Raw genomic sequence first — 115343 nt, 5'->3', positions numbered from 1 at the left:
ATAATAAAACAGGTGTAAACATGGCGCCACCAAAGCGCTGCAATTTCTGCATCATCATTTTTCATCTCCTTTTGTTTTTTGAAATCCTTTTCATGTGACTACTATAGCACGGGCAAAAAGCCTCAACAATGCCTAGAGCCCCTTTAGGGAAAGCGTTCTCACAACGGGCTTTTTACCATTTGACGGGAAATTTCTCAGGCCGCCATGCGTACATGTTGATGAATACAAAGAAAAAGCTGTCTCGTGAAGAGGCAGCTTTGGTTGGGCGTTATTCTTTTGGGGGTTGTCCGATAAGTCCGAAGAATCGGACAATTAGGTAGCTTATTGTGAAGCGGATGTCCGATAAAATCAAAGAATCGGACATCCAGGCAATGATATTGACCCGCTTGTCCGATAATCCCAAAGTATCGGACATCCACGCAGACTATACCGGCCTGCTTGTCCGATAATCGCAAAATATCGGACAACCCGAAGCAGAAGAGCGATTCGCAGGCACTTTTTATTTATAAGCCGGCAGATAATCGCCATGGGCAGCGATCAATTCGTCCACCATTGCTTTGATTTCTGAAATGGACAGTTCCGAATTCGCATGCGGGTCCATCAATGCCGCTTGATAGATTTTGTCTTTTTCAAGTGTCATTGCTGCTTCAACCGTCAACTCCTGGACATTGATGTTTGTTCGGTCCAATGCGGCCAGTTGCGTAGGAAGGTCGCCAACATAGGTAGGTTGAACGCCGTTTTTGTCCACCAAACACGGCACTTCCACACAGCAATTTTCCGGCAAATTCGTGATTAGACCTTTATTGAGAACATTCCCAGCAATTACAGTCGGCGTTCCGGTTGTAATCGCACCCATAATATAAGAGGCATATTCGCGGCTTCTTGTATGTTCCAGCGAACCGTCATTGACGATCTCGTCTCTTTGAGTTTCCCAGCGTTCGATTTGATCAACGCATCTTCTCAAGTATTCATCGATCGGGATCTGCAATTGATCGATCAATTCCGGATAATTCTTTTTGATGAAGTAAGGATGGTACTCCGCATTATGCTCGCTGGATTCCGTGACATAGTAGCCGAAGTGTTTCATCAATTCAAAGCGCACAGAATCCTTATGTGGATTAGCGATTTTTGAAGCCAGACTGCGGATTTCAGGATAGAAATCTTTTCCATTCCGGTTGATTTCCAATAGCCAAGCCATGTGGTTGATACCGGCGATTTTCCATTGGAATTCATCCAGATTGTATTGATCTTTTATGCCCAGATGCTCGAAGAGTTCCGGCACACAGACTTGGACACTGTGGCACAAGCCGACCGTTTTGATCTTCGTCGCTTTCAGCATGCCCATCGTCAAAATGGCCATAGGATTGGTGTAGTTCAATAGCCATGCATCCGGACACACTTCTTCCATGTCTTTGGCAAATTCAAACATCACCGGAAGTGTACGCAAGCCTCTGAAAATACCGCCGATACCGGTAGTATCCCCGATTGTCTGCTGCAAGCCGTATTTTTTAGGAATCTCAAAATCAATCACAGTGCTCGGCTTGTAGCCGCCCACTTGGATCGCATTGATGACAAAATTCGCATCTTTCAAAGCTTCTTTTCTGTCGCTGAAAGATTGTATTTTTGCGCGGCTTTGATTCGAGTTTTTGTTGATGGTCTGAAGCATCAGTTCGGATTCTTTTAAGCGTTTTTCATCAATATCGTACAATGCGATTTCTGCATCCTGGAGACTCGGAGTCAACATCGCGTCCCCCAAAACGTTTTTTGCGAAGATTGTGCTGCCTGCACCGATAAAACAAATTTTGACCATGTCCATGCTCCTTTTCCTTTTGATGTCTTCAGTATAGGCTATTCACACTGAATAAGAAGGGCATGTTTTTAGCCGCAGGGTACAATTTTTTAGGTCTTATTTTTCGAGCTTATACCGGGTTGGGGAACTGTGGAATCTGTTTTTGAAGGCCCGTGAAAAAGAGTGCCGGTTCTGGTATCCTACCGCGCTTGCTATTTCCTCCACCGACAATTCCGTCGTTTTCAACAGCTGACTGGCTTTGTTCATCCGGTACAGGTTCAAATATTTGAGGGCGCTCAAGCCCAATTCCTCTTTGATCACCTGACTGAAATAGGACGGGTGAAGGTACATGGATTTCGCAATTTCTTCGATCGTCAGATCCTCGCGATAATAATTATTTTCCACATACAACAAAAAGGCTTCGCTGTATTTTTTCGTTCGGCTGACGCGGACCCCCATTTCCATATTTTCATTATGGATTTTGAAGAACGAAAAAATGTCATAGAAGAGGGCCTGATTTACCAGTTTGTTAGAATCATCAAAAAAATCGGCTTGCATAAAGCTCTCGAATTTTCCCTGTAGCTCTTCTTGTGCGCCAACTTGGCCTGTATAGTCCTTAACTCCGATCCCGTTCGTATGCAGGATTTCTTTCACTTTGTTGCCGGAAAACCCGATCCAATAGTATTCCCAGGGATCTTCCGCATCCGCTTCGTAATCGACCAGTTCATTCGGCCGGATCAGAAAAAAATCACCCGCACCCAAGTGATGCGTTTTATCGGTTACGGTATACCTTCCCTTTCCGCTGATCACAAAGTGCACGATATAGTTATCCCGTAACGAAGGGCCAAACCGATGCCTGCTCTGGCACTTCTCATATCCCACATTAAAAAAATAAAAATCCGAAAAATAATATTCTTTAAAAAATAGATCCTTCAATAGTTTTTCGCTCATGGCGTATCCTCTGTTATCTGTTTATTTATCGGTATATTTGTATAGCTATATTTTAGCACAACACCTGTTGATGGCGATAGAATGGATATCTGCGAGTTATTCATCTTTACGGGACGAACCCCGGGCGGATGCATGAATAACTCTGAAGTATCCATCTTTTCGAGCCCGAAACATGGATAACTACAATTTATTCATGTTTATACGACAAGATCGCCCACCCCAACCACACAAAACCCAGAAAATCCCAAAAGGCGCTCCGGCAAGAGCGCCTTTTGGGATTTTTCACTATATATTCCTATCCTTTGACTGATCCGGAAGTCACGCCTTCCACGTAGAAGCGTTGCATGAAGATGAACAGAATCGTGATCGGGATGGCAATCAGCACACAGCCTGCGGTGAAGGCCATGAACAGCGAGTTCGCGGTTGTGCGGGTCATCATCGTGAACAGCCCAATCGCGATCGTGTAGTTCGGGATGTTGTCGCCCATGATGATTTTTGCGAAGATGAAATCCATCCATGGTCCCATGAAAGCCAGCAAGGACGTGTACACGATGATCGGTTTGGACAACGGCAGTGTGATTTTTGTGAAGATCTCCCACTTGTTGGCACCGTCGATCATGGCCGATTCATCCAATGCCATCGGGATCGTGTCGAAGAATCCTTTGGCGATGTAGAAGCCTAGCGCCGAGCCGGCGGAATAGACCAGAATCAAAGCAAGCAGGCTTTCCGTCAGGTTCAGGGCTTTCAGGATGTAGTACACGGCGATCATGCTCATGAATCCGGGGAACATGTTCAGGACCAACGCGACTTTCAGGAACGGTTTCCGCATCTTGAAGCGCAGGCGCGACAGTGCGTACGCCATTGCGATTGTGATGAAAGTCGACAGAATGCAACTGATGACGGAAACAAACAACGTGTTCAGGAACCAGCGCACAAACGGATAATTTCCGGTTGTGTTCTGCAAAAGAATTCTGTAGTTATCCAAAGTGAATGATTTTGGAATAATATACGGAACGAACGCGCCGCCTTCTGCCCGGAAGCTGGTCAAAACGATCCACACGATAGGGAATAGCCAAATGACCGACAGAACAGCCAGGACGGCATAGACTGTAGCCAGCGAAAACCGCCGTTGCGCTTTGTATCCTGTTGTTTTCTTTACTTTTGCCATTTTTTTAGCCCTCCTTGAATGAATTCGTTCTTGTGTAAGCCAGCAGACTGAACACTGCGGACAGGATGAAGATCAGGATACCGATGACGGATGCCAAATTGTAGTCCATCGTATTGACCGTCAAGTTGTACAGCCACGTAACCAACAAGTCCGTCGAACCCGCGCCGTAGAAATCGGAATTTGATGGGCCGCCGCCGGTCAACAGGAAAATGACGTTGAAGTTATTGATGTTGCCGATAAACTGTTGGATCAACGCAGGCATCATCACGAACAGAATTTGCGGGAAAGTGATGTTCCTGAAAATCTGCAGTTTGTTGGCGCCATCGATCCGGGCCGCTTCGATCTGATCCGTCGGCAGGTTTTGGATGATCCCCGTCGAAACCAGCATCGTTGCCGGAATCCCGATCCACATGTTGACGACAATGACGGTAATTTTTGCCCAAATCGGATCTGTCAAAAATGGAATGGCTGAATCGATCAGGCCCAAGTTCAACAATGTCGCGTTGATGGGACCCGCGCCATTCAAGAGATTGCGCATCACCAACAGTGAAATAAACTGCGGAACGGCCATCGTGGTGACGAAAATTGTGCGCCAAACGCCTTTGAATTTCAGGCCTTTAGTATTGATCAAAAGTGCCAGCAGGATGCCGAAGAAAAAGCAAGTGACTGTTGCCAACGTCGCCCAAATCAGCGTCCAGCCCAAGACCGGGAAGAAGGTGTCTGCCATATTTCCGGAAATGACGTTACCGAAGTTTACAAAGCCGACCCAGGTAAAAAGGTTTTTCGGCGGCAGATGCGTGTGGTCATAGTTCGTGAAGGCGATCGAAATCATGTAGAGCAGCGGCAGGACCGTGAACAAAAGTACGCCCAACAACGGAATCGTCATCAAGGTGGCATGGAATCGTTCATTCAACAAACTCGCCAAATCATCCATCGTGCTCGGGATTTTTTTTCCTGCTTTCTTCAGTTCATGGATATTCCTTGCGCTTTTCAGATTGATGACGTACAAACCAACAAGGAGCAAACAAATCACAATGGCAGCAATCCCGAATAATAGCAGTAACATCGAGTTGTCGCCCTCTTGCAGCACTTCAATCCCTAGGCGTTCGTCAAAAACGAGCCCTTGCGATTGGGTACCCAACGTCGCCAACATGGATAGCGCCCGCAGTCCGTTGCGGATCAGCCAATAGAAGAAGGCGATCTGCGAAAACAGGAAAATCAAACCTTTTAGGTATTGTTTATTGGCAAGATTGGCAGCTCCCATGACAACAAAGGAAAGTTTTGTTGCGACGTCCCCTTCTTTGAACAATTCCCGAAAGGTCATCTGCTGGCCGTAACTTTTTTTCTTGAACATGGCTTCCCCACTCACTTTCATCATTTTAAATAGGAGGGACGAAAGATGCGTGATCTTTCGCCCTCCCTTTTTAGTTTCTTTTATTCTTTTTCTTCTTCAGGTTCTGTTACTTTGGATGTGTCTTCTACCAATTTGTCCAGTTTTTCCATGTATTCGTCTGCGGTGATGTTGCCTTTGTATGCATCATTGATGATGGCATCCATCGCTGGCCAGAACGAAACGATTTCCGGAACTTTAGGCATGACGACTGAATGAGTGGATTGGGACATTTCCATGACCGCTTTCGCCACAACATCTTCTTGCACTTCCGCATTTGCCTGAACGACCTTGTTCGATGGGATGACGCCCATTTCCTGGAATTCAGTCATTTGGGAAGTTTCGTTGGACAGGTAGTTCGCCAAAGCCATGGATGCTAAAGGAGCATCTGTCTGTTGGTTTACGGCAAACAATTTGACGCCCAAGAAAGCTTTCATCTGAACTTCGCCGCTGCCGAAATCGACTGTCGGATAAGCCGCAACGCCCATGTTTTCGCCCAATGCTTTAGTGACATCATTTTTCGACCAAGGACCGGAAAGGAAAGCATCGGAAACGCCTGCTTCCAAGTTTGCCAAAGCTTCAGCACCGGATTGGATCACGCCTGGATTGTTCTTTTGAGCTGCGATCCATGCAAGTACTTCAGCACCTTTTTCGCTGTTGAAATTGGTTCCGCTTGGATCTTCACCGGTTTCGCCGTACAAGTAAAGGCCGTTACTCATGAACAGCGGTCCGAAGATATAGTTGGCTCCGGCTTCAGCAAAGTTTGTGCCGATTTTGCCTTTTTCAGACAATGTCGTCCAGCTCTTCACATCATCTTCAGTAAGTTTCGCTTTGTTATAGTAGAGAACTTGCGATTCAACGCCGTATGGGTAGCCGTAAAGCTCATCGTTCCACGTTACGCCTTCCACAGCCGATTCCACGTTGTTTGCTTTTACTTCATCTGCGTATTTTGTGTTCGGGTACAATAGACCCGCTTCAGCCATTTGACCGACCTGGTCATGCGGCATCATGAAAACATCGGCAGCCGCTTTCGGATCTTTCGAGACATCTTTTTTTGCATCCGCTGAGCTTCCTGCTGCCACTTCAACCGTAACTTCGGGGAATTCTTTTTCGAAGTCCGCTACGATTCCTTTGAATACTTCCACATGATCCGTATCCACCCACAATTTAACATCGCCTTCGACGACGACTTCCCCGGATGTGTTTTCAGCCGAGCCTGTGTCGCTTGTATCAGTTGTGCCGCCGCATGCGCCCAAGATTAAAGCAGATGCCCCCAATATTAAACCGCTTCCAAAATACTTTTTCCAATTCGTTTTCACTTACTTGTCCCCCTTGAAATGAATTTCCTTTACATGTTTGATTATGCAACCGATTGCTTTAATAGTCAAGCTTTATTTCTTAAAAAAAGAAAACGGTTCATTTTCCGACAGTGTTTGATTCGTCCCAAAAAGCTTACTTATATAGTTATATAAAGCTTTTCCGGTGAACAATAACCCATCGGACGCCATTCCCTAACTAAAAAACAAAATGCAACCGATTGCTAAAAGTTCTTGCATCCAACTATACGATGTGACACAATGTGGGAAAACAAAGAATGAAAAGGAGCCGATACTACTATGAACACTTCCGCACTTTACCATCGCCCTGAAAGCGAATTCGCCTACCTATATGACCCAGAAACGATGCACGTTCGTCTGCGTACTGCTCGTGGAGACGTCCGCGAGATGGGTTTGCTTTACGGGGATCCTTATTTTTTGGACAAAGAAGAGTGGTTCCGCAAACCGCTTCAGATGATCAAAACCCTTTCCACTGATCTTTACGATTACTGGTTCGTCGAAGTCACGGCCCCCTTAAAGCGCCTGTCTTATGCATTCGCCTTGAAGGGCCATGATGGGATTTCCGTATTTTACGGCGATCACGGCGTTTATCCATTAGAAGAAGACTATTTGCGGATGCCGAACAACTACTTTCGGATGCCCTTCTTCCATGAAGTCGATCGCTATAAAACACCGGAATGGGTCAAAAAAACAGTTTGGTATCAGATTTTCCCGGAACGTTTTGCCAATGGGGATCCGAGCAATGATCCGGAAGGCACGCTGGCCTGGGGTTCGGCAGATCCAAGCCGCGAGAACTTCTTCGGCGGCGACCTGCAGGGGGTCATCGATCACCTTGATTATTTGGAGGACCTGGGTATCAACGGCATCTACTTCTGCCCGATTTTTGAAGCTTCTTCCAACCATAAGTACGATACGATCGATTACCTGAAGATCGACCCGGCTTTCGGCGATGCAGAAACTTTCAAAAAACTCGTGGAAGAATGCCACAAGCGCGGCATGAAAGTCATGCTGGATGCCGTCTTCAATCATATCGGTGATTCTTCGCCGCAATGGCAGGACGTACTTGCACACGGGGAAGATTCGCAATACGTCGACTGGTTCCACATCAATGAGTTTCCGGCTTCCTACAAACGCGGTGAAAATTTCGAAGATGCCTACGACATCACTTACGATGTCTTTGCCGCCAACCCGCATATGCCGAAGCTGAACACGGCCAATCCGGAAGTGCAGGATTATCTGCTGAACATCGCCCGCTATTGGATCGAGGCTTTCGATATCGACGCCTGGCGTTTGGATGTCGCGAACGAAGTCGACCACGCTTTTTGGAAAAAATTCCGGATTGTCTGCGATGAAGCCAAAAAAGATTTCTACATTCTCGGCGAAATTTGGCATTCTTCCCAAAACTGGCTGCAGGGCGACGAATTCCATGCCGTGATGAACTACGCCTTCACTGATGCGATTATGGGTTATTTCGTGAAGAATGAATTATCATTGAGTAAAATGGTTTCGGAAATGAACAACCAGCTGATGCTCTACCGCAATCAGACAAACCAGATGCAATTCAATATCCTCGATTCCCACGATACACCGCGTCTATTGACGGAAGCCAACGAGGACAAAGACGTCATGAAACAAGCGCTGGCCTTCACCTATATCCAGCCTGGCGTTCCATGCCTGTACTACGGGGATGAAATCGGTTTGACCGGCGGGATGGACCCGGATTGCCGAAAGTGCATGGTCTGGGAAGAAGAAAAACAGGATCGCGATCTGCACCGTTTCGTGAAAGAACTGAACGGGATCCGCAAAGAGCAACAAAAAATCCTTTCGGAAGGCACTGTTTATTGGCGCCAGGTATCCGAAGAATCCGGCGTAGTCATCTTTGAGCGCATGCTGGGCGGCGAGGTCATCCGCGGCACCTTCAATACCGGCGAGCACACGGCACGGGTCGAGCTGATCGGAGAGGCTTTGTTCTCGAACCTTGCGGACGTATCGGACGGGGCTGTCGAATTGGCGCGCAAAGGTTTTGTGTTGATGAAAGAATAGTCACTGCCTATTTAGAATAAATAAGAGATGAGGTTGCAGCATGAAAAAACATTGGTGGCAAGAGGTTGTCGTTTATCAGATCTATCCGCGGAGCTTCAGGGACAGCAACGGCGACGGCATCGGTGATATCGCCGGCATGACCGAAAAATTGGACTATCTGGAAAAATTGGGTATCGGGGCGATTTGGCTTTCGCCTGTCTACCAGTCGCCGAACGACGACAACGGGTATGATATTGCCGACTACGAAGCCATCCTTGACGAGTTCGGCACGATGGAAGAGATGGAGCATTTTATCGCGGAAGCCGACAAGCGCAACATCAAAGTTGTAATGGATCTGGTGGTCAATCATACTTCGGACGAGCACGCCTGGTTTGTCGAAGCAAAAAAAGGCAAAGACAATCCGTACCGCGACTATTACGTCTGGGCTGATCCTGCCGCGGACGGCGGCGTGCCGAACGGATTGGGCTCCGCCTTCTCCGGTCCGGCTTGGGAATGGGATGCGGCGAGCGGTCAATATTACTTGCATCTTTTCAGCAAAAAACAGCCGGACCTGAACTGGCAGAATCCAAAAATGCGCCAGGAAATCTACGCGATGATGAATCGCTGGATCGCTAAAGGCATCGGCGGCTTCCGCATGGATGTCATCGACCTGATCGGAAAAATCCCCGAGAAAGGCATCACCGGCAACGGACCGCAGCTGCATGAATTCCTGCAGGAAATGCAGCAAGCGACTTTCGGCAACCACGACCTGCTGACCGTCGGCGAAACCTGGGGAGCGACCCCGGAAATCGCCAAACTGTACTCTGCTCCTGAGCGCAACGAACTGTCGATGGTCTTCCAATTCGAACATATCGGCCTGGACCAAAAATCGGACGGCGAGAAATGGGATCTGCAGCCGATGAAAGTCGCCGAACTGAAATGGATTCTGGCGAAATGGCAGACCGAACTCGGGCACAACGGCTGGAATTCCCTGTTCTGGAACAACCACGATTTGCCGCGGATGCTTTCGCGCTGGGGAAATGACCAGGAATACCGTTCGGAGAGCGCGAAAATGCTGGCGATCCTGTTGCACATGATGAAAGGCACGCCCTACATCTATCAAGGCGAAGAGATCGGCATGACCAACACACCGATCACTGATATTGCCGAAGCAAGGGACATCGAAACGCTCAATATGTACAACGAGCGCTTGGCGAAAGGCTATTCCGAAGCAGATATCCTGGCTTCCATCAATGCCAAAGGCCGCGACAATGCCCGCCGCCCGATGCAGTGGAACGCTTCTTCCCACGGCGGATTTACGACAGGCACCCCTTGGATTGCCGTGAACAAAAATTATCCGGTCATCAATGCAGAAGCTGCTTTGGCCGATCCGGATTCGATTTTTTATACCTACAAAAAACTGATCCGCTTGCGCAAAGAAAACCCAATTATAATTTGGGGCGAATTCGAGCTGGTCGATACGGTCGACGAAGTCATCAGCTATTACCGGGAATACGAAGGCGAACGCTGGCTAGTCGTGGCCAACTTCTCTGATGCCGCGCAACCCTTCTCAGCTGAAGACGAGATAGCCGAAGTGATCATCCAGAATGACGGGAATGAGATTACCAATTTGAAGGACCTCCAACTGAAGCCTTGGCAAGCTTTCGTGGTGAAGGTGAGCGCATGAGCAGATGGTGGAAAAATGCAGTAGGCTATCAGATTTATCCCCGGAGTTTCCGGGACGCCAACCACGACGGCATCGGCGACTTGCAGGGAATCATCGAAAAACTACCCTATCTGCAATCATTGGGCGTGGATTTCATCTGGCTGAACCCTGTTTACGCTTCGCCGAATGTCGACAACGGCTATGACATTTCCGATTATCAGGACATCCATCCCGATTTCGGGACGATGGCCGATTTCGAGGAACTGTTGGGCAAAGCCCATGCTGCAGGCATCAAAATCATCATGGATCTGGTGGTGAACCATACGAGCGACCAGCATCCTTGGTTTCTGGAAGCAAAAAAAGGCAAAGACAATCCTTACCGCGACTATTATTTGTGGGCGGATGCCACGGAAAACAAGCTCCCGAACGCTTGGCAAAGCTTCTTCGGCGGCTCGACCTGGACTTACGATGACAACTCGGGCCAGGCCTATTTCCATGTCTTTGCGCCGGAACAGCCCGATCTGAACTGGAAAAATCCGCAAGTGCGGGAAGAAATTTACCGGATGATCCGCTGGTGGCTGGACTTGGGGATCGACGGCTTCCGTTTGGATGCAATCAGCCATATCCAGAAAGAACCCTGGGATTTCAGAATCACCGATAATCCTTGGGCTCCTTTCATGAACGTCGCGGGGATCGAAGTCTATATGCAGGAGCTGAAGGAAATTTTTGATGCCTACCCGATCATGACAGTCGGCGAAGCAAGCGGCGTTTCCAGCAAAAAAGCGGTACATTGGACTAAAGAGGACGGCTATTTGAACATGATCTTCGAGCTGGAGCATAACGTGCGCGAAGGCCAGCCGGGCGCGGAACGGCTCAATTTGTTGGGGTTCAAAAAGGTGCTTTCCCGTTGGCAAAAGGATTTGGGGGCGAACGGCTGGAACGCCCTGTACGTGGAGAATCATGACAATCCGCGGATCGCTTCGATTCTGGGGGACGAATCGCCCAAATCTGCCAAAGCGATCGCGACGATGTACATGCTGCTGAAAGGGACGCCCTTCATCTATCAAGGTCAGGAAATCGGCATGACCAATTTCGCTTTCGAGTCGATGGAGCAAGTCGACGCCCAAGATTCGCACAATCTTTACCGGATTCTCTTGGACAGCGGTGCCTCCCCGGAAGATGCCTTGCGCAACGTCACCCACTGGACGCGGGACCATTCGCGCACCCCGCTGCAGTGGGAAGGCGGCATGTTCGGCGGATTTTCCGAGCTGCTGCCCTGGATGGCCGTCAATGCGAACACCACGCAGGTGAACATTTTTGATCAGGAAAAGGACGAGCAGTCCGTTTTGAGCCACTACAAACACCTGATCCGGTTGCGGAAGGCACAGCCCATCTATGCCGAAGGGGCGTTCGAACTGATTCTGAAAAATCATCCGCAGGTCTTTGCTTATCTGCGGAAATCGGACACAAAACAGGTGCTCGTGCTCACGAACCTGAGCCGCAACCCTTGCCAAATCGATCTGCCGACAAGAGTGTCCAACAAAAACTGGCACTTGTTGCTGACGAATTCGGAACAGCCGGCTATCGAAAAGCGCGTCCGTCTGCAGCCTTATGATGCTTGGGTGTTTGAGGAAATTGCTGCGGTGCCCGCTGACCGGAGCTGAGCGACGGAAGCGCTCCTCCGGCGAGGCTTGCTTCGGCCGGAGGACAGCGGTAATTTACGGACTCTTCTCCTGCGAGCCTGTCCTCACCGGAGCACAGATCTCAAATGTGAGGCTTCCTCCGGCGTAGCCTCCGTTCGCCGGAGGAGAATGATCGAATACCGCTAAAACAAACAGCGAATGGACCGCCAATTTTAGGCAGTCCATTCGCTGTTTGTTTTGTTTTTCTGGTTCTTCGACATACATTGCCTTCGCTTCTTTTTCGATGGTAAACGGCGGGAATCCCTTTTTCTTATTCACCTAAAATTTCCCGCAATCGCTGGACAATTTTCGCCATTTCAGTCTGGTCCACGGAGCGGACATCAAATTCAATGATGCCGTTATTAGCTTGGTATTCGCGCGTGTAGATCGCCGGATTTTGCGTTTTCAACTGTCGGATGACTTCTTTGGCGCTGATTGTCCCAGTCACTTTGACACTGCCCCGATAGATCTCCCGGCCGGCGCTGTCCTGCACAACCGTAGCTTGCAAAGCGGGTATTTGATTGATAGATTCGACAAAAGGGACCAGGCGTGCCTTCATCGATTCGCCGCTTTCGCTGCCGTTAGCCAGATAATCTTCCACGGCTTGGGCAAACCCCAGAATATTGTCTTTGCCGATTTTCATGGCCCGGCCAATTCCCTTGCCTTGGAGTCGCACCCACCCGATCGCGCTTTTTTTCCCGACAACCAGTCCGGCACTAGGGCCTTCAATCGCTTTGGCTCCTGAATAGATCACCAAATCCGCCCCCGCTGCATAATAGCCGAACAAATCTTCTTCCGCTGCGGCGTCGACGATCACCGGCAAGTCGTATTTTCGGGCTACGGTCACCATTTCTTCCACAGTCAGCATGCTCTTTTGCACGGTGTGGTGGCTTTTGACATAAAGGAGGGCCGCCGTATCCGCGGTAATCAGCATTTCCACGTGTTCCGGGGTGCACATGTTTGCGTATCCCGCTTCAATGACTTTGCCGCCCCCTTGCTGAACCATGACTTCAACCGGCGTACCGTAATCCACATTATGGCCTTTGGGCAAAATGATTTCCCGCTGCGTGATTGTTTCTGCATAAGGATGGTAGGCATGAAACAAACTGCCTTTTCCGATGACTCCTGCCACGGATTGGGCGATGCCCGCCGAAGCAGAAGACACAACTTGGGCGTCTTCCGCTTTGAGCAGATCAGCCAAATAAGCGCCGACTTTCACCGATAAATCTTCCATCTCAAAAAAGTGTTCTCCCCCATACTGTTGGGCAGCCAGAACAGCTTGCGATACTTTCGATACACCTAAAATCGTCATCCGACCGGAAGCATTGATGACTTCCTTCAAATCAAACTTCTCATAACTGACCGTCATAGCATTGTCCTCCCATAATTGTAGGGATCCTGGTATATTCGTTGCAGCGGTCGGACTTCCTTCGCCGACCGCTGCAAGCGGGCTGCCATATTCTGATTCCCTGGATAATGTTGTATAACATCATCATACATCAGCCATTCCCTGCTGTACAATCATCTCAGAATATCGCTGGCCGGAGTTGCACGTCTGGATCGATGCCAGCCTCCGGCGAGGATCCCCACACCGGAGGACAGCGGTAACTTGCGGGCCCTTATCCTGCGAGCCTGTCCTCATCGGAGCACAGACTCAAAATGCGGGCCGTCCTCCGGTGAAGCCTCCGTTCGCCGGAGAAGAACGAACACAGGCTGCCTCGAAATGAGACAGCCTGTGTTCGTTCCTATCATTTATTGCGCTAAATCTTCTTCTGTATAATATTCCGTATCGATCAGTTCAGCTTTATAGTTTTCTTTATCGACAGAAATCGGGTTTGCCAAATAGGTCGGCACCACTTTAACGCTGTTGTCATAGGTTTCAGTGTCATTTACCGGTACTTCTTCACCCTTGAAAATCGCTTCGATCATCTCGATTGTATTTTTAGCCAAGATACGCGTATCTTTGAATACAGTCTGCGTTTGTTCGCCTGCAATGATCGATTTCACGCCGGCTTGGTCTGCATCTTGTCCTGTGATGACCGGCATCGGTTTGTCTGCGGAGCCGTATCCCACCCCTTTCAAAGAAGAGATAACCCCTAGACTGATCGTATCATTGGGAGACAAGACGGCATCCAATGTTTCATCTGTATAGTTTGCGCTCAACAGATTATCCATCCGTCCTTGTGCAGTCGAGCCGTCCCAACGCAGCGTTGCGATTTGGCTGAATTTTGTTTGACCGGAACGAACAACCAGTTGACCGCTATCAAGGTACTGTTGGAATACGGACATCACACCATCGTAATTGATCAATGCATTATTGTCATCTGGAGATCCACTGAATAATTCAATATTATAAGGGCCTTCACCTTCACTCAAGTTCAGTGCATCTTCGATATAAGAAGCCTGTAGAACGCCAACGCCGAAGTTATCGAATGTGGCATAATAATCCACGTGCTCGGAATTCATCAACAGACGGTCGTAAGCGATGACTTCAATATCCTCGTTCGCAGCTTTTTCCAGAACGTTTGTCAAAGCAGAACCATCGATGGGGGCTATCACCAAAAGATCTACGCCCTTCGTGATCATGTTCTCGATTTGCGCAATCTGATTTTCGACTTTGTCTTCTCCATATTGCAAGTCCGTTTTATACCCCAGCTTCTCCAATTCCGTCACCATGTTGTTACCGTCCGAAATCCATCGTTCCATCGATTTCGTTGGCATCGCAATCCCGACATAACCACTTTCTCCGGTAGAAGCGTTGCCACTTCCGCAAGCTCCCAAGACCACTGCAGATAACAAAGTTGCTGTTGCAAGGATACCTTTTTTCAAACTGAATTTCATTCCAAATTCCTCCACTGCTGATTAATTTCACATCTTGACCACACCCACAAAAATAACGCTTACATTAAATGGATTGTCCGTTTCCTTAGCATCATTTCGCGAATCGTGGCTGGATGGTATGAAACCATTCAGCCACGATTCGTTTCCATGATTCAAACCCAAAATCTTAACGTTGCACACTCAAGCGTCTGCACAAACAGACTGTTATTCTTTCGCCAATGCATGACACAATTCTTTTGTCGCTCCGTACACTTGCGTATACAGTGCATATATTTTTTGGTAGGCTGCAACGTTTTCCGGAATAGGCCGGACGACATCTTTGTAGGAAACAAACACGTCCGCGCAAGCTGTCACTGTCGGGAACCACCCGAGTCCGACCGCTGCCAACATTGCAGCACCCAAACCAGGTCCCTGTTCAACTTCCAGACAAGTGATTTCGGTATCGAAAACATCTGCTTGAATCTGCAGCCAATCCGGATTTTTGGCGCCCCCACCAACGGAAACAACCCGCTTAAAGGATTTGCCCGCCACTTTTTCCATCAATACTTGCGAATCCTTCAAGGAGAAGGTGATTCCTTCCAGGACTGCTCGCGCAAAATGTTTGATCGTATGATTCGTGTCCATCCCGATGAAACTGCCGCGGATTTTGCTGTCTACATGCGGCGTGCGTTCTCCGACGATATACGGGGTGAACAACAAGCCGGCCGCACCCGGTTTGATCGCATCCATGCCTTCAAGCAGTTCTTCGAACGTGCTGTCCGGCGCGAAAGTGTCCTTGAACCAGTTGAGGCTGTGGCCCGCCGCCAAGGTGACGCCCATCGAGTAGTAGCCATCCTCAATGGTGTGATTGAACAGATGCAATTTGCCTTGGTAATCCTGCTCAGCCGAATCCTCGAATGCGAGGAACACACCGGATGTTCCGATGCTGGCCATGCCAGTCTCAGCATTCACGATACCTGCGCCAATCGCAGCGCAGGCGTTATCTGCCCCACCCGCAAATATTTTTACTTCCTTTTCAAAGCCGAAGCGGTTCGCCAATTCCGGCCGCAGGTTTCCGGTCTTGCCCGATGATCCGATCAAATCAGGCAGATAGGTTTCCGGGATGCTGAATTTTTCGAGAACAGCTTTGGACCATTCTTTCTTTTCCACATCCAGAAGCAGCGTGCCGGCTGCATCCGAGTAATCCATATGCATAGTGCCGGTCATCCAATATCCCAGATAATCCTTTGGAAGCAGCATATGTCGCACCTTGTCCCAGATTTCCGGCTCGTTTTCCTGGATCCACAGAATTTTTGGCAAAGTGAATCCTTCCAACGCAATGTTTTTCGTGATTGCAAGCAGTTCTTCACCGAAGGCATCTGTGATTACCTTGCACTGTTTGGTTGTCCTGACGTCATTCCACAGAATCGCATTGCGGAGGACGTTATTCTCTTCATCCAGCACAACCAAACTGTGCATTTGGCCGGAGAAGCTGATTCCCTCCAATTTTTCGGTGAAGTCCGCAACTTCATCCTTCAGCCTGTCCAGTACATACTCGCAGGCCAGGATCCATTGTCCCGGATCCTGCTCGCTGTATCCAGATTTCGGATGGATCAGCGGATACTCTTTTTGGGCGGAAGCTACTGCTTTACCGTGCTCATCCAGCAGCAACCCCTTCAATGAACTTGTTCCCAAGTCTATTCCTAACACATACGCCATAACTTCTGCTCCTCTTCTGTTGCATCCATCAGCCGAACGACTTTGGAATGGATTATACTAGGTAATCGTTCAAGCGGGATTTAACGAATTCAAGATGGCTTGACTCCAATTTGATGTCTCCGTTTTGCATGGAATACTCTGTCAACGATTCTAAAGTTTCTTCGTCATACAAGATTCTTGCGCCGATACCTTCATTGTAGCTAGCATAGCGTTTGTCTTTCAGATCATCGAAGAAACGTTCCTCTTTCAACTTGGCAGCAGCTTTCAATCCGCGGGCAAAAGTGTCCATTCCGGCGATATGTGCCAATAACAGATCTTCCATCTCGAATGAAGAGCGGCGTACTTTGGAATCGAAGTTGATTCCGCCCGGCGCAATTCCACCGTTTTCAAGAATTTCATACATAGCCAATGTCGTATCATAGATGTTTGTCGGGAATTCGTCTGTATCCCAGCCCAACAGCATGTCGCCTTGGTTGGCATCGATCGATCCCAGCGCATCGTAGCAGCGGGCCACATTCATTTCATGTTCAAATGTATGTCCAGCCAATGTTGCGTGGTTCGCTTCCAGGTTCAGTTTGAAGTCGCCTTCCAGACCGTATTTTTGGATGAAGGCCATTGTTGTTGCCGCATCGAAGTCGTATTGGTGCTTCGACGGCTCCATCGGTTTTGGTTCGATCAGGAACTGTGGTTTATGGCCGATTTTCTCGCCGTAAGCAACTGCCATTTTGAACAAGCGAGCGATGTTGTCTTGCTCGAATTTCATGTCTGTATTCAATAAGGACTCATAACCTTCACGGCCACCCCAGAAGACATAGTTTGCGCCTCCCAATTTTTTGCTGATGTCCAGGCCTTTTTTAACTTGTGCCGCTGCATAGGCAAAAACTTCAGCGCTATTGGATGAAGCTGCCCCGTTCACATAACGTGGGTGTGAGAACATGTTTGCTGTATTCCACAACAGTTTGATGCCAGTTTGATCCATTTTTGCTTTGATCAGATCCGTGATTTCATCGATGTTGTTGAAGAATTCTTCCAGCGAATCGCCTTCTGGTGCGATATCCACATCATGGAAACAGAAATATTCAACGCCAAGTTTTTCTAAAATTTCAAAGAAAGCTTCCACACGGTTTTTTGCGGTTTCCATTGGAGTGGAACCTTCCCATGTGCGGATGTTCGTAGGGCTTCCGAAAGGATCGGAACCGTCCTGCGTCATTGTGTGCCAGTAAGCTACCGCGAAGCGCAAGTGATCTTTCATCGTTTTGCCCATCACCATTTCAGATGCATTATAATGACGGAAAGCCATTGGATTTTCTGTGGTAACGCCTTCATAATTGATTTTATCTACTGTTGAAAAATAACTCATTTCTTTTCCTCCTCAAAAATGTTATCTTGTCTTTGGGTTAGTTCGCTCAACTAACTCATGAACATAATATAAACGATTATTTTTTTGTTGTCAAGCGCTTTCAGAAGATATATGATAGATAACGAAGGAAGAAGGAGTGGTTTTATTGATTCATAGCAAATATACAATCCGCGAAAACAATGAGGCGACCATTTTGAATGCCATCATCAGCCAGAAAGAAATTTCCCGCGCTGAATTATCCGTGCTTGCCGGTCTGAATAAGGCTTCGGTATCCTCGATCATTAAGAAACTGTTGGATGACGAGTTGATCCATGAGGACCGGATTGGCGATGCCGCACGAATTGGCGGCCGGAAGCCCATCATGCTCACTTTTAATGGAAAAGCTGCGCTTACCCTTTCCTTGGATGTTGCACCTAATTATGTAGAAGGGCTCATCGCCTACATTGATGGAAAGATCCTTTATGAGTCCGAAATCAGAGGTATCAAAGTTTCTTCCGACAATGTCCTCGCCTATATCACGGAAATGGTTGAAAAATTGACGCAACATGCGGTGGAAACGCCTCACGGCATCACGGGACTCTGCGTTGCGATCCACGGACTCGTCACTCAGGAAGAAATCATCTTTACACCCAACTATACTTTGCAGAGCAATCTGAAGGTACAATTAGAAGAAATTTATCCCTTTTATGTATATTTGGAAAATGAAGCGAATCTGGCGGCGCTCGGTGAATATACTTTTGGATCCATTTCGGACAGCGTCGTCAGCCTGAGCATCCATACGGGCATCGGAGCCGGAATTGTCGAAAATGGGAAACTGAGGACCGGGAAAAAAGGTATAGCCGGTGAAATTGGCCACAGCATCCTCTACCCCGATGGCCGAAAGTGTCCTTGCGGCAATGACGGTTGCCTCGAACAGTACGCATCCCATCAGGCCATCTACAGCGAATTGGAACAGATGCTTGCGTTGCCTGACCTCAATTCGTCCGTGGTGATCGAACGCTACAAAAAAGGCGATCCTGTTGTCCAAAAAACACTTCGGACCAATGCGCATTATTTGAGCATCGCCGTCAATAACCTGGCGGTGATCTATGAACCCGATCTAGTGGTGATCAACAGCTCCATTTATTCGCAAATCCCTGAGTTGATCAGCATCCTAAAGGGGGATCTCAAAAGTAAATTATCGTGCGATACCAGTGTTGTCAGCAGCTCGCTCAAGCGAAAAGCGACCTTGTTCGGGGGTGTGGCCAAGTCCACGCAGAACTTCCTGAACATCCAGAACCTGAAAATGAATAAAGACTGGTAAAATCAAAACCACCTGTGCTCCCTGCACAGGTGGTTTTGTCTTCTTTGATTGAATTTTTTCCGCTTTTAATAGCCTAATCTTTTCAATTCCTTTTCCAGGCTGTCCGGGACGATCTGACCGGTCGCTTCGAATTTCGCAATTTGCGCCTCCATCTTATCCACTTGCTCTTGGGCTGCTTGGATGATTTCCTCGGCATGCTCCAACGGAATCACGACGACCCCATTACGGTCCCCGACGATGATGTCCCCGGGGCGCACCGACACGCCGCCACAGGAAATCGGTACATTGACTTCCCCCTTCGCGCCCCTAGTGCTTCTGCCGCAGGTGTTCGCCCGGGCATAAATCGGGAAGCCGAGTGCTTCATTTTCTTCGATATCGCGGAAGGCACCGTCGATTACGACACCGGCTAAACCAATCGCCTTGGCCACCCGGCTGCGGTTGTCGCCCCAAACGCCATTATTGCAGCTACCTTTCGCATCGATGACGATGATGTCACCCGGTTGCGCTACCTCCAAAGCTTTCGGTACAATCAGGCTGTCGCCGAGCAGCAACTGCAGCGTGACAGCAGGCCCGATAATTTTTTGCGTCGTCACCATTGGCTTGATCTGGTAATCCATTGCGCGGAAGACGTCCATCCCGTCGCACAGTTCCGGCACGGTGAATTTGTTCAGTCTTTCCAGCAGGTCCGGTGTCGGTCTGGGGATGTCCTTGTAGATTCTGAAGCCCATTCTTTGCTTGTTTTCGCTCATGTTCATGCCTCCATTTTTTTGATTTTTCCCAAAAAAGAATATTGTTGACTCAACCATATCAGAATAGACGTTTTTTTGTATATATGATAGGGACATGAAAACCAAAGGAAAAACACTTTTCCGACAAATCAGACAGACGAAACAAGAATCTGTTGGACCGTGCGCAATTAGATTGTCGGATTTTAACTCCTTCACCGGCGGACGCAGAAGAAGAAGCTGCCTCACTCTGGAGGCAGCTTCTTCGTTCTCTACTTTTTAAACAAGTACTTCCTCTTTCTTTACTGCATTCATAACGCTGGCGGCTACGATGTCCGCTACGCCCGGAGTGAAGACATCCGGCATGATATAGTCGACGTTCAGTTCCTCATCGCTGACGATGCTGGCGATGCCGCGCGCTGCAGCAAGCTGCATTTCGATCGTGATGTCTTTAGCTCTTGCGTCCAAGGCTCCGCGGAAGATCCCCGGGAATGCGAGCACATTGTTGATCTGGTTCGGGAAGTCGCTGCGACCGGTGCCGACGATATAGGCGCCGCCTGCTTTTGCTTCATCCGGGAAGATTTCCGGTGTCGGGTTCGCCATCGCGAAGATGACCGGTTTTTCGTTCATGGTTGCGATCCATTCCTTCTTCAGGACGCCTGGCGCGGATACGCCGACGAATACGTCCATTCCGACCACTGCATCCTCCAAAGTGCCGGTTCTGAAACTGCGGTTAGTCACTTTTGAAATTTCCACATGGCGTTCGGCCAATTCAGGATCGGTTTCGGAAATGATGCCGGTGCGGTCCACGACCATCAGGTTCTTGATGCCCGCTGAAAGGAACATTTGGCTGATGGCGATCCCTGCAGCACCGCCGCCATTGACGACCACTTGAATCTCATCGATTTTTTTGCCTGTCAGGCGCAAGGAATTGTAAAGGGCAGCCAGAACAATGATCGCGGTCCCGTGTTGGTCATCATGGAAGACCGGAATGTCCAACATCTCTTTCAAACGGCGTTCGATTTCGAAGCAGCGAGGCGCGCTGATGTCTTCCAGGTTGATCCCGCCGAAAGAAGGTGCGATGGCAGCAACGTGCGAGATGATTTCTTCAACATCCTGCGTATTCAAGGAAATAGGAACGGCATCCACATTCCCGAAGCGTTTGAACAAGGCCGCTTTGCCTTCCATAACCGGAATGGCTGCTTCCGGTCCGATATTGCCCAAGCCCAGGACGGCTGATCCGTCGGTTACGACGGCAACCAGATTCTTTTTAGTGGTATAAGTATAGACGGATTCTTTGTTGTTCGCGATTTCCATGCAGACAGCTGCGACGCCCGGTGTATAGGCGATGCTCAGATCTTCCATTGTTTCGATCGGCACTTTTGAGATGACCTCCAATTTACCGCCGAATTTTTTGCTGATAGCCAATGCTTTTTCATTTACATTTGTCATAATGAACACTCTCTCTTTCTTCTCGTTTTAGTTTTTTTATGTTGTTAGAACAGGAAACGCAGTAAGGATGTCATGGAAATGACGGTGATGGCTCCACCCAAACGTGTGGCTACTTGGGCAAATGGCATCAGGTTCATGCGGTTGGAAGCAGATAGGATGGCGACATCCCCGGTTCCGCCCATGCCGCTTTGGCAAGCCGTTACGATGGCTGCTTCGATCGGGTTCATGTTCATTTTTCCACCGACGAAGAAACCGGTCAGGACTACGGTCAACACGACTGAGATCACAACCACGAAATACTGCCAAGAAAGCATGCCGACGACGTCTTTGAGCGGGATGTACAATAAGCCCAAGCCGACCATCAACGGGAAAGTGAAGTTGCCTGAAACGAATTTGTACAGCTGTTTCGAGCCTTTTTCGACATCTTTAGGCAACAGGCTCAAATATTTGATGGTTGCAGCGATAAGGATCATCAGGACCGGTCCCGGGAAGCCCGTAAGTCTTTCCAAAAGTCCGCCTGCGATGAAGAGTGTGCAGGCCGTCAATACGCCGGCGCCCATCAATTTGATGTCCAGCGGGCTCTTGTCTTCCTGCATGGCATCAGCCATATCGTCGTCGCCGCCGAATTTGATCAATTGGCCCTTGCCGCTTTTCTCCGGATATTTTTCGCCTAGGCGATTCAAAATACCGGAGCAGATGATCGCAAAGAAGTTACCGATGATGGTTGCTGGAATCAATTGTCCAACCAATTCCCCACTCGGGATACCGGTGATGGCGCTGTAGCCTAACGATAACGGCAGGATGCCTTCGCCGATTCCGCCGGCGATGATCGGTGTCACGATGTAGAAGAGCGTATGCTCAAAACCCAATCCCAACAAAGTTCCAACTGAAGTTCCGACGATCAAAGCAGCGATCATCGCCACTGCCATCGGAATGATCATCCGAATCAAGCCTTGCACCAGAATCTTGCGGTGCATCCCCAGGATACTTCCGCAGACAAGACAGGCGATGTAGAAATACAGGAAGTTCGCTTCCCTCATCAGCATGTTCGCTGCATCCAGCGTATTTTGGTTGAATACATTCATGAATACCATGATCGATGGCACCATCAGCGACAGGATGGCCGATCCCCCGAAATTTTTCAATCCCGGGATGCTAGCACCGATTCCACCCAGAAGCCAACCCAAACTCAAGATGACTGCGAAACCGCCCAGCATGTTGACGGGCAACTCGCCCAGATAAGCAGAAGCTATTATAATGGCTGACATCACGAGATAAGTCGGCAACGGAATCGCGCCTACCTTCGCATTTTTAAATCTGTCGAAAACCGTCAACTCGGAAATGCCCGGGAGCTGTTCAAGCTCCAATTCTTTTGTCGTGTCTCTCACTTTCCTTCTCCTCCTTTTGATTAACCGCAATTCATAAAGCGCTTTCTTTAACCTGGTTTCATTATGCTACCGCTTACAGATTTAAAATAGATTATTTAATTAATTTAAGCGTTATTCAATTAATTAAATTGAGAACGCCTACTTTCCATTTGGTATAATGACTGTGCAATAGGAAGGGAACATGGAAGAATGATCAAACTGAAGCAAAAATGGAAAAATCAGCGCTTATGGGTGAAGTTGACCTTCATGGTATTGATCACGGTGGCACTGACAGTCAGCGTCCTCTACCTCTCGCTGACGAACCGCATCTATGAAGCGACGCAGACGCAGGAAGAAGAACAGCTCCTGTCCATCGCCGAAATCGTGGCCGCGCAGCCGTTGGTGATCCAAACGCTGAGCAACGGCGCCACCAATCCGGAAGTGCAAACCTATGCCAATCAGATAACCGAAACCTATCAGCTGGACTTCGTCGTGGTCATGACGATGGACCGCATCCGCCTCACCCATCCCGATCCGGAAAAGATCAATGCCCCCTTCCAGGGCGGCGATGAAGAGGACGCGCTTTCGGGCCAGGAGACAACTTCGATTGCGCAAGGTACGTTGGGGCAATCGCTGCGCGCCTTCGTCCCTGTCTTCAATGCTGAAAACGTGGAAATCGGCGTCGTCGCGATCGGCATCAAGACAACAACGCTCGCTTCGATCGCCAAGAAAACGATGCAGCCCTTCTCTGTTAGTTTCGCGGTCAGCCTGCTGTTCGGAGCTGCCGCCGCGATCTTCACTGCATTCCAGCTGAAAAACCAAATGTACAATCTGGAGCCAATCGAAATAGCCCGATTATTGGAAGAACGCAATGCGATGCTGGAGAACACGAAAGACGCCATCCTCGTCACCGACAAGGACAACCGGGTCGTCCTGTCCAATCTGGAGGCCAAAAAACTGTTCCAACGGGACGAGTTGGATGGGCAGGCCATCGTTGGCCTGCCCATCCAATCGCTTTTGCCTGTAGCGCAGGACTTGCAGCTGTTGGCCGGGAAAGACAAAACGACTGACCGGATCTATCATCAGGACGGCGTGGACTACTTGCTTTCGACAGCCCCGATCACCGTCGCCAAGAAGGTCATCGGCCAAATCATCCTGATGCGTGATGCCACGGAGCTCTATCTGCTGACGGATCAGCTGTTCAACGCGGCCACCTACACCACCACCCTGCAGACGCAATCGCATGATTTCCTGAACAAGCTGCATGTCATCTACGGCTTGGCGGACTTGGAGGAATATGAGGAATTGAACGACTACTTAGGCAAAATACTCGAACCGGAGCAGGAATTTTCGCACCGCATGATTTTCCTGGTCAAAAATCCGGTCATCGCCGGCTTCCTGATCGGCGAACGCAGCAAATTCACGGAGCAGAACTATCCGTTCATGATTGAAGTCTACCCGGATGTGCCGCCGACCACCGATCATACGGCTGTCCAATGCTGGATCAACATCATCCGTTTCCTGGACCAATTCATTTTGGAAAACAGATTGGCGGATGACCTGCAGATCCATTTCGGCTTCTGGAACGATCGGTTGGAGACCGTTTACGAATTGCAGCTGGAGCCCGCCATGAAGGAGCGGATTACGGACGAACTGCACACTCCCGTCATTTCCCAACTGCTGAAAAGAGTGGACGGACAACTGGAAATCGAAAGCAATGACCGCCGGATCAAGATTTCTCTGAAGACGGCGTACCGAAAGGAAGGGAACTGATGGTCTATCACGTATTGATTGTGGAGGACGATCCGATGGTATTGTCCATCAATCGTCGTTATCTGGAGAAAATACCCGGCTTTATCGTATCCGGGACTTGCGGCAGCTTTGAGGAGGCCATCCGTTTGACCAGTAAGCATACCTATGACCTGCTTTTGGTCGACGTCAACATCCAGGGCAAAAGCGGATTGGATTTGATCCGGGCACTGCGGAAAAGGGATTACCCGGCCGAGCTGATCATGATCACGGCAGCCGGCGAACAGGAAGCCATCCGGATCGGCCTGCAGTGCGGCATCGTCGACTACATCCTCAAGCCGTTCCAGTTCAAACGCTTCGAGAAGAGCATCGAAGCTTTCGTGCAGCGCCAGGAGCTGCTGCATTCCCGCAATCCGGTCACACAAAAACAATTGGACCAGCTCCACTCGCTGGATAAGCAACCGGATGAGAAGGACGACGACGCCATCGACAAGGGGCTGACCCCTTCGACGCTGGCCATGATCATGGCTTGCATCGACCAACAGAAAGGCGATTTCACCGTAAACGACATCACCAGTCTGGCGAACCTGTCGCATGTATCGGTCAGGAAATATCTGCGCTATCTGGAGGACAAACAGGTCATTGAAATGAGGCTGGAATACGGAACGGTCGGAAGACCGACCGCGTTTTACCGGAAAAAATAATTGGAGTGGCTTGGCCGGAGTTTGATGGTCGGTTTCGGTTGTCACCACCGGTGAGCGGGTCTACGCCGGTGGTGACAGTCGGATTAGTCGGTTATCTCCGGGGGGCAATCCCTCGTCGGAGGTAATGATCGGATTTCTCCGCGAACTCCGGGGATCCGGCCCTCGCCGGAGGTGACAACCCGGCAGCGGGCACGCCGCAAAAAATAGCAGCAGCGAGGCAAAAAATGCCTCACTGCTGCTATTTTTGTGTCTTATGCAATTTCCGCTTGCGTCAGCAAGCAAACCAATTGGCCCTTAGATGGACAAATCTTCTCCGTTGCTGGCGATGACTTGTTTGTACCAGTCGAAGGATTTTTTCTTCGTACGTTTCAGCGTGCCGTTGCCTTCGTTGTCGCGGTCGACGTAGATGAAACCGTAACGTTTCTTCATTTCGCCCGTTCCCGCGCTGACAAGGTCGATACAGCCCCAGCTGGTGTAGCCCAACAGGTCGACGCCATCCAAGTTCACGGCATCTTTCATGGCTTCGATATGCGCAGCCATGTAAGCAATGCGGTAATCGTCTTCGACGTAGCCGTTTTCGTCAGGCACATCGACAGCCCCCAAACCATTTTCAACGATGAACAATGGTTTTTGGTAGCGATCGTACATCGCATTCATCGTGATGCGCAGTCCCAATGGATCGATCTGCCAGCCCCATTCGCTCGCATCCAAGTATGGATTTTTGACGGATTCAAAAATGTTGCCTGCTGTTTTTGCATTCACTTCAGGATCAGCGGAAGCTACGCGTGAAGAATAGTAGGAGAAGGAAATGAAATCGACAGTATTTTCCTTCAGGATTTCTTTGTCGCCTTCCTCCATCTCGATTTTGATGCCTTCGCGCTCCAATTTTTTCAGTGCGTAAGCAGGGTATTCGCCGCGTGATTGCACATCGATGAAGAAGTAGTTTTCACGGTCTTCTTCTTGCGCTTTGAAGACGTCTTTAGGGTCGCAAGTATATGGATAGTATTTCCCGGCAGCCAACATACAGCCCACTTGGTTTTCAGGATCGACTTCATGCGCGATGCGGGTAGCGATTGCGCTGGCCATCAACTCGTGATGCGCAGATTGGAATTTGACTTGTTCTTCGTTTTCGCCTTCTTCGAAGTACAGACCTGCCCCCATGAATGGTGCGTGCAGAATCATGTTGATTTCATTGAAAGTCAACCAATATTTAACCAGTCCTTTGTAGCGATTGAAAATGGCATGGCACAGATTCTCATAGAATCCGACCATCTTGCGGTTGCGCCATCCGCCGTACTCTGTGATCAAGTGCATCGGGCAATCGAAATGCGTGATTGTCACTAATGGCTCGATTCCGTATTTATGGCACTCTTTGAACAGGTCTTCGTAGAATTTCAGACCTTCTTCATTCGGTTCCGTTTCGTCTCCATTTGGGAAGATGCGTGTCCATGCGATCGATAAACGGTAGGTTTTGAAGCCCATTTCGCCGAATAATGCGATGTCTTCTTTATAGCGGTGATACATGTCGATAGCTTCCAACGCAGGATAGAAATGCTCATCATCAAAATCGAACATTTTCATTTTCCCTGTGATGACGGCCCCTCTGTCCTTGCCGACGGGAACAACGTCAACGTTCGCCAAACCGCGTCCACCTTCGTTGTATCCACCTTCACACTGATTGGCAGCAGTAGCGCCGCCCCATAAAAAGTCTTCTCTTAAAGCCATTGTCCATCCTCCTAGATCTTTTTATACTAAAATGTTGCATACAGTTTCATTGCTTTCGCTCATGCAAAAGCTTTCAGCAACCGCTGCCATTCATTTGAATCTTGCCGGTATCGGTTACATTATTAATACTAACACTTTTGGATGGACAATGTAAATATTGTTAGACAAGGAATCAAATTATTGTAGACTCACAGTCAAAATAGAGGCGAGGTTGTTTTTCTCCGGAGAGTATAAGGCCTATTCCTCCGGTGAGCGCCCCTCTGCCGGAGGAGGAGATCCAAAAAAATCATCACCTCTGACCACCGCGGCTTCGCCGGAGGACAGACCCCCGCAACGCATATGACCAATTTTTGCAGATCCGCAAAGAACCATATCGAATGGCCAATTACGAATCCTGATGGAGCACACCGGCCGTTTGAGCATGGTTCAGATCAACAAGAAGATGAGCGATATTTAGGCTGATCTGATGGTTATCATTTTGCTTAATTTTTGGCGTGTTATATACTGAATTCATAAAGAAACTCTGATTTTGTACACATTCAAATAGGTTTTTGGTCAACACTCGTTTGTCTTGATGTCCGTTGGCAGCGTTCGCGTTGCCGCATGAAGAAGGAGGAACCACGAATGGGAAAATTTTCTAGTTTCGTCAAAGGGATTATGATTGGCGGAGGAATCGCCCTACTATTGTCACCTAAGCCAGGAAAAGAAATTCGCAAAGATTTGGCCGACAAAGCCGATGAAACCTTGGACAAGGTGATGGACTACACAGATAAAGCAAAGGAAACTGCAAAAGAAGCCGTCGATCAAGCTAAAGAAATGGCCCAAGAAACGACAGATACGGTGAAGCAACAATTCGCCTCGAAGGCTGCTGAAGTTGAGGGGAAATTCGATGCCGAAACGGAAGCGCCCGTGACAGAGTCGGATGAACTCGATCCAATCGAGGAAGCAATGAAAACATTGTGAGCGTAAACAAATAGAGTGGAAAAGGCACCCTGTCCGGATGGCTTTTCCACTCTATTTTTCAGCTTATTTCGGCTCTACTGAACCTGTTCCGCCACAGCAGTTTGTAATAAGCGTTCCTGCCATTGCGGCTGTCTGCCGTTCAGCACATCATCGATCCCGACGGCTGCGTGGTAGCCCATCAGATCCATCGCTTCGTGCGTGATGATGGCGTTATGCGGTGTCATGATCAGGTTATCCAATTCAAAGAATGGATGATCCTGCGCGATTGGCTCCTCCTGAAAGACATCCAGGGCAGCGCCGTTGATGACACCGCTCTTCAAGGATTCATGAAGCGCCTCCTCGTTGATGAGTTCTCCGCGGGCACAATTGATCAAGTAGGCGTTCGGTTTCATCAAGCGCAGTGTTTCCTGATTGATCATTCCTGTTGTTTCCGCTGTGACAGGGACATGCAAGGAAACGAAATCGGATTTTGCCAAAACTTCCTCCATCGAACCAGCGCAAGTCACGAAGCCTGCATATTCATTTTTCACGAGAAATTCGTCATAAGCAATCACCTTCATGTCGAATCCGTTTGTCGCTTTGCGGGCAACCAGCGAGCCAATGCGTCCCAGACCGATCAGACCGAGTGTCTTGCCTTTCAGCTCCGTCCCCTTGTGTTCGTAGCGCGCCCCAATTGTCATGGCGCACTTGTTGGTCCATGAAAGGGATCTGATGTGCGAGGCTCATGATGATTCCTTCTTTCTCATTATGATGGACCAGCAAAGAACATGCATAGCTGTTGGCTGCCGGATCGTTCCAAACGCTCCGGAATGGGGCAGTGCCGCGTTTTCCGGATGCGAATTGATGTCATTAGTATAGGACAACCAAATCCACAAAGCTATGTTCCGGAAAACTAGAATACACCGCTTACAGCGATCTTTTATTGTTCCGCAAAACAAAAATCCTATCGAGGAAGATACGCGTTTGCTTCAATCGTTTCATAATATCTAGAATTTAGTTGCTTCTATATATTATGAATTCTCATACTTTTTCAAATTATCGTCGATCAGACTTAGCCCTGCATATCACAAAGTCATCACAATCGGAACGATTGACAATGCTGAAATGGCTGCCGCAGGCTATATTCTCATCATTTTCTAATTTACTTTGCCTAAAACTACTCTTCTTGCTCAGATTGTTCCTCGTGATCACCTATGTAATATTAATCAATTTATTTGCTAATATTTTTTAACTCCATTCTCTGAAAACAACTGTTCTGAACGTTCATATTTTTTTAGGTTGCAGCTTGAATTCACGGAAACAAACATTATTATCAAGCAGAAACATGTGTTTTTATTCACAGAACTCTAACCTTACCCTCGCTTGGAGCTGTTTTTTCTAATGAAAGTTTCACAATTGCATTGACACAGCCGTGTGATATCGATAGAATATCAAAGATACATAATAAAATGGTGTGAATTCACTTATTGGAGGATTTGGTATTATATGGATGTTATATATAATTTTTTGGCCGACTATGTGAATGTTCTCTTATGGGACTACTTTTTGACATATGGCCTGCTGTTCGCCGGATTGTACTTCTCGATTCGCTTCGGGTTCCCGCAAGTCACGCGCATGTGGGAAGCTTTCAAACAAGTTTTCGGTAAATTGTTCAAAAAGGACGTTTCCCAAGAAGGTTCCATGTCCTCCTTCCAGGCCTTGGCGACTGCTGTTGCCGCACAGGTAGGGACAGGAAACGTGGCGGGTGTGGCTACGGCCATCCTCGGTGGTGGGCCGGGAGCGATCTTCTGGATGTGGGTCTCCGCTTTCCTTGGTATGGGTACAATTTTTAATGAAGCGATCCTGGCGCAAGTCTACCGGATGCGCGACCGCAACAAAGGCGACCTCGTCGGTGGACCGGCATACTACCTTTCAAAAGGTGTCGGATCCAATGCTTTGGCGAAATTTTTCTCCGTTTCGCTTATCGTAGCTTTGGGATTCATCGGTAACATGGTGCAATCGAACTCAATCGCATCGGCTGTGACAACCGCATTCGCCATTCCGGAATGGGTGACCGGACTCGTGATCGCTTTGGCAGCCATCCTGATTTTCGCAGGCGGAATGAAGCGCATCGCTACCTTCGCGGAATTCGTCGTCCCAATTATGGCGCTTGTTTACATCGTCGCCAGTCTCGTTATCTTATTCCTGTTCCGTGATAATGTGATACCTGCCTTCAAAATGATTTTTGTCGGCGCCTTTACGCCGCAAGCCGCAATCGGCGGTATCGCTGGAGCATCCGTAAGAGCCGCAGTCCAAAAAGGCGTAGCCCGTGGTTTGTTCTCGAACGAAGCCGGAATGGGTTCGACTCCGCATGCGCATGCCGTCGCGCACGTTGATCATCCGGTACAGCAAGGATTGGCAGCGATGGTCGGCGTCTTCATCGATACCGTCATCGTCTGTTCCGCAACTGCACTGATCATCTTGGTGACCGAATCCTATCTGGATCCTGCCTTGAAGGGTGCGCAAGTGACCCAGGCCGCGTTCTCGATTGCTTTCGGTGGCGGCGGATCCGTCCTGTTGGCCATCTGCCTGACCTTCTTCGCTTTCACGACAATCGTCGGCTGGTACTACTTCGGCGAATCGAACATCAAGTATCTGTTCGGAACGAAAGGTGTTCTGCCTTATCAGATTCTGGTGGCGATTTTCATCTTCCTGGGTGCGCTTCAGGAAGTCGATATCGTTTGGATGCTTGCCGATACGTTCAATGCCTTGATGGTCATCCCCAACTTGTTCGGTCTCTTCTTTCTGTCCAATCAAGTCAAAGGCATTTTGGAGGATTACGACCGCTGCAAATTGGAAGGCCGCATCTTCTACGATTACGATGTAAAATGATTTTGAATACTTGATGCCGGTCAAGTCCTTTCCGGCGTATTCCGCTTATACTATAGTCATATCAGACAAATAGGAGGAATGAATCATGAGCCAAGCTGTTATCCAATTAGGACCCGTCACTTGCCCATCCTGCATCAAGAAAATCGAATCTGCCGTCAGCAAAATCGATGGGGTCGCAACCGTCAAAGTGTTGTTCAACTCAAGCAAAGTCAAAGCCGAATTCGACGGCAACAAGACTTCAGGGAACGACATCAGCGAAATAATCCAAAAACTGGGTTATAGTGTTGAGCACGTCAAAGTTTCTCAGAGAACCTAAAGAAGGGGCCCAGGCATACTATGCTTTGGGCCCCTTTTCCCTTTGGGTCGTTGTTCTTTCGAAATAGTACAGTTGCTTTTGTTCCCTTTCGCCTAACTCCTAAAGTAAGCCCGGCCATCCGAAAAAAGCTCTGAAGGCAAGGGCCTTCAGAGTTTGCATACATCCAATAAAATAGTGATGTTAGGGTCTATTTTACTAGTGCTTGGTATTCTTTTTCAATCGCCGCAAGCAGCTTTTCATCAGTCAAGCCTGTAACTTCTTTGGCAACTTCTTGAAAAGGTTTCTCTTTCAACATAGCAAGCAACGCTACGCTTTCGGTGTCCTCGGAATCATCATACACGAAAATTTTCGCTACGGTTTTGATCAGATGTGAATAATTTAATCCTTTTTCTGAAAGACTGCGGATAGGTCGGATGAAACGTTCATCAAACCCTAACTTTCTCATTGGTGTCCTTCCAACGCGGGTAATTTCATCAACAATATATGGATTCGCAAAACGTGAAATGATTTTGTGGATGTATGTTTGGTGTTCTTCTTTATCGAAGCCCCATTTTGCGACCATCAGTGAGCCTGTTTCAGACAACACATTCAATACTTGCTCTTTCAACTCATCATCTTGCAGTGCCTCTAAAATGGTTTGATACCCTTTTAGTTTGCCTTCATAGGCTACCGTTGCGTGTCCTGTGTTTACAGTAAATAGTTTTCTTTCGATGAACGGATCCAAGTTTGCTGCATAATGAACACCCTCTAAGCGTAATGCCGCATTTTTCATACCAGTTTCATCAACAACCCATTCTTTATAAGGCTCCACAGTAACACGGAGGATATCTTCATGGTGTTGCATTGGCACGATACGGTCAACAGCCGCATTTGGGAACCCAACGAACTTATCCAAATAATCAACATCATCGCCATCTAAATATTTTACCACTTCTGATTTCAAAAATTCTGAACCGCCGATCATGTTTTCACACGCCATGATGTCCAAGCCTTTTTCGATATCATTATTTTTGCGGATTTTGATTCCTTTTGCGATCAATTCCGCGATATAAGGTAAAATGTTAGGCCCGATAGCAGTCGTCACTAGATCCGCTTTAAGGAACGCATCAATAACCTTTTGCGGATCTTTTTTACTGTTGATGCCAGAAACGTGATCAATTGCTACTGTGCGTTTTCCTTCTTCAGCAATTTCAATCTCATAACTGCCGCGAGCATTCAACTCATCAATGATTTTCTCATTGACATCAACAAAAATTATATCAAATCCGTTGTTGTGCAATACTTCTCCGATAAATCCCCGACCAATGTTGCCTCCACCAAAATGTATATCTAACATATTATTCCAAGCCTCCCAATAATTCGATGATTTCTTTCTTATCTGTAGCGGCAACTAACTTAGCCACGTTCTCAATTTCCGAACAATAAATCGCAATTTTCGAAAGAATATCCAGATGTTCGTTGCCTATGCCTGCAATTCCAAAAACCATTGTTACTAACTTGTCATCAGAGGACCCATCAAAATTCACGCCATTCGGAACTTGTATAACTGAAATGCCCGATTTATTAACGAATTTTTTTGCATCCTCTGTTCCATGCGGAATGGCAATAAAGTTCCCTATATAAACAGATAGCATATCTTCGCGTTCAATCATTTTTTCGATATATTCTTTTTCCACATAACCATTATCAACTAACAGTTGGCCAGCAACTCGGATCGCATCATATTTTGATGTGAATTCCTGATTCAATAAAATATTACTCTCTTTTAAGATTGCCATAATTTTTTCTCCTTATTGTTAACTGTATTTTTTTATTATATTTACAAACAGGTTATTCAGTAATTTTTCGATATTTTCCTTTGTCCCCAAATTAAAAATTTCTAGATTTAAATTACTCTCCACCATAGATGCTGAAATGGCACCAAGTATTTCTTTTGTTGAGGAATCAATATCTTCTGGAGCGAGCATCAAGAGGACGCGTTTCAATTCCATGCTATCTTTATTGATATCCAAAATAGGAACAGATTTTGCTAAATCATAGATTCCAAAGAACGGATTTTTCACTTCTTCAGATAGGCAGTGAAAGAACCCAATGCCTGTCTGCGGCAATCCAATCGGCGCTAAGTGCATGCGTTCCAGCAATTGTTTTTGGACGACCATTGGATCCGCTAAGATTGTCCCCTGTAACCGTCGGCAAATAGCCTCCAAATAAGCTTGTATTGAAGACTCTTCTTCCATCTTGCACACCTCAAAATTCGTCAGTACAAATTTAGCCGTTTGGAAAAGTTGATAATATTCCATGAAATCCTGATCCCCTCTGGAAGGGATATCACCTCTGGATTTCCCTTTCAATGGTTCAAATACCGCTTGATCAGGAGGAATGAGGGTTTTCACTTTTTCACGTATACCAATAATTTCATCCTCCATCAACAAGGGTGTCACAACCTTATAATCATGTTCAAAACCTTGCAGGAAAGTAGTCGATAAAATCAAATCAAAATTACCCAATTCTAATTCATGTAATTTTGAGATGCTTGAAGTCGTGACATCATGAATTTCAGGTATATAGCGGCGGATACGAGTCTCTAAGATTTTGGTGGTTCCTACTCCGCTCGAACAAATCAGGAGTGCTGAGAGTTGATGTATTCTTGGAACTTTTTCAGCAGCAGAAGCAAAATGGACAATGATGTAGACTATCTCGTTCTTGCTGAAACGGACTGTAGGAAAGACTACTTTTAAAGCTTTTTCAACGGTGGAGCCCAATGCATCATATTGTTTAAAAATTTTATCCAGAAACACCTCATGTCCTTCTGGCATAGGGACATAGGTTCGGTTGATGGCGGCGCCAATATGCGACAATAAATCTTTAAACAGAGTGTCATCCTGATTGAAATTCCAACTCAATTCATCAGAGACAAGACGAATCAATTCATGGACATGGTAAGCTAAACTGGACTCAAATCCCTCCAAAAAATCTGCTGTATTTACGGGTAGATTCAAACCTTGGATTTGAAAAGCTATGAAAGCAACTTCCTTTTCATTGTATTCTGTTCTGGTTGTTTGCTGAATCTTCTCAAAAATTATTTTTGCGATTTCCAGAACCCTTTCGTCCTGGATTATTGAATTATTTTGAGATAATGTGAAGATACTTTTCCCTTCCTTTAAACGCCACAGCGTCACAGCGATAAAGGTAGTGATTCTTTTCAACCGAACATCAGTTACATGCAGGAAATAATCTGCTGCAACCTGAGTGATGATGTCATAGGCCACTTTCATATCCCAGGGTTGAATGTATTGAAAAAAAGGATTATTTTGAAGTGATTTTTTTTCATCAACAATTTGAAAAAAATTATATTCATCAATTTCCATATTAACCAACCCGCTAATGACCAACCGAATATCGCTCTCAGTTCCTCGCGCTGAAATACCACGGCCTTTTTTTCGCTGAATTTCAATATGATAGGCTTTTAGTGTTTCTTCAATTGCTTGGAGATCAAGTTGGATCGTACTTATTCCCACTTTATATTGATTTGCTAATGCCTCTGTTTTGATTTCTTCCTCTGCAGTCAACAATTCAATGATCAGCAGGCTCTGTCTTTGCTGGGTGGTTAATTCCTCCGACCAATTTAAATCCAATTCTTTTTGCAACTGGTGAAGATTCTCTAGAGAACCTTTTAAGAAATATCCCCTTTTTGAATCATTGCTTATCTTTATTCGATAGTTTGCTAAGACATCTTCCAAACTTTTCATATCTCGATAGACCGTGCGCTCACTTACTTTCAACTGATTGCGGATATAGTCAATCAAAATACCCTTAGGTTGATTCAGCAACAGCATCATAATCTTTTTTTCTCGTTGTGTCAGGTACATAAAACTCACTCATTTCGCTAGCACTCTATAAAATTGAAAGCAGAAGCCAGCACCCGTTTTCAATAGGTTGCTAGCTGCCGCTTATTTTGAAAAAATCTTAACTATTTTTTAAGCTTTTCAACGATTTCATCATATTTTGGAGTGCTTAGGAAATTATTTACACCAACATGCACTGCATTAGGTGTTTTAGCTTTTGCACGTTGCAGTAACTCTTCCTGCGTAACAACCAGTAAACCTTCTACATCTTCTAAGTTACTGATGGCCATATTTGTAACCGGGATATCCATACCGGCTTCCGTTACTTTTTTACGTAACAATGAAGCTCCCATTGCACTTGAACCCATACCTGCATCACAAGCAAAAATGATTTTCTTGATGCTTCCGGCAGAGATATTTTCTTCTTTTGTGCCTGCTGCAGATACTTGAGTCGCTTGGCCTTTTGATTCAGTTTTCATCGCAACGGTCTGAGCAACTTTATCTTCGAATGACGTTTCATCTTCTGCACTTGGTTTAGTGGCTTTTAAGATGATACTGGCTACCAAGAAGGAAACGACCGCCCCGGCTAGGACACCTGCGATAACTGGCAAAAATCCACCTTTAGGACTCATAGCGAAAATAGCAATAATTGAACCAGGTGAAGCAGCAGCGATTAAACCAGATCCCAGAATTGAGTTAACAAAAGTACCCGCAATCCCCCCGGCAATAACTGCAAGGAATAAAACTGGATTCATCAAGACATATGGGAAATAGATTTCATGAATCCCACCGAAGAAATGAATGATTGCAGCACCCGCTGCAGTTGATTTAGCTGAACCTTTACCGAACAACATGTACGCACCCAACAGACCAAGCCCTGGTCCTGGATTAGCTTCTAATAGGAACAAAATGGATTTACCTGTTTCTGCAGCCTGTTCGATACCCAATGGCGTTAAAATACCATGGTTGATAGCGTTGTTCAGGAATAAAACCTTAGCAGGTTCAATGAAAATATTCGCCAATGGAAGTAATCCGGCCCCAATCAACCAATCAACACCATTTGCCATTATGCTTGTGAATGTCTCTACGAAAGGACCTACAGCATAGAAACCTAACACGGCAAGGATAAAGCCTATAATACCAGCAGAGAAGTTATTTACTAACATTTCAAAACCAGATTTAATTTTTCCTTCCATCGCCTTGTCAAATTTCTTGATCAACCATGAAGCAAACGGCCCCATTGCCATTGCCCCAATGAACATCGGCACTGTAGATCCACCGATAACCCCCATAGTTGCAATTGCACCGACAACCCCACCACGGTGACCATAGACTTTATGACCTCCGGTAAAAGCAATCAGTATAGGCAATAAGTAGGTTAGCATCGGACCAACAATTGTCGCTAGCTCTTCGTTCGGCAGCCAACCCACTTCAATAAATAGTGCAGTGATGATTCCCCAAGCAATAAATCCAGCAATATTCGGCATGATCATCCCGCTTAAAAAACTACCCAGCTTTTGAACCTTGACTTTTACACCGTCTTTTGCAGCAGTATCATTATTTGTAGCCATTGAATTTTTCCTCCTCGTATAAGTTCAATTACTTACTTACAAGCATAGTATATTGGTAAAAGAATGCGTTTTCAAGATAATGCACTTGTGAATTTGGCAAAATAAATTTTGACAACATCATTGTTTCGTTTCTGACAACCGCGAGTAATTTGGGAAGCTACGCTCTAGAATGACGGATAATAGTCGATTGCCTAATATTCAGATTCATGCTATCATAATGATGTTTTCTGAAAATAAAAAAGGAGGATATATAAATCAATCGGGATAGCGCCAGACCCAATTTCATTTGGGTGACGAGGAAGAAGTTTATCGAAAGATTCGGCGGATGACTTCAGGCTAGTGTAGTCTACAGAATAAAACAACCAGCGCGAGCTGACAAAAAACTATTCACACACCAGAAAACACAAAACTACCTTATATAAGAAAAGGATGATTAGATATGTGTGGAATCGTAGGATACATCGGAAAAGGCAAGGCACAAGAAATTTTAGTTGCCGGTTTACAAAAATTAGAATATCGCGGTTATGATTCAGCGGGAATTTATGTTGTTGATGAAAATAAAAAGGGTCATATATTCAAAGAAACAGGCCATATTGCTGCATTAAAAGAAAAAGTAAATTTTGACATTTTTGCTCATCAGGGTATTGGCCATACGCGATGGGCTACCCATGGGGAACCAAGCATTGAAAATGCTCATCCGCATCAGTCCCCTAATGGACGTTTCACTTTAGTCCATAATGGGGTTATCGAAAACTATCGTGAGCTGAACGAAACTTATTTGGAAGATGTCGCTCTAAATGGTCAAACAGACACAGAAATTGCCGTGGCTGTTATCGAATATTTTGCTGAAAAAGATAATCTATCTGGAAAAGAAGCCTTCAAAAAAGCGCTTGAAGTGATCACGGGATCATTTGCGTTTGTTTTAATGGATAAAGAAACTCCAAACACTTTATATGCCGCAAAAAATAAAAGTCCTTTATTAATAGCTAAAGGCGACACTTTCAACGGTATCGTCAGTGATGCTATCGCTATGATCCAACTGACAAATCAGTACGTTGAAATCCATGATGGTGAGTTGGTTATTGTAACAGCTGACAAGGTTACGATTGAATCATTCGATGGCACAATTAGGGAACGTGCCCCATACACAGCTCATCTCGATTCAAGTGATTTAGAAAAAGGGACCTACCCATTCTACATGTTGAAAGAAATCGATGAACAACCCGGCGTTATGCGCAAAATCGTTAAAGAATATTCCGATGACAAAGGCGGATTCAACATTGATGCCGCTTTACTTAAAGAATTGGCAGAAGCGGATCGCATTCATATTATAGCTTGCGGGACAAGCTATAATGCAGGTTGGGTCGGCAAATCCTTGTTCGAAAATATTGCTAAAATCCCTACAGAAGTGCATTTGTCCAGTGAGTTTTCATATAATACGCCATTAATCCAAGGTAAACCATTCTTTATTTACCTCTCTCAAAGTGGCGAAACAGCAGACAGCCGCCAAGTGCTTGTAAAAACAAATGAATGGAACTTCCCTGCTGTGACGATTACAAACGTACCAGGTTCTACCCTTTCACGTGAAGCAAAATATACTTTATTGTTACATGCCGGCCCTGAAATCGCTGTTGCTTCAACAAAAGCTTACACTGGCCAAATCGCGGTCCAAGCAATGCTTTGCGAAATTTTAGCAAAAACAAAAGGTGTACAAACCGATATCGACATGGCTCACGAATTAAGCATTGTTGCTAATGCAATGGATGTCATCATCAATGATAAAGAGACCATTCACGACTTTGCAATAGACTATGTTCAGAGCGCCCGTAATGCTTTCTATATCGGTCGCGGATTGGATTACTATGTATGTATGGAATCATCGCTGAAATTAAAAGAAATTTCTTACATACAAGCGGAAGGATTTGCGGCTGGAGAATTGAAACACGGCACAATCGCTTTGATCGAAGAGGGTACACCAGTCCTTGCGATCATTACCCAGAAAAACGTTGCTTCCCACACCAGGGGTAACGTTGAGGAAGTACGTTCCCGTGGAGCCAATACGCTTATCTTTGCTATGGAAGGATTGGAAAAGAAAGGCGATCAATTCGTAATGCCTGCCGTTCATCCAGCGTTAACACCTTTATTAGCTGTTGTTCCGGGACAATTATTCGCCTACTACGCAACACTTGAACGTGGCTATGACGTTGACAAACCACGCAACCTTGCTAAGAGTGTTACTGTAGAATAATAAAACGCCTTGAAAAAACTCAATTTATTCCTATTCTCGTACAGATGGAGTAAATTTTGGTTCTCTGTCAAATAGCGTTGCTGAGATGCTTACCTATTAAAATATGATGATCACATTCACAACCCCCAAAAAGACTTTTTCTTTTGGGGGTTTGTGTTTTTTTATCGTCTGAAGAAAATTGAATTGGCTGAATAACGTTCAGCCTCCTTCAAACAGACCGCGTTGAGGCGGTGCTGGATCTTCCAAAATTATAAACGTTAAAGAATCATCTCTAATCCAAATAAGTTGCTTTTGAAAAATAAGCGTGCTATCATGAAAAAACAAATGAAAATAAACGTGCGTTGAAGAGAAGAAGTACCTTTCACGGTCATCAAAGAGAGCCTCAATCGGTGAGAAGAGGCATGGTCAGGAAAGCGAAAATGCGTCTCGGAGCAAAATGATGCGTTAGTGTCATTTCGGTTTGTACCCGATAGCGTACAGAAGTATGGCTGGTTTTGCGTACTTCATAAGGCACCATCCGCGAGGGTCGTGCGAATAAGGGTGGATCACGAAGAGCTTTCGTCCCTGTATTCCAAGTATTTGGAGTATAGGGACGAGGGCTTTTTTACGTTCTCGGGATAGATAAATTTAAGGAGGAATTCAAATGGATATCATTTCCATTGTCATTATTTTAGCTGTATTTGCGGCATTGCTTTTCGCACTTTATCGTTTGGGCGCCAAACACGTCAAGTTTTCAAAACGTGTTTTCATCGCACTGGCTTTAGGGGTTATCTTCGGGGCAGCCATCCAATTGCTTTTTGCACCGGACAGCACAATCACAATCACTGCAATCGATTGGATCAATATCGTCGGTAACGGTTACGTCCGCTTCCTACAGATGCTGATCATCCCATTGATTTTCGTCTCTATCGTGGGCGCTTTTACCCGCATCGAGGAAACCAAAAATCTGGGCAAAATCAGCGGATCCGTTCTTGGCACTTTGCTGGGCACAACCGCCATCGCGGCTCTGATCGGGTGGGCATCGGTCATTCTCTTCAATCTTGATGGCGCGCAATTCACGCAAGGTACCGCTGAAACTGCAAGGATCGAAGCTTTGACTACCCAACAGACACAAGTCGCTGACTTGACGATTCCTGGTCAAGTGCTCAGCTTCATCCCGACCAACATCTTCCAGGATCTGGCCGGTCTGCGCAGCACGAGTACGATTGCCGTCGTGGTCTTTTCCGCTTTTGTCGGAATCGCTTATATGGGCATCAAGAAAAAACAACCCGACAATGCCGCTCTATTCAAGAAAGGGTTGCAAGTCATCCAATCGATCGTCATGCGCATCGTTACTTTGGTCCTTCGTCTGACTCCATACGGAATCTTGGCCTTGATGACCAAAATGATGGCGACATCCAGTTACCAAGCCATCGTCAACTTAGGACTGTTCGTGGTCGCTTCCTATGCCGCGTTACTGGTCGTCCTGCTGGTGCACAGCTTGATTTTGGCTGGAGTCGGCGTCAATCCGATTACCTACTTCAAAAAAGCTTTCCCGGTATTGAGCTTCGCCTTCACTGCCCGTTCCAGCGCCGGCGCACTGCCGTTGAACGTTGAAACACAAACGAAAGCTTTGGGCGTCGATGATGCTTCCGCCAACTTCGCCGCCAGCTTCGGCTTGTCGATCGGTCAGAACGGTTGCGCGGGCGTCTATCCTGCCATGTTGGCGACCATCGTGGCTCCAACTTTGGGCATCGACGTCACCAGCATCGGTTTTGTATTGACATTGATCTTGGTCGTTACGATCAGTTCCTTCGGGGTTGCCGGTGTCGGCGGCGGTGCTACTTTCGCCGCTTTGATCGTTCTGGGCGCCATGAACTTGCCTGTCACAATCGCCGGACTTGTCATCTCCGTTGAACCGGTCATCGACATGATGCGCACGCTGACAAACGTCAACGACAGCATGCTGGCTGGCGTCGTTTCTTCCCGCAACATCGGGGAATTTGATTCTTCCATCCTGAATGATGAAGCTGCTGTTGTCGATGGGGATGCGATTTAGTCTTCTATTTATATCTGTCCTGACGAAGGACTCGGCTGCCTGCAATTTGCGGGCAGCTTTTTTTGTATTCGGATACCATTGAGCGGTGAAGTCGCTGCGCTCCTCCGGTGAGGCTTCCCACACCGGAGAACAGCGGTAACTTGCGGGCTCTTCTCCTGCGGGCAGGGTTTCGTCGGAGCACAAGACTTAAATGTGGGCCGTACTCCGGCGTAGCCTCCGTTCGCCGGAGGAAAACGGTTGAGATTCTGCTGAGCGAAATTGCGCATCCAAAGCTTGACCCCCATCAAGTCGCTTTCCTGCCTGATGGCGTATGATTAGGCTATAGGAAAATACCAGAGGAGGTCATTAAAATGATCAAATGGATAAATAAATACAAAAACCGCATTACCGCACTATCAGGCTTCCTAATCGTCATCGGTTTTGCTTTGAAAACCCTCGGATATACCACTGCTGCTGACTTCGCGCTTATCTTCGCGACGCTCATCGCGGTGGTTCCGATCATGTACAAAGCCTATCTGGCGTTGCGGATGAAGGCTTTCAGCATCGAGCTGCTGGTGACGATTGCCGTCATCGGTGCGCTGTTCATCCGCGAATATACGGAGTCTTCCGTCGTCACCTTCCTGTTTCTGTTCGGTGACTTCCTGGAAGCACGCACCTTGGAAAAGACCCGCTCTTCTCTGCGGTCGTTGATCGACATGGCGCCCCAGGAAGCGATCGTCCTGCATGGCACCGATCAAGTCGTTGTGCCGGTCGAGGAAGTGGCTGTCGGGGATCGGCTGTTCATCAAGCCCGGCGGCAAAATTCCGGTTGACGGCATCATCGTGAAGGGTCAGGCGGCCATCAACGAAGCCGCTGTGACGGGAGAAGCGATCCCGGCCAATAAATCCTTGGATGACAAAGTCTTTTCGGGTACATTGGTGGACGATGGCTTCATTGAAATGATCGCGGAAAAGGTCGGCGATGACACAACTTTCGCAAAAATTATTGAATTGGTCGAAGAGGCGCAGGAATCCAAATCCAAGGCCGAACGTTTCCTAGATGCCTTCGCCAACTTCTACACGCCGGCGATTGTGGTGCTCTCCGTCATCGTTTACGTTTGGACGCGCGACCTGCATCTTGCCATCACTTTCCTTGTGATCGCCTGCCCGGGTGCGCTTGTGATCGGTGCTCCGGTATCGAACGTGGCCGGCATCGGCAACGGCGCCAAATACGGCGTGCTGGTGAAAGGTGGCGAGGTCATGGATCGCTTTTCCAAAGTCGATACACTTGTTTTCGACAAGACCGGCACGCTGACGAAAGGCAAACCGGAAGTGACCGATATCCATGTCCTCAGTGGCGCCGATCGCAGCGAACTGCTGCAGCTGACGGCTTCGGCGGAGCGCATTTCCGAACACCATCTCGGACAAACAATCGTGAAATACGCACATCAACAAGGGCTGGAAATATCTGTTGCGCCGAAAGATGCGGAAGTCATCAAAGGCCACGGATTGAGAGCGACAGTTGAAGGTCAACGTCTCGTCGCCGGCAACCGCAAACTGATGGTCCAGTCCGGAATCTTGATAAATGAAGCAGCAGAAATCTACGCGATTGCACGCGAAAAAACCGGCAATACCGTCGTTTTCGTGGCCATTGACGGCACGCTCGCCGGGCTCTTCTCCATTGCTGATCAGATCCGCGAGGACGCACCGCAGGCTTTGGCCGAAATGCGCCGCAACGGCATCAAACAGATCATTATGCTGACGGGGGACAACCGCCACACCGCCCAAGCGGTCGCCGAACAATTGGGATTGGACGCTTTCCATGCCGAGCTGTTGCCGGAGGACAAAGTGCGTTTCGTCAAACAACTGCAGGCAGATGGCGCCGTCGTGGCGATGGCCGGTGACGGCATCAACGATGCACCGGCCATCGCGACAGCCGACATCGGCTTGGCCATGGGCGAAGGCGGGACCGACATCTCGATGGAGACAGCCGATGTTGTGCTGATGGCCGACAAACTGATGCAGTTTTCCCATGCTTATTCGCTCTCAAAGGCGACCATGCGCAACATGAAACAGAACATCGCCATTGCGGTTGGAGTCGTGTTCTTCCTTTTGGCGGGCGTGCTGATGGGTTCCGTCCATCTCGCCAGCGGTATGTTCATTCATGAAGCCAGCATCCTGGCCGTCATCCTGAACGCTATGCGTTTAATCGGCTTCAACCGGAAGAAAAGCGGAACGGGTTCGTTCAGCCATGAGAGAAATTTAGGAAATCGTGCCGACTGAGCATCGTAGAGCGCAATATGCTGAGAGACTTCCTGCGTCAGCAGGTTAGTCGAATAGTATCCTTGGCTCGTAGAGACAAGGGGTTCCTTTATCCTTTCCGAAGGGCTAACCCGTGAAACTAGCCATCAGTCGTTATAAAAAGCTCACATCCAAGATAAAATTCGCATGCAGCCTACGGTTTGCGGTACAATTTAAGCAACCAAGACTGCCTGTCCCATTCCGAAACGGAGGATTTTCCCTATGAACGAAACCCATAAACCAGCGCACAATTGCGGCGGAGACTGCGCCTGCAACTCGCACAAATCCTGCATTTCGCTGGTGCCGATCTTCAATCACTTGGAGCCGGACCAGATGGACGAAATCATGTCCGTCACGCATCCGGCGACCTACAAAAAAGGCGAACTGCTCTACCGCCCCGATGATACGTCGGATACACTCTATATCCTCCATTCCGGCCTGATCCGCATTTACCGGCTGGCCGAGTCCGGAAAAGAGCAGCTCGTGCGTTTCCTCAATCCTGGCGATTTCACTGGTGAGTTGGCCCTCTTCAGCGAATCGAAGCACGAAGCCTATGCCGAAGCGGTGAAGGAAACCCAAGTTTGCCGGATGAAAAGGAACGATCTACAGCACTTTTTGTTGAAATACCCTGCCATTTCTTTGAAATTGCTGCAGGAATTCTCCAACCGTCTGGAAAAGTCGGAACGGCAGACGACCTACGTGGCGACCGAAAAAGTCGAAGCCCGCTTGGCCCTCTACCTTGCCGAACTGGCCACGAAGGACGGCGACACCATCACCTTGCCGATGTCGAAGAAGGATCTGGCTTCCTACCTCGGAACGACTCCGGAAACGATCAGCCGCAAGATGGGTTCGTTGGAGGACCACCACCTCATCAAACAACTGAATCACCGCGAAATCGTCATCTTAGATCTCGACGGCTTGTTGTTTTTATGAAACACTCCCGCCTTTCCGCATAATCGGAAAGGCTTTTTTGTCGGATCACAACCGTATTCCACAAGCGCCCTTTGTGGTAGAATAGGCTTACGAAAAAGGGGGAAATTTTGATGACAGAAAAAATGAAGCAAAGGCTTTTGTTGGCGTTTGCCACGGTTGTCGGCTTCGTGATCGGCTACCTGAATCCTGCGACTTCGCAGGCGCTTTTGTCGGGCATCGGCTGGATTGCGGGGATCGGCATGTTCATCCTCTTCCGACGCTCCAATAAAAACCCGTCCCGGGATTATACAGCAAGCTGGGCCTATATTTTGATCCGCATGCTGTTGTTTTTCATCATCGGCGCGGCTTTGGGCAGCATGATCCCTTATTACCAACAGATCATGGCTTTGCAGCAGCAATAAGCCATCTATTCATTTTTCACTAAACAATCAAAAGGAGTATGTATGCACATGGATTACGTCGCCATTGACTTTGAAACTGCAAACAGCCGTGGTGACAGCGTCTGTTCCATTGGCTTGAGCCGCTTTTCCGACGGCAAGGAAATCGATCGCTACTATGCGCTCATCAATCCGCGCCAGTATTTCAGCCGCGGAAATATTCAAATCCACGGCATCACCGAGGACATGGTCGCTCGTGAACCCGACTTTGCCGGCCTATACCCAGACATCCGTTCCTTCATCGGAACCGATCCGCTGGTGGCCCACTTTGCCCAATTCGATATGAGTTGCCTGCAACAAACGATTGAAACTTACAAACTGCCGAAGATGCAGAATGAGTTTTTCTGTTCCTGCAAGATGGCGCAGCGTATGCTGGATCTGCACAATAACCGCTTGCCGACCGTGTTGGACTACTTCGGCATGACGATCGATAATCACCATAATGCCGTGGAGGATGCGGTCGCCTGCGGGCTGATCACCAGCAAAATGCTGGCGCAATACGACTATGATATCCAAGGTTTTCTGGACGAATACCAATACCGGATGGGCAAATTGTTCTCGCATGCTTTCGGAGTGACGAAAGGCGGCAAAAGTACGCCTGCCAGACGAACAAAAACGGCGGCACCGCTGAAGCCGAAGAGCCTGCTGTTCGATAGGGAACACGTCTTTTACGACAAGCACGTCTGCTTTACCGGTCGCTTCCAAAAACTGAAGCGCAACGATTTGGCCCAGCTCGTCGTCGACGTCGGCGGCCATTTCGATGCCAATCTAAGTTACGAGACCCTTTATTTGGTCGTCGCCGACAGCGATTGGCGCAAGATCGGCACACCGAGCGAGAGCCGCAAAATCCAGGTAGTCCGCGAGCTGCAAGGCAGCGGCCACAATTTGACGATGCTTTCGGAATCGGATTTCCTGCGCAACTTTCTGAAGGAATGAGGTGAAGACAGATGAATATCTTCAGCAAAATGGACAATTTAGTGAGCCTGACCGAAAATGAGAAAATTTTGGTTTCCTATATAAAAGAAAATCCCGAGGCTTTCGTGAAGATGAATTCCGCGGAAATCAGCGAAGCCAGCTTCATTTCGAACGCAACGATCTACCGTTTGTGCAAAAAATTGGACCTGGCCGGACTTTCCGAATTGAAGATCTTGGTTTCGGCTTCGATGGGTGATTATCTGAAGGAACGGACGACCCTTGATTTCAACTATCCGATCCACTCCAACGAAACCCAATACCAAATTACGCGGACGATGCAGGAACTCTATGAGCAGACTGTGGTGTCCTCGCTCAACAACCTGGATCTGGAACAACTTCGGCAGGCGGCTTCCTTGATTAAAAAGGTTCCAGCCATCGACCTTTATACTTCCGCCGGGAATCTGTTCTTCGCCGAGAACTTCAAATTCCAGATGCAGGAAATCGGCAGATTCGTCAATGTCCCGATCGAAGAGTATCATCAACGTTTGACGGCGGCCGCCAGCGATTCTTCGCACCTTTCCATTGTTGTTTCCTACGGAGGACGGGGCACGGTCATTCCTGAAATCGTGAAGATACTGCAGAATAACCGATCGCCCATCCTGTTGATCACATCTACCGATGAGATTCCTTTCGCGAGCGCCGCCACGCATCACCTGTACATGAGCTCAAATGAAAGTCACTACAATAAGATTTCTTCATTTTCGACCAGGCTTTCTTTGCTGTTCTTGCTGGATTGTCTTTATACCAGCTATTTCAAACTCGACTACGAGCACAATGTCGCACTGAAGATGGATTACTACAAAAAAATCAGCCGAATCATCTGGTGATGATCATCGGAAAAGCCACTCCTTCTGAAAAGATTCTCTCACTGTTCAAACCATACGGATGCAAGTTTTGAGAGGTTTCTTTCATTAGTGGCTCGGCACCTTTTTTCAAAAATAGTTATGGCTTATACTGAATCCATCCATAAAAGAGGAACCTTCATTTCTTAATGAAATCCTCCCGGCGTGAGATCGCTCAGTCAGTAAGCGTCGGAAAAAAATGACTCCATTCTTGAGAAGAAAGGCCTTCAACCACGTACTGCCATACGCAATGAGGCATTCTGCTCTACGAAAACCGGACAAATCTGTCCGGTTTTTTGTGTGTTTTTAGACCTGTTGATTAGCTTCTTGGTATAATAAGGGCGAAGAATTATTGCTGTTTTATTTATGGAAGAAGGAACCGATATGTTTAAAAAGACTGGAGACAGATCCGGGGAAGTAACCTTGTACAGCGGTAGGATGAGTTGGTGCCGAAGCGAACAGTCCGCTCTGGATGGCTTTGGCTTTTTGACAGACAAGCAACTCCGCTTCGACATGCCGGAAATAGCCAAAATCATGACAAAAATTTTCTTCAAACCCTTCTCAAAAGCCTTCGCTGATGGCATCTACGATATCGCTATTCCCTATGATGACATCAGGAGCGTACGTCCAGGCGCTTACGGCCTCCGCAAAGCGCTGATCATCGAAAGGAAAGACGGTACCCTCTTCAAATTCGCAGTCAATCACTATGATACATGGGAAAAAGCCATCCGGAAGCGCATGATAAAAATCGCATAACAACTGAATCTATACCGAACGAAAGGGGCGGCCTCGTTGGAGGCCGCCCCTTTCTGTGTTTTGATATTCGCGTTCGTGGCGGAATTCCCCGCCAAAATGGTTTTGACGGGCAATCTCATGTTGTCCACGGACGTTTTTCCCCGCCAAAGTGGTTTCGGCGGGTTTTCTGACTGTTATTTGAACTGATTTTCCCCGCCAAACCGCTTTTGACGGGTTATTTCTGAGCATAAAGCCGCTTTCCATATGGAAAGCCTCTACCTTTTTGCTACTCTTTGCTGATCACTACTTGTTTCTCTTTGTTGCCCAGAAATTCGTTCAGGAAGGCCGCAGCCAGTATCAGCACGCCTCCCGCCAATTGCACGGGTGACAAGTCTTCTTTCAGGAATACAGCCGAAACCACAATCGCCGTCACCGGATCGACATAGCTGAGCACAGCGAATGTCTGGCTCTCGACAGCTTGGGCGCCTGCAAACATCAGCACATAGGCAATCCCCGTGTGGATGATCCCCAAAACCAGCAGACTGGTGATTGAGCTTCCAGTCAATTGTCCCAATCCGAACCCGGAAGTCAGTGCAACATAAGGGGTCAGGATTCCGGTTGCGATGACGAGCGTCAAAGCAGTCAAAGGGATCCCTCCAAGACCCGCGATTTTTTTGTTGGACATGATGGCCACCGCATAGAAAAATGCAGCAGCCAAACCGAATCCGATCCCGACCGGATGATTATATGCCCCCGCATTGGGGCTCACTCCGATAATCAGGAACATCCCGAGCATCGCCAACAGGACGCAAGCGATCTTCTTAGCGGTCAAGGATTCCTTGAAGACGAACGGTGCCAACAGCGTCATGAAGATCGGTTGGAAATAATAGCTCAAGGTTGCATTCGATACCGTCGTGTAACGGAAAGCTTCAAACAGCAAGATCCAGTTCATGCCGACAGCAAAACCCGAAAGCAACAGGAACTTTGCATTTTTCCTGACCAACGCCAAAGGGATCCTTTCCTTGCGCACCAACAATGTCCCCCAGAGGAACAGACTCCCCAAAGCGCCCCTGAAGAAGGCAACCTGATTGGAAGCCAAGTCAATATTCTTAACGAAGATGCTGATCGTCCCGAATATCAGCATCGATAGCATCACTTTACCTTTTCCTTTCGACACAACCCCACACCTTCCCTTAATTGATGAAAATAGTACACCCATCATATCACAGAGTTTACCTGCCGGGACAGGGCTGACGCAAAAAAATACGGAACGCGCAGCCAGCTGCGTTCCGTATTCTTTTATGGATCAATTGTCATTAAGACATTGCTTCATGCGTTCCCCATGCGAATTTGTCCAAAACTAATCGATGGACGCAGTGATGATGGAAGCTTCCCTGATTTCTTCTACTTTTTTTGGTTTCTTTGCCTTTTCAGGTTTCTTTCCAGCGAAATAATAGACAACGGATCCCCATTTAATAAAATTTTTCATCATTGTTGCTCCCTCCTTCATTATGAAACGCACATCTTGCTGGTTTACTGGTTACTGTTGCATTAGGTACAATGCTTGCCCGAGACGATCGAGCGTGTCTTCGATCACTTTGGTCGGCGCCGCCAAGTTGATGCGTTCGTAGCCTTCGCCCTCTTCACCGAAGATATAGCCTTCATCAGTGAAGAACTGCACTTCCTCGCGCATGAACTTTTCCAGTTCTTCCGCCGAAAATCCTAATGCTTTGAAGTTCACCCATTGTAGATAAGTCCCCTCAACCAAGGGTGCGGTTATCTTAGGGAAATTCGCAGTGAAGAAATCACGCACCAGATGCTGGTTCCTGTCGATGACCGGAATCAGATGATCAAGCCACTGTTCCGCTTCATCGTAGGCAATTCGGCATCCTTCCAACCCCAGCGTCCCGACCATACCGCAAGCGACACTTCCGAGCGCATCGGACAGTTTCTTCCGCAAAGTCTCATTTTGAATGATGATGTTGGAAGTGCACAGCCCAGCCAAATTGAATGTTTTGGATGGCGAAGTGCAGGTGATCGTTCTTTCAGCCACTGCGTAGGAAAGTGTCTGGAAAACCTTATGTTCGTAGCCGGGCATGATCAGGTCATGATGGATTTCATCCGCGACGATAATCATGTCATAGCGCAACACGATATCCGCCAAGCGCGCCAACTCCTCTTCCGTCCACACCCTTCCGACTGGATTATGGGGACTGCAGAAAATAATGAGCTTGTTCTCTTTCTTACGGCAAAGATGCTCAAGCCCTTTAAAGTCGATCGTGTAATCGTCCGCGCGATTCAAGAGAGGATTCCTGACGACTTTCCGTCCCGCATTTTCGATGGCTCCAAAGAAAGGATAATAAACCGGCGTCATGATGATGACACCTTCACCCGGCTGGGTATACGCCCTGACTGCCGCATAAAATGCTGAAACGACACCGGGACTGGTCAAAATCCATTCCTTCTCCACCTCAAAATTGTGCCGGCGTCGTTGCCAATCGATGACCGCTTGATAGTAGCCTTCGGTAGGGACACTATAGCCCAGTATGTTGTCCTCCAAATATTCCTGTAAGCCTTTGGTGATCTCGGGCGCAGTCCTGAATTCCATGTCCGCCACCGTAAGCGGCACCACATCATCCGCTACATCCGGCATCCATTGATACATCTGTTGCCATTTCACGGAGCCTTTGTTTTTTCTGCTGAGGACCGACTCGAAATCATATATTTTTTTGTTTCCTTCAATCTCCATCCCATACGCCATATTATCTCTCCCTTCCCAAACGTGTAAGATTTAATCACACGAACGTCGGATCGGCACCTCATTTGTGAGTGCAATTCATTTATGAAACTAACTATAAGGGGATTTTTGGCCATTGTCTACTTTCCTATAACAAACCAGGTCACAAAACCTCACATGCCTTTAAAATCCCTTCCCAGACCCCTACCCAATCGCTGCTCCTCCGCGTTACCATTCCTAACATGATCTTTCACTAAAAAACAAAAAAGCCCCAATTACGCTATATTCACGCAACCGGGACTTAGATAGTATTTTTCTTGGAAGACTTATTTGAATTCAATGAAGAGATACAGATCTCCACCTGTGAAATCCGGCGTACGCTCCAAGGAATTGACCAAAATATTCATTCGGATCTGGTCATTTTCGGTGGTTATCGTCGCATCCTCAGTCGTCAGATTCCCTTTGTCGAAGCCGGAAGTCGCAGCCTCCTCGAAAATGGTATCGTACACTTCGCGGGTATTGTAGGCGATCAATTCTTCTCCTGCCGCATCCTTTACGGTCAAGACATAATACGTGCCATCCAACCTTTTTTCCAGTTGGTATGGTTGTCCATCCACTTCAAAATCGGTAGTTTCAACTGGGCTTGTTTCGACTTCGGAATAGTAAAGATACTGGTGGACCATGACATCGAAGTTTGCGATTCCAAGTACGGGATCGGCATCCCAATTCAGGTAGACGAATTCGCCTTCGCCTTGAGGATAATCCGTTTCGGAATAGGTCATGTCGAATCCGTAGGTATCGCTGAAATCACTGTAGACATTGAAATCACTCGGCAGGTAGGCTACCTCTTTATTGTAGCCCATGTTGTCGATGTAGGAAGCGACCTTTGTGATGACAATCTTATCGCTGAGGGAAACGTCACTTTTCGGAACGATGGCGTTATTTACCAACATATCATTTTCAATCAGTTTCTGTTCCAAAAAGCCGATTTGGTTGTTCTTGCTGACGGTAAAGGCATCAATCGGCGGAATGATGGAAATAGCCGACAGCGCAAGCAAAGCGATGGCGATCAAACCATTATGCTTCGGTTTCATGAAACTGAAGATCACTCCGGCTATCGTCGCGAAGATGCCGAACAGGATGACATAATAGCGGCCGTGCGTGACGCCCATCTCCCTGATTTTCAGGAAGGAAGCGATGGTCTGGAAGACGACAATCGGAATCAGGACCTTAGGGAAAATCTTGCGGAACAGGTCAGCAAATTTATTCTCGAGATTGCAAGCAAGGATATAGACGATGATGACGATGATCGCATAGGAAACAAGCAGTGGTTCCAAAAGATTGTCTGTCCAGAATTCCCCTCGGATATTCATGACGACATAGACCACAAGGATCAACGTATAAATGGCCGTCAACGGGATGATGATGTAGGAAATCAGAACTTCCAAGAAGCGCGGCACAATAAATTGACGTTCCAATGTTTCCCCGCGTTTCGCCCACGCCTCATCCGGTATCATTTCTTCACGTTTGCCCGGGTACATTGGTGTCATCGACAAGAAATAGATCGGCGCGAACAAGGAACCGACTATGTTCAGAAGATGTGTGAGCATTTTATAATCGATATTGAAGAGAAGGTAATCCGTAGCGTAAAAAATGGCGCTGATACCTGCTGCCAACACTCCTGAAAAAAGTATGGTCGTAAAGAAGGCTTTCAGTGCTGACAAAAAACTCCGGTGGAAAGGTGCTTTAACACTTTTGATTGAAGGTATCCAAATAAACGCGATCATGAGAGCGAACAGTGCCACACCTGTTTTTACACTGATTGCTATATTGTACAGCGTCTGCGGCCCGACCGCGAAGTAGTAGCCTGTCGCAAGCAACACCGCTCCGCCCATCAGCAGATAGCGGGCATTCAGTTGTGTAAAGAAACGTTCATAAATCATTTGGCCGACGATGCTCAACATGGCCCCCACCAAAAAAGTGAACAGATAGCGGGCATAATCCTCGCGCGGGTTTTCGATCATGAAGCTGTTCAAAACCGCGACCGCAATCAAAAAAAGTACGGTCAATGGATAACGACTGATGGAACGTCCCATTCCTTTGTAGGCTTTCCATAATGATTCTTTGAATTTCATTTTTGCCACTCCTTTCAGGCATTCGGATGATCGGATAGCATTCTCTTTTTCCGAAACCTTCCCCCTTCCAGCTCCTATCCTTTGCACCCGCGTTATTTCTAAAGGTATTCCCGATGAAATCGCACAGTTTACTTATCTTAATTATGGATATTCATGAGCACCTTTGTCAAATTTTGCGATGTCTTTAAGGGCTCAGCACCAAAAAATCCATCACTCAAAAAGAGCATAGCTTGCCGCTATGCCCTCCTTCTTAATCTTTGAACGGACCCGTCTTCGCATCCTTCATCGCCAATTGGATGTAATCGATGGAAGCGTTGAGTTTGGCAGTTTCCCACTCATCCAAAGCGACCCCGAATTGTTTTTCCACGCCATTGCGACCGATCAGGCAAGGCATGCTCAAAGCCACATCACCGTCATGTCCGTACTGTCCGCGCAGAATTGTGCAGACGGGATGGACGCTCTTTTCATCCAGTAGGACAGCCTGCGCTAGAGTGATCGCAGATTGCGCAACCCCGGCATTCGTCCAGCCTTTCCCATTCAGGACATCATAGGCCGACTTCACGACCGCCGCCCCGATTGCTTCGGGATCCAATGTCTCCACTTCCGGGAAATAAGTTCCGAACTCATCATAGCGGATGCCGTTTATGGCCAACCGGCTCACCACCGGGAAGGCGGTAAAGCCATGCTCGCCCATCATGTAGCCGGTCACACTCTTGGGATCGACACCGTACTGTTGCGAAATCACTTTCCGCAGACGGGCAGAGTCCAACATCGTGCCTGTCCCGAAGATCCGTCCTTCCGGATAATCGAATTCGCTGGCTGCGATATAGGTCACTGTGTCCAATGGATTCGTTATCAGGATGATGATGGCCTCTTTTGTATATTTTATGATTTCGGCCATGACTTCACGGATGACCGCCGCATTTTTCCCGGTCAATGATGCGCGATCCGGGATGGCATTCGGATTCTTATCATCCTTAAGAACACTCGGTCCAGCAGCGATGATGATGACGTCCGCATCCGCGCAATCGGCGTAATCCCCAGCGTGTACATCGACATTGGACATATAGGTCAACGCGGTCGCATGCGCCTGATCCAAGGCTTCCCCATGGGCAACATCCTTCAAAATATCGATCGTCGCAATTTCCGCAAATAACCGCAATTTCATCGCGTCAGCCAACACATAGGACCCTACGTGGCCCACACCCACCACAACCAGTTTATTTTTGTGCATCTTTTCCCCTCCAATTCTCATCATACTTTCATCTTAGCACCTTTTCGGCGATTTATCACACGTATTTCGCAAAAGAGGATAAGTCATGGCGCCGACTTGTTGCATTAATCCACCGGTCCGAGTACTATGGAAGCAACATCACCCAGAGGAGCATACGTTAAATGGAAAAGTTTGTGGAAGCTTTAAAACAAAAAATTCGCAGTAAAGAAGGCTTGTCGCCCAAGATGCAGGATATTCTGGATGCTTGCGTGGTGCTGTTCTCGACGAAAGGATTCTCCAACACCAGCACAAAGGACATCGCCAAAGCAGCCAACGTTGCCGAAGGGACCATCTACAAGCACTTCGGGACCAAGGAAAACTTGCTTTACGCTACGATTTTCCCGATTCTGCGCGACATCATCTCAACGGAAGCGCTCGCCCAAGTGCAGCAGTTCCGCAATTCTGCAGAGAATGCGCCGTTTGAGCGGTTCGTGGAATTCATCGTGCGCAAGGACGTCATGATGCCTGAAGAGCATTTCCAATCCGGTAAAATTTTCATCAGCGAAATGATGTACGACAAACAGCGGTACAAAGAATTCATCACCATGATCCCTAAGGACTTGATAGAAGGCATTTACGCAATCCTTGACGGCTATAAAGAAAAAAACGAAATCGTCGATTGGCCAAATCCCGTGATTTGGCAGTTCATCATGAGTATCCTATTCGGCAATCACCTGACCCATTACGTCCTTTTCACGGATACAAAGCGCGATAAAGAAGCCGAAATCGCCTATCTGACCCAGCAGATCGTCAAAGGACTGAAACCTGATAAGCAATTGCATTGACAGCCCGTTCCCGAATCGCTATACTTGACTAATCGCACAGTGAGTAAATACTCACTCATCGTTATTTCTTTTAATATAATAAGGAGGCATCCCATAACTATGGCTTTTGTGGAACTAAAAAATCTGAATAAATTTTACCCGATCAGCGGCTCGGAAGATTTCCAGGCACTGAAGGACGTCAACCTTTCCTTGGACAAAGGCGAATTGGTCTCAATCGTCGGCGAATCCGGCAGCGGTAAATCAACCTTGATGAATCTGTTGGGCGGCCTGGACAGCCAGTTCTCAGGCGAAATAACCATTGACGGCCAAAACATGAGCACGTTCAAGGAAAAAGATTTCGTGAATTACCATAAAGAGAAAATTGGCTTCGTTTTCCAGAGTTTCAATCTTGTTTCCCACCTGAGCGTGCTGGATAACGTCACGTTGGCAATGACGCTTTCGAACATCGACAAAAAAACGCGGGTCGCAAGGGCGAGAGAAGTCCTGAAGCAACTCGGCCTCGACGACCAATACAAAAAGAAACCGAGCCAGTTATCCGGCGGGCAAAAGCAGCGTGTAGCCATCGCCCGCGCGTTGGTCAACGACCCGGACATCATCATTGCCGATGAACCTACCGGAGCCTTGGACTCACAGACGACGGACCAGGTTTTGGACATCATCCAGGACATCGCCAAAACCGGCAAACTTGTCATCATGGTCACCCACTCGGAGAAAGTAGCGGCCCGCTCCACGCGCGTCGTCACAATCGATGACGGAAAAATCATCGGCGATATCCGTCAAGGCGAGATCGCGTTACACGAAAATTTGCTTGAAATCCAGCAGAAAACCAAGAGTAAAAATCTCACTTTTTTTGCGGCAATCCGTTTGGCCCTTCTTAATATGAAGGAAAAGTTGGCCCGGAACATCCTGATCGCTCTCGGCGGCAGCATCGGCATAATGAGTATCATCGTGATGCTGTCCCTTGGTGAAGGCGTCAATGACTACCTGACCGAAACGATGAACGCCAACGTCAATCCGCTCGTAAGTGAAGTGCGGATGCCCATCGTGATGGAAACCAACAACAGCGAAAACACTGACTCCTCTAAGATGATCATGACGCCGGCCGGTGCTGAGATACCTGCCGGGTCCGCGCCATCAGGTCCTCCTGCCGGGGTAACGCAGTCTGACCCGTTCGGAGAAGAAGATCTGGAAAAACTACGGAATATTCCGCATGTGGCAGAAGTCAATCTGGCCTACTCTTCGCTTACGATCGGCAGCGATAACGTCATCTATGAAGGCGAAAAATATGCCTTCATGAACTTTGGGACAACCTCCGGCATGACCGATTCCAACATCCTCTACGGCGCTTTCCCTGAAGCAGGCGAAATCCTGATCACAGAAGGTGTCGCCAATCAGATGGCTGGCACTGCCGAAGAAGCCATCGGAAAAGAAGTGACCGTGGATGTTACTATAGACGGCGAATCTCTGGAAAAAAATTATGTCATCAGCGGCATCTATTCAGCCGGCCAAGCTATCGGTGCGTTTGAATCTGTCTATATGTCGGCGGAATCATTCGAAACCTTGACTGCGGAAAACAATCTGGAAGTAGAACCGAACGTTGTCTACTTGGTATCTGATGATCCGGAAAATACCCAAGCCATCAAAGATGAAGTGGCCGCCCTAGGTTACCGTGGTTCATCTGCGGATGCCCTGGCTTCCACGTTCACCCAAATGCTAGATATCTTCACTTACATCCTTTCCGGGGTTGCCGGTATCTCCTTGTTCGTGTCCGCCATCATGATTTTGACGGTACTCTACATCAGCGTAGTGGAACGGACACAAGAAATCGGTGTCATCAAAGCAATCGGTGGCCGCAAGAAAGATATCCGCCGCATCTTCGTTTCTGAGTCCTTCCTGATCGGTCTGTTCAGCGGCATTCTGGGTGTTGGTATCGCCTACCTCATCACCGTCGTCGGAAATATTGTTGTGGAGAACCTGTTTGATACTGCCATCCTGAATATGACACCGGCATTTGCGGTGTTCGGCATTGTCACCAGCGTGATCATCAGCATGGTAGCCGGCCTGATGCCAGCCCAAAAAGCAGCCCGCCTAGACCCAGTAGAAGCCCTAAGACACGATTAAGTTCAGGATGTGATGATTCGCGTTTAGATAACCGGACGTTGGAGTACCCCACGAAGTGAACCTCTTTTGTTCACTCCGCGGGGTGCGAAACGGTAGTGGTATCTGCGAATCAGAACTCAACTACAGGATACGATGAATCCCGTTTAGAAATCGAGCATTACGAGCAACCAAAAGAAGCAGCCGGATTTTTGCCGGCTGCTTCTTTTGATTTATTCCGAAAGGCGCATCTGCGCATAAAAGGCGTTCATCTGATCGGCCAATTCACTTTCCTGCATTTCATGGAAAATGCTCATCACATTGTACAGGTATCGCACCAACCAATCAAATGCATCCTTCTTCAGTGTAACGCCTTCCTTCGTTTCTTCCTCGATTTCTTTGTGCAACGAATCTACCCAATGATCCCCAAGGACAATCCGTACCCGTTGGAACTGCTCCCGGAAAAGTTGTTCGGTGGAAACTTCTCCTTCCCCCGGCATCCACTTGTTCCGGTTGGCACTCCGGTAATAACGAGGGATGAAATGTTTGAAATAAGGATCGGACTGCTGCAACAGGAAGAATGCTGCTTCATATTTACAATCGGCAATGTAGCTGTCCAACAAATAGGAAACCAAAATATCCCGAAAATCGATCGACAGTTTACGGACAACCAAATCCTTGTACGTATCGTTGATGGGCACAATGTCCAATTTGGTGTACAACGGTTGGCGGCTTGCCCCCACCACCAATTCTTCGCGTTCCAACAACTTATGCGCCTCTTCCTTCGCCCTGTCATGCATACCACGGGAGCGAAAAACGACGTAACGGACCCATTTCAGCAATGCGCCTTCTTCAGCAGTCAGTTGAATGTCCGGGTTGCCATCCAAAACCGCCGCAAAATTTTCCAACTTCCGGACCGTATCCGCATAATCATGATGCTCCCACTGGATATAGCTCGCCTCATCCTTTTCGTAACGGAAGCTGATGAAAATCATCTGTAGCCACAGTTTTTTTATGTCAGAATAACTGACGCGATAATGTAACTGTTGCCGCAACACTTCTTCCATCTGCGCTTTGATTCTGGTCGGTTCCCAATCCGATCCGATTGCTTCAGCTTCAAACAACTGGACGAGTTCGATCGACTTCCTGACATTATATTTGTTCTCTGTCATTAATTTGTTTACAATAGGTCTGAGAATGAGGTGTGATAGCTTCGCTTGGTTCTTGAAATAAGGGAAAATAAAATAATCTTCATTCATTCTTTTCCGCAAAATCCCCGCATGCAAGGGCTGGTGACCAAGAGGCCCGATTATCGGCGAAAAGTCCTTCAACTCATATTCCCCTTCCATAAATTCCACATTTGCATGATTGAAAGGATATCCGGTTGGAAAATTCTGTTTGTAATAGAAGAGATACCACTCATGCGCTTCGCGTTCGTTCAGCAACAGCCGATCCACAGAGATGTCTTCTTCGGCAAACCGCTTCGCAAAACGTTGCGTTTCATGGGATAATCGATAGTATTGTTGCGTATGCAGAAAATCATGCAATGTATGCTCTGTCACCACGACTTTGTCAGCCAGCACATAATCATAAATCGCGTAGTAATACTCAAAAAACAGGTCGTAATCACCTTTCATCGCTTGCACCTCCGGAACGTAATCCCTTACAATTCTAAGTCCATTTTACCATATTGCTCACAAAACAAAGAAAGAAAGCCCGTTAAGTCGACAAACTCAGCTGCCAAATACTGAAAATTGTAAGATTACCTGAAAACTGAAACAAACATCCTACATTGAGTTTATTGAAATTTATACAAATTCCGTTCAGTTGATATAAAAATGTTCAGTTATTGGATGACGTTTTCGCGCGATGGTGCTATACTATACATGAAATGACGTTTGTCGCATTCGCGTACAAATATAGCACAGCGCCTGAGGAATCCCAACCTATAAGGATTTTCCGAAAAGCATCCCTTCCTGTTCTCTCCCGCCCCTCACTTTTTGATGAGCAGAAATACCAGCATCCAATAAAATAAATATCTTTACATCAGTTATATTGCTTTTATCAAAAAATTTCTCACACCAAAAGTACCCATAAACAAGCTTTTAAGTGCAAACAACTATAGCTATTTTGTTTTTTAAAAGACTTTTAATAAACAAAAACAGAGTTTCTGTCTATTATGATCCGAAAGTCTTTTAGCAATCTTGGGACCGATAATCCATGTTAAAGGGGCTGTTAAATTGCACACCAAAAATGGATAGTGATCACTTCAGCCGGAAACTTTTATTGCAATCGGCCGCGATCGGGAGAAGCGAAGCCGATACCACAATTCATGCCCTTTGATGGAAAAATATTTGCCACCTCTGTCGCATCAATAAATTGGTTTCGTTAACGGCAACATAATTTGTGCAATAAACTTATCATTTTTAGCAGCTAGTTTGTACATGTCAGATTAAATTACATACATATTACAAACTAGCCTTTTTATGACAAGGATTAAATTTTGATATTTTTATAAAATATACTAGACAAACCAAAAAAATAGTATATTATTATTGTTATTGGCTCGTTCGGATGATATGGAATTTGAGTCAATTAATTTTCAAATTGTCGAACCGTTGCTATCAGATAGATTACGTTAGGAGGATAAATATGTATACCATGTCCAACATAAAAAACCTCTCCTTGAAGATTGTACTCGCTGAAAAGAATACAATCACAGCCGCCCAACCTACTAACTACCAAAAATTCCCTTATGTTAAACTTTTCTATGTTACATCTGGGGATGTTTCTTTAATAATGAAAGAAACGACGGAAAAGCTTTCAAAAGATCAATTGATTTTATTGAATCCAAATGTAGAGTACTATTGGGACCTGACAGGAGATAAAGCAGCAGAGATCATCGAAGTCGGTATCCACGGACTTGAGTTCTCAAAAATCGGGGATGCAGAAAGCGATTTCTCTTATTACCGCCACAACGACGGTGAAAAAGAAACCGCAACCTTCCTGAATTTATTGCTGGATGAAATGAGCACACGCAACCAAGGCTACGAAGAGGTCAGCAAACGCTTCGTCGAGATTATCCTGATCCACTTGTTGCGTCTGGAAGAATTCTCAATCCGCAACTCGCTGAACAAGAAGAACCACAAAGAAATCCAAACGGTCAAGAATTACATGAAAGTGAACTACCACAAGAACATCACTTTGGATGACTTGGTGGATCTGGTCCACATCAACAAATTCTACTTGATCCGTATCTTCAAGCAGGAAGTCGGCATGTCGCCGATCGACTACTTGATCCACATCCGTATCGATGAAGCGCAAAAAATGTTGCGCAACACCAATATCGCAATCGCCGATATTGCACACTTGGTCGGCTTCCAGTCACCGTCACACTTCTCGAAAACATTCCGCGAATTGTCGAACTGCACGCCTTCACAATACCGTCGTCAAGGAAACCAATAATACAAAAAGAAGAAGAAGCCGCTGTTTTAAGCGACTTCTTCTTCTTTTTGTTCCTCCAACGCCCGCAAATAGTCTCTTGCTTCGCGCGGTCTGCGAAAATGTTGAATTTCGATGCCGGCCGGCGCCTGATCCAGTAAAGCAATCAAGCCCGGCCGGTTGTTTTTGTTGAAGTTCCAAATGAATTTCATGAATTCCCAGTCGAAGCGCTCCGGGCAGCCTTCCCCCATATCGGGACGGGTGCGCTTGCGATTCGAAACAATTCGCTTCAACGCGCGGTAAAGGCACAACCTTCTGGGGTAGTCGAAAAAGAAGACCGTATCGGCGCGCTCCAGCCGGATCGGCAGACTACGTTGATAATTGCCGTCGATTATCCAGCTGTCCTCTTTGATCCGTTCTTTTTGGATCCGGTCCTGTTCCACATCAGAGCGCAATTCCCAGCCGGGAAGCCAATACAGTTTATCGAGATGATGCAACGGATTGCCGGTCACTTGCTGAAGCTTGCGCGAAAAAGTGGACTTTCCCGATCCGCTGCATCCGATGACGACGATCCGTTTCATTGCCTTCCCACTCCCGCTGTACTTCATCTTCGCCAAACCGATCCCTCCATTCGAACGAGACATTTTCTTCTATCAACCAGTTTACCACAGCAGAAATGCAGTGAACAGTAACTGATGCGCCTTCGCAACTAATGGTATACTGGAATTAAAAAAAAACGGAAGGAACGATGCACGATGATACGCAAAGCCCGAAAAGAGGACTGTCCGGAACTCTACGACCTGATTCACGAAATTTTCGTTGATATGGAATTGCCGCTGCTCGATCTGTTGGAACCGGATGTCCTGAAAGCCGCGATAGTTCGAGCCATGCAGGCGGACGTCTACCGGTTCAGTTACCGTAATGGCCTTGTCTATGAAGAAAACGGCGAAATCCTCGGCTGTTGCTTTGGCTATCCGGGAGCTTCCGAACCCATCATCGATGCCGCACTCCGGACCGCTTTTGAGGAAATGCACGTCACGGCGCCCAGACTTTTCCCCGACAGCGAAACATTTGCCGGAGAATGGTATTTGGATTCCATTGTGACGAAGCAGTCAGCTCGTGGAAAAGGTGTCGCTTACCAATTGCTGCAAGCACTGCCGGCACTCGCCTCAGTTGCGGGTGAAACCGTCATCGGCCTGAATTGCGAAAAGGACAATCTGCAGGCAAAAAAACTTTACGAAAAAGTCGGCTTCCGGACAGTTTCCGAGCGGATATTGAGCGGGCATGTCTATGACCACATGCAATGGGCCTTCACAGGTGCAGACTTGAATAAATAACATAAAATCAGCTTCCGTTTGTAAAGTAGTCACTCTATTTATTTAAGAAAAATGATAAAAATATTATAAATAAAGCACAGCATAGACTTACTAATAACCCTAATTTTTTTCGTCTATTCTCCATGTGTCTACCCTCTTTTTTTGACTATCCTAATAAACATATACCAATTAAACACTATTCCCAACATCAATAATATTCCTCCTAAAACATAAGTATTCTTACTTACGTTTTCAGAGAAATCTAAGAAAAAAATAAAAACTACTGAAATGAACACTATTCCAAATATAAAATTAACGATTGTATAAAGTGATTTTTTCATACGTCATACCTCCAAATATTCAGTGTCACCTAAAATGGCACCTCTTGGATTATCTTAATGTTTCGATCAGGTCTTTTTTAGCAGCTGCTGAAGCAGGCATGACAGAGAAAATTAACCCTATACCAGTCGATACACTTATGGCTAAAAACACAGTTGAAAATTCAATTGAAATTGGAATGTCAATGATGGATCCAATTATGTAAGCCAAACTGATGCCTACAATATAGCCCACAATCCCTCCAAACAAGGTCAGTGTGACGCCCTCCAAAAGAAATTGCATCCGAATGGAATTTTGGGTCGCTCCCAGCGCACGTCGAATCCCAATCTCTTTTGTCCTTTCCGAGACAGAAATGTACATCATATTCATTACCCCTACACCTGCAATAAATAGTGATATTCCGGCAACAGCTGAAATAAATACTGTGATCGTGCGGAGGATTTTACTGATCCCGTCAGTTAATAAGGCGGTATCGAATACTTGATACTCACCAAAAGCTTTCATTGCACCCTTTTCCTCGAGTTGTTCAATCACATCCGTCGTCACGGAACTAGGCGTGGCTCCCTTTTCTAATGTCACTGTTAAGGAAGATTTTTCAGCCGTGTCATTGAAATAGTGCAAATATGTTTTTTTGGGAATTTGAATGTTGCTTTCTGGCATAGAAAACATACTTTCTGACTCCGAGCCTTGATAAATCCCGATTATTTTGAATAAATGGCCATCTAATTCAATACCACGATCCATTGCGTTTTCAGCACTTCCATACATCTCTTTTGCGGTAACGGAATCTATCATAGCTACTTTATCCAGCGTTTCGTTTTCATACGATGTTAGCTGACGTCCGACAATGGGATCCTTACCTAGATCATTTATTAAAGAAACTTGTTTATTCTGTTTTTTGCCTTTGATGTAAATGCCTTTATAAATGTTCGAATAATCTGGGTCAGGGTAATTTGCGGATTTCACTCCCGCAACTTGCTTTACGGTTGCAATGTCCACATCAGTGAAATAATCCAAACTGCTGTAGCTCAGACTATCGTTACTTGGGGCATAATTTACTTGTATGTTCACTTCATCCGATTCACCATTGGTTAAATTCCTTAACGTTTCTTTCTCAAATCCGCGGCCGATTGATAAAATAGTGATGACGGAGGCAATCCCAATCACAATGCCAAATATGGTTAACAGGCTTCGTTTTCTGTTTTTTAAGATTGCTTTAGTAGCGGTTCGCCAATTAACATATATGTTCATGGGCGTAACGCCTTATCTTCAATAATCTCACCATCGCGAATACTTATTAATCTTGAACAATACGGGACCATATCAGGGTTATGTGTAACGAGAATAATCGTAACCTGATCTTGGGTATTCAAATCCACAAATAACTTCATAATCTCCTCAGAAGTATGCGAATCCAATGCCCCCGTCGGTTCGTCTGCGATGAGGAATTTAGGTTGGTTAATTAACGCTCTGGCAATTGCCACGCGCTGCTGTTGGCCGCCTGATAACTGTTTCAGGTGTTTATCCGCCTTATCGGAAAGACCCACTTTCTTCAAAACAGCCATTACCTTTTCTTTTGTTTGGTGAAATTTATAGCCATTGTAAAGCAAGGGTAATTCAACGTTTTCAAAAACAGTATTATTCTCGATCAAGCTGAAATTTTGAAACACAAAGCCCACAGTTTGATTCCGGATTTTTGAGAGGGTTTCATCGGAAGAAGTCAATAACGTCTTTCCCTCAAATAAGTATTGCCCTTCGAATTGTTTATCGATGAATCCCAGTAAATTAATTAAGGTTGATTTGCCCGATCCCGATGGACCCATAATGGCAATCATTTCACCTGGAGCAATCGCCAGATTAATATTTTTTAGGACATGCAGGCTTTCTTCATCGTTCTTATAGTATTTATTCACATTAACCAAACTGATCATCTAATTCACCATCACTTCTTGGCCGTCTTTTAAATCTTGGGACGGATTGGAAATAATTCGATCCTTTTCTTTTAATCCCTCTGTGACAACAAAAACACCGTCTCTATTTTCTGACAGGATTGGCTGTTTTTTGACAGTTCCTTTGGAATAGACAAAAACATACTGCTTATCCTCTTCGTTCAGGATTGCCTTTTCGGGTATACGCAGTTCATTAACGGGTACATAAATTTGGCAACTATACCCATATTGTAAATTTTCTGATGGTTTTACTTTGAAGGAATAATTTGCCACATTAGATTGTGCAGTTGCAGTCCCCTCAGTAGCCGTAGATTCCGGCAATATACTGACTTCTGTGATCGTACCTGCGATTTTTTTATTACTGTTCAGCAATTGGATTTCCACAGCTTGATCTGTTGCTAAGTGTCTGTAATCATACTCGGAAACTAATGCTTTTATGATTGTGTCTTTGCCTAAAATTTTAATAACGGGAACACTCGCATTTGTTTTCCCTTTTGGTTCCACAATGGCGGTTCCGTCAGTTGTTGCTGCAACATTTGTTGTAATTTTATTCTTGGCAAGTTCGATATTTTGAGTGGCAGTGGATAAATCCAAGTTTGCGGAATCTAGTGCCTGCTGCGCTTGTGAGATGACTTCTTCCTGGGAAGAGATAGCTTCTTTATACTGATCCATTTTAGGTTGTTCTTCTTGGCGAATGGCTTGACCTTCCATTGAATCGGCATCTGCATTATTGAATGTACTTAATGCTTCATTCAAACTATTTTGAATAGTTTGTTTTTTTATATACGTATTGTCCAGATTTTCTTGTGCATTATTCACTGCTAAAGTTAGTTTATCGAGCGTTTGTTGCTGTTCCGTTATTTGATCTTGTACGGTTTCGTTTTGATAGACCAAAACCACCGTGTCTGCACTGATTTCTTGATTATTTGTTACTAAAATGTCGGAAACCTCGCCCTTTGTCTGATCATAATAGAATTCCTCTACGTTTTGAGCCGCAACGGATCCATTAAAAATTAAATCATCGGCTTTTTCTATCGTTACCGACTCATAGGAGGCCACTGCAGGTTCCTGCTGCTGTTTTTGTTTGAAAAAAAATGCCGCACTGATCGCTAAAATGGCGATCACTCCCCATACGGCACTAAAGATTATGCGTTTCTTTTTGGACAGTGGTTTCATTTTAAATCCTTTTTTATTCGTTTGTTCTTCCTTTGCCTTGTCTCTCTTCATTCCTTACGCCTCTGTTTCGGCTTTAAACAGGTAGATTATGGACAAAATCGCTGGTAGGGAAACAAGCGCTTGTAGACCAATACTTACGATCGAGATCATGCTGGCAAATTCGGTAAATCCTTGAATTTCTATTTTGGGAGTGAACAGCAAGGAATAGATGATCCCGGTTACGATCCAAAATAAATGGAGGTAGTAAGGCGTTTTTGTGCTCGCGACGCCTTCTTTCAGCTTTTTATGTGCAGATATGAGCATGATCAGGATTGCAATCGAGAAGATGACGCCGATAACGGCATAAGCTTTTGTTCCGATACTATTTGCTTGTTCATATAATTGCGTGGCTGAAGATCCGTAAACAGCTTCTGTGTAGAGTGCTTTGTCAGGATTTAAAATTCCCCGTAGCCCTACAATTGACGTAAGCAGCCCCAGAGCTTTTAAAACTAATAACACCATATTCCAATTTTTAGCCTTTTTAAGATAATGCGGTTTGTCTTTTGTTTTCATTTTTAGATACACACCTTTTCATTGATATATTTTGATATTTGGTTGATGACAGTTACCATTACTGATTTCAAGGTCCGCCGCATGGATTAGCTTTCATTTTTTAAAAAGAAGTATGTTCCAAAGAATATCGTAAGTACCATAAATGCGATTAAGTTAAACTGCAGCCTGGACAGTAAAACAATCATCGTCAGAGCCATTAAACTTGTAGTGATACTATTTCGATTGATGATCAGCATGACTATCAAACAAATGCATACTAATATTAATCGATAATCAAGTCTATTAACTTGAAAGTCCAAATAAATCAGAAAAAAAGTAGCTAGCAATGCGAAAAAAAGCATTACCTCTGAAATTTTCATATAAGTGCCTTCCTTTCTTGATTTGTTGTTGGATTTTATCCCGGGAGTCGGAGTCCATTCTTAATATATAATTTTATTGAGATACTCACGCATTATTCTGTAAAAAAAGTGCTATAATAACAGCTGAAGGCTCAAAAAAGTGCAGTGAGCCTCCTCCTTAACGCTTTTAGTTTGTTAAGCAGCAACCAGCATTTTTCTCGGCTTTATCTTCATAGGAAAATAATGGTGATATAACATTTACATAAACCAATATCTCCGTTTCAAATTGACATTAACAAGACTTCAGAAAGCCCATGTTCCTAAAGTCAGTTTAAATGATTCCTGTATCGAGAGGTATGAGTAAAACCGGCAACCCCCTATGTATTCATGGACATACTCATCTTTGAAAAGATAGAATATTTATTGGAAGACTACATACTGAACGTAAAATGAAAAAAAGGAGCGGCTGTATGGATAAAGTAATCGAAGAGAAGTTGAAAAAAATTGAGGAGGAGATACTGTTAAAGAGAAAGAACCCATTGTTTGACATCGGGAAAAATGGAAATGTATCCTTCTCGTTGAATGGTGAAAATAACTGGGTTCGAAAAATTGATATACAAGAATATGGGACCTTATAAAATTGAAGAGGAATATGGTGTAGCTTTAACTTCCTACTTATCAGAATTTAAGAAGAATTTCCCCTCTTCCTTTGTGGATCTCGTGCAAATGGAGTTGTCAAAAAAAAGTACGGACAGATTGTCGTTAGGGAAAGTTTATTTGTTTCTTTCTTTGGATCAAAATAAACCACAGTCCCTTCCAACAAAGAATCAGATTGCGGTCAGACTGGATATTCTTTTTATTTTGTGTGATTACCTTGATGATATTTTAGACGGGGACAGTGTGATTGCTTTGCCAAAAAATGAGTTGCTCATTAATGCTATGTCTCTGCTTTTTATAAGTATAGGAGAGCTTTGTGAACTCACCAAAAACTATCTTGATACCTCTAAGATATTATTTTTTCTTACAGAATCAGTAAACGGAGAGCGTTTCGATTTTTATTCAACACTTTCAGAAGATTCCTCTGCAGAAGTTTATTTTTCTAAGATGCTGCAGAAATCTACTCCTTTAGTTCAACTGGTCTTCTACCTTGCTTGTCCTGATAATGAACTTATTTGGAAAGACTGCGCACAAAATCTCTCTACTGCTTTTCAACTGCAAAACGATGCGCTAGACTGCATGGACACGAGCAAGTCGGATTTGGTTTTATTCAAGGAAACGCTTCCCTTTACAAAGGCCCTTGAATACGCACGCATAAACACCGATAAAAGGTTTCTCACTATTATTGAGCATCGAATAACTGATGAGGATTCTCTAGCTTTCTTAGCCTTTTATATGGAAGAATGCGGTGCGGTTGAATATTGTTTAAGAGCTGCCTCGCTTTACTTTGAAGAAGCTTTTCAAATTCTAAAGAATAATTCTAACATTTCTGTAGAAGTTTTTACCTTATTAAAGAGCTATTTAAAGGAGTAACATGGATTTGAAAATAATGAAAATAGCTAGCGTTACAATGCCTTGGCTTATTATACTGACCTATATATTTTATTACCTAACCGCAATGGAACAAACGGATTTTATTTATCTCTTTATTGGCGCCTATATTTTTTCGTTAGGCAGTTTTATTTATTTAAATATACCCGACTATCCTTCCTCATCCAGGTTTTATAATTTAACTACGATTATGGCTTTGATGTTCTTGTTTATTTACTCTAACGTCCCTTGGCTTAATTTTACTGGGTTATTGCTTTTGTGTCTTTGCCCAGTTTCGCTTTATTTATTTCTATATTCATTTATTCAATCAGAAAATAGAAAACTATTTAAAATAAGTATGTTAATTTTAACAGGTAGTTCAATTTATTCTTTTTTTTCTTTTATTCTCAAAATTTATCCGGAATTCACCTTGCTGTTACTGTTATCTATTTCAACCACTACAAGCTATATAACTATATATAAGGAACGTAAACTGTTCTTTAGTTCATTAAGTTTTAAATTTTTAAGTTTTTCTGTTCTGTTGGCCTTTATTCCATTCATCGTTAGTTATTCTTTGCCAGCGGTCTTTTCGTCTGGCGTATTGGGCGATCCGAGGACAGCTTTACTAGTTTTGGTATTTCCGACGTGCATTGCCTGTATCTTGAGTTACATGAAGACGATTTCGTTACCGGATAACCTTATTTTGAATATGGCAATCAATATTTTAAGCTTTTGTTTTTTTATAATCATCAGTTGGTTGGAAGTTTCTTTGCAAAACAAACTGATAGTCACGCTGCTTTTTTATTTCTTTTGTTATCTCTCTCACTTTTTGATTCAATTTATTCAGCACTTTAAAAAAATGAGAGCCGAAAAAAATATTGAAGAGTTGAATAATGAAAAAATAGAACTCCTGAATCAGGTTACGTACTCTAATTTTATGAATAGCGTGTCCAATTTACTGCTGAATCGATTGAAAGGTGAAACAAACAGTTCGACAATATTAGTTATGATGCAATCGAACAATCAAAGATTTGTACTCTGTCAGTCCGGAAACAGAATTTCTCGAGCAATAAAAAAAGAACTCTTTTCGTCGCTCTCTTCAAAGCAAGAAGTAACTATACGTGGAAACACTTACCATTATTTATCCGTTTCAAGATTTCACGAAAAGTTATTTGTCTTTATAGAAAAAACAGACTATTCGGTTGATTTAGATCATATAGAAGATATCCTTCATCAATACGAAGGGATTATTACGACTATCAGGAAAATGCATACTAACCAGCAAAAATATATTGATTCATCACTAGGAACAACCGAATTACTACAAGCAAAACTATTCAATAATCTTGAAAAAGAAAAAACAAAATATACGCATTACTTGCACGATAGCGTCCTACAGTCCGTTATCGGATTACATACCCTTGTCTCAAATCTTCATGGAGATGATGAAATAGAATCCTTAGTACGCATAGAGTTTTCAAAATTAATTCGATCTATACGAGATGAAGTTTTTAATATTTCGCCATCTACATTATATTATTTAAGTTTTGAGGAAAACATTCAAATTCTAATAGAAGATTTCAATCACAAGTATCCTGAAATTGAGTATTTATTAATTTATCAGTTAAATGGGGAACTACCCAAACACTTAGTAGCTCCTGTATATAGAGTCATTAAAGAGCTCAACGAAAATATTGGGAAACACTCACAAGCTACTTATGGAATAACCAAAATACTCAACAAAAAAAATATTCTATCAATAGTCATTGAAGATAATGGAAAAGGAATACATGATTACTTTAAAATTGAAAAAAATTTATTTAAGGGGAAAGAACATATCGGACTTCTTTCTATAAAAAATGATTTAAAGTGGTTAAATGGATCTTTTGAGATTTCTCCAATGGAAACAGTTAACTCTGGAACCATCATAGAAATAAACATTCCTTTTGAAAAAGGTGAAGCCTTATGAGAATACTATTAATTGACGATCATCACTTAATCGGAAGAAGTCTGGAGATATCGCTCAAAAGTTATTCTGAAATATCAGATTTTTTTTACCTATCTGATCCAAAGAAAGCCCTCGAAGTTGTAGATTCCTACATGCCATCCATCATCTTAATGGATATTCACATGGGCGAACACAACGGACTAGAAATCGGGAGCCAAATACTACAAAAATACCCGGTAAAACTGGTTTTTTTGTCAGGCTTTAGCCTGATAGAATATAAGGAGAGAGCTTTTAAGATTGGTGCTCATGGTTTTTTTGATAAACACATCGAAGCAGATGATTTAGTGGATAATCTGAAAATCATTCAATTTGAAAACAAGAAAATTTTTCCTGAATTTAAGGCTAAAGGGCGTATCCTTTTAACAGACAGAGAAAAAGAAATTTTACAACTGATCTCTCAAGGAGTTAAACAAACCGCGGTTGCATCTGAGCTGGGAATTTCGGAAAGGACCGTTCGAAATCATATGTATTCTGTGAGTGAGAAGCTACAAACGAATACTGTTGTTGAATCAGTAATTAAAGCGATTGAATTGGGCATTATTAATGTTCGTCTACAATAATGCTATCCGTTGGAAAAGGAAAAGAAGTATCCAGAAAATGGTTCATTTCTGGACACTTCTTTTTTGTTTGATTTTTTTCTAAAAGAGCTGAAATGCGGGTTTACGGTTATACTTCATTGATAATATCTTAGAAAAATAAAAAAAGCAGTCTCAAGCGGATCTGTTCGTTTGGTATGTTTAGGCGTTCCCTTCCTTACTCCGTGATTTGAGGTAAGAGGTTGTCCGTGTCGCTCAGATTATATTCTGTCAGAGAAAAACGGGTGACAAAGGTATATGCTTCGCCGGTTGACGGTACCACGGTAGATTCGGAGTGGACAACCGTCAGAAAATCCTCATCATTGATTTCATAGGTAATGGTTAGATCCTGATAATCAGTATTCTTTATCTCCTGCAGCTGTGTTTCCAGCTCCTGGATAACCGTTACCTCTTCATTTTCCTGCTTCAATTCGCCTATGCTTCGCTGGATTTCTTCCACATTTCTCGCTTTTAGTCTGTCGGCATAGGTGTCGCTCAGAATGAGCTTATATGACGTACCTTCTTCCTGTTCCTCTACTTGGCTCTCTGTTATTTCGAATTCAACTAAGTCGTTCTCAAATAGCGGATCTAGAAGGTCTTGTAAAGGGAACCAAGTTGAAGAAGTCTCTACCCATGGCGCTTCCTCTTGCCCAGTCAAACGGATTTTCTGGTATTGCTTTCCATTAATCTGCGTTACTTCTGTAGTATTTTCTCCTCCAAAAGAAGTTTTTTGATACCAATCATAATCAGAATCCGTTTTTTTCAAGAAGGATCCTTCTGAAGTTTGATTGATTTGTTCCGGACCACCTTTTGTAGAGAAAAGTATCTCAAAGCGGGCATTATCCAGTTCCGCATTCTTCTCCGCCGCGCTCTCGATGGATTGCACAATGCTCATAGTGGAGGAGGTAGAAGACCCACACCCACTTAACACCAGAATACTTGAAAGGAAAGATACTGTTGCTACCATTGTTTTTTTCATCATTCTCAACACCCTCCCAGTAAATTTAAAATATTTAAAAACAAGCTTTTTATGGGCATGTCCTTCCCGACAGAAAGCTGGCTGGAATAATGCTTTAAGTTCTGGTGATCCATCCGCATCACAAATTTTTGCCCTTCCCGGATTTGTTGGTTGACCAAGCGCATTGAGAAATAACCGCACTCGCGAGAGGTAAACCTTATTTCGTTCAAATGTAGTAAAGTTGAGTTACTTGATTCCAAAAACAAAAGCTAAGATTAAAAAAATAGCGAGAATGATGATGGAATCTATTTTAATCCTATTTTCTCTTTTCTTTGTATAGAATATTTCCAAAATCAGTAATCCTAAAAATACTGCTCCTAAAAGGTATTGTACCCAGCGGATGCAAGGTGTATCAGCATACTCACAAAGAATTAAGCTTATAAATATAAGCCCATAGAAGCGATTAAATTTTCTTTTCAATATTATCAATCCATTCCGTTATCTGAATAGGTTTTTAAAGATATCCCCTGACCAATATATCCAGTAAAGTTGCTGTATTTCCAGACTGTGGTCTTCACTTCAACATAAGTTATACCGTTCGTCCTCCAAGTTGTTTGGTTTACAGTGTAATAAACAGAGGGGAGGTTTGTACCAAATACAATGTTAGCAACTTCTATGGCAGCAGCATACTTCAAATTACCTTTAGTAACGAGAAATGCAGCTAAAGCTGAAACTGTTGAGAGGTTTACCTTTCCCGATAATACTCTGACTGTGCTTTTGGGGTAATCTCCTCCAACATACATCGTGGAGAATTTGCCTGGTTGAGTTGGAAACAATTGAGCATTTAGAGCTGCTAAATCCTCAGAAGAAATAATATAATTCTCTTCTACAGTATTCAAATCTTTTTCCAAAGTACTTGTGGGCGTATAATTACTATTTATTTTTTCTAAAATCGAAGTGCTATTTGTTACTAACGAGCGGGAAGGTTCTATTTCTGCCGCAGCAGCCATTACAGACAAGGGAACTATAGTGTTTGAAGTAAGCAATGAGAGAGAGAGCACCCCTAATAATATATTTTTCTTGAACATAATCTAAAATCGCCTCCATGAGTTTAATATAGAAAAAATTGTGGTGTACTAATAAATCAAAAAAACATCGGATTGTAATCCTGAATGATTCATACTTTTTCAACTTGAAATTAGTATACTATGTTACCTGAATTCTAACCTGAGTAAAAACGGCAAGTATTACCCATAAATTGATTTTATATATCAAATTCATTTGCGCATTGGCCGAATAGTAGCTCATAATCATAATACTCTCTTTCTGTTTGTGGCAAGTATGTACGTTTATCTTGCCACAAACACTACTGGACTCATAGAACATATACTAGAAAACAAACAAAAAAATCAGCTGCAGAGCGTTAAACACTGCAGCTGATTTTTTATTGGTTCAGATCAAAAAGAAAGGTAGAGCCTTTTCCCGGTGTGCTTTCGACCGACAAAACGATGCCGTGGCGATCGGCTATCTGCTTGGCGACGGCCAAACCCAGACCTGTGCCTTGCTTGTTGCTTTCTTCGTTTGATTTGAAGAACTTTTCGAAGATGTACGGTTGATCCTTTTCCGGGATTCCTGGCCCGTTGTCAGTGATAGCCAATCGGCAGCCCTCACCTGCGCCAGTCAACGTGATCCGGATTTCGCTCTTTTCGGCTGAAAATTTGACGGCATTTTCCATCACGGCAAGCAGCATCTGCCGCAGCCGGGTATAATCCCCCATCAGCATGAACGCCAACGGCTCTTTCGAGAAAGTCAGCGTAATCCCCTTTTCCCTGGCGATATAGCGCACGGAACGGATGGCATTCTCCACGACATCCACAAAATTCAAGGAACTCATCTCCATTTGATAGTCCGGGTTCTGCAGCCGCGACAGCTCCAGCAGATCGTTGATCATCCGCTCCAGATGGATGCTTTCGGTCAACATCTGTTGGTAGTATTCATCGATTTTGGCGGGATCCTCGACGACATGATCGTTCAAGGCCTCCAGCGAGCCGCGGATGACCGTGACCGGCGTGCGCAATTCATGGGAAATGCTCGTGATGAAATCCTTGCGCATCTTATCCAACTTGGCGCTTTCTTGCGCAGCCTCAGCCAACTTGTCCGCCAGAATATCGATGTTGGCGGCAAGCGAACCCATTTCATCATTTTGGATGATCCCCGTATGGGTTTCGTAATGGTTATCCGCCAACTGCTGTGTCGTTTCTTCCATCCTCTTCAGCGGCTGGATGAACCGTTTCGCCAACAGGACCGCTATCCCGACCGCGGCGATCAAAGCCAAAGCCAAGCTGATTCCCAAAGTCGAAAATCCCGACCGCACGGCAGCCTGCATGTTTGCGATATAGTCGTGCAAAAGGACCGCAGCGATAACCTCCCCTTCTGCGGAGAGCACCGGCGCACCGACCGTGATGGAGGTATCCTCCAATAACGGGCTGAAGCCTTCGCTGAAGGCGACGTCCCCTTCGAACACCTCATCGACAAGCGCCAGTGCAGCGCCTGGTAGTTCCCCATAGATGATCTCTTTTTTGCCGGTCCCGACACTGATCGTCTCCGCGGATTGATCGACAATCCACACCTCGCCCATCGCGATATCCTGAATGGCCGTGATATAGGCGTTGTATCCGTTCACATTTTTGCGCCCGGTCGTACCCGTGGCACCACTTTGTACGAGCAGGCTACTATTTTCGATTTGCTTGCCGGTAGCATTACCATTCGCAGTGGGCGCAGCCGAATCTAAAGCGGGACTCCCGTCTTCCAGATAATCGGCTACGCCGGCCGCGATCGCCTCAGCCCGTTCCTGCATATCCGCCCGATAAATCTCTTCGGTATGCCGGGTGAACAGCAACAGGAAGGCCCCTCCGACAACCACGGAAAACAGCAGGATGACGGATGTGAAATAGAGGACCAGCTTGCGGGTAATCTTATACTTCATCCGGATTCACCTCAAACTTATAGCCGATGCCCCAAACGGTTTTGATGTCCCACGACGGATGGGGAATTTGATCGACTTTTGCCCGCAGCCGTTTGATGTGCGAGTCGACCGTCCGATTATCGCCGAAATAGTCGTAGCCCCAGACGCTATCCAGTAAGTTGTCACGGCTGAACACCTTGTTCTTGTTCGTCGCCAAAATCCAAAGCAGCTCGATCTCTTTTTTCGTGAGATGGACCTGATGCCCAGCGACCTTCACGATGAACTCATCGAGACGGATTTCCAGGTTTTCATGGACGTAGAGTTTATGGTGATCCTTGTTGTCCGATGTCTGATCCAACCGCCGTAGGATTGCCCGAATGCGCGCCATCACTTCACCCGGCGAAAAAGGCTTGACGATGTAGTCGTCCGCTCCGATATCCAAGCCCATGATCCGTTCAAAATCTTCCCCTCTGGCGGTCACCATGATGATGGGAATCGAGGAAACTTTCCGGATTTCCCTGCACACTTCGAAGCCATCCTTTTTCGGCATCATCACATCCAGCAAAATCAAATCGAATTTGTCTTTCCCGAATTCCTGCAGCGCCTGTTCGCCATCATAGGCGACGACCGCCTCGTAGCCATCCTTTTCTGAATACTCCTTCAGGATGGATGTTATTTGTTTATTATCATCCGCAATCAATAGCTTTACCATCGTACTCCCTCCTCGGGGAAATCATACTGCAAAAATATGGCAAGATTATGTTTTCACCCCGATAATACCACACAAATGTGCCTTTAAAAACACGCTTCTGCCATACTTTTTGATTATTCTTAGGTCAGTAAGAAATAACAAAAAATCATACCAGGGGGAAACAAAAATGAACAAGACAAGAATCATGACCATCCTATCCGTTGCAGGCTTATTTGTTGGAGGTGCAGCACCGGTACTGGCAGCGAGCGACACGGCAGCCCAGAACGGCACGATGACCCAAGAGCAAATCAAGTCAGGCGAATGCACAAATGAAGGAGCAAAAAAACAAGGCAATGAAGAGGCAACCATGAAACGTGCCCGCGAGAAAAGCGGCACGTGCGATGGAACGGGTACGCAAGCCAATCAGGATGGTAACCAAAACGCTACGGGCGAAGCAGACGGCGACGGCAACCAGTACGGTGCGGATGAAACGGACAATGACGGCAAAAACGGCGTCCGCGATCAATCTTGCCAAGCTGAATAACAGTCAACCAGCCAAGTAAATCGCATTGCACTTCGATATGAAGGCACCGCAACAAAAGGGGCGGTCTCGCAATGAGATCGCCCCTTTTTGTGCGTATTCCACTTTTGCAGCTGAAATCCCACAGATCGAGAGAACAAGACTGCAAAAACATACCCGCCAGCTCCGGCCAGGCTTTCGTTCGCCGGAGGAGCCGGTAAATAACTGGGCTCTTCTCCGATGCAGCTTTAGCTGGTCGGAGGACGGCATCTGAATGTGAGAGCAACTCCGGCGAAGCCTCCTTAGCCGGAGTTGGGCAGCCCCACTACTTCTCCAAGCAAAAACTCCTCAACCTATCCAATGCTTCGCCCCATAACTCATGACCGCAAGCAGCGTCATGTACGCGAGGAAAACAAAATCGTTGCCGGAAAAACCTATCTTATAATAATAGGTCCGGCTCTCATTTCCGGAAAAGCGTTTCGCTTCCATCGCCACGGCGATGCGGTGCGCCCGCCGGATGCTTCCTGACAGCAACGGAATCGTGTAGACCTTCATCTTGAAGAGGATACCCTGCAAGCCTTTCACCCTTTCGCTGCCGCGCACCTTGCGGGCATTGCGGATCGTTTCGAATTCTTCCGTCATGATCGGGATCAACCGCAGCGCAGCCATGAAGCTGTAGGCATATTTAGGATCCAGCCGAAGCTGTTGCATCAACGAATAAAACAAGTTGACCGGCCTCGTCGTCAATGCGAAGGTCAAGCCCAAAACAGCGAAGACCAATGCGCGCAGGCCAATCAGCATCCCCCGCAAGAAACTTTCCTCGGTGATGCGGATCAGCCCCCATTCGAACCAAAGCGTTTCGCCTTTCCCGAACAGGATCATGGAGCTGGCTGTCGACACGAAAATGGCGCAGAAAGGAATCAACAACAATAAGATCCGCTTCAACGGCTGTCCCGTAAACAGCAGGAACAGGACCAAAAGCCCGCTGCCGATGAAGGCCATGATTTCAAGGTTGCGGACAAACATAATTGCGATGCATAGCAGCAGCGACATGCCCAATTTCAGGCTGGGGTTGACACGGTGAAGCCAGGTCTCTTTGACTAATTCCCATTCCCTCATCCGCACATTCTCCCTTCCAGCTGCAGTTCCGCGGAGAACGCAGTCCGCATGTCAGTAGCCGATTCCGTGGTATCCCTGATTTCACCGTCGGCAACCGTCCAAAAAGTTGTCCCGTAGTTCCGGGAGAGTGTTTCATCGTGGGTCACCATCAGGATGACGGCGCCCTTTTTCCGGTAACTCTCCAAAAATTCCAGCAAGGCAAAGGTGTTTTTGGAATCCAACCCGAAAGTCGGTTCATCCAAGAGTATCAATCGCTGTCCTTGGATGATCGTCGCCGCTACACTCAGGCGGCGCTTTTGCCCCATCGAAAGTTGGAAAGGATTTTTCTCCCGCTGCCCGCTCAATTGGAAAAGCTCCAGATATTCCTCCACAAGCTTCTCGATATCCGAATTTCCCTTTCCGTCCAGCCGCAGCGAATAGGCCATCTCTTCATGGACCGTATTCGCCACGAACTGGTACTCCGGATTCTGGAAAACGAAAGCGACCCGATCAGCCAGCTTTTTCACTTTTTTGATCGGTTTCCCCTCCAACTCGTAGTCCCCGCTCGTTTTGATGAACTGCATGACGGCATGCAGGAAAGTACTTTTCCCGGCTCCATTTTGGCCGCGGATGATGATCCATTCACCCGGATAGGCCGCCAGCCCGGCTCCTTGAATCTTTATTTCCCCATTACGGAAGCCTTTGAAATCACGCAATTCCATCAGCGGGCTTTGCAATCTAAAGGACTTTTGCTCCCGTTGCAACGGCGTTTCTGCCAGATGCCGGTCCCACACCCCCGGAAACCAGATGCCCTGCTCCTTCATCTCGTCCTTGTGGGCCGAGAAGATTTCTTCGTTCGGTCCATCGGCGATGATGCGGCCGGATGCATCGAACAACACGAGCCGTTCGGCGAATGCCAGCACATGATCGATTTTGTGTTCCACAATGATGACCGTTTTGTCCTTGCAGACATCCTGCAGGACCTCCCAGATCGCTTCCGTTCCTTCCGGATCCAGCATGGCGGAGGGCTCATCCAAAAAGAGCACTTCCGGATCCAACACCAATACCGAGGCGATCGCCAGCCGTTGCTTCATCCCTCCGGAAAGGCTTTCGATGGGGATATGGCTGTCCGCCAGCTCCAAACCCACTTGCCGGAGCGCAAAGTCTATTTTGGCAGCCATCTCTTCGCGCGGAACCGCCAGATTTTCGAGCACAAAAGCGAGTTCTTCATCGACATAGGGCATGCAGAATTGGCTGTCCGGGTCCTGAAAAACATAGCCCCAGGAAGCCGGCGTCACGAGCTTTTCGGCCTTCATCGGCACTTCGATCGATTGCGGAATCAGCCCGCTCAACACCTGCAGCAGCGTGGATTTGCCGCAGCCGGACGGCCCCAAAAGCAGCACTTTTTCGCCTTCAGCCACCGAAAAGGAAAGGTCCTTGAACAACAAATCGGCGTCGCCGGGAAACTTCAACTTCAGCTTTTCCACATACGCTCGCTGCTCCATTTCCGCCATCCTCCTTAATCCATATCTGTGAAATCTTCAGTCGAAAGCGGACGGACAAGGTTCGTCACGCCGGTATCCTCCAGGACTTCCGCCAAGTAGTAGGCCAGCACCCCGGCAAAGAAAATCGAGCCGGCAAAACGGGCCAACAAATACAGCGCCAAGTTCCAAGCAGCCAACTCAGCAATCTGCCCGTTCAACGCATCCACCACTAGCGAACCCACGCAAGATGCCGAAGCTGCCAAAGCGGCAACCTTCAGGTCAAAACGTTTGTAACGGAAGGCCATGAACACTAATTCCGCAAACAATCCTTGCACCACGCCGGAAAGCAAGACGGTCAGACCCCATGGCGACCCCAAAAGGAATTCACCTGAAGCCGCAGCGATTTCCGCCAACAGCGCCACACCCGGTTTGCGGATGATGAAATAGGCGAAGGTACCGGCGATGAACCACATGCCGTACAGCAGCTGATCAAGATGCAGACCCAACGGCTGCACCGCGTAATAAACCGTTCCCCACAGGATGTAGACGATCCCGAAAGCGATGGCGATGACGATCGTCACCAAAATATCTGTAAGCTTCAATTCTTTTTTCATTTTCTCTGTCTCCTCTTTGCGTTTGATTTTGTCGCTCAGTTCTCCAACGGTACCGGCCATGTTTCCATGCGATAGGCCATTTCCCAAAATGCGTATTCGTACTGGCTGCTGATGATGAAATGTTCTTTCATCCTTTCACGGTCCGCTTCGGTTGCAGATGTAGCGATCTTATCCAGATGCGCAATCTGTTCATCCACCCGGTCCTGAAAATCCTTCCCGCCATAGGTAGCGATCCATTCCTGATAGATCGGTTCTTCAGGTGCCGCGTCAATGAAGGCGTCGCCGATTTCGGCATAAAGCCAGTAGCAAGGCAGAACGGCGGCGATCACATCCCCCAAATGCCCCGAGTGGCCGGCATGATAGAGATGGGACGTGTAGGCGTATGTTGTGGGCGCGGGTTTGAAACACTCTTTTTCTTCCGCGGTGATGCCCAGCCTTTTCGAAAATTGTTCATGCAGGCCGATTTCGGCGCTGTACGTATGCTTCGCGAAGTCGGCGAACTGGTTGGTCGTCGCAATATCCGGTGCTTTGGCTGCGCCGAGCGCCAAAATTTTGGCGAAGCGCGTCAGGTAATAGGAATCCTGCTGGATGTAAAAACGGAAATTCTCCAACGGCAAGGTGCCGTCCCCGATCCCTTTCACAAACGGATGCTCCATGCTGGCTGCCCAGATCGGTTCTACCGCTTGGCGGATTTGTGCTGAAAATGTCATTGCTTTCCCTCCATATGCTGTGAGCGCTCCGCAAGGGTCCCGACTTATCCGAACGGCCGCTCTTGATTTTTGCAAACAAAAAAACCACTCTCTTCCCAACGGAAAAAAGTGGTTGTATGTTCCTTATGCAATAGGGACTTACTTAGCCAAAAGAGGCTGCCACTTCCCTACGCTGGTACAAACCAGATCAGGTTCTAAGGGTCTCGAAGTCCTACTTCGATCTCAGCTTTTTGGCGGACAGTCATCCGCCGGTAAAGCACCCCTAGTGGTAAAAAGAATATTCAGTTCATTTGCTATTGTTCTAATCGTATCATAATTTTTCCGGAAGTCAACTCGTTCTGTTGCACGAAACGTTACCGTTTCTTGTATTTATTCACCATATGCAGCCAACAACGCTTGTCCGTCTGCTTCAAAAACCTGCAATGCCTGCAGCGCCAAATCCTTGTTCATCATGTTATTCAGGACATCCGGAGGGATCGTGGCAGTATGCGCGCCCGACTCCAAAGAATCGATGACTTGTTGGGAATTTTTGAAGCTCGCTGCCATGATTTTGGTCTTGTAGCCTCTGGCATCGATGAACGTCCGCATGGAACGGATCGCCTTGAAGGGATCGATCGCATTGTTCAGCATCCTGTTCACATACGGTGCCAGATAATCGCATCCGGCTGCGGCGGCCAGGATCCCCTGGTCCGCAGAATAGATCAGTGTCCCCAGGATCGCTCTTTCCGGATCGTCCTCTTTCACTTTTTTGATTGTTTCCAAGCCTGCTTGTGTAACGGGAATCTTTATCGAAAGTCGGTGATTTGCATCAAATGTCTTTATTGCTTCATAATCGGCAAACATTTCTTCAGAAGTCGTACCCAGCAATTGTACAAAAAGTTCCGTCGGCTCCAAAGCCAATAAATCTTGTAATTGTTTGAAGCGACTGCCGGAACCAGTCGACAAAATCGTCGGGTTGGTGGTGACTCCTTTCAGAAATCCGCTTTTCAAAAAACTTCCGATTGCTTTGATGTCGTTCGAATCTATGTACATACGCTACTACCCCACAGTTTCAGTGATTTTGATGATGGTGCCTTCCGCGATTTCGTTCACTGTTTTGTGTTCAACATACAGCGAGCCTGCCAATTCAGCGACTGTTTCTCCGCTGAAGTTAATGGTGATGTGCCCCAGATCCCTGAGGTTTTTGTTGACCACATCACCCACTGCTGTGACGCGATAACTATCGTCGCCGATAACCAACGCGTGTCCTAGTTGAATATCCTGCTCCAGTGCATTTTGTTCGATCAGGAAGCAATATGGCCGCAATGCTTCCGGAGCATCGTCTCCGAACAATACCATCATATCCTCAGCTAAAAACTCCTTAGCGTTAGGTCCGATTTCTGTGACTACCGTTGAATAAATTGACATTTTTCTTCACCTTTTCCGATTATTACTTTTTATTTACGAGGCAAAGCGGGCTTGTCCCGCTTTTCTTCTTTTTTAATATAGTCCGAAGCTTGCTAACCAAGCGACGAATACGCGGGGCACACCGTTCAGGAATCGAGAATAAAGAACGGATGGTACGCCGACTTCTACTGTTTTGGCTTCTGCTTCTTGCAAGCCTAACCCGACTGGAATGAAATCGCAAGCATTTTGTGTGTTGATGGCGAACAAAGCCGGTAAAGCTAAGCTTGGTTCGATATTGCCTTTGCCGATTTCAACACCGATTAATGTTCCGATAACTTGCGCGATTACAGCACCAGGTCCCAATAGCGGAGAAAGGATCGGCAAGGAGCAGATGAACCCAATGACCATCAAGCCCCAGACATTACCTGCCAATGGAATCATCATTTTCGCGAACAGATTGCCGATTCCGCTGCCTTGGATAATACCGATCAGCATCGCTACAAAGGCCATGAACGGGATGATTGTCTGCAAGACTGTCTGCACCGCTTCACGGGCTGATTGCAGCATGATAGCGATCCCTTTACCTGCAGCCAAACCGATTTTTGCCACTACGCTGCCTTTTTCGGCATTTTGTTGCGTCAGTTTTTTGTCTGTAGTGTAAGCGACTTTCTCTTCTGCCACTGGTTCTGCAGTTGCTACGCTTGCTGCCGCTACATTTGCTGTCTCGCCAGTTACTTGGATCTGATTCAAGCCAACATTTGAAACGTAAATGTCTTCGGTGATGTATTTAGCCAAAGGACCAGATTTACCGGTGGCAACAACGTTGATTGTCGGGATGCCTTTTTGAGGATAGATGCCGCATCTCAATGTTCCGCCGCAGTCGATGATAGCCAAGGCTGTTTCATCATCCGGAATGGATGTTTTGAATCCGTTTACGGCTTCCATACCTGTAAGTTCAGCGATTCTGTCGACGATGGCAGGTTTTTCTCCGCCGCCTACGATGTAGATGAATTTATGTTTTTGCTCTGTTGGTGTGATGATCAGTGGTCCGCCCCAGCCGCCGGAACCTTTTTCGACTTTGATGCTGTTATATTTTGTCATAATGAATACCCCTCTCGTTCTCATGCATTCTATTTGTTTAATGCAACATCTTCTTGGTCGTTAGTATTGAACTTTCGCTGTTTTGCTCAATTGGATTCCGGATTTTTTGCAGACATAAGCAGTTGTGAAGTCGGTTACATATGCGCCTACAGCATTCATCACAAGCCCGACAAGCAGATAACGGATAGCCAATGGCGTGGTGCTCAATCCTAACGTTTCAACACCTGACGCGATTCCCAGGAATACGAACAATTCACCTGCATTGATATGTGGGAAAAGGCCGTTACTCGTGTGGTTGTATTGTGCAAGTGCCGCATAGAAACTTGGTTTGTAGAATTCCGGCAAAAATCTCCCTAGGGTGAATGATGCGGGGTTCCCCAACATGAAGGCTGCCAAGAAAGGTAGGATACAGTTTCTGACCAAGGAATATTTCGAGAAGCGTTGTGCGAGGCCGTTGATTCTTTCCTCACCGATCAGTTTGATCACGACGTTCATGAATACCATCAGCATCAAGACGATTGGAACGATGCCGGTCATCCAGCTCATAAATGTATTAGCACCTAATTGAAATAATCCGATAAAGCTTTCTGCACCTTTAACTAGAAAGTCCATATTTAACACTCCTTATTATATGTATTATTTCTGACACGATTTAACCGAACTTAATGTTTGTAATTTTTTTGGTCAATTCCTTAAAGGGAGATTCTTTCTCCGGAATGATTTCTCCGTTTATGAACATCCGGTAATTAGTGACCGCATTCATGATGGTTTTGCGGGTGATCTTGATTTCAGCCAGCACATCCGGATCCTCTGCCTTGATGGCTTCGATCAGTCTGCCGTTGAAATTGTTGTATGGTTTGAACCTGGCCAAGATTGTGGTCCCCTGCAGCTTTTTGCCTCTGACGATCATGCCGTTGCTGTCCAGTTGGAACATGATGATCGTTCCGGAAGTCAGCTTCCCTGCCCGTTTGCCTATCGCAACTCTGCCGTCCGCCTTCAATTCGTTGTATTCATTGCCGAAATGTTTGATCTGAAAAAATCCCAGTGCGCTTTGGATCAAAAAAGCGCTGACAACCAGAATACCCAATGCAAGCATATTATTCATCTATTTCGTACCTCTTTTCTCCAGCATCTCAATAAGTCCTTGTGCATCATCCACTTTTTTCAGATCATTGATCAGAGTAGGATCATTGATGACCTTAAAGACAAAATCATATACCTGCATCAAGATTCTCTCTTGCTGCTCAGAAATTTTCTCGGGTGTCACTAGAAATAACATCAAGGAAAACGCGTCGTTGCGGTTGGCCATCGTGATGTTCCCCAGGACAAACACCAACTTGTTGATGTTTGGGTCGGTCAAATGCGGGAAAGCTACCTTGTTTTCATAAATCATTGTGTGTCTTTCTTCTTTTTCCACGAACCGGTCCAGGATATCTTCGGACAGACGGTATCTTCTGGAAAGGTAGGACGTGATTTCTTCCACATAATCGAAGTAACCCATTTGACCCTTCAGATTGACGAGGTGATAACTGATGTCCTCGTTTGTCAGGTATTTGATGTTGTATTGATCTTTTTCCACGGCATAGATCTTTTGGGCCAAATCGTCCGGGCTGACCAATCTGTCGATCTTGATGACAGGGACTTCGGTGTCCACGGAAATCTCTTCGGTTGTGAAAAGCAGTCGGAACCGCTTCAGTTTTTCTTTCGGCAGGCTATCGGTGTTGAGGTGGACAATATTCATCTCATTCCCGACGATCTCTTTGATCTGTCTGCTGATCAGCTCAAAACTCCCTCTCCCAAGGTTGGTGATGATGCCTACATCCTTTGTGCTTTTCCCTTTGGAATCATTCGCTTGCCTTTCGTCCAGCATCAGTGCGTAATAGACAGCCAGATAGCTGATGTCGTCCGCGCTTGCACGCAATTGGTAAAGGCGATTCAATTCCGACAGCGAAATCTTCGCCAGCTCGAAGGCCAAAGGGTATTTGAGCTTGATCTGCTCCAGATACAGATCCGTGTTCGGAATCCGGAAGACCAGCCTGTTTATCAGGAAAAGCAAGTGATATTTGACTTTATCAAAGAAGGCTTCTTCATCGATTTCGATCATGACTTGATCCCTTACCGTTTTCAGCATACTGGAAACGACTTGTCTCAGAACTTCTTCGTTTTCGGAATTTTCGCTCCCTTTCACGTAGGCGGAGTTCCTTGTGTTGATCGGGAAAGCAAGAAACGCAATTTCATGGTCATTCAAGGCAACTGCAAATTTCTTTTGCAGCAGTTGGGTATAGGCGATGATATTTGCCGAGTCCGCCTCAAAGTTTTTGTACATCGGAATTTCGGAATCTATCGTATGCCCATGCGCCAACCTGTGTACGCTTACAGCCAACGCCTTATAAAGCAGTTCTTTCGCTTGCTCATCCAGCTTGTAGTCCCGGACGAGTCCGTCAAGCGCATCCTGGATTTCTTGGTCCGGCAGAAAAGTCATCTGCAGCAACTCGAATACTTCGTAAATCAGGACCAAGCGGGTGCCGAATTCGCTGCACTGGAAGGTGATGCCTTTGTTCGGGATTCCGACGACTTTCGCATTGTATTTCTCCAAAAGCTGCTTCAGCTTTTTGAGGTCGTTGTTCACCGTGCTCCTGCTTACACTCATTTCTTCGGAGAGGTCTCCGATATTCAGGTACTCCTCTGTACATATCAAGCGGTACAACAGATACGCGATCCTGCATTCTACTTTATTGAAGTCTTGATGGATATTGTAATGAAGTGTGTTGAATATGTTCACCCCCTCCTTTCTGACGATGCCTACTTTGGATTCATCCTTTTGTTGGATTTTTAAGAACCCCTCGTAGACATCGTTCAATTCCGAAATGATCGTTTTGATCTGGTATTTGTTTTTTCCCGACGCTTCCTCGAGACTTTGAACATCCATTTCTTTATTTGAAAGTAAACTTCTCAGCAAAACTTCTCTATCGCTTGCCGTTGACATCTCAATGCCCCCATACTATCCTCTAGATTTCCCGCCTGTAATGTTGATTGTTGTACCAGTGATATAAGCGGATTTGTTGGAAGATAAGAATGCCACCAAGTAGCCGATTTCATCCAATTTTCCGACGCGTCCCAGTGGAATGCTCTTTTCATACCCTGTGTCCAATTGCTCAACCGGTATGTTTCTTGTGTAAGCCAATGCTTCATTGTAGGCAGGAGTTGTCAATCCTGTTTTTTCGTTGATCCCCGGTGCGATACCGACGACTTTGATGCCAAATTTTCCAAGTTCTTTTGCCCATGAACGCGTGTAAGAATTTGTAGCGCCTTTTGTGGCTGAATAGATGCTTTGACCGACCGAACCTTCCATGCCGGATTCGGAAGAGATATTGATGATCGTTCCTTCCACTTTGTTCTTCAGCATGTTTCTGACGACGGCTTGTGTAGTGAATACCATTCCTTTTTGATTGACTGCTGTCATTTTGTCGAATGAGGCTTCATCGATTTCGTAGTTTCTTTCGTCACTGTAGACATCCACCAACAAACGCGGCAAGTTCATACCTGCATTATTGACCAAAACGTCGATTTTTCCAAATTTCTCAACAGCTTTTTCGACCATTGCCTCGATGCTCTCGATAGAAGTCACATCTGTCTTCACATTCAGTTTACCATATACACTAGTTCCCGTTTCAACACTTAAATCAGCTACAACGACGTTTGCGCCTTGTTCTTTCAAGTGATCCGCGATGTGTAATCCGATCCCTGAATTTCCTCCTGTAACGATAACCGTTTTTCCGTCTAATTCCAACCAGTTGTTTGCCATAATTTTTTGTATCCCCTTTCAATCTCTATAGTCCAGAGTATAGACCAAATAAAAAATAAATTAATACAGTCCTCGAACCGGAAAAGGTGTCCAATTTTTGAACTAATTAAATTGCTGGAATTTGGAGGGATGGGATAACAATCATATTTATGTATCCGAAAACGGAAAAAGCGCGCCGCGACTGGGAAAAACTGATTTTTTACGCCTGCGGTTTCAGGAGCAGCAAAACTTTTCCCAGTGAAAAAAGCGAATTAGTGCAACCATCCCTTCACTGCAGTGCTATTATCTTTGAACTAATCGGACCTATTCAAACGCAAAAAAAACATCCATTCGCTTATTCAATGATAAGCGAATGGATGTTATAAGTATGTATTTAATGAATTTTACTCAACCGTAACGGATTTCGCCAAGTTTCTTGGCTTGTCGACGTCATAGCCACGGTGAAGCGTTGCGTAGTAAGCCATCAATTGGGTCGGAACGACTGTCATCAGTGGAGCCAAGGCTGGGTGAACAGCCGGCAAGATGATTTGGTCGTTCTCATTAGCCAAACCTTCCATTGCAAATACGCAAGTGTTTGCTCCGCGCGAACGCACTTCTTCAACGTTTCCACGGGTATGGCTGGCAACATCAGCTTGGGTAATGATAGCCAAAACCGGAGTTCCTTCTTCAATCAAGGCGATTGTGCCGTGCTTCAATTCTCCGGCAGCAAAACCTTCTGTTTGGATATAAGAAATTTCTTTCAGTTTCAATGCAGCTTCCATCGATACGAAGTAATCCAAACCGCGTCCGATGTAGAAAGCATTGCGGGTGTTCGGCAAGTAGATGTCAGCCAATTCAGCGATGCGCTCTTTGTCATCGATGACCGCTTCCATCGCATTTGCGACGATCCCCAATTCATGGACCATGTCGATTCCCATATCATGACCCATTCTCGCGCCTAACGCATCCGACAAGACAGCCAAGACAGCGATCTGTGCAGTGTAAGCTTTCGTTGAAGCGACTGCGATCTCTGGACCTGCATGCAACAGCAATGTGTAGTCCGCTTCACGCGATAAAGTCGAACCAGCCACGTTTGTGATCGTCAAAGCTGGGTATCCCCATTCTTTTACTTTCACCAATACTTGGCGGCTATCCGCAGTCTCCCCACTTTGGGTAAGGAAGATAAAGAACGGATTGCCTTTCAATAGCGGCGGGTTGTAGGAGAATTCGCTGGCGACATGCACTTCTGTCGGGATCTGTGCAATTTTTTCCAGATAGTGTTTGCCTACCCAACCGGAATGGTAGCTCGTTCCGCAAGCCACGATATGGATGCGGTCAGCTTCCAACATAGCAGTGGTCAATTCTTCAGGAACCGTCAGGCGACCTTCTGCATTTTGGTATTTTTGGATGATGTTACGCATAACAGCAGGCTGCTCATCGATTTCTTTCAACATGTAGTAAGGGTATGTCCCTTTTTCCAGGTCGCTGGCATCGATTTGGGCCGTATACGGATTACGTGTTACCGTTTTTCCGTCCATTTTTTCGATTGTGACGCCATCAGCCGTCAATGTGATCATTTCGCCATCGTGGATTTCCACATATTGGTTCGTGATCTGAACAGTAGCCATCGCATCGCTGGCAACGACGTTGAAGTCATCACCCAAACCGATCAACATTGGGCTTTTGTTTTTGGCTGCGTAAAAGACGTCCGGTGCTTGTGCATCCACTAAAGCGAAAGCGTAAGAGCCTCTTACGATCGACAAAGCGCGGCGCAAAGCTTCTTTTCCGTTCAGGTTTTCTTCGGCAGCGATTTTTCCGATCAGCTGCACAACGATTTCTGTATCTGTTTGGCTAACAAAATTAACGTCCTGCAGATACTCGTCTTTGATTTCTTTGAAGTTTTCGATGACGCCATTATGGACCAATGTGAAACGTCCATCCGCAGATTGGTGCGGGTGTGCATTCTCTGCGCTCGGCACGCCATGCGTTGCCCATCTTGTGTGTCCGATGCCTGTATGCGCTTCAACCTGTCTGTCGACGATCGCACGCAAATCAGCGATGCGACCTTTTTCCTTGAACACATGACCTTGGTTTTCAGCATCTACGACAAAAATACCGGCTGAATCATAACCACGGTATTCCAATTTCTCTAATCCATGCAACAATACCTCTTGTACATTGCCTTTTCCTACATATCCAACTATTCCACACATAAGCGTAAAAATCCCCTTTATTATCTCGATTTTTTCTGGGTGTGGGGATTGATCTCTGTAAGACCGTTTCGGGCTCTGCAGCCGCATAAGGGTCTTTTTTGCTTCAATCCTGTAGACTACACTTGCCTTGGGTCATCCGCCGAATCCTTCGATAAACCCAATCCTCGTCACTTCAGGGCCAATGTTCCTGTGCTCCCTGAAGTCTGGCGCTATCCATTTGTTCTTCCTCTATCCTCCTAGCTGTATATTTTCCAGAATACATGCATTTTATCCTACAAACAGTGACATTGTCAAAGCGTTTTTGGTTCGGTTTCACTTGTAACGCTGGTTTGGAGCGCTATTTAAGAAAAACTTATACTCGTTGTGCCGTTTGATTTCATCAAGATGCATCAAATGGTCTCTTGATCGGCACAACGGGCATAGTTGAAAGTTACTGATTGAAAGGCAGTGATCAAGCCACCTTATAGGCGTATTTCTCGACGTTCTGTTTGATGCTGCCCAAGATTTTTTGATTGTCTATCCCGGTTACTTCCGAAATGATTTTATCCAAGCCTTTTTGCAGGATCATTTCCTTCAGTTCTTGGCACTGTTCATCTTCCGGGTCGAAGTAATTGAAGACCATGCCGATCGTTTCCAGCAAGTGGAAAGGCATCTCGTCGATTTGGGTCAATTCAACCATCGGACGGATGAAGCGCTCATGGTTGCCCAATTTTCTTAAAGGCGTACGCGCCACACGGGAGATGGCATCGGAAATGTATTTGTTTTGGAAACGGCCGATGATTTTCTCGATATATTTCTCGTGTTCCGCTGCATCGAATCCCCATTTAGCGATCAACAATTTGCCTGTCTCATGCAATACGGAGCGCAGTTGGATGACGACCAGATTATCCTGCATCGCTTCATCGATTGTTTCATAGCCTTGCAGAGCGCCTGTATAGGCTACCGTAGCATGCCCTGTATTGACGCTGAACAATTTGCGTTCGATATAAGGCTCCAGGTCGTTCACATAGGCAACGCCTTCCAGTCGGATCGGGCTTTTGCAGGCAGTCCCTTGAACGACCCACTCGCTGAATGGCTCCACTTGCACAAAGAGCGGATCCGCATGTTGCTGCATCGGCACGATACGGTCCACCGCCGCATCAGGAAATCCGACGTATTGGTCAAGATATGCCGTATCCGTGAAATGTTTCTTGACTTCCTCTGCCAGGAAAGTCGAGCCGCCGATCATGTTTTCGCAGGCGATGATGTCGATGGGCTGCTGGATGTTCCGGGCAGCACGCGCCTCGATCCCTTGCGCGATCAATTGCGCGATTCTAGGCAAAATATTCGGACCGATGGCAGTCGTGAGGAGATCCGCTTCTACGATCGCTTCAACGACTTTGTCTGCTTCCTTGGCATTGTTCAAGCCTGTGACGTTCTGGATTTGGATCTGTTCGCGTGATTCGTCAGCCAATTCGATTGTATAGCTGCCTCGCGCTTTCAATGCTTCGATGATTGTATCGTTCACATCCACAAAAGTGATTGCATACCCGTTGTGATTCAAAATTTCCCCGATAAAGCCGCGGCCGATATTTCCGGCACCAAAATGTACTGCTTTCATTTTCATCTCTCCTTATGCAATGGCTAAGCTGCCAGTGATCTCATCTTTTGTCAAAGCGTCCGCCAAAGTAACGACGTTATCCACGTCGCTGCAATACAGCGCGATTTTTTGGATCAATTCCAAGTGGTCATCGCCGACTCCTGCGATGCCGAACAAAACGGTTGCCACTTTTTCTTCCTGCTCGTCGCCGAAATCGACCCCGTCAGGCACTTGCACCACACAAATGCCTGATTTTTTCACGTGCTCTTTGGCTGCATCGGTACCATGGGGAATCGCGATGAAATTCCCCATATACACTGACAACATCCGATCGCGTTGCACCATAGCCTCCACATAATCCGAATCCACACAGCCTGCGTCCACTAATTTTTGGCCGCAGAAACGAATAGCTTCTTCTTTTGAAGCGAACGCTTTATTCAAAACGATCATTTCTTTATCTAAATTATTCATCTTATTCTTCCTCTCTTTACGCTATTTGCTTCAAGTTGGCGACGACGCTCTCGTATTTCGATGTCGTGATCAAACTGTCTACTGACAGATGAACCGCTGCAGGAACTTTTTGCTGGGCCGCTTGCGTCAGACTGTTTTTGCTGATCACCAATGTTTGCGGAGATGCCTTCAGCTCGTCAATGTGCATTTTTCTTAAAGGTATATCCAGCGCTTCCCTCTCCAAAATCCGTTCCACTACTTTTTGTCCCATCGTGGCGGAGCCTTTGCGGTCATCATGGACCAAGACGATTTCATTGATGTTCTCCAAGTCAACGTCAAGGCGTGATGCTGCAGGTGCAACGACTGTTTCTTTCAGATCGGTTCCGGACAGCGTAGCTACGATTTCATCGTATTTTGGCGAGTTCAGGAAATTCTCGATCGCTACAAAAGTTGCATTCGGTGCTTTCTGTTGGGCCCGATTCTTCAGTTCTTCCTGGGTTACGATCAACGTGTTGGCTGCATCCGTCAGATTATTGATGGCGCGGTTGGTGACGTCTTGCGGTAACCCGGCTGCATTGATTTTTTTGCGCAGGATAGAAGCGCCCATTGCGCTGGATCCCATCCCTGCGTCGCAAGCAAAAATGATGTGTTGGATGCCTGACATGTTTGTAAGACTTGTTTGTCCTGCTGAGCCTTTTGCGCTTAATTTTGCTGCTTGGGTTGCTTTTACGCTTTCTTCGAAATTATCGACTGTTTCTTTGGAGTCTGCCTTCAAAATGACCGTTGCTACTGCAAAAGATGCTGCTGCACCGGCGACAACCCCCAAAATGACTGGCAAGTAAGAACCCATCGGCGTCATAGCCAAAATCGCGATGATCGAACCTGGTGAAGCCGGAGCCCGCAAACCAGCGCCTAAAAGTTGGAACACAAAGCTTCCGGAAACACCACCCGAGATGACTGCCAGGAATAATAACGGTTTCATCATTACGTAAGGAAAATAGATTTCGTGGATACCACCCAAGAAGTGGATGATCATCGCGCCCGGCGCTGTCGATTTTGCTGAACCTTTGCCGAACAGGGTGAAAGCCAACAACACGCCCAAACCAGGACCAGGATTTGCTTCAAGCAGGAAGAGGATCGAACGACCAGTCTCGCTGACTTGTTCCGTTCCTAACGGTGTCAAAATTCCGTGGTTGATTGCATTGTTCAGGAAAAGAATTTTTGCTGGTTCGATGAAGATATTTGTTAAAGGAATCAATTGTGCGTTCAGGATCGTTTCAACCCCGGCTGCCATTGCTTGTGTCAAACGGTCAACCACTGGTCCGATTGCTTGGAACCCCACAAGTGCCAAAGCGAATCCGATCAAGCCTGCCGAGAAATTGTTGACGAGCATTTCAAAACCGGTCTTGATTTTGCTCTGGAACATCGCATCGAATTTCTTGATCGTGAAACCGCCCAACGGCCCCATAATCATGGCACCCATGATCATCGGAATTTCTGTCCCTACGATCACACCCATTGTGGCGATGGCGCCGACAACCGCACCGCGTTCGCCTGCAATCACTTTACCTCCTGTATAACCGACCAACAGAGGGATTAAATACGTTAGCATCGGGCCGACCATCGAAGCGAAGGATTCATTCGGCAAGTAGCCATCCGGGATAAATAACGCTGTTAAAACTCCCCAGGCGATCAGTGCCCCTATATTCGGCATCACCATGCTTGAGAGCGTACTGCCTAACTTTTGAACCTTTGCCTTCAGCGAGGCTTGTTGTGTCTGTTCCATCTTTTGTTTCTCCCTTCAAACTGTTTCTTTTGATGTCTTTATTGTATGCGCTTCCCTACTTGGTTTATAGTCGTGCTTTGGCACGTTTATTTGTGCCATGTCTTGCTACTCGTATTCGTAGCGCCGTTGCCGTTGCAGGTATCCGCTCTACTCTTCTCCGGGGAACGGAGGCTTCGCCGGAGTTCGGCCCACATTCTGCTTGTGACCTCCGATAAGCGGGCGCACGAAAACAAAAAAAGCAAGCAACCTCCCACCAGGTGGGATGCTGCTTGCTTTTTGAATTTAATTCGATTTATGCCTATTAGCTGTTTTGGAGAATGGTTTTGACTGCCTGAAGATCTTTGGCATCGCTCAATGCCATCACGTTTTCGATATCCGAGCAGAAAAAAGCGATGTCCTGCAAAGCTTCCAATTGTTTTTCCTTCAGGGCCACCACAAAAAGAATGGTCGCGATTTGCGCTTTCTGTCCACTGCCGAAGTTGACGCCGTCCGGCACTTGGATCAAACAGATGCCTTCTTCTTCAATATGTGGGTGTCCGTCACTGTCACCGTGAGGCAAAGCGACAAAATTCCCGACGTAAACACTCACTTTGCGGTGGCGCGCCAGCATCGATTGGATGTAAGGCGGAGATACCAGGCCTTGCGCCACCAGAAATTCCCCTGCGGCGGTGATCGCGGCTTCGGCGTTGCTGTACGTTTGATCCAGCAGAATATGTTCATCTTTGATCGTAATCATACGGATTCTTCACTCCCTTACTGCATTACTTCTTTACTTTTTGACTTCTTCGATCAGGAGCGCCGACAAAAGTTGGTAGATGATCGCTTCATTGCCGGAATTGAAAATCTCCATCCCCAGATCGTTCATGATGATCGCTCCACTGATTTTCCCCAGCATCTTTGCGACATTCTCTTCGATCGGATCGGGGGCCAGCATGACCAGCATCCGCGTTAAAGTCATCATCTCTTTGTCCATCCCGACTATTTCCAGTGGCGTCTGCAGATCAAAGACACAAAAACAAGGCTCTAGGACAGCTGCGTGGGAGGCGTGGAACAAAGCAAAATGGGTATTTGGTATCCCAATCGGCGCTTGCTGATAGCGGTTCATCAATTTATCCCGGACTTTTGCCGAATCCGAGACGATTTCAGTTGAAATATTGTTTACAGCCAAAGCGACGGTTTCGGCAATACTGGAGCTGTTTTCCAGCGGCTTGACGAAAAAGTGCTTCAGCAACTGGTTGATTTCATCGATGAACGTCATGACCTCCTGATAGTCATCATTTTCGGGCAGACTCGGCTTCGCTGCGGGTGGAACATGCCGCTTCGTATGATCGATCGCGCGGAACGCCTCTTTGAGCTGCTTGATTTCGTCCTCCAAAAGCAACGGGGAAACCAGCAAATATTTCCCGCTGTATCCCGGCAACAGTGAAGTGGAGATGGTCAAATCAAACTTTTCTTCCAGATTGAGTTTCCCTAGGTCGGCTATCCGGAAAAAGACGATCTCATTGATGAAAGGAAAATGTTTCCGCAAACGCATTTCCAGCATACGCGTCGAAGCCAAGCCGCTTGGGGAGATACCGGCAATATCCACCGCAATGACTTTCGGGCTGCGTTCCAGCGAATTGGCGAAATGCAGCACCATATAGGCAATCTCCTCTTCGGAGAATTCCTGCTGCGGAAACACCTTCGGCAAGGCCTTGCGGATCGCACCGGCAACTTCCGAGTATTGCGCCATGATCCGCTCCAGGATGGGATTATTGAGGTTTCCTTGATTCAGGATGGCGCGGCTCAACGCCGCGGAAAGATGCGTCAAGAGCATTTTGTACAGATTGCTGTCCTCAAAGAAATTGACTTCCGCATCGCGGCTGACGTTTTCGATCAATTGCTTCACTTGATAAGCCAAGCGCGGATCAAAGCTTTCGTTAAAAAAATCGCTGTCCAAGTCACTGAAGAAATCACCCAACAGATTAGCGAAGAAGACGACTTCGCTGACCGCGTACAATTGCTTCGTATGCGCCGCTATTTTGGCAAAAATTTGCTTCGCCAAATCCAAGAGTTCCTTATTGATTTGACCCGCATAGGAATCCTCCACCAGTTGGCAGCCTCGCGGGACGCGATCCATGGAGATCGTCAGCATCAAAATCAAAAACTCCAGTTTCCGGTCACTCAAGTCGGAAAAGCGCGGCTCGACGATTTCCCGCACCAGTTTTTGGGCAAACAGCAGCTGCTCCTGGTTGACGAATTGCAGAAAGAAACTTTCTTTATCCTCTAATTCCGAAAAGTGGAAGAAGTGGTACTCGTTGATCTCTATTCCCAAAATATTGGCCAACAGGAGCCGGCGATATTTTTCGCTGCCGGCAAGTTCATAGCCGCGGTTTCTCGTGATCGTCAAGGGCAAGCGCGCCAAACGAAGCTCCAACTGTTTGATGTCGGCAAAGAACGTGGTGTTGCTGATCAAGTATTCATCCAAGAACGTCTGCATGCTGATCGGCTCGTCGCTGTTCAACAGCTGCAGCAAAATTGCATGTTGGCGTTCGGTGGCGGATAATTCAGAAGGTTCATCCTCAGACACGATGGAAAGGATTTTTGCTTTGGCGGCATCCTCCGCAATCAAGCGGAAACGGCCCCGGCTTTCTTTCTCCAGCTTTGCCCCGATGGCTTCCAAAGAAAGCTCGAGATTTGCCAACTCGCGGTAAACCGTACGCTTGCTGACTTTCAGCAGGCTCATCAAGCGTTCCACGGTAACCGGCGAGGCGGAATGCAGCAATTCTTTTAAAATGATGGTCTCTCTAGGAGTTAGAAACATCTGACAAATCTCCCCTTAATAGTTTCTCGTATTTATTCGTAGCGATAAGATGCCCGACGACCAGCAGCGGACACTCCGGCAGGACATTCTCAGCTGCAAAAGCTTCAGTGACGATGTACAGATTTCTTTTGTCCGCAATCAGCTGTTCCAATGGCTGCTTTTCGATGTCGACCCTCACATTATGCTTTTCCGCTAAGTTCCGAAATGCTTGCATGGCCATCGTCTGCGAACCACGCACACCATCCACATACAAGAAGACGACTTTCTGGTACGGCAGCTTTTCTCCAATCGCTTCCGGAATCATTTCATTTTCTTGTTCATCAGTCAGCATCGCGACAACTTTCGTGTACTCTGTCCGATCCAAGAAGTTTCCGATTGTGACGATTTGGGCGTGCGGGGCTTGTGTTTCGGCCAAACGCTTCAACTCATTCTGGGTAATCAGCAACAGGTGGGGATCATCCTGCACGCGGTAAATGGAAGTGTAGTCCACGGGAATCGAAACGCCGCTCTCTTCCAATTGCCGTCGCATAATGCTGGCCCCCATGGCACTTGATCCCATGCCCGCGTCGCAAGCGAATAAAATTTTCTGAATTTCCGTCACTTTCGTCACCTTCTCTGAAATTTCTTTTTTTGTCTGATCTTTCCTGATCACGAGGGTAGCCAACAAAAAACTCACCAGCGTACTTACCGCAATGCCGCAGGCAACCCCCAGCAGCATCTCCTGCGGCGTATTCGCCAAAATCGTCACAATCGATCCGGGGGAGGCTGGCGCTTTCAAGCCCACTTGAAACAACTCGAAAATCAGCGTGCCGCTCATCCCGCTTAAAATGACTGCTGCAAACAACCTGGTATTCAACAAAACGAACGGAAAGTAAATCTCATGGATCCCGCCGATCAGATGGATCATAAAGGCCCCACTGGCGCTGGCCTTCAGTTCTTTCCGGCTGAACAGAATGAAAGCCAGCAGAACACCCAAGCCTGGTCCGGGGTTGGTTTCGATCAGAAACAGCAACGATGTTCCGGCTGCCTCCGTCTGTTCGATCCCCAATGGCGTCAAAATGCCATGGTTGAGCGTATTATTCAAGAACAAGACCTTCAGCGGCTCTATGAAAATGTTCGTCAGCAAAAGCAGATTGCGCTGGATCAACCAGCCGACAAGCAGACTGATTTGTTGCGTGACTCCCGCTATGAACGGCCCGATGAAGACCAAACTCAAATAGCCGAGCAGCATGCCGATGATCCCTGCCGAAAAATTACGGACGAGCATTTCATAACCTGCCTTGACCTTCGGAAAAATATATTTATCGAAGAGAAAAACGTTCCAGCCAGTCAGCGGACCTATCACCATGGCTCCCAATATTTGCGGATCTTCAGAATCCACGAGCATGCCAATAACCGCGATGGCCGCTACGACTCCGGCCCGTTTTTCGATCAATCTTCCCCCGGTATAGGCAATCAGAACAGGGAGGAGAAATTGAATCATGAGCTGATCCATTTCAATAAAGGATTGTTGGAGCGGACCCTGAAAATATTGAATGAGAGTCGTAATGATTCCCCAAGTAATGAAGACGCTGACGTTCGGCATGATCATTCCGCTGAGGTAATGACCAAACCGCCTTATTTTCAGCAAATCAAACGATGCTTCCTTCGCGTAGGATCGTTTTGATCTGATCATGGTCACACTTCCTTCCCCTGTTCCTCAAGCATACCCGCCTTTGATTTCGCTTACATTATAGCGGATGTTTCCAACTCATTATACATATAATCATACGGTTGTGTACATTTGCAATCATTATCCTGAATGATGGATGCAGACACCCTGTCGGATCCAGGCATCAATGAACAATGAAAACAAAAAAGCCGTGAAGCGCCCTTACAGCAGTGCTCCACGACCCTAAAATGTTTTACAGACTCTCTAGCTTAGATGCCGATTTCCGCTTTTACGACATCTACGATGCGCATAACGTACTCATGACATTTTTCATCCGTTTCAGCTTCAGCCATAACGCGCAACAACGGTTCTGTTCCGCTCGGACGAACCAAAATGCGGCCTTTGCCTGCCATTTCGGCTTCAACTTCTTCGATGACAGCTTTCACAGCCGGAATCTCCATTACGCCGTCTTTTTCGGAGACGCGTACGTTCACCAATTCTTGCGGGTAAAGGGTCACTTCATCAGCCAACTCGGAAAGTTTTTTGCCGGTCTGTTTCATGACGTTCAACAATTGGATACCCGTCAAAAGGCCATCCCCAGTCGTGTTCATTTCGAGGAAGACAACGTGTCCGGATTGCTCTCCGCCCAAATTGTAGCCATTTTTGCGCATTTCTTCCACGACATAACGGTCGCCGACTTGCGTCTTCAAGGCAGTCATGCCTTCAGCTTCCACAGCTAAATGGAAGCCCAGGTTACTCATGACAGTTGAGACGATTGTGTTTTGATTCAATTTATTGCGCTCTTTCAAATATTTACCACAGATGAACATGATTCGGTCGCCGTCAATGATGCGCCCATTTTCATCCACAGCGATACAGCGGTCGGCGTCGCCATCGAATGCCAAGCCGACATCCGCTTTTTTCTCAACGACAAATTTACCTAGGACATCCGGATGCGTGGAACCAACGCCTTTGTTGATGTTGATGCCGTCCGGATTTGCACCCATTGTATAGAAGTCTGTTTCCAAGTCCGCGAATAAACGATTGACTACCGGCGATGCTGCCCCATTTGCCGCATCCAGACAGACCGTAATGCCGGAAAGGTCATCTGGGATAGTCGTCTGCAGGTACTGTGCATATTTCAGGACGCCTTCAGGATATTCATCCACCGTACCCAAGCCGTCTGCGGAAGGTCTCGGTAAATCGTCCCCTTCTTGATCCAAATAGGCTTCGATTTCGTATTCCTGTTCATCCGACAATTTGAAACCGTCAGCTCCGAAGAATTTGATGCCGTTGTCGCCTGCAGGATTATGCGATGCAGAGATCATGACTCCAGCAACGGCACCTTGAATGCGCGTCAGATAAGCGACGCCGGGTGTCGGGATGACTCCCAATTGCAGCACTTCGATACCTACCGACAACAAGCCGGAAACCAATGCATACTCCAACAATTGTCCTGAAATTCTCGTATCACGCGCTACCAGCACAAGCGGATGCGCGATATCTTTAGCATGCTGTCTTAGGACATACCCTCCAAAACGGCCTAATTTGAAAGCTAATTCCGGCGTCAATTCGCTGTTCGCAACGCCTCTGACACCGTCTGTTCCAAAATATTTACCCATTACCTGTAATCTCCTTTAGATTTTTCATTTATTTTCTTTGCATGGATTTGTTTAATTTTATGAGCTGCTCTCCGATTGATCCGCTTCGCTGTCCAGACTGTCCGAAGCCGAAGATGCGATGGCGTTGCTTTCATCGGCGGAAGAGGATGATTCCCCTTCATCAGCGGTCGTATCCGAATCGGCTGCGGCTTCGGCAGCATCCGACACGCGGATATTCACCTTGATACTGGTAGGCGTAGCCGTCAAAGTATCATTAGGGACCGGAATTGTGATTGTTTGGGTGGTGTTGCTCTCTACTCCCGTGACACTGACCGGCAGAATCACTTCATCAATCTCGGCAAGCACAGACTTATCGCCTGTCAAGGTCACACTGGATTCCCCATCCACTTCAATCGTATAGATTTTGCCTTCAAGCGGAACACCGATTTGTTGAATGACCAAAGGCACTTCTTTCCCGTAAAGAGAAATTGGAATCCTGACGGAAATTTCCTGCGGATCGACGGAAACATTCAACTTATTCCCACCTGCATCCACTACTTGTATTACAGTATTCATATTCACAGTATTTGTCAAGCCATTTTCAGCCGCAACCGTCACGTAAACACTATCCACACGGCTTATGGTCGAGGCCGGTCCGGTCAACGTCACGGTATCCTCACTCAGTTCCGGAATACCTGCCAGATATTGCGGATCGACCAAAGATTCATCGAAGCGGACTTCCACCGGGCTCTCGATTGCAACCCGCTCTTCAATGACGACATTCACTCGCGATGGCGTAATTGCATAATCGATTTCATTCGATAGATTCTCGGCCGTCAATTGGATCGTGTGGGTCCCCGGCCCCAATTCGTCCAGGTCTTCTGTGACGATGCGGTAATCCGCAGCGGAAATCGTCTGCACGAGTACACTCTCCGGTCCGGTCAGGGTCAACACGACCGTTTCCGGCAATCCTGAAATGAAATACTCATCCGTATCGATATTCACTTGAATTGGGACATTGGAAATGGTTTCCCGCTTGCTTGTGCTGATGGAACTGTTGCTGGTGCTCGTGGACCAGCCATAGTTTTCTGAGTAAACATAGGCGAACAACAATAAGGAAATCACGAAAGAGAGGCCTCTGACGACCCACTTGTTTTCCAAAAACTTATCGTCTTGCTGCTTTCTCATTCAGAACCACCCCACTTCGTATTGTCAAAGAAATCTTGAATGAAATTGGTAGTCTTTTCTTCCTCTTCCTCCACGACCAGCTGATCCGTCAGGTAGGCGACAAAATCATCACGGTTCATTTCACGCAACAAGCTCGTCTTGTGGGCAATGCTGACGCCCCCGGTCTCCTCCGAAACGATGATGGTGATGGCATCACTGACTTCACAGAGCCCGATTGCGGCACGATGCCTTGTTCCCAGCTCTTTCGGGATGAAGGAACTTTCTGATAACGGCAGATAACTGGCCGCTGTCGCGATTTTGTAATCCTGGATGATGACCGCTCCATCATGTAAGGGCGTGTTCGGGATGAAAATATTGATCAGCAGCTGGTTTGTCACCTCTCCGCCGATTCTTATCCCCGTAGCAGCATACTCATCCAGCAATCCTTGCTGCTCGATGGATATCAACGCCCCGATTTTCCGCTTTGCCATATATTGGACAGCCTTATCCAACTCCGTCACCAGACGTTCGCTCATATTGACCGAGCGTTTGGCCTTCTTTCTGAAGCCTGTTTTCCCCAGATGCTCCAAACCCCTTCTGATTTCCGGCTGAAATACGATAATGACCGCCACGACACCCCATTGGATGACACGGTTCATGATCCAATCTATGGTCTGCAACTGAAGCGTGACCGCAGCCAGTTTGATCAGCACGATGATCCCGATCCCTTTCAGCAATTGAATAGAACGCGTACCTTTTAAAATCATGATCAGCTTGTAGACCAGGTACCATACCAACAGGATATCAACTATATCAAAGGCATTGCTCCAGGTGATCATTTCTCCCCAATCGATTGACACATGCGCACCTCCACGTTCAAAGTTATATCGTCAATTATATCACAAATAATCCGGCCGAATGGCATTGATTCCTTGAGAAAGCGCTTCAGGAGCGTTACAATGGAAGCAGATGGGCAATCGATCACACAGGAAGCATATCGTTTGCAAATCCGGCTCACTTTGCTACACTTAGTTTATAGTTATTACAATAAGATAATTAATTTAAATTAGGAGGAATTCAAATGAGTATCGATTTTAAGGATCACGGCGAAAAACCTTACGTAGTGAACATCGAGGACGCAACCCTGCAGAACGAAAACTATCGCACAACGATCTGGACCGGTGAAAAATTACAGGTGACTGTGATGACGATCCAACCGAACGATGACATCGGATTGGAAGTCCACCATGGCATCGACCAATTCATCCGCATCGAAGAAGGCGACGGCGTGTGCGTGATGGGCGACTCAGAGGACGACCTGTACTTCAAACAGAACGTATCCGATGATGATGCTGTCTTTGTCCCTGCCGACAAATGGCACAACATCACCAACACAGGGGACAAACCACTTAAACTGTATACAATCTACGCAGGCCCTGACCATGTTCCCGGAACTGTCCACCCGACCCATGAAGATGCAAAAAACGACCCAAACGAACATTAAATAAGAAAAATAAAATGAGCCCAGGAATTATTCCCGGGCTCATTTTTTTATTCTTCAGAATCAATCAACCAGTTTCGCTAATTCTTCTTCAGGCAAGTAGAACGATACTTTGCCGCATTGCGGGCATGCCGCTGCTTCCAAAGCCGCTTTTGTGTGTCCGTTCAATGTTTTCTCCTTCGCCAATTCAACAAGATAAACCCCTTGCGAATACAAACCCAGCCCTTCAATCAAATCAACGTTGCAATCTGTGCATTTAGCCATTGTATTTCCCCTGCTTTCTCTTCGATAATTGTCTATTTTTTTGAAACATACGCCTCATCCATCATATCACGTTTTTCTGATGAAACATTTTTCCAAATTATGAACTTTTATCTCAAAAGTAGGAATCAATGCCGCAGAATGCAAAAAGACACCCCTGAATCACTATAAAAATGATTTCAGGAACGTCTTTTTAGATAAACTATTCGTTTCCAATGAGCTTCATAAGCTCGTTTGACTGGGCTAGCTGGATTCGAACCAACGAATGACAGAGTCAAAGTCTGTTGCCTTACCGCTTGGCGATAGCCCAATGGTGGAGGGAGGCAGATTCGAACTGCCGAACCCGAAAGAGCGGATTTACAGTCCGCCGCGTTTAGCCACTTCGCTATCCCTCCGTAAGCTTTCCTTAAAAAGCTGACCAATATATAATATAACAGAGGCAATCGATTTTCAAGAGGTACAATTCAATTTTTAACAGTTTTTAATGAGGCGGCAACTCTGAAAAAAACAAACTTTTGCACTCATAGGTTCCCCGAACGGAAAATGGAAATCAGCAACCAGATGCTGAACAGGCCGGCGATCACAAAGCCCGCTTGCCCCAAGAATTGCCCTCCCGGCGTACCGGACATGATGGCTGATGACAGCAGTAATCCGGCAACAATCAAAGAGATGACGACGCGGTTGGACATCTTTTTGACGTCCTTCCACTTGTCATCCAGCTGATCGACGTCGATCCGCAGCATGGTCCTGCCGCTTGCCGTTTGCTTCAGCAGGGCCAGCAGACTGCTTGGGATTTCGCTGCTGTCCTTGATGAAAGCATAGCCCCGCAAAGCCAACTTTTCCGCAGAAAATTTCTGCATCAGCGTCGTAAGCGTAAAACTTTCCTTCAGATAGTCCTTCGCGATCGAAATCAGGTTCAATTCAGGGGAAATTTCCAGAAAAACGCCTTCGAGTATCGACAAAGACTTCGCGAGGATCGTGAGATCGCTCGGAATGGCGATGTTATGCCGTTTGAACATTCTGATGAAATCGGTGATGAACGTCCCCAGGTTCACGTTCAGCATATTGTTCGAAAGGTACATATCGAACAACATCTCGACATCGGCGTACAGATTGCGTTTATCAACCCGCCCTTTCGGCGTCCCCAATTCCAGACAGACTTTCACCATCCGATCCAGATCTTTCGAGGCCAAGCCCTGGAGAATATCATTAAGGGATTTTTTCGTGGTCTCCGACAGATCCCCCATGATGCCGAAATCGATAAAATAAATTTTGCCTTCTTTGATGATCAGGTTGCCCGGATGGGGATCCCCGTGGAAAAAGCCGTCGTGGAAGACTTGTTTCAGATACGCCAGCATCAATTTGCGGCTGATGTCATCCGAATCATAGCCAAGCAAATCCAACTGTTCGCGGTTGGTGATTTTGGTGCCTTCGATGTACTCTTCCACCAATACCCTGCGCGTCGTCAGTCCCGAATAGATTTTCGGGACGCCGACACAGGCGATGTTGGCATTGAGGTCCCGGAAGCGCTGCAAGAGCTGCGCTTCATTGCGGAAATCCAGTTCGATCAAGGTGTTCGCCTTCACTTGCTCCAATGCCTCTTTGGGGTCGACCACCTCAACCAGTTCCTTCGGAATCTTTCCGCTGAGCCGGATCAGGATGTCCAAATCCCGGATCAACAGATCATCGATGATCGGGCGCTGCACTTTCACGACTACTTCCTCCCCTGTCCGGAGAACCGCCCGATGGACCTGGGCAATCGACGCACTAGCGAGCGGTTTTTCATCGATGGAAAGGAAAGCTTCGCCTAAGGAAAGTTTGGTTTCTTCCATAAAGATGCGTTCGACTTCCGCAAAAGGAAATTCCGGCGCCTTGTCCTGAAGATGCGCCAGTTCTTCGACGAAAGCTTGCGGGAGAATATCGATCCGCGTGGAAAGGATCTGGCCGATTTTGATGAAGCTTGGCCCCAGTTTTTCGAAAGCAAGACGAAGGTTCTCTGGATCTTGATCTTTTCGGCTCGGCTTCACCTGGTTATGGTAGAGGAATTGAAGCCCGTAGGAGGACAGGATCCTGACTATTTCATGCAACCGTTCGTCTCTTGCCATCCTGATCCCTCCTTCAACTTTTGCGATTGCTTATTTGCTCAACAATTGATCCAGTTTGGCGTTGATTGCGTCCATCTTGGCTTCCAACGCCTTCACATCCTCTTTTTTGGCGAACGGCAGATTATCGAGTTCCGCTTTCGTCGCCGGCACGATACCCGAGGCTTTCCGGGTCAACTCCGTCTGCAGTTCTTTTCCTTCTTGGACCGTAACGCGCCCTTTTTCGACCATCTCATTGATCAGCTTTTCAGCCTTTTCGATCGAAGTGGAAGTGATGCCGACACCTGCTAAGAAAATCTTCTTTAATTCATCCATTTTAATCTCTCCTTTGATTGTTGAAATGGGAAAATCCGAAAAATCTTAGTGCTCGTGGAAATGTTCATGCTCCGAGTGGCTGTGTTCGTCTTCTTTGTTGCGGCGGATACTGAATTGTTCCGGAACCGGATCGTACCCGCCTTTGACGAAAGGATGACATCTGAGAATGCGTGCGATGCCCATTAGGCTGCCCTTGATTGCGCCGTGTTTTTGGATGGCTTGGACTGAATAGTTCGAGCAGGTCGGATAATACCGGCAGCTCGGCGGGAACAGTGGCGATATAAATTTCTGATAACCACGTATCAAACCTATAAAAATTTTCTTCATGGCGGCTTCCTTTCTGGCTCTATACTGCTATTTTACCCTTTTTCTCCCTAAAATAAAATAATACCGTATCCCGAAAATAAAAGGACTTCCGCTGCCGCTATTTTTTTCCGGAACTATTTGGTAGAATACCTATATATCGGCACTTGCCGAAATGCATATATAAAAAGAGGTTGAGCTGAAATGCAAACACAAAAAAATAAAACGTACCGCATCGCCATTCTGGGCATTCTGTCTGCGTTCATCATCATCCAGACATTCGTTCCCTTCCTTGGAAATATTCCGATTCCGCCATTGAATCCGACAATCATCCACATCACGGTCATCGTGGCCGCTTTCGTCCTGAGCACGAAGGACGGCATGCTTGTTGGACTCGTCTGGGGCTTGGCGCGCATGGTCAAAGCCTACACACTGCCGGCTTCCCCATTGGATCTGCTGCTCTGGACCAATCCGGTCATCGCAGTCGTGCCGCGCGTGATGGTAGGGCTTGTGGCAGGACTAATTTTCCATGCTTTCCTGAAACGCAAACAGGAAAAACGCGGGATGGTCATCGCTGCAGTTTTGGGATCCTTGACCAACACAGTGCTTGTGTTGGGATTCATCGCCCTTTTCTATGGCAATGAATACGCAACAGCCCTGAATGTGGATCCCTCCAACCTGTTGAAGGTGCTGGCCGGCATCGTCGCAACCAACGGAATCGGCGAAGCTGTCGCAGCTGGTTTGATCGCGCCATTCATCGCCAAAGCATTGATGAAGGTCAGAAGAAAATAAGCAAAAAACGATGAGCCTCCGTGGCTCATCGTTTTTATTTTGTATTTCACTGCAATACCGGTTGGATGGCAAGCCAACCTTTGATGAGGGTCGGCATGTTCAGGAACACCCAAGTCACAATCGAAGCCCCGCCGATGCCATAGAAGTAAAGGGTGATCGGCTTGAACAGGAGAAAAATGACCAGGAAACGCTTCATGGACATTTTCGTCAGTCCGGCAACCATGCAGAGAAAATCATCCGGAAAGCCGGGAAGGGCAAAGGCTGATGCCATCAGCCATTCGAAACGATTCCCTTTTATCAGCCAACCATAATATTTTCTGTAGGTTTCTTCCGAAACGAACGCTCTTACGAATGTCTTGCCGTATTTTCGGGCCAAGATGAAATTGATGATCGAACCGATCAATACGCCGATGAAACTGTATGTGAATCCCCACAGCGGACCGAACACCAGTGGAGCCACCACGACCGTCACTCCGCCCGGAATGATGGGATAGACGACCTGGATGATTTGGATCAGCAAAAAAATGACTGGAGCATAAATGCCCATTCCGGCCAACAACGCTTTCAAACTGCCTTCAGCTTCGAAAAAGCCTGTCCGATAGATCCAAATGCCTAAGAGAAGTGTCGCGACTGTTCCCACTACCGTCGAAATCTGGACGATCTTACGGTTCAATGCAATCCCTTGATGGGTGGTGTTCTCCAATTCCACTTTTTCACCTCTTATCACTTTTTGGTGCTGCCTTATTTCCGATTATACCTGACAAACATAAATTTTTTGTGAATTTACCTTATCGATTCCATGAACCCCACTCATTGACAACGCTTCCTTTTCTGTACCTTCAGTATAACGCAAACAGTGTGCGCCTACCTCTGACTAAAGTCGGATTTTCTTCCCCGATTATAAACACTTCCTGACATTTTGTCCATAAAAAGAAAATTAAGATTTTCTTAGCAGCAAAAAGTAAGTCCGTGTTGCGCTGAAGGCGGCTCCGGCTGGAAAAATCCCGCCGGCTGTGATACTTTCAGTGTATAGAAATTTAAATAAGATAGGTGATTTATGGCAACAACATTCTCAAAGAACATCCGATCGACTTTGGCCAGTTCTTTCATAAACAGTTTGATTTATTCTTGCACGATCCCATTCCTGGTCATCTATCTGGCCGGCATCTTCAATGCGCAGCTGACCGGCCTGCTCGTCATGACAAATGTGGTCGTCAGCTTCTTGGCCGGCATCGTTGGTGGCTATCTAGCGGATAATTTTCAAAGAAAGAAAATCCTGTATATTTTCCAGAGCCTGTATGGGGGCTCTTTGCTTTTGATCGCCCTCAGATTTTTAGGCCTGCTTTCGGCTGACGGGTGGCTGATTCTCGGTTACCTCGTCTGCGGCATTTCCTTCAATCTCTATTCACCTGCTTACGATGCCGTGCTGATGGACTGCACCACAGTCGAAAATCGGAAACAGGCTTACCAATGGCAATATTGGACCTTCAATTTGTCGATGGCGCTGGGCTTTTCGCTCGGCGGGTTCCTTTTTCAGCACTTTCTGTTCCAACTGTTTCTGGTGGCCGGGATAGCGCAACTGGCGATGGCCCTTTTGTTTCGGAGCCAGTTGGACTACACGAATGCCACAGCGCAGAAACAGCATAACAACAGACTGAAGGACCTCTTTTCGAACTACAGCATCGCAGCGAGAGATACCCGTTGGCTCTTTTTGATCCTGGGTATGGCGCTGTTCAATACGGCTGAATTTTCGCTGAAGACCTACACTGCCGTTCGGCTTTCGAAGGAGTTCGAAACGCTGACACTCTTCACGGTTCCGATCGATGGCGTCAGGATGCTCAGTCTGCTGCAGGTCCTCAACACGCTGCTTGTCGTCGGGTTCACTTTCTTGGTCTCGCGCTTCACTGAAAAGAGATCCGAAAAGGCCACGATCCTTTACGGCCTTGTGATCTATGTCGTCAGCTATGGTTTGATTGCCGTCATGAACAACATTTACATCCTGATTCCATTGATGATCTTGGCGACCATCGGCGAGTTGGCTTCCTCGCCAAACATCAATGCCCGAAAAGTCGACCTTGTCCCTGAAGATAAGCAAGCTTCTTATCTGGCCTTCAGCTCGCTCTCTTACCAAGGCGCTGACCTGTTGGCCGCTTTTGCATTGACGCTCAGCGGGTACATCTCGGCCGGTTTCATCGCTGGCTACATCATCATTTTGGGCTTGATCGGCACCTCGCTCACCGTCAGCAGTCTGTACGGGCGCAAAAATAAAGTAATGTAAATTATAATATGGAGAAATTTATCCTTCCGCTGAAGCGCTTATTGTTCCTGCCGGCACTCCGACAAAGGAGGCAATCAAAATGGAAATCGTAAAATGGCTCAATGACACGATCATCTGGGGAATCCCGATGCTGGTCCTGATGCTGGGGACAGGACTGTATCTGACTTTCAGAACCAGAGCCGTCATCTTCACTCGCTTCGGGACAGTGATGGCCAACACGCTGAAGACGGTGTTCCGGAAGCCGAAGGAAATCGAAGTCGGCACGATCACCCCCATCCAAGCAGTCTGCACGGCGCTGGCCGGAACGATCGGGACAGGCAACATCGTCGGCGTGGCAGTTGCCATCAGTGTCGGCGGACCAGGTGCCATCTTTTGGATGTGGACCTCCGCTGTCCTCGGTATGGTCACGAAATATGCGGAAACCACTCTAGCGCTTGCCTACCGCGAGAAAAACGCAAAGGGTGAATATGTGGGCGGCCCGATGTACTACATCAGCAAAGGCCTGGGTTTTCCCAAACTGGCCTATCTTTTCTGCCTGTTGACGGCCTTTTCCTCGATCGGCGGCGGCAACATCGTCCAGGCGAATGCCGTAGCCGGCAGTTTGAAGGACGCCGTTTCCATACCTGCCTTGGCAACCGGTCTGCTCTTGGCTTTCTTTGTGGCCTTGGTCGTGGTGGGGGGCATCAAGCGGATCGCAAGCGTAGCGGAGAAATTGATTCCCTTCATGTCGCTGATCTATACAGGCGCAGCCATCTTCATCCTGATTGTGCAGCGCAGCCAAATCCCCTCCGCTCTTGCCACGATTTTCACGGACGCCTTCACCGGCACGGCAGCCGTCGGCGGCTTTACGGGGGCTTCACTGATGTATGCAGCCCGAATTGGTGTCGCCCGGGGAGTGTTCACAAATGAAGCGGGTCTCGGCAGCGCTCCGATTGCCCACTCCACCGCCAACACCGACCATCCGGCGCGCCAAGGCTGTTGGGGGGCTTTCGAAGTCTTCTTCGATACGATCATCATGTGCACCATCACCGCTTTGGTGATCATCATCAGCGGAACCTGGAAGGACGCCTCAATCGATGGCACAGAAATGTCCAACCGGGCATTCAGCGCTGTCATTCCGGGCGGGGAATACATCATTTCCATCGGCATCGTCCTGTTCGCCTTCGCGACCATCATCGCTTGGTATTATTATTCCGAAAAAGCAATCGAATACATCGCCGGCCAAAAAGCCATCTTTGTCTATCGAATCTTTTTCATCGGCTCCATCGTCTATGGCGCAGTCGCGACGCTGGATGTCGTCTGGGAGATTTCTGACCTGTTCAACGGACTGATGGCCATCCCGAACCTGATCGCTTTGATCGGCCTGGTCGGACCTATCGTCGCATTGACGAACGATTTTTTCGCTGATCCGAAAACAATCCGGCCGAAGGGTCAATCCTATGCATCTCTCCTTCAAATCAAAAACCACCACCTTTCCGGCAAGAACGGGAAATGAATGCTTGGGACAACTATTCAGTGATGCCTTACAAAATAAAGAAGAGGAACTCGAGCACGCTCGAATTCCTCTTCTTTATTTTTCTTCGTCGCGGGTGATCCCCAGAATATGCTCTTGACGCTCCTCGATATTTTGCCTGTCCAATCTTTCCGTGAAATTCGGACTCGTCAAATTGAACAAATAGTTGCTGTAATCCTTTATATAATGGCTACTGAATAATAGGCCACTCAGTCTCATTTGTACAAACCTATAAAAAATGTGGGAAAATAGCTTATTTTTTTGATGATATGACCCTAAACCTGAACCTTCAGAATTTTTTTTGATGAAAAATCCATTTTTATCGATTTGATTGCCCGGAGGCAACGGAGTAAGTGCAAGGATTTTTACGATTTTTGTCCATTTTCCTTGCACTTATCCTGGGAAAATTGTAGAACGATAGCTATCATAGCAAGGTTTCTGAATTATTCAGCAGGCATTATATAGCTCAATTTCTTCGGATGAGCGGCATAAGCGACCGTCAGCAACGAATCAAACAGGGCCACAACTCCGGAAATATCCGTCTTCATGTAGTGGATCAGCTGCCAATAGCTTTCATATAAGTCTTTGGAAAAATTATTGAAGTCATAGAATACGCAGCCGCTGTAACGCAATGTTTCCTCGTCGAAGTCCTTCTTTTCCTCTCCCATCAAAACGAATCTTCCAGGCAGACGGGCAAATTTGGCATCCAATAAAGCCTTGTAATGCAGGATGTGAATCGCCGTATTCGGATCGTTGATGCCCGGCGAAACTGCCCGCAACGCGATCTCCACCAATTTTTTACGGGCAAAATTCGGATCGAACATCGTGGAGGGCTCCGTTTCGTATGTCAAGCTGCGGTTCAGCACTTCTTGCAGCCGCGGCTCGTCCTCCAATTTCCGATTCGTGTAAAAAATGGCCAGCGGTTCATTGGCGGAAAGGAATTCCCCCACCCTGAAGCGCAATACCATAGTCCCCTCAAATTCTGTGCTCAGCTCCACCAAACGCTCGAAGTTGATATATTCCACATAACCATTCCTATCAGCATGGACCGTGTACTGATGCAAAGTCTCTAATTGAGGCAGATGGTCAAACACCGGCTTCTCCTGAAAGTACGCGATCGTCTCATCGACTATCGTATCCGCCTCTTTGTAGATTTTATTCACCAGTTTTTCCAATTGCACGGACGTTGCGACATTATAGACGAACTTTATGAAGTAGACGACACAGGCCATTGCATAGACGAGGGCGACCGTCGCGGAAATGACCAGCTGTTCGTTTTCCGAACTGCGCATAAAGAACAAGGAGGAGAGACAGTAGATGAATCCTCCGAGAAAAATGCCCAATGTCTGCATGGAGGTCTTGTGCAGAAGAAAATTTTCCACCGTCCGCGGACTGAAGTTGGAGGAGTAGAAGGAAATGACGGACAGCATCGTAGCAAACGTGAAGGTAGCCACTGAGAAGAGGGACCCCGCCAACAGGCTCAGTATTGATTTGGCCAAGTTGACGCTCGTAAGCAAAAAGGCCGGAAAATAATCAAGCGCCGTGATCAACCGCGTGTCGAGCAGAATGACACCGATCGCCAGCACGAACGCAAAGAGGACGCTGCCGCCCAAAGTCATCCACATCCGTTTTTCTTCAAACGTCAATCGGAGTGCCTGTAGCACATCCCTCACCCCTCTCAGGAAAAATCCTATTTTTTGTTTCCTTCATCCATACCACAGGCCCCTTCCATTGAAAAAAATATGGTATGCAAAAAAAGGATCCCCTTTCCGGAAAAGTAAAAAAACATTTCAAGCGCTTCCATTGATTGCTATGATGTACCTATCAAAAAAATGGAGGAAAGCATATGATCCATATCCTGTTATGTTGCGGCGGCGGATTTTCATCCAGCGCACTAGCTGCCAAAGTAAAAAAAGACATCCAGCAATACCAGTTGGAAGACCAATTTGAAATTGAATTCTCACCGTTCATGATTGCCCAAGAAAAAATGGACCGGTTCGATATCGTCGTCTGTTGCCCGCACCTGACCTATGACGTCAAAAAGATGGTCAAAAACGCCAACCCCGACAAACCCATCTACATTCTGCCGCCGCGCATGTACGGCCTGATCGACATCCGCGAATTGTCGACAGATGTCCTGGATGTACTCGAAATCTACAGCCGGAGTCCCATCAACCCTGTCCATTTCCCGGGAGAAGAAAACGTCATGCGCGTCAGGCGATCTGTGGCCTACCGCCGAAGCAATGTTTCCTGAAAAATCTAAGAACTACAGACTGACTATTCAGCCGCCCCGCTCAGGAAAATGATCAAACGGGGCATGCTTTTTAATTTTTTGCTTATTTTGGCGCTACCGCTTCTGTCAACCTCCTCCGAAAGGAAGAAGCCTAAAAATTGAACAGTTCCCACCTTTGCATACGCGCATAGATGGGAACTGTTCAATTTTTAATGGCCAACGATACCGCGCATCAGAGGCGCAATGCACGCTTTTCTGAATACTAGTTCATTCCGCCATGGCGCCGATGAAAATCTTCGACTCCCAGTTGACAAGCTGATTTATCCCCTATCATCCGGAACATTTCGAAATAAACATCACTGTCGAAGGTTTCCGTATCGATCGGCTCGATACCGATTCTATTTCCAGCCCAACTGCCCTCTTGTTCGGCTTGTTCTTCCGCTTGAGCCAGAACAAAATAAGGCATCAAGTTTTTCGTGCGCTTAAACAAACGGCGATCGATGGTCATGAACAAATGCGAATCATAATTGATCAGCACGTACTGGTTGATGAACTCCCCCCACTGTTTCTTCCAGCGGACAATTTCGGATGGATCAATCGAGACAACATCTTTCCCAGCTTCTTTCCGGTTCCGGCGCAACAATTTTTTCTTGTATCCCTCGTAGAACGCATACTTCTCTTCCTTCAGCAAGTACTCTCTTACTTCTTTGGAATCGACAACCAAGGTGATCCTGTCGCCTTTCCATTCGTCCATCAACAATTGGAACACCACATACTGAAAAGGATTGCCCAACTGCGGATGCGTTGCAGCCATTCCTGTAATCGTGCTATCCCCTGCCCAAGTCAGTCGGGTCGGTTCCATGATTTTTTTCTTGCCCATGTTAACCAGTAAGTGCTGCTGATCATTTTTTCCCAAATTTGCTGCCTCCTTCATAAATGCCATTCACTCAATAGATACGTATTCTGGAGGCAATTTCTTTTTCAACGAATATGAATTTTTTTTGCTAAAAATGTCCAAAAAAAATAGATACATCAAGTATCCCGAGAGACTTGATGTATCTGAAAAAATGATTATGCCGGCTGCAGGATTTGAACCTGTGACCTCCGCGTTACGAGTGCGATGCTCTACCAACTGAGCTAAGCCGGCCTTGCGAGGGATTCACTCTTTAAGTGAGCCACAACACAATAAATTATAAATAAATTTTGTCGATTTGTAAAGAGGGCAATTTCATCAAATTGAAATTGCCCTCTTTACATACCTGTAGAAATCCCTTTGCAGAGGTCAGCACGACAACAACAGCTTCCATCAAAAATTTTAATCTTGAGCAGGTTTATTCCTTAATTCATGGATGCGCTGCAAATCATATGGCGTTTCTTGATAAACGAAGTAATTCAGCCAATTCACGAAGAGGATATTGGCATGACCGCGCCAACGTACCACCGGACGCTTGCTCGGATCGTCATCAGGGTAGTAATTGATAGGAATATTTATGGGCCGATTCAAAGCGACGTCACGCTTGTATTCCTTATCGAGCGTATCAAAATCATATTCGGCATGACCCGTCACAAACACGAAACGGTTGTCCCTGCTGCGGACAACGCTGACCCCTGCCTCTTCGGATGTCGCCAGGATTTCAAGCTCACTGCAGGCCTCTATATCCGCTTTGTGGACATCCGTATGGCGGGAATGCGGCATGAAAAACTCATCATCAAAACCGCGGAGCAGCATCGTTCTGCTGTCAGTGATCCTGTGCTTGAACACACCGAACAGTTTTTCCCTCAGAGGGTACTTCCCGATATTGTAGTGATGATACAGACCCGCTTGGGCTCCCCAACAGATATGCATCGTTGAGAAAACATGGCTGGCGGACCATTCCATGATGGACACCAATTCCGGCCAATATTCCACCTCTTCAAAGGCAAGATTCTCCACAGGTGCACCCGTAATGATCATGCCATCAAAGTATTGATCCTTGATATCCGAAAAGGTCTTGTAGAAATAGTCCAAGTATTCTTCCGAAACATGCTTGGAATCATAGCTTTCCATCCTCAATAAGGTCACTTCCACTTGCAGGGACGTGTTCGAAAGCAAACGGATGAACTGGGTTTCCGTGGCTTGTTTTGTAGGCATCAGATTCACGATGATGATTTTTAATGGGCGGATATCCTGCGTGACGGCCCTCAGCTCGTCCATGACGAAGATATTCTCTTTGGCCAACTCTTTGATGGCGGGCAAATCCTTCGATACTTTAATCGGCATATTTTCCACTCCTTTATAATTAAAACAGTTCCTCTAGACTCTTCAACAGCTCGCTTATGCACAAAAAAGCTCTCCTCACCACAGTCTTGCGACCATGGGACGAAAGCTTCGCGTTACCACCCATTTTTATAAGGACTTCACAATCCCTACCTCAAAAAGTACATAAAGTGATTGCGTGATCGCATATCCTTTTTTATACTCTGCAGAATATCGCCTGCGTACGTAATCGAGCTGATTATTCACCCGATTAAAGGCTCCAAGACCATCTTCACTCTGTTCCGATACGCTCCCTTTCACCAAAACAGGAGCTCTCTTTACGTACTTCCCAAAGTTACTCTTCTCATCGCTGCCCATTCTATTGTCAGATACGACTTGCATTAATATAATTAAATTATCATCATTTCTTAATCTTGTCAATAGGTAAAATCGATCACCACTGAACGTCAACGGAAAACAGGTTCGCCATCTTTGCCGAAGTTCTCGACAGCAAAAAAATAGCAGGCCGGAACTACTTCCCCTAATTCCGACCCGCTACTCTCATCTATATTAAAATAAGAGAGAACAGTTTTATATTTCTGCCTTGATATCGGCATACTTTTCGCGTTTGCGATCGAACATCGCCACAACATATGAGCAACGCGGAACAATTTTCTTGCCTTCAGCCCGCATTTCTTCAACAAGGCGGTCGAGTAACATCTCAGCGATGCCTTGCCCTCTTAATGAGGAATCAACATAAGTATGGTTGGCAATGACTTTATCTTCACCATAAGGTACGTAAGTAATTTCAGCTATCATACATTCGTTTTCATCATTCAAAACGAAGCCATTTTTGGTCTTAACAAAATCTTCCATGCTTTACTCCCCTCACCTTCTGACAACTATCCTTAAACATAGTTTAGCACGGTTCCTCGATTATATACAATAAATCGACTCCATCGGCCAGGCACCGAACTAAAAAAATCAAAAAAGGCTATCGACATTTATGTCAACAGCCTTCTGAATATTTATATAAAAACATGCGCGGCAATGTCCTACTCTCACAAAGGGAAACCCTTCACTACAATCGGCGCTAAGAAGCTTAACTTCTGTGTTCGAGATGGGAACAGGTGTGACCTTCTTGCCATCATCACCGCACATGGTGATTCTGATATATAAGTTTTATTTCAAAAAAAAAAGCGCGGCAACGTCCTACTCTCACAAAGGGAAACCCTTCACTACAATCGGCGCTAAGAAGCTTAACTTCTGTGTTCGAGATGGGAACAGGTGTGACCTTCTTGCCATCGTCACCGCACATTTTTCAAGAGAACGTTGTTCTCTCAAAACTGAATCTACAAAATTAAAGGGAACCCGAAAACACCGCTTGAGTTTTCATCTTTTTAAAAATTGGTTAAGTCCTCGACCGATTAGTATTGGTCCGCTCCATACATCGCTGTACTTCCACTCCCAACCTATCTACCTGATCATCTCTCAGGGGTCTTACTCACTTAAAGTGATGGGAAATCTCATCTTGAGGGGGGCTTCACGCTTAGATGCTTTCAGCGTTTATCCCGTCCACACATAGCTACCCAGCGATGCTCTTGGCAGAACAACTGGTACACCAGCGGTGTGTCCATCCCGGTCCTCTCGTACTAAGGACAGCTCCTCTCAAATTTCCAACGCCCGCGACGGATAGGGACCGAACTGTCTCACGACGTTCTGAACCCAGCTCGCGTACCGCTTTAATGGGCGAACAGCCCAACCCTTGGGACCGACTACAGCCCCAGGATGCGATGAGCCGACATCGAGGTGCCAAACCTCCCCGTCGATGTGAACTCTTGGGGGAGATAAGCCTGTTATCCCCAGGGTAGCTTTTATCCGTTGAGCGATGGCCCTTCCATGCGGAACCACCGGATCACTAAGCCCGACTTTCGTCCCTGCTCGACTTGTAGGTCTCGCAGTCAAGCTCCCTTCTGCCTTTACACTCTACGAATGATTTCCAACCATTCTGAGGGAACCTTTGGGCGCCTCCGTTACATTTTTGGAGGCGACCGCCCCAGTCAAACTGCCCGTCTGACACTGTCTCCCTGCTCGCTAAGAGCAGCGGGTTAGAGTGGTCATATCACAAGGGTAGTATCCCACCGTTGCCTCCTCCGAGACTGGCGTCCCGGTATCATTGGCTCCTACCTATCCTGTACATGTGATACAAACACGCAATATCAAACTGCAGTAAAGCTCCATGGGGTCTTTCCGTCCTGTCGCGGGTAACCAGCATCTTCACTGGTACTATAATTTCACCGAGTCTCTCGTTGAGACAGTGCCCAAATCGTTACGCCTTTCGTGCGGGTCGGAACTTACCCGACAAGGAATTTCGCTACCTTAGGACCGTTATAGTTACGGCCGCCGTTTACTGGGGCTTCAATTCAAAGCTTCGCTTGCGCTAACCTCTCCTCTTAACCTTCCAGCACCGGGCAGGCGTCAGCCCCTATACGTCATCTTTCGATTTTGCAGAGACCTGTGTTTTTGATAAACAGTCGCTTGGGCCTATTCACTGCGGCTGACCTTGCGGTCAGCACCCCTTCTCCCGAAGTTACGGGGTCATTTTGCCGAGTTCCTTAACGAGAGTTCTCTCGCACACCTTAGGATTCTCTCCTCAACTACCTGTGTCGGTTTGCGGTACGGGCAGTTACTTTCTCACTAGAAGCTTTTCTTGGCAGTGTGACATCAGGAACTTCGCTACTAAATTTCGCTCCCCATCACAGCTTGTCCTTGAGAGAAAAAGCATTTCACTCGTTCTCAGACTTGCTGCTTGGACACACATTTCCGATCGTGTGCATTCCTTAGCCTCCTGCGTCCCTCCATCGCTCAAACAAAAGCAACTGGTACAGGAATATCAACCTGTTGTCCATCGCCTACGCCTATCGGCCTCAGCTTAGGTCCCGACTAACCCTGGGAGGACGAGCCTTCCCCAGGAAACCTTAGTTATTCGGTGGACGGGATTCTCACCCGTCTTGCGCTACTCATACCGGCATTCTCACTTCTAAGCGCTCCACCAGTCCTCACGATCTGGCTTCGATGCCCTTAGAACGCTCTCCTACCACGGAACCCGAAGGTTCCATCCACAGCTTCGGTGATCTGTTTAGCCCCGGTAAATTTTCGGCGCAGGGTCACTCGACTAGTGAGCTATTACGCACTCTTTAAATGATGGCTGCTTCTGAGCCAACATCCTAGTTGTCTGTGCAACCCCACATCCTTTTCCACTTAACAGATACTTTGGGACCTTAGCTGGTGGTCTGGGCTGTTTCCCTTTTGACTACGGATCTTATCACTCGCAGTCTGACTCCCGGATCTAAATCAATGGCATTCGGAGTTTATCTGAATTCGGTAACCCGAGAAGGGCCCCTAGTCCAAACAGTGCTCTACCTCCATGATTCGCATATCCGAGGCTAGCCCTAAAGCTATTTCGGAGAGAACCAGCTATCTCCAAGTTCGATTGGAATTTCTCCGCTACCCACACCTCATCCCCGCACTTTTCAACGTGCGTGGGTTCGGTCCTCCAGTGCGTATTACCGCACCTTCAACCTGGACATGGGTAGGTCACTTGGTTTCGGGTCTACGACCTCATACTTATTCGCCCTATTCAGACTCGCTTTCGCTGCGGCTCCGTTTTTTCAACTTAACCTTGCATGAAATCGTAACTCGCCGGTCCATTCTACAAAAGGTACGCCATCACCCATTAACGGGCTTTGACTACTTGTAGGCACACGGTTTCAGGTACTGTTTCACTCCCCTTCCGGGGTGCTTTTCACCTTTCCCTCACGGTACTGGTTCACTATCGGTCACTAGGGAGTATTTAGCCTTGGGAGATGGTCCTCCCGGATTCCGACGGAATTTCTCGTGTTCCGCCGTACTCAGGATACTGGTAGAGCTGATTTGGATTTCGCATACGGGGCTATTACCCTATGTTGCGCAACTTTCCAGTTGGCTTCTGCTATCCATTGCAGTCTCATGTCCCAGT

At 46.7% G+C, this 115343-nt stretch carries 97 protein-coding genes, 3 tRNA genes, 3 rRNA genes and 1 riboswitch (2 of these 104 cut by a window edge); of the genes, 31 read left to right on the top strand and 72 right to left on the bottom strand.

The features are described from left to right. The 6 genes from ACKPBX_RS08680 to ACKPBX_RS08655 all read right to left on the bottom strand — a co-directional run. On the bottom strand, positions 1-55 hold the 5' portion of the coding sequence (locus tag ACKPBX_RS08680; protein WP_319996421.1) for an alpha-glucoside-specific PTS transporter subunit IIBC. The gene continues 1535 nt to the left of window position 1, outside the view; the window shows 55 of its 1590 coding nt (coding positions 1-55); it begins with the start codon at positions 53-55; its stop codon lies beyond the left edge, outside the window. 444 nt (positions 56-499) lie between these two features. Then, positions 500-1810, bottom strand: coding sequence for an alpha-glucosidase/alpha-galactosidase (melA, locus tag ACKPBX_RS08675; RefSeq protein ID WP_319995144.1), 1311 nt, complete (start codon positions 1808-1810; stop codon positions 500-502). 96 nt (positions 1811-1906) lie between these two features. After that, positions 1907-2740 (bottom strand): AraC family transcriptional regulator, encoded by an 834-nt coding sequence (locus ACKPBX_RS08670; protein ID WP_319995143.1) that lies wholly within the window; start codon positions 2738-2740, stop codon positions 1907-1909. 295 nt (positions 2741-3035) lie between these two features. Next, positions 3036-3908, bottom strand: a complete 873-nt coding sequence (locus tag ACKPBX_RS08665; RefSeq protein WP_288927571.1) for a sugar ABC transporter permease — start codon at positions 3906-3908, stop codon at positions 3036-3038. 4 nt (positions 3909-3912) lie between these two features. Further along, the gene (locus tag ACKPBX_RS08660) at positions 3913-5262 is read right to left on the bottom strand and encodes a carbohydrate ABC transporter permease (RefSeq protein WP_086989999.1); all 1350 of its coding nucleotides are present in this window, start codon (positions 5260-5262) and stop codon (positions 3913-3915) included. 80 nt (positions 5263-5342) lie between these two features. Next, positions 5343-6617: an extracellular solute-binding protein gene (locus ACKPBX_RS08655; RefSeq protein WP_319995142.1), complete on the bottom strand. Its 1275-nt coding sequence runs from the start codon at positions 6615-6617 to the stop codon at positions 5343-5345. A 297-nt stretch (positions 6618-6914) separates the two neighbouring features. Between ACKPBX_RS08655 and ACKPBX_RS08650 the strand changes: the two genes are divergently transcribed. The 3 genes from ACKPBX_RS08650 to ACKPBX_RS08640 are packed head-to-tail and all read left to right on the top strand — an operon-like array spanning position 6915 to position 11987. Next, positions 6915-8678, top strand: a complete 1764-nt coding sequence (locus tag ACKPBX_RS08650; RefSeq protein ID WP_319995141.1) for a glycoside hydrolase family 13 protein — start codon at positions 6915-6917, stop codon at positions 8676-8678. Between the two features lie 40 nt (positions 8679-8718). Continuing rightward, positions 8719-10344: a glycoside hydrolase family 13 protein gene (locus tag ACKPBX_RS08645; protein WP_319995140.1), complete on the top strand. Its 1626-nt coding sequence runs from the start codon at positions 8719-8721 to the stop codon at positions 10342-10344. Next, positions 10341-11987, top strand: coding sequence for a glycoside hydrolase family 13 protein (locus ACKPBX_RS08640; RefSeq protein ID WP_319995139.1), 1647 nt, complete (start codon positions 10341-10343; stop codon positions 11985-11987). Before ACKPBX_RS08645 ends, ACKPBX_RS08640 begins: the two co-directional genes overlap by 4 nt. A 54-nt stretch (positions 11988-12041) precedes the next feature. On the opposite strand, the gene ACKPBX_RS08635 is transcribed toward ACKPBX_RS08640, so the two are convergent. The 5 genes from ACKPBX_RS08635 to xylA form a co-directional block, all read right to left on the bottom strand. Further along, on the bottom strand, positions 12042-12284 hold the full coding sequence (locus tag ACKPBX_RS08635; protein ID WP_319995138.1) for a hypothetical protein: 243 nt from the start codon (positions 12282-12284) through the stop codon (positions 12042-12044). Next, positions 12277-13374, bottom strand: a complete 1098-nt coding sequence (locus ACKPBX_RS08630; RefSeq protein ID WP_319995137.1) for a DgaE family pyridoxal phosphate-dependent ammonia lyase — start codon at positions 13372-13374, stop codon at positions 12277-12279. The genes ACKPBX_RS08635 and ACKPBX_RS08630 overlap by 8 nt, the downstream gene beginning before the upstream one ends. 383 nt (positions 13375-13757) lie before the next feature. After that, entirely contained in the window at positions 13758-14846 is a 1089-nt protein-coding gene (gene chvE, locus ACKPBX_RS08625; protein WP_319995136.1) for a multiple monosaccharide ABC transporter substrate-binding protein, read from the bottom strand. Between the two features lie 204 nt (positions 14847-15050). Further along, entirely contained in the window at positions 15051-16544 is a 1494-nt protein-coding gene (xylB, locus tag ACKPBX_RS08620; RefSeq protein WP_319995135.1) for a xylulokinase, read from the bottom strand. Positions 16545-16596: 52 nt separating this feature from the next. Continuing rightward, positions 16597-17904 (bottom strand): xylose isomerase, encoded by a 1308-nt coding sequence (gene xylA, locus ACKPBX_RS08615; protein ID WP_319995134.1) that lies wholly within the window; start codon positions 17902-17904, stop codon positions 16597-16599. Positions 17905-18049: 145 nt separating this feature from the next. On the opposite strand from xylA, the gene ACKPBX_RS08610 reads away from it, so the two are divergent. Continuing rightward, the gene (locus ACKPBX_RS08610) at positions 18050-19207 is read left to right on the top strand and encodes an ROK family protein (RefSeq protein ID WP_319995133.1); all 1158 of its coding nucleotides are present in this window, start codon (positions 18050-18052) and stop codon (positions 19205-19207) included. A gap of 65 nt (positions 19208-19272) precedes the next feature. On the opposite strand, the gene ACKPBX_RS08605 is transcribed toward ACKPBX_RS08610, so the two are convergent. The 3 genes from ACKPBX_RS08605 to ACKPBX_RS08595 form a co-directional block, all read right to left on the bottom strand. Further along, positions 19273-19956, bottom strand: coding sequence for an RraA family protein (locus ACKPBX_RS08605; protein WP_319995132.1), 684 nt, complete (start codon positions 19954-19956; stop codon positions 19273-19275). A 255-nt stretch (positions 19957-20211) separates the two neighbouring features. After that, on the bottom strand, positions 20212-21384 hold the full coding sequence (locus ACKPBX_RS08600; protein WP_107996064.1) for an NAD(P)-dependent malic enzyme: 1173 nt from the start codon (positions 21382-21384) through the stop codon (positions 20212-20214). A gap of 44 nt (positions 21385-21428) precedes the next feature. Beyond that, positions 21429-22727 (bottom strand): 2-hydroxycarboxylate transporter family protein, encoded by a 1299-nt coding sequence (locus ACKPBX_RS08595; RefSeq protein WP_319996420.1) that lies wholly within the window; start codon positions 22725-22727, stop codon positions 21429-21431. Between the two features lie 234 nt (positions 22728-22961). Here ACKPBX_RS08595 and ACKPBX_RS08590 point away from each other — a divergent pair, with 234 nt between their 5' ends. Together ACKPBX_RS08590 and ACKPBX_RS08585 are read left to right on the top strand one after the other, a co-directional pair. Further along, a complete protein-coding gene (locus tag ACKPBX_RS08590; protein WP_319995131.1) occupies positions 22962-24524 on the top strand; it encodes a Spo0B domain-containing protein in 1563 nt (520 codons plus the stop codon). Continuing rightward, positions 24524-25204 carry a response regulator gene (locus ACKPBX_RS08585; RefSeq protein ID WP_319995130.1) on the top strand — a complete coding sequence of 227 codons (681 nt, stop codon included), beginning with the start codon at positions 24524-24526 and terminating at the stop codon, positions 25202-25204. Before ACKPBX_RS08590 ends, ACKPBX_RS08585 begins: the two co-directional genes overlap by 1 nt. 294 nt (positions 25205-25498) lie before the next feature. Here the strand turns inward: ACKPBX_RS08585 and ACKPBX_RS08580 are convergent, their stop codons facing one another. After that, positions 25499-26929, bottom strand: a complete 1431-nt coding sequence (locus ACKPBX_RS08580) for a 6-phospho-beta-glucosidase (RefSeq protein WP_319995129.1) — start codon at positions 26927-26929, stop codon at positions 25499-25501. A gap of 624 nt (positions 26930-27553) precedes the next feature. Here ACKPBX_RS08580 and ACKPBX_RS08575 point away from each other — a divergent pair. Further along, positions 27554-27892, top strand: coding sequence for a YtxH domain-containing protein (locus ACKPBX_RS08575; RefSeq protein WP_160117126.1), 339 nt, complete (start codon positions 27554-27556; stop codon positions 27890-27892). Positions 27893-27966: 74 nt separating this feature from the next. Here the strand turns inward: ACKPBX_RS08575 and ACKPBX_RS08570 are convergent, their stop codons facing one another. Continuing rightward, positions 27967-28572 (bottom strand): NAD(P)-dependent oxidoreductase, encoded by a 606-nt coding sequence (locus tag ACKPBX_RS08570; protein ID WP_319995128.1) that lies wholly within the window; start codon positions 28570-28572, stop codon positions 27967-27969. A gap of 805 nt (positions 28573-29377) precedes the next feature. Between ACKPBX_RS08570 and ACKPBX_RS08565 the strand changes: the two genes are divergently transcribed. Both ACKPBX_RS08565 and ACKPBX_RS08560 read left to right on the top strand, forming a co-directional pair. Beyond that, positions 29378-30763 (top strand): alanine/glycine:cation symporter family protein, encoded by a 1386-nt coding sequence (locus ACKPBX_RS08565; RefSeq protein WP_119093921.1) that lies wholly within the window; start codon positions 29378-29380, stop codon positions 30761-30763. An 85-nt stretch (positions 30764-30848) separates the two neighbouring features. Then, positions 30849-31079, top strand: a complete 231-nt coding sequence (locus ACKPBX_RS08560) for a heavy-metal-associated domain-containing protein (RefSeq protein WP_319995127.1) — start codon at positions 30849-30851, stop codon at positions 31077-31079. A gap of 187 nt (positions 31080-31266) precedes the next feature. Here the strand turns inward: ACKPBX_RS08560 and ACKPBX_RS08555 are convergent, their stop codons facing one another. From ACKPBX_RS08555 to ACKPBX_RS08540, 4 genes are all read right to left on the bottom strand, one after another. Next, the gene (locus ACKPBX_RS08555) at positions 31267-32415 is read right to left on the bottom strand and encodes a mannitol-1-phosphate 5-dehydrogenase (RefSeq protein WP_319995126.1); all 1149 of its coding nucleotides are present in this window, start codon (positions 32413-32415) and stop codon (positions 31267-31269) included. Between the two features lies 1 nt (position 32416). Then, a complete protein-coding gene (locus tag ACKPBX_RS08550) occupies positions 32417-32857 on the bottom strand; it encodes a PTS mannitol transporter subunit IIA (protein WP_319995125.1) in 441 nt (146 codons plus the stop codon). Positions 32858-32875: 18 nt separating this feature from the next. Beyond that, positions 32876-34948: a BglG family transcription antiterminator gene (locus ACKPBX_RS08545; protein WP_319995124.1), complete on the bottom strand. Its 2073-nt coding sequence runs from the start codon at positions 34946-34948 to the stop codon at positions 32876-32878. Between the two features lie 101 nt (positions 34949-35049). Then, the gene (locus ACKPBX_RS08540) at positions 35050-36495 is read right to left on the bottom strand and encodes a PTS mannitol transporter subunit IIBC (RefSeq protein WP_319995123.1); all 1446 of its coding nucleotides are present in this window, start codon (positions 36493-36495) and stop codon (positions 35050-35052) included. A 439-nt stretch (positions 36496-36934) separates the two neighbouring features. Here ACKPBX_RS08540 and glmS (ACKPBX_RS08535) point away from each other — a divergent pair, with 439 nt between their 5' ends. The 8 genes from glmS (ACKPBX_RS08535) to ACKPBX_RS08500 all read left to right on the top strand — a co-directional run bounded on the left by glmS (ACKPBX_RS08535) (position 36935) and on the right by ACKPBX_RS08500 (position 47003). Then, entirely contained in the window at positions 36935-38743 is a 1809-nt protein-coding gene (gene glmS / locus ACKPBX_RS08535) for a glutamine--fructose-6-phosphate transaminase (isomerizing) (RefSeq protein WP_319995122.1), read from the top strand. Between the two features lie 643 nt (positions 38744-39386). Beyond that, entirely contained in the window at positions 39387-40781 is a 1395-nt protein-coding gene (locus ACKPBX_RS08530; RefSeq protein WP_319995121.1) for an L-cystine transporter, read from the top strand. Positions 40782-41131: 350 nt separating this feature from the next. Beyond that, complete coding sequence (locus ACKPBX_RS08525) at positions 41132-43042, top strand: heavy metal translocating P-type ATPase (RefSeq protein ID WP_319995120.1); 1911 nt, start codon at positions 41132-41134, stop codon at positions 43040-43042. 240 nt (positions 43043-43282) lie between these two features. Then, positions 43283-43993, top strand: a complete 711-nt coding sequence (locus tag ACKPBX_RS08520) for a Crp/Fnr family transcriptional regulator (RefSeq protein ID WP_319995119.1) — start codon at positions 43283-43285, stop codon at positions 43991-43993. A gap of 110 nt (positions 43994-44103) precedes the next feature. Then, the gene (locus ACKPBX_RS08515) at positions 44104-44394 is read left to right on the top strand and encodes a hypothetical protein (RefSeq protein ID WP_319995118.1); all 291 of its coding nucleotides are present in this window, start codon (positions 44104-44106) and stop codon (positions 44392-44394) included. Positions 44395-44442: 48 nt separating this feature from the next. After that, positions 44443-45366 (top strand): exonuclease domain-containing protein, encoded by a 924-nt coding sequence (locus tag ACKPBX_RS08510; protein WP_319995117.1) that lies wholly within the window; start codon positions 44443-44445, stop codon positions 45364-45366. Positions 45367-45377: 11 nt separating this feature from the next. Beyond that, on the top strand, positions 45378-46232 hold the full coding sequence (locus ACKPBX_RS08505) for a MurR/RpiR family transcriptional regulator (protein ID WP_319995116.1): 855 nt from the start codon (positions 45378-45380) through the stop codon (positions 46230-46232). Positions 46233-46631: 399 nt separating this feature from the next. After that, positions 46632-47003, top strand: a complete 372-nt coding sequence (locus ACKPBX_RS08500) for a hypothetical protein (RefSeq protein ID WP_119093914.1) — start codon at positions 46632-46634, stop codon at positions 47001-47003. Between the two features lie 265 nt (positions 47004-47268). Here ACKPBX_RS08500 and ACKPBX_RS08495 read toward each other — a convergent pair whose 3' ends face one another. The 5 genes from ACKPBX_RS08495 to ACKPBX_RS08475 form a co-directional block, all read right to left on the bottom strand. Next, positions 47269-48159, bottom strand: coding sequence for a DMT family transporter (locus ACKPBX_RS08495; RefSeq protein WP_168173267.1), 891 nt, complete (start codon positions 48157-48159; stop codon positions 47269-47271). Positions 48160-48342: 183 nt separating this feature from the next. Then, positions 48343-48474 (bottom strand): hypothetical protein, encoded by a 132-nt coding sequence (locus ACKPBX_RS08490; RefSeq protein ID WP_267896502.1) that lies wholly within the window; start codon positions 48472-48474, stop codon positions 48343-48345. Positions 48475-48522: 48 nt separating this feature from the next. Next, complete coding sequence (locus ACKPBX_RS08485) at positions 48523-49743, bottom strand: MalY/PatB family protein (RefSeq protein WP_319995115.1); 1221 nt, start codon at positions 49741-49743, stop codon at positions 48523-48525. Between the two features lie 302 nt (positions 49744-50045). Then, complete coding sequence (locus ACKPBX_RS08480) at positions 50046-51854, bottom strand: DUF4153 domain-containing protein (RefSeq protein ID WP_086629924.1); 1809 nt, start codon at positions 51852-51854, stop codon at positions 50046-50048. A gap of 250 nt (positions 51855-52104) precedes the next feature. Beyond that, positions 52105-53088, bottom strand: a complete 984-nt coding sequence (locus ACKPBX_RS08475; protein WP_319995114.1) for a lactate/malate family dehydrogenase — start codon at positions 53086-53088, stop codon at positions 52105-52107. A 161-nt stretch (positions 53089-53249) separates the two neighbouring features. Here ACKPBX_RS08475 and ACKPBX_RS08470 point away from each other — a divergent pair, with 161 nt between their 5' ends. Continuing rightward, positions 53250-53912: a TetR/AcrR family transcriptional regulator gene (locus ACKPBX_RS08470; protein WP_086629922.1), complete on the top strand. Its 663-nt coding sequence runs from the start codon at positions 53250-53252 to the stop codon at positions 53910-53912. Between the two features lie 99 nt (positions 53913-54011). Then, a complete protein-coding gene (locus tag ACKPBX_RS08465; protein WP_319995113.1) occupies positions 54012-56033 on the top strand; it encodes an ABC transporter ATP-binding protein/permease in 2022 nt (673 codons plus the stop codon). 209 nt (positions 56034-56242) lie between these two features. On the opposite strand, the gene ACKPBX_RS08460 is transcribed toward ACKPBX_RS08465, so the two are convergent. After that, complete coding sequence (locus tag ACKPBX_RS08460) at positions 56243-57646, bottom strand: hypothetical protein (protein WP_119093909.1); 1404 nt, start codon at positions 57644-57646, stop codon at positions 56243-56245. A gap of 1015 nt (positions 57647-58661) precedes the next feature. Here ACKPBX_RS08460 and ACKPBX_RS08455 point away from each other — a divergent pair. Continuing rightward, positions 58662-59474 carry an AraC family transcriptional regulator gene (locus tag ACKPBX_RS08455; RefSeq protein ID WP_159072203.1) on the top strand — a complete coding sequence of 271 codons (813 nt, stop codon included), beginning with the start codon at positions 58662-58664 and terminating at the stop codon, positions 59472-59474. Between the two features lie 26 nt (positions 59475-59500). Here ACKPBX_RS08455 and ACKPBX_RS08450 read toward each other — a convergent pair whose 3' ends face one another. Continuing rightward, positions 59501-60067: a P-loop NTPase family protein gene (locus ACKPBX_RS08450; protein WP_319995112.1), complete on the bottom strand. Its 567-nt coding sequence runs from the start codon at positions 60065-60067 to the stop codon at positions 59501-59503. Between the two features lie 138 nt (positions 60068-60205). Between ACKPBX_RS08450 and ACKPBX_RS08445 the strand changes: the two genes are divergently transcribed. Next, positions 60206-60787 carry a GNAT family N-acetyltransferase gene (locus tag ACKPBX_RS08445; RefSeq protein WP_319995111.1) on the top strand — a complete coding sequence of 194 codons (582 nt, stop codon included), beginning with the start codon at positions 60206-60208 and terminating at the stop codon, positions 60785-60787. A 369-nt stretch (positions 60788-61156) separates the two neighbouring features. Here ACKPBX_RS08445 and ACKPBX_RS08440 read toward each other — a convergent pair whose 3' ends face one another. Genes ACKPBX_RS08440 through ACKPBX_RS08425 form a run of 4 tightly spaced genes read right to left on the bottom strand, consistent with a single transcriptional unit; the run spans position 61157 to position 64782 of the window. Beyond that, positions 61157-62356 (bottom strand): ABC transporter permease, encoded by a 1200-nt coding sequence (locus tag ACKPBX_RS08440; RefSeq protein ID WP_319995110.1) that lies wholly within the window; start codon positions 62354-62356, stop codon positions 61157-61159. Continuing rightward, a complete protein-coding gene (locus tag ACKPBX_RS08435; RefSeq protein WP_319995109.1) occupies positions 62353-63036 on the bottom strand; it encodes an ABC transporter ATP-binding protein in 684 nt (227 codons plus the stop codon). Before ACKPBX_RS08435 ends, ACKPBX_RS08440 begins: the two co-directional genes overlap by 4 nt. Beyond that, positions 63037-64281, bottom strand: coding sequence for an efflux RND transporter periplasmic adaptor subunit (locus ACKPBX_RS08430; RefSeq protein WP_319995108.1), 1245 nt, complete (start codon positions 64279-64281; stop codon positions 63037-63039). Between the two features lie 3 nt (positions 64282-64284). Beyond that, positions 64285-64782, bottom strand: a complete 498-nt coding sequence (locus ACKPBX_RS08425; RefSeq protein WP_319995107.1) for a hypothetical protein — start codon at positions 64780-64782, stop codon at positions 64285-64287. Between the two features lie 808 nt (positions 64783-65590). Between ACKPBX_RS08425 and ACKPBX_RS08420 the strand changes: the two genes are divergently transcribed. From ACKPBX_RS08420 to ACKPBX_RS08405, 4 genes are read left to right on the top strand one after another with little or no spacing between them, the layout of a single operon-like run. Next, positions 65591-65758, top strand: a complete 168-nt coding sequence (locus ACKPBX_RS08420) for a hypothetical protein (RefSeq protein WP_319995106.1) — start codon at positions 65591-65593, stop codon at positions 65756-65758. Beyond that, positions 65745-66650, top strand: coding sequence for a polyprenyl synthetase family protein (locus tag ACKPBX_RS08415; RefSeq protein ID WP_319995105.1), 906 nt, complete (start codon positions 65745-65747; stop codon positions 66648-66650). Before ACKPBX_RS08420 ends, ACKPBX_RS08415 begins: the two co-directional genes overlap by 14 nt. Before the next feature lie 7 nt (positions 66651-66657). Then, positions 66658-68616, top strand: a complete 1959-nt coding sequence (locus ACKPBX_RS08410; protein ID WP_319995104.1) for a sensor histidine kinase — start codon at positions 66658-66660, stop codon at positions 68614-68616. Beyond that, a complete protein-coding gene (locus tag ACKPBX_RS08405) occupies positions 68613-69215 on the top strand; it encodes a response regulator transcription factor (protein WP_319995103.1) in 603 nt (200 codons plus the stop codon). Before ACKPBX_RS08410 ends, ACKPBX_RS08405 begins: the two co-directional genes overlap by 4 nt. 193 nt (positions 69216-69408) lie before the next feature. Here the strand turns inward: ACKPBX_RS08405 and ACKPBX_RS08400 are convergent, their stop codons facing one another. The 4 genes from ACKPBX_RS08400 to ACKPBX_RS08385 all read right to left on the bottom strand — a co-directional run bounded on the left by ACKPBX_RS08400 (position 69409) and on the right by ACKPBX_RS08385 (position 73865). Next, positions 69409-70212 carry a hypothetical protein gene (locus ACKPBX_RS08400; protein ID WP_319995102.1) on the bottom strand — a complete coding sequence of 268 codons (804 nt, stop codon included), beginning with the start codon at positions 70210-70212 and terminating at the stop codon, positions 69409-69411. Between the two features lie 461 nt (positions 70213-70673). After that, on the bottom strand, positions 70674-71276 hold the full coding sequence (locus tag ACKPBX_RS08395) for a hypothetical protein (RefSeq protein ID WP_319995101.1): 603 nt from the start codon (positions 71274-71276) through the stop codon (positions 70674-70676). Positions 71277-71632: 356 nt separating this feature from the next. After that, positions 71633-73174 carry a sensor histidine kinase gene (locus tag ACKPBX_RS08390; protein WP_319995100.1) on the bottom strand — a complete coding sequence of 514 codons (1542 nt, stop codon included), beginning with the start codon at positions 73172-73174 and terminating at the stop codon, positions 71633-71635. After that, complete coding sequence (locus tag ACKPBX_RS08385) at positions 73164-73865, bottom strand: response regulator transcription factor (RefSeq protein WP_068561260.1); 702 nt, start codon at positions 73863-73865, stop codon at positions 73164-73166. Before ACKPBX_RS08385 ends, ACKPBX_RS08390 begins: the two co-directional genes overlap by 11 nt. Positions 73866-74031: 166 nt before the next feature. Here ACKPBX_RS08385 and ACKPBX_RS08380 point away from each other — a divergent pair, with 166 nt between their 5' ends. Next, a complete protein-coding gene (locus tag ACKPBX_RS08380; protein WP_319995099.1) occupies positions 74032-74388 on the top strand; it encodes a hypothetical protein in 357 nt (118 codons plus the stop codon). Between the two features lie 324 nt (positions 74389-74712). On the opposite strand, the gene ACKPBX_RS08375 is transcribed toward ACKPBX_RS08380, so the two are convergent. The 21 genes from ACKPBX_RS08375 to cdaA form a co-directional block, all read right to left on the bottom strand. Then, complete coding sequence (locus ACKPBX_RS08375) at positions 74713-75483, bottom strand: energy-coupling factor transporter transmembrane component T family protein (RefSeq protein ID WP_319995098.1); 771 nt, start codon at positions 75481-75483, stop codon at positions 74713-74715. Next, the gene (locus ACKPBX_RS08370) at positions 75480-76967 is read right to left on the bottom strand and encodes an ABC transporter ATP-binding protein (RefSeq protein WP_319995097.1); all 1488 of its coding nucleotides are present in this window, start codon (positions 76965-76967) and stop codon (positions 75480-75482) included. Before ACKPBX_RS08370 ends, ACKPBX_RS08375 begins: the two co-directional genes overlap by 4 nt. Before the next feature lie 14 nt (positions 76968-76981). After that, complete coding sequence (locus ACKPBX_RS08365; RefSeq protein WP_086989526.1) at positions 76982-77560, bottom strand: ECF transporter S component; 579 nt, start codon at positions 77558-77560, stop codon at positions 76982-76984. Positions 77561-77595: 35 nt separating this feature from the next. Continuing rightward, positions 77596-78270 (bottom strand): thiaminase II, encoded by a 675-nt coding sequence (gene tenA / locus ACKPBX_RS08360; protein WP_319995096.1) that lies wholly within the window; start codon positions 78268-78270, stop codon positions 77596-77598. Positions 78271-78417: 147 nt separating this feature from the next. Next, a riboswitch (TPP riboswitch) is annotated at positions 78418-78544 on the bottom strand. Positions 78545-78639: 95 nt separating this feature from the next. Continuing rightward, positions 78640-79302, bottom strand: a complete 663-nt coding sequence (locus tag ACKPBX_RS08355; RefSeq protein WP_068561267.1) for a transaldolase family protein — start codon at positions 79300-79302, stop codon at positions 78640-78642. Positions 79303-79308: 6 nt separating this feature from the next. After that, complete coding sequence (locus ACKPBX_RS08350) at positions 79309-79677, bottom strand: PTS glucitol/sorbitol transporter subunit IIA (protein WP_068561268.1); 369 nt, start codon at positions 79675-79677, stop codon at positions 79309-79311. A 72-nt stretch (positions 79678-79749) separates the two neighbouring features. Next, entirely contained in the window at positions 79750-80757 is a 1008-nt protein-coding gene (srlE, locus tag ACKPBX_RS08345) for a PTS glucitol/sorbitol transporter subunit IIB (protein ID WP_319995095.1), read from the bottom strand. A gap of 60 nt (positions 80758-80817) precedes the next feature. Then, positions 80818-81369 (bottom strand): PTS glucitol/sorbitol transporter subunit IIC, encoded by a 552-nt coding sequence (gene srlA / locus ACKPBX_RS08340; RefSeq protein WP_319995094.1) that lies wholly within the window; start codon positions 81367-81369, stop codon positions 80818-80820. Positions 81370-81409: 40 nt separating this feature from the next. Next, positions 81410-81862: a transcriptional regulator GutM gene (locus tag ACKPBX_RS08335; RefSeq protein WP_319995093.1), complete on the bottom strand. Its 453-nt coding sequence runs from the start codon at positions 81860-81862 to the stop codon at positions 81410-81412. Further along, on the bottom strand, positions 81863-83743 hold the full coding sequence (locus tag ACKPBX_RS08330) for a BglG family transcription antiterminator (protein ID WP_319995092.1): 1881 nt from the start codon (positions 83741-83743) through the stop codon (positions 81863-81865). A gap of 15 nt (positions 83744-83758) precedes the next feature. Next, complete coding sequence (locus ACKPBX_RS08325; RefSeq protein WP_086630049.1) at positions 83759-84562, bottom strand: sorbitol-6-phosphate dehydrogenase subunit; 804 nt, start codon at positions 84560-84562, stop codon at positions 83759-83761. Positions 84563-84945: 383 nt separating this feature from the next. Beyond that, positions 84946-86754, bottom strand: a complete 1809-nt coding sequence (glmS, locus tag ACKPBX_RS08320; RefSeq protein ID WP_086630051.1) for a glutamine--fructose-6-phosphate transaminase (isomerizing) — start codon at positions 86752-86754, stop codon at positions 84946-84948. Positions 86755-87205: 451 nt separating this feature from the next. Further along, on the bottom strand, positions 87206-88354 hold the full coding sequence (locus ACKPBX_RS08315; RefSeq protein ID WP_319995091.1) for a mannitol-1-phosphate 5-dehydrogenase: 1149 nt from the start codon (positions 88352-88354) through the stop codon (positions 87206-87208). Positions 88355-88366: 12 nt separating this feature from the next. After that, positions 88367-88804: a PTS mannitol transporter subunit IIA gene (locus tag ACKPBX_RS08310; protein WP_068561278.1), complete on the bottom strand. Its 438-nt coding sequence runs from the start codon at positions 88802-88804 to the stop codon at positions 88367-88369. 16 nt (positions 88805-88820) lie between these two features. Beyond that, on the bottom strand, positions 88821-90569 hold the full coding sequence (locus tag ACKPBX_RS08305; protein ID WP_319995090.1) for a PTS mannitol transporter subunit IIBC: 1749 nt from the start codon (positions 90567-90569) through the stop codon (positions 88821-88823). A 301-nt stretch (positions 90570-90870) separates the two neighbouring features. Next, the gene (locus ACKPBX_RS08300) at positions 90871-91305 is read right to left on the bottom strand and encodes a PTS mannitol transporter subunit IIA (RefSeq protein ID WP_119092833.1); all 435 of its coding nucleotides are present in this window, start codon (positions 91303-91305) and stop codon (positions 90871-90873) included. 33 nt (positions 91306-91338) lie between these two features. After that, positions 91339-93372 carry a BglG family transcription antiterminator gene (locus tag ACKPBX_RS08295; RefSeq protein ID WP_319995089.1) on the bottom strand — a complete coding sequence of 678 codons (2034 nt, stop codon included), beginning with the start codon at positions 93370-93372 and terminating at the stop codon, positions 91339-91341. Next, on the bottom strand, positions 93356-95047 hold the full coding sequence (locus tag ACKPBX_RS08290) for a PTS transporter subunit EIIC (RefSeq protein ID WP_319995088.1): 1692 nt from the start codon (positions 95045-95047) through the stop codon (positions 93356-93358). Before ACKPBX_RS08290 ends, ACKPBX_RS08295 begins: the two co-directional genes overlap by 17 nt. A 245-nt stretch (positions 95048-95292) precedes the next feature. Further along, positions 95293-96645, bottom strand: a complete 1353-nt coding sequence (gene glmM / locus ACKPBX_RS08285; protein WP_140186139.1) for a phosphoglucosamine mutase — start codon at positions 96643-96645, stop codon at positions 95293-95295. Positions 96646-96702: 57 nt separating this feature from the next. Further along, on the bottom strand, positions 96703-97812 hold the full coding sequence (locus tag ACKPBX_RS08280; protein ID WP_140186137.1) for a CdaR family protein: 1110 nt from the start codon (positions 97810-97812) through the stop codon (positions 96703-96705). Beyond that, complete coding sequence (gene cdaA / locus ACKPBX_RS08275; protein WP_086630060.1) at positions 97809-98651, bottom strand: diadenylate cyclase CdaA; 843 nt, start codon at positions 98649-98651, stop codon at positions 97809-97811. Before cdaA ends, ACKPBX_RS08280 begins: the two co-directional genes overlap by 4 nt. Positions 98652-98872: 221 nt before the next feature. Here cdaA and ACKPBX_RS08270 point away from each other — a divergent pair, with 221 nt between their 5' ends. Further along, on the top strand, positions 98873-99295 hold the full coding sequence (locus tag ACKPBX_RS08270) for a cupin domain-containing protein (RefSeq protein WP_319995087.1): 423 nt from the start codon (positions 98873-98875) through the stop codon (positions 99293-99295). A 60-nt stretch (positions 99296-99355) separates the two neighbouring features. On the opposite strand, the gene ACKPBX_RS08265 is transcribed toward ACKPBX_RS08270, so the two are convergent. From ACKPBX_RS08265 to yidD, 6 genes are all read right to left on the bottom strand, one after another. Next, positions 99356-99556: a hypothetical protein gene (locus tag ACKPBX_RS08265; protein ID WP_140186135.1), complete on the bottom strand. Its 201-nt coding sequence runs from the start codon at positions 99554-99556 to the stop codon at positions 99356-99358. A 235-nt stretch (positions 99557-99791) separates the two neighbouring features. Then, a tRNA-Gln gene (locus ACKPBX_RS08260) sits at positions 99792-99863 on the bottom strand. Between the two features lies 1 nt (position 99864). Further along, a tRNA-Tyr gene (locus ACKPBX_RS08255) sits at positions 99865-99948 on the bottom strand. 126 nt (positions 99949-100074) lie between these two features. Then, positions 100075-101658, bottom strand: coding sequence for an ABC1 kinase family protein (locus tag ACKPBX_RS08250; RefSeq protein ID WP_119092828.1), 1584 nt, complete (start codon positions 101656-101658; stop codon positions 100075-100077). A 30-nt stretch (positions 101659-101688) separates the two neighbouring features. Then, positions 101689-101970, bottom strand: a complete 282-nt coding sequence (locus tag ACKPBX_RS08245; protein WP_086630063.1) for a phasin family protein — start codon at positions 101968-101970, stop codon at positions 101689-101691. Positions 101971-102015: 45 nt separating this feature from the next. Next, positions 102016-102297 carry a membrane protein insertion efficiency factor YidD gene (gene yidD, locus ACKPBX_RS08240; protein WP_086630064.1) on the bottom strand — a complete coding sequence of 94 codons (282 nt, stop codon included), beginning with the start codon at positions 102295-102297 and terminating at the stop codon, positions 102016-102018. A 180-nt stretch (positions 102298-102477) separates the two neighbouring features. Here yidD and ACKPBX_RS08235 point away from each other — a divergent pair, with 180 nt between their 5' ends. Next, a complete protein-coding gene (locus ACKPBX_RS08235) occupies positions 102478-103065 on the top strand; it encodes an ECF transporter S component (protein WP_086630065.1) in 588 nt (195 codons plus the stop codon). 46 nt (positions 103066-103111) lie between these two features. Here the strand turns inward: ACKPBX_RS08235 and ACKPBX_RS08230 are convergent, their stop codons facing one another. Then, positions 103112-103774 (bottom strand): TVP38/TMEM64 family protein, encoded by a 663-nt coding sequence (locus ACKPBX_RS08230; RefSeq protein WP_319995086.1) that lies wholly within the window; start codon positions 103772-103774, stop codon positions 103112-103114. A 348-nt stretch (positions 103775-104122) separates the two neighbouring features. Between ACKPBX_RS08230 and ACKPBX_RS08225 the strand changes: the two genes are divergently transcribed. Both ACKPBX_RS08225 and ACKPBX_RS08220 read left to right on the top strand, forming a co-directional pair. Beyond that, on the top strand, positions 104123-105343 hold the full coding sequence (locus ACKPBX_RS08225) for an MFS transporter (protein ID WP_086630066.1): 1221 nt from the start codon (positions 104123-104125) through the stop codon (positions 105341-105343). Positions 105344-105422: 79 nt separating this feature from the next. Next, a complete protein-coding gene (locus ACKPBX_RS08220) occupies positions 105423-106838 on the top strand; it encodes an alanine/glycine:cation symporter family protein (protein WP_319995085.1) in 1416 nt (471 codons plus the stop codon). 75 nt (positions 106839-106913) lie between these two features. Here the strand turns inward: ACKPBX_RS08220 and ACKPBX_RS08215 are convergent, their stop codons facing one another. Together ACKPBX_RS08215 and ACKPBX_RS08210 are read right to left on the bottom strand one after the other, a co-directional pair. After that, complete coding sequence (locus ACKPBX_RS08215; RefSeq protein WP_319995084.1) at positions 106914-107075, bottom strand: hypothetical protein; 162 nt, start codon at positions 107073-107075, stop codon at positions 106914-106916. Between the two features lie 224 nt (positions 107076-107299). Then, the gene (locus ACKPBX_RS08210) at positions 107300-108520 is read right to left on the bottom strand and encodes a DUF2254 domain-containing protein (RefSeq protein ID WP_319995083.1); all 1221 of its coding nucleotides are present in this window, start codon (positions 108518-108520) and stop codon (positions 107300-107302) included. Positions 108521-108702: 182 nt separating this feature from the next. Here ACKPBX_RS08210 and ACKPBX_RS08205 point away from each other — a divergent pair, with 182 nt between their 5' ends. Next, positions 108703-109110 (top strand): PTS sugar transporter subunit IIB, encoded by a 408-nt coding sequence (locus ACKPBX_RS08205; protein ID WP_086630069.1) that lies wholly within the window; start codon positions 108703-108705, stop codon positions 109108-109110. A 241-nt stretch (positions 109111-109351) separates the two neighbouring features. Here ACKPBX_RS08205 and ACKPBX_RS08200 read toward each other — a convergent pair whose 3' ends face one another. The 7 genes from ACKPBX_RS08200 to ACKPBX_RS08170 form a co-directional block, all read right to left on the bottom strand. Beyond that, complete coding sequence (locus tag ACKPBX_RS08200) at positions 109352-110005, bottom strand: hypothetical protein (protein ID WP_319995082.1); 654 nt, start codon at positions 110003-110005, stop codon at positions 109352-109354. A 158-nt stretch (positions 110006-110163) separates the two neighbouring features. Further along, positions 110164-110236 (bottom strand) — tRNA-Thr (locus ACKPBX_RS08195). Between the two features lie 168 nt (positions 110237-110404). Beyond that, positions 110405-111349 carry a homoserine O-acetyltransferase MetA gene (gene metA, locus ACKPBX_RS08190; protein ID WP_086630071.1) on the bottom strand — a complete coding sequence of 315 codons (945 nt, stop codon included), beginning with the start codon at positions 111347-111349 and terminating at the stop codon, positions 110405-110407. A 567-nt stretch (positions 111350-111916) separates the two neighbouring features. After that, positions 111917-112201, bottom strand: coding sequence for a GNAT family N-acetyltransferase (locus tag ACKPBX_RS08185; RefSeq protein ID WP_086630073.1), 285 nt, complete (start codon positions 112199-112201; stop codon positions 111917-111919). 166 nt (positions 112202-112367) lie between these two features. Next, positions 112368-112483 (bottom strand): 5S ribosomal RNA (gene rrf / locus ACKPBX_RS08180). A 41-nt stretch (positions 112484-112524) separates the two neighbouring features. Then, positions 112525-112640 (bottom strand): 5S ribosomal RNA (rrf, locus tag ACKPBX_RS08175). A 92-nt stretch (positions 112641-112732) separates the two neighbouring features. After that, a 23S ribosomal RNA gene (locus ACKPBX_RS08170) occupies positions 112733-115343 on the bottom strand; it runs 303 nt beyond the window's last position.

The organism is Trichococcus shcherbakoviae, assembly GCF_963666195.1.
In the GTDB taxonomy this organism is placed as follows: domain Bacteria; phylum Bacillota; class Bacilli; order Lactobacillales; family Aerococcaceae; genus Trichococcus; species Trichococcus shcherbakoviae.
The sequence above is the reverse complement of the archived record's forward strand: the minus strand, read 5'-3'. Positions and strand labels throughout refer to the sequence as shown.

Bases quoted from the DNA above. Each gene is read 5' to 3' on its own strand.
- melA (WP_319995144.1), bottom strand. From the start codon at position 1,810: ATGGTCAAAATTTGTTTTATCGGTGCAGGCAGCACAATCTTCGCAAAA.
- ACKPBX_RS08670 (WP_319995143.1), bottom strand. From the start codon at position 2,740: ATGAGCGAAAAACTATTGAAGGATCTATTTTTTAAAGAATATTATTTT.
- ACKPBX_RS08665 (WP_288927571.1), bottom strand. From the start codon at position 3,908: ATGGCAAAAGTAAAGAAAACAACAGGATACAAAGCGCAACGGCGGTTT.
- ACKPBX_RS08660 (WP_086989999.1), bottom strand. From the start codon at position 5,262: ATGTTCAAGAAAAAAAGTTACGGCCAGCAGATGACCTTTCGGGAATTG.
- ACKPBX_RS08650 (WP_319995141.1), top strand. From the start codon at position 6,915: ATGAACACTTCCGCACTTTACCATCGCCCTGAAAGCGAATTCGCCTAC.
- ACKPBX_RS08645 (WP_319995140.1), top strand. From the start codon at position 8,719: ATGAAAAAACATTGGTGGCAAGAGGTTGTCGTTTATCAGATCTATCCG.
- ACKPBX_RS08640 (WP_319995139.1), top strand. From the start codon at position 10,341: ATGAGCAGATGGTGGAAAAATGCAGTAGGCTATCAGATTTATCCCCGG.
- ACKPBX_RS08630 (WP_319995137.1), bottom strand. From the start codon at position 13,374: ATGACGGTCAGTTATGAGAAGTTTGATTTGAAGGAAGTCATCAATGCT.
- chvE (WP_319995136.1), bottom strand. From the start codon at position 14,846: ATGAAATTCAGTTTGAAAAAAGGTATCCTTGCAACAGCAACTTTGTTA.
- xylB (WP_319995135.1), bottom strand. From the start codon at position 16,544: ATGGCGTATGTGTTAGGAATAGACTTGGGAACAAGTTCATTGAAGGGG.
- xylA (WP_319995134.1), bottom strand. From the start codon at position 17,904: ATGAGTTATTTTTCAACAGTAGATAAAATCAATTATGAAGGCGTTACC.
- ACKPBX_RS08605 (WP_319995132.1), bottom strand. From the start codon at position 19,956: ATGAGCGAAAACAAGCAAAGAATGGGCTTCAGAATCTACAAGGACATC.
- ACKPBX_RS08600 (WP_107996064.1), bottom strand. From the start codon at position 21,384: ATGACAAATGTAAATGAAAAAGCATTGGCTATCAGCAAAAAATTCGGC.
- ACKPBX_RS08590 (WP_319995131.1), top strand. From the start codon at position 22,962: ATGATCAAACTGAAGCAAAAATGGAAAAATCAGCGCTTATGGGTGAAG.
- ACKPBX_RS08585 (WP_319995130.1), top strand. From the start codon at position 24,524: ATGGTCTATCACGTATTGATTGTGGAGGACGATCCGATGGTATTGTCC.
- ACKPBX_RS08580 (WP_319995129.1), bottom strand. From the start codon at position 26,929: ATGGCTTTAAGAGAAGACTTTTTATGGGGCGGCGCTACTGCTGCCAAT.
- ACKPBX_RS08575 (WP_160117126.1), top strand. From the start codon at position 27,554: ATGGGAAAATTTTCTAGTTTCGTCAAAGGGATTATGATTGGCGGAGGA.
- ACKPBX_RS08570 (WP_319995128.1), bottom strand. From the start codon at position 28,572: ATGACAATTGGGGCGCGCTACGAACACAAGGGGACGGAGCTGAAAGGC.
- ACKPBX_RS08565 (WP_119093921.1), top strand. From the start codon at position 29,378: ATGGATGTTATATATAATTTTTTGGCCGACTATGTGAATGTTCTCTTA.
- ACKPBX_RS08560 (WP_319995127.1), top strand. From the start codon at position 30,849: ATGAGCCAAGCTGTTATCCAATTAGGACCCGTCACTTGCCCATCCTGC.
- ACKPBX_RS08555 (WP_319995126.1), bottom strand. From the start codon at position 32,415: ATGTTAGATATACATTTTGGTGGAGGCAACATTGGTCGGGGATTTATC.
- ACKPBX_RS08550 (WP_319995125.1), bottom strand. From the start codon at position 32,857: ATGGCAATCTTAAAAGAGAGTAATATTTTATTGAATCAGGAATTCACA.
- ACKPBX_RS08545 (WP_319995124.1), bottom strand. From the start codon at position 34,948: ATGTACCTGACACAACGAGAAAAAAAGATTATGATGCTGTTGCTGAAT.
- ACKPBX_RS08540 (WP_319995123.1), bottom strand. From the start codon at position 36,495: ATGGCTACAAATAATGATACTGCTGCAAAAGACGGTGTAAAAGTCAAG.
- glmS (WP_319995122.1), top strand. From the start codon at position 36,935: ATGTGTGGAATCGTAGGATACATCGGAAAAGGCAAGGCACAAGAAATT.
- ACKPBX_RS08530 (WP_319995121.1), top strand. From the start codon at position 39,387: ATGGATATCATTTCCATTGTCATTATTTTAGCTGTATTTGCGGCATTG.
- ACKPBX_RS08525 (WP_319995120.1), top strand. From the start codon at position 41,132: ATGATCAAATGGATAAATAAATACAAAAACCGCATTACCGCACTATCA.
- ACKPBX_RS08520 (WP_319995119.1), top strand. From the start codon at position 43,283: ATGAACGAAACCCATAAACCAGCGCACAATTGCGGCGGAGACTGCGCC.
- ACKPBX_RS08515 (WP_319995118.1), top strand. From the start codon at position 44,104: ATGACAGAAAAAATGAAGCAAAGGCTTTTGTTGGCGTTTGCCACGGTT.
- ACKPBX_RS08510 (WP_319995117.1), top strand. From the start codon at position 44,443: ATGGATTACGTCGCCATTGACTTTGAAACTGCAAACAGCCGTGGTGAC.
- ACKPBX_RS08505 (WP_319995116.1), top strand. From the start codon at position 45,378: ATGAATATCTTCAGCAAAATGGACAATTTAGTGAGCCTGACCGAAAAT.
- ACKPBX_RS08500 (WP_119093914.1), top strand. From the start codon at position 46,632: ATGTTTAAAAAGACTGGAGACAGATCCGGGGAAGTAACCTTGTACAGC.
- ACKPBX_RS08490 (WP_267896502.1), bottom strand. From the start codon at position 48,474: ATGATGAAAAATTTTATTAAATGGGGATCCGTTGTCTATTATTTCGCT.
- ACKPBX_RS08485 (WP_319995115.1), bottom strand. From the start codon at position 49,743: ATGGCGTATGGGATGGAGATTGAAGGAAACAAAAAAATATATGATTTC.
- ACKPBX_RS08480 (WP_086629924.1), bottom strand. From the start codon at position 51,854: ATGAAATTCAAAGAATCATTATGGAAAGCCTACAAAGGAATGGGACGT.
- ACKPBX_RS08475 (WP_319995114.1), bottom strand. From the start codon at position 53,088: ATGCACAAAAATAAACTGGTTGTGGTGGGTGTGGGCCACGTAGGGTCC.
- ACKPBX_RS08470 (WP_086629922.1), top strand. From the start codon at position 53,250: ATGGAAAAGTTTGTGGAAGCTTTAAAACAAAAAATTCGCAGTAAAGAA.
- ACKPBX_RS08465 (WP_319995113.1), top strand. From the start codon at position 54,012: ATGGCTTTTGTGGAACTAAAAAATCTGAATAAATTTTACCCGATCAGC.
- ACKPBX_RS08460 (WP_119093909.1), bottom strand. From the start codon at position 57,646: ATGAAAGGTGATTACGACCTGTTTTTTGAGTATTACTACGCGATTTAT.
- ACKPBX_RS08455 (WP_159072203.1), top strand. From the start codon at position 58,662: ATGTATACCATGTCCAACATAAAAAACCTCTCCTTGAAGATTGTACTC.
- ACKPBX_RS08445 (WP_319995111.1), top strand. From the start codon at position 60,206: ATGATACGCAAAGCCCGAAAAGAGGACTGTCCGGAACTCTACGACCTG.
- ACKPBX_RS08440 (WP_319995110.1), bottom strand. From the start codon at position 62,356: ATGAACATATATGTTAATTGGCGAACCGCTACTAAAGCAATCTTAAAA.
- ACKPBX_RS08435 (WP_319995109.1), bottom strand. From the start codon at position 63,036: ATGATCAGTTTGGTTAATGTGAATAAATACTATAAGAACGATGAAGAA.
- ACKPBX_RS08430 (WP_319995108.1), bottom strand. From the start codon at position 64,281: ATGAAGAGAGACAAGGCAAAGGAAGAACAAACGAATAAAAAAGGATTT.
- ACKPBX_RS08425 (WP_319995107.1), bottom strand. From the start codon at position 64,782: ATGAAAACAAAAGACAAACCGCATTATCTTAAAAAGGCTAAAAATTGG.
- ACKPBX_RS08420 (WP_319995106.1), top strand. From the start codon at position 65,591: ATGGATAAAGTAATCGAAGAGAAGTTGAAAAAAATTGAGGAGGAGATA.
- ACKPBX_RS08415 (WP_319995105.1), top strand. From the start codon at position 65,745: ATGGGACCTTATAAAATTGAAGAGGAATATGGTGTAGCTTTAACTTCC.
- ACKPBX_RS08405 (WP_319995103.1), top strand. From the start codon at position 68,613: ATGAGAATACTATTAATTGACGATCATCACTTAATCGGAAGAAGTCTG.
- ACKPBX_RS08400 (WP_319995102.1), bottom strand. From the start codon at position 70,212: ATGATGAAAAAAACAATGGTAGCAACAGTATCTTTCCTTTCAAGTATT.
- ACKPBX_RS08395 (WP_319995101.1), bottom strand. From the start codon at position 71,276: ATGTTCAAGAAAAATATATTATTAGGGGTGCTCTCTCTCTCATTGCTT.
- ACKPBX_RS08390 (WP_319995100.1), bottom strand. From the start codon at position 73,174: ATGAAGTATAAGATTACCCGCAAGCTGGTCCTCTATTTCACATCCGTC.
- ACKPBX_RS08385 (WP_068561260.1), bottom strand. From the start codon at position 73,865: ATGGTAAAGCTATTGATTGCGGATGATAATAAACAAATAACATCCATC.
- ACKPBX_RS08380 (WP_319995099.1), top strand. From the start codon at position 74,032: ATGAACAAGACAAGAATCATGACCATCCTATCCGTTGCAGGCTTATTT.
- ACKPBX_RS08375 (WP_319995098.1), bottom strand. From the start codon at position 75,483: ATGAGGGAATGGGAATTAGTCAAAGAGACCTGGCTTCACCGTGTCAAC.
- ACKPBX_RS08370 (WP_319995097.1), bottom strand. From the start codon at position 76,967: ATGGAGCAGCGAGCGTATGTGGAAAAGCTGAAGTTGAAGTTTCCCGGC.
- ACKPBX_RS08365 (WP_086989526.1), bottom strand. From the start codon at position 77,560: ATGAAAAAAGAATTGAAGCTTACAGATATTTTGGTGACGATCGTCATC.
- tenA (WP_319995096.1), bottom strand. From the start codon at position 78,270: ATGACATTTTCAGCACAAATCCGCCAAGCGGTAGAACCGATCTGGGCA.
- ACKPBX_RS08355 (WP_068561267.1), bottom strand. From the start codon at position 79,302: ATGTACATAGATTCGAACGACATCAAAGCAATCGGAAGTTTTTTGAAA.
- ACKPBX_RS08350 (WP_068561268.1), bottom strand. From the start codon at position 79,677: ATGTCAATTTATTCAACGGTAGTCACAGAAATCGGACCTAACGCTAAG.
- srlE (WP_319995095.1), bottom strand. From the start codon at position 80,757: ATGACAAAATATAACAGCATCAAAGTCGAAAAAGGTTCCGGCGGCTGG.
- srlA (WP_319995094.1), bottom strand. From the start codon at position 81,369: ATGGACTTTCTAGTTAAAGGTGCAGAAAGCTTTATCGGATTATTTCAA.
- ACKPBX_RS08335 (WP_319995093.1), bottom strand. From the start codon at position 81,862: ATGAATAATATGCTTGCATTGGGTATTCTGGTTGTCAGCGCTTTTTTG.
- ACKPBX_RS08330 (WP_319995092.1), bottom strand. From the start codon at position 83,743: ATGTCAACGGCAAGCGATAGAGAAGTTTTGCTGAGAAGTTTACTTTCA.
- ACKPBX_RS08325 (WP_086630049.1), bottom strand. From the start codon at position 84,562: ATGGCAAACAACTGGTTGGAATTAGACGGAAAAACGGTTATCGTTACA.
- glmS (WP_086630051.1), bottom strand. From the start codon at position 86,754: ATGTGTGGAATAGTTGGATATGTAGGAAAAGGCAATGTACAAGAGGTA.
- ACKPBX_RS08315 (WP_319995091.1), bottom strand. From the start codon at position 88,354: ATGAAAGCAGTACATTTTGGTGCCGGAAATATCGGCCGCGGCTTTATC.
- ACKPBX_RS08310 (WP_068561278.1), bottom strand. From the start codon at position 88,804: ATGAATAATTTAGATAAAGAAATGATCGTTTTGAATAAAGCGTTCGCT.
- ACKPBX_RS08305 (WP_319995090.1), bottom strand. From the start codon at position 90,569: ATGGAACAGACACAACAAGCCTCGCTGAAGGCAAAGGTTCAAAAGTTA.
- ACKPBX_RS08300 (WP_119092833.1), bottom strand. From the start codon at position 91,305: ATGATTACGATCAAAGATGAACATATTCTGCTGGATCAAACGTACAGC.
- ACKPBX_RS08295 (WP_319995089.1), bottom strand. From the start codon at position 93,372: ATGTTTCTAACTCCTAGAGAGACCATCATTTTAAAAGAATTGCTGCAT.
- ACKPBX_RS08290 (WP_319995088.1), bottom strand. From the start codon at position 95,047: ATGATCAGATCAAAACGATCCTACGCGAAGGAAGCATCGTTTGATTTG.
- glmM (WP_140186139.1), bottom strand. From the start codon at position 96,645: ATGGGTAAATATTTTGGAACAGACGGTGTCAGAGGCGTTGCGAACAGC.
- ACKPBX_RS08280 (WP_140186137.1), bottom strand. From the start codon at position 97,812: ATGAGAAAGCAGCAAGACGATAAGTTTTTGGAAAACAAGTGGGTCGTC.
- ACKPBX_RS08270 (WP_319995087.1), top strand. From the start codon at position 98,873: ATGAGTATCGATTTTAAGGATCACGGCGAAAAACCTTACGTAGTGAAC.
- ACKPBX_RS08265 (WP_140186135.1), bottom strand. From the start codon at position 99,556: ATGGCTAAATGCACAGATTGCAACGTTGATTTGATTGAAGGGCTGGGT.
- ACKPBX_RS08250 (WP_119092828.1), bottom strand. From the start codon at position 101,658: ATGGCAAGAGACGAACGGTTGCATGAAATAGTCAGGATCCTGTCCTCC.
- ACKPBX_RS08245 (WP_086630063.1), bottom strand. From the start codon at position 101,970: ATGGATGAATTAAAGAAGATTTTCTTAGCAGGTGTCGGCATCACTTCC.
- yidD (WP_086630064.1), bottom strand. From the start codon at position 102,297: ATGAAGAAAATTTTTATAGGTTTGATACGTGGTTATCAGAAATTTATA.
- ACKPBX_RS08235 (WP_086630065.1), top strand. From the start codon at position 102,478: ATGCAAACACAAAAAAATAAAACGTACCGCATCGCCATTCTGGGCATT.
- ACKPBX_RS08225 (WP_086630066.1), top strand. From the start codon at position 104,123: ATGGCAACAACATTCTCAAAGAACATCCGATCGACTTTGGCCAGTTCT.
- ACKPBX_RS08220 (WP_319995085.1), top strand. From the start codon at position 105,423: ATGGAAATCGTAAAATGGCTCAATGACACGATCATCTGGGGAATCCCG.
- ACKPBX_RS08215 (WP_319995084.1), bottom strand. From the start codon at position 107,075: ATGAGACTGAGTGGCCTATTATTCAGTAGCCATTATATAAAGGATTAC.
- ACKPBX_RS08205 (WP_086630069.1), top strand. From the start codon at position 108,703: ATGATCCATATCCTGTTATGTTGCGGCGGCGGATTTTCATCCAGCGCA.
- metA (WP_086630071.1), bottom strand. From the start codon at position 111,349: ATGCCGATTAAAGTATCGAAGGATTTGCCCGCCATCAAAGAGTTGGCC.
- ACKPBX_RS08185 (WP_086630073.1), bottom strand. From the start codon at position 112,201: ATGGAAGATTTTGTTAAGACCAAAAATGGCTTCGTTTTGAATGATGAA.